Here is a 105350-nt window from a genome sequence, read left to right as displayed (position 1 = left end):
GCCCCGCGAGAAAGGCGGGCTTTGGGTCTCTCGCCCTGGCCGGGGGACGGGGCACAAAAACATGCCAAACACACCAAACGGTGCCGCGCCCTGGGGCCCCCCCGCCCCGCCGCCCTGTGTACGACTGTGGCGCTCGGCCGCGCGGCTCAGCTGAAGGAGTCGCCGCAGGCGCAGGAACCCGTCGCGTTCGGGTTGTCGATCGTGAAGCCCTGCTTCTCGATCGTGTCCACGAAGTCGATGGTGGCGCCGCCCAGGTACGGGGCGCTCATGCGGTCGGTGGTGACCTTGACGCCGTCGAAGTCCTTCACCACGTCGCCGTCGAGCGAGCGCTCGTCGAAGAAGAGCTGGTAGCGCAGGCCGGAGCAGCCACCGGGCTGGACGGCGACGCGCAGCGCGAGGTCGTCACGGCCTTCCTGGTCGAGCAGGGCCTTCACCTTGGCCGCGGCGGCGTCGGTCACGATGATGCCGTCGGTGACGGTGGTGGACTCGTCCGATACGGACATCTACATCTCTCCCGGGTTGTACGGAGACTGCTTGCCGACGGTTCCAACCGGCGGGGCCGCGGATTCATTCCGGGGTCGGTCCCGATTCTCGTCCTCGGCCTTCTCTTCATGCTCGCACACGCCCCGGGGAGCGGACAGCGCCTGTGGACGGCGGCTCGGGCACCGGGATTCACGTCACACCGACACAATGGCCATCGTCAAACTGACGTGAACCGGTTATGATAGATAGCGTCAGTTCGACGAAAAGAAGAAAGGGTGCGTGTCGTGACCACCGCCCAGACCCAGGAGCTCGACGTACAGCCGTCGCCGCTCGCCCTGCTGCTGCTCGGCCGCGAGGCCGACCCGAGGAGCGAGCGCGGCGTGGAGTGCCCCGGCGACCTCCCCTCGCCCTCCGACCCGGACCTGGTGGCGCGCGCCCGCGCGGCCAAGGAGAAGCTCGGGGACAAGGTCTTCGTGCTCGGCCACCACTACCAGCGCGACGAGGTCATCCAGTTCGCCGACGTCACGGGTGACTCCTTCAAGCTGGCCAAGGACGCCGCCGCGCGCCCGGAGGCCGAGTACATCGTCTTCTGCGGTGTGCACTTCATGGCGGAGTCGGCCGACATCCTGACCAGCGACGACCAGAAGGTGGTCCTGCCCGACCTGGCGGCCGGCTGCTCCATGGCCGACATGGCCACCGCCGAGCAGGTCGCCGAGTGCTGGGACGTGCTGACCGAGGCCGGGATCGCCGAGCAGGTCGTGCCCGTCTCGTACATGAACTCGTCCGCGGACATCAAGGCGTTCACGGGCAAGCACGGCGGCACCATCTGCACCTCCTCCAACGCCGAGCGGGCCCTGGACTGGGCCTTCGAGCAGGGCGAGAAGGTGCTGTTCCTGCCCGACCAGCACCTGGGCCGCAACACCGCGGTGCGGGACCTGGGGATGTCCCTGGAGGACTGCGTCCTCTACAACCCGCACAAGCCGAACGGCGGGCTGACCACCGAGGAACTGCGCGCCGCGAAGATGATCCTGTGGCGGGGCCACTGCTCGGTGCACGGCCGCTTCAGCCTCGACTCGGTGAACGACGTGCGCGAGCGCATCCCGGGCGTGAACGTCCTGGTGCACCCCGAGTGCCGGCACGAGGTCGTGGCCGCGGCGGACTACGTCGGCTCGACCGAGTACATCATCAAGGCCCTGGAGGCGGCCCCGGCCGGTTCCAAGTGGGCCATCGGCACGGAGCTGAACCTGGTCCGCCGCCTGGCGAACCGTTTCGCCCCCGAGGGCAAGGAGATCGTCTTCCTCGACAAGACGGTCTGCTTCTGCTCGACCATGAACCGCATCGACCTGCCGCACCTGGTGTGGGCGCTGGAGTCGCTCGCCGAGGGCACCCTCGTCAACCGCATCGAGGTCGACAAGGAGACCGAGGCCTTCGCGAAGCTGGCGCTGGAGCGGATGCTGGCGCTGCCGTAGGGACGGTCGTACGAGGACCGGAACGGGAGGGGCCCCGCACCACCACTTCCGTGGCGGGCGGGGCCCCTCCCGTTCTGTTCCGGTCGCTCAGACCTTCGCCGGCTCCGGCTCGTCCGAGGCCGCGGCCTGCGGCGGTACGGTGCCGCCCTTCTTCGCCGCGCGCTTCTTCGCGCGCCGCTCCTTGCGCAGCTCCAGCATCGCGTAGAGCGTCGGGACCAGCAGCAGCGTCAGCAGGGTCGAGGTGATCAGACCGCCGATCACCACCACCGCCAGCGGCTGGGCGATGAAGCCTCCCTCGCCGGTGACGCCCAGCGCCATCGGGAGCAGGGCGAAGATCGTCGCCAGGGCCGTCATCAGGATGGGCCGCAGACGGTGCCGGCCACCCTCGATCACCGCCTCGACGACGCCGTAGCCCTGCTTGCGGTACTGGTTGATCAGGTCGATCAGCACGATCGCGTTGGTGACCACGATGCCGATCAGCATCAGCATGCCGATCATCGCCGGGACGCCCATCGGGGTGCCCGTGGCCAGCAGCAGGCCGATCGCGCCGGTCGCGGCGAACGGGATGGACACCAGCAGGATCAGCGGCTGGGCCAGCGACCGGAAGGTGCCGACCAGCAGCATGAACACGATCGCGATCGCCGCGAGCATGGCCAGGCCCAGGTTGACGAACGCCTCGTCCTGGTCGGCGGTGACGCCGCCGATCTCGGCCGTGGCACCGGCCGGCAGGTCCAGCCCGTCGATCTTCGACTGGAGTTCCGTGCCCACCGCGCCGGTGTTGTCACCGGTCGGCTTGGCCGTGACGGTCGCCGCCCGCTGTCCGTCGATGCGGGTCATGGACACCGGACCGTCCACCAGCCGCACGGTGGCGATGTCGCCGAGCTTCGCCGGGCCCAGGTTCAGGGCCTTGAGCTGGGCGATGGTGGTGGCCGGCTGGGCCGACCTGATGACGACGTCCCGCTCGGTGTCGTCCAGGACCGCCTTGGCGGCCGGGGTGCCGCGTACCGCCTGGGCGACGGCCGCGCCGAGCGTCTGGTCGCTGAAGCCGGCCCCGGCCGCCTTCGCGTTGGCCTTGACCGAGATGCGCGGCACGCTCTGCGCCAGGTCGCTGGTGACGTCGGTGACGTCGTCGAGCCCGGCGACGGTCCCGCGGACCTTCTCGGCGGCCTCGCGGAGCACCTGCGCGTCGGCCGCCTTGACGACGACGCTGAGGTCCTGGCTGCCGAAGCCGTCACCGGCGGCGACGGTGGTGGTGCCGATGCCGTCGAGCTCGGCGAGCCCGTCCTCGATGTGGTCCTGGACGGCCGCGGCGTCGGCCGAGTCCTCCAGCATCAGCTGGTACGAGGCCTGGTTGGTGTCCGTGCCGCCGCCGAAGGCGGCCATGAAACCGGACGAGCCGATGGTGACCTGGAAGTCCTTGACGCCCTCGGTGTCGCCGAGCAGCTTCTCGACCTTCTCCGCCTGCGCGTCGGTCGCGCTCAGGCTGGTGCCGGGCTTCAGCTCCTGCTTGATGCTGAGGACCTTCTGGTCGCCCTGGTCGAAGAAGTTGGTCTTCAGCAGCGGCGCCATGCCGAACGTGCCGAGCAGGACGACGACCGCGATGGCCAGGCTGGTCAGGCGGCGACGGGTGGCGAAGCGCAGCACGGGGACGTAGAGGCGCTGGAGGCGGCTCTTCGCCTCCTTCTCCTCGGCCAGCCGGCGGGCCTCGGCCGCGTCCTCGGGGGTGCCCTTGGGCGGGCGCAGGAACCAGTACGACAGCACCGGGACGACCGTCAGCGACACCAGCAGGGACGCCAGCAGCGCGGCGGTGACGGTGAGGCTGAAGGAGCCGAACAGCTCGCCGACCATGCCGCCGACCAGGCCGATCGGCAGGAACACGGCGACCGTGGTCAGGGTCGAGGAGGTGACCGCTCCGGCGACCTCGCGGACGGCCTTGAGGATGGCCTCCTGGCGCTCCTCGCCGTAGCCGAGGTGCCGCTTGATGTTCTCCAGGACCACGATCGAGTCGTCGACGACCCGGCCGATGGCGATGGTCAGCGCGCCCAGCGTCAGCATGTTCAGCGACAGGTCGCGCGTCCACAGGACGATCAGCGCCAGCACCACGGACAGCGGGATGGAGACCGCGGTGACCAGGGTGGAGCGGATCGACGCCAGGAAGACCAGGATGATCAGGACGGCGAAGAGCAGACCGAGGGCGCCCTCGGTGGTCAGGCCCTCGATGGCCTTGGAGACCGCCGGGCCCTGGTCGCTGACGACGGTGAGGGTCGCGCCGGAGCCGAGCTGCTCGCGCAGGTCGGGGAGCTTGTCCTCGACGGCGTTCGAGATGGCGACCGCGCTGCCGTCGTGGTCCATGGTGACGGCGACGGAGAGGCTCGGTTCGCCGTTGGTGCGGGTGAGGGAGTCGGCCTTGGCCTCCTCCTCCTTGACGGTGGCCACGTCACCGAGGCGCACGGGCTCGTCGACGCCCTCGCCGGTGACCATGAGGTCCTGGATCTGCTTCAGCGAGGTGAAGCCGCCGCCGACCTGGACGGTGCGGTTGGCGCCGCCCTCGTCGAAGGAGCCCGCGGGGACCGTCGCGCCGCCGGCCTGGAGGGACTGGGCGAGGAGCTGCGGGGCCACGCCGGCCTCGGCCAGCTTCGCCGGGTCCGGGGTGACGGTGACCTGGAGGTCGCGGACGCCGTCGACCACGACCTGGGCGACGCCGTCGATGTCCTTCAGCTCCGAGACGACCGTCTTGTCGAGCTGGTCGGCCAGCGCCTGCTGGTCCTTGTCGGAGGTGACGGCGAGGACGACGGTGGGGATGTCGTCCGTCGAGCCGGAGATGACCTGCGGGTCGACGTCGTCCGGGAGCTGGGCGCGGGCCCGGTTGACGGCCTGCTGGACGTCGGCGACGAGCTGCTGGGTGCCGTTGCCGTAGTCGAAGGACGCCATGATGACGGCGTTGCCCTCACTGGCCGTCGCGGTGATGCCGGAGATCCCGTCGACGGCTTCGAGGCTGTCCTCGATCGGCTCGACGACCTGCTTCTCGACCACGTCCGGCGAGGCACCCTGGTAGGGCGCCAGCACGGACACCATGGGCAGTTCGATGGTGGGCAGCAGCTGCTGCTTGAGCTGGGGGATGGCGATCGCGCCGAAGACGAGCGCGACGATCGACATCAGGCCTATCAGGGCCCGTTGCGCGAGGCTGAATCTCGACAGCCAGGACATGGATCAGGGTCTCTCTTCTGTGGCCGAGCGGGGGACGGAGCACATGTGAGCGCCGGACGCGGGCGCCACCGGCTCACGGGTGACCGCCCACCCCAACACCCTGGGCCATGAACGCCTCCGGTTCCCTAGGCCCCAGGTCCATTTCCTTATCCCGCGCATACTCCGGCCGCAGTACACCCGGGCCGGGGTCACTCCACCCTCGGACGTACCAGCCCGGACTCGTACGCGGTGACGACCAGCTGGGCCCGGTCGCGGGCGCCCAGCTTGGACATGGCCCGGTTGACGTGCGTCTTCACGGTGAGCGGGCTGACCTCCAGCCGCTCGGCGATCTCGTCGTTGGAGAGCCCGCCGGCGACCTGGACCAGCACCTCGCGCTCGCGCACGGTCAGCGTCTCCAGGCGTTCGGCGCGGGCGGGGTCGCGCTCCTCGTCGGCCGTGCCCTCCTGGGCGAGGAAGCGGGCGATCAGCCCCTTGGTGGCGGCCGGGGACAGCAGCGCCTCGCCGCCGGCCGCGATCCGGATCGCGCTGAGCAGTTCCTCGGGCTCGGACCCCTTGCCGAGGAAGCCGGAGGCACCGGCGCGCAGCGACTGCACGACGTAGTCGTCGACCTCGAAGGTGGTCAGTATGACCACACGGACGTGGGCGAGGGAGGGATCGGCGCTGATCATGCGGGTGGCGGCGAGGCCGTCCGTGCCGGGCATCCGGATGTCCATCAGCACCACGTCGGCCCGCTCCTCGGCGGCCATCCGCGCCGCCTGGGCACCGTCGGACGCCTCCCCCACCACCTCCATGTCGGGCTCGGAGTCGACCAGCACCCGGAAGGCGCTGCGCAGCAGCGCCTGGTCGTCGGCGAGCAGGACACGGATCGTCATACGGGGTCCTCCGCGGCATCGGTGCGGTGTCTGACCGGCAGGATCGCATGGACCCGGAACCCGCCCCCGTAGCGGGGACCGGTGGTGAGGGTGCCGCCCACGGCGGCGACGCGCTCCCGCATGCCGAGCAGGCCGTGTCCGCCGCCGTCCGCGCCGGTCCCCGCCGGAGCACCCGGGGCGCCGGGCACGCCCGGGGCGTCGTCGCCGCCGGCACCGTCGTCGAGCACGGTGACCTCGATGTCCGGCCCCACCCGCACGACGCTGACCTCGGCCTTCGCCCGCGTCCCCGCGTGCTTCTGCACGTTGGTGAGCGCCTCCTGGATGATGCGGTAGGCGGCCAGGTCGACGGCGGCGGGCAGGTCGGTGCCCTGGTCCGCGCGGGCCACCTCGACGTGCAGCCCGGCGTGGTGGAAGGTGGCGACCAGTTCGTCGAGGCGGTCCAGACCGGGGGCGGGCTCGGTGGGTGCCTTGGGGTCCCCCGACTGTCGGAGCAGGCCGACGGTGGCCCGCAGTTCGTCCAACGCCGAGCGGCTGGCCGCCCGTACGTGGGCGAGGGCCTCCTTGGCCTGGTCGGGCCGCTTGTCCATGACGTGTGCGGCGACCCCGGCCTGCACGTTGACCAGCGCGATGTGGTGGGCGACGACGTCGTGCAGATCGCGGGCGATGCGCAGCCGCTCCTCGGCGACCCGGCGGCGGGCCTCCTCCTCGCGGGTGCGCTCGGCCTTCTCGGCCCGGTCCCGGATGGCCTGCACGAAGGCGCGCCGGCTGCGTACCGCGTCCCCGGCGCTGGCGCCGATGCCGGTCCAGGCGAAGACGGCGAGGTTCTCCTGGGCGTACCAGGGCAGGGGCCCGGCCAGCATGGCGGCGCCGGTCAGCACCGTCATGGTGAGCAGGCCGGCCCGCCAGGTGGTGGGGCGGTCGGTGGAGGCGGCGACGGTGTAGAGGGCGACCACGGTGGACATGACGACCGGGGCGCGGGGGTCGCCGGTGACGCTCTCGGCGACGGAGACGCAGCCGGTGACCGCGAGGACCACCAGTGGGGCGCGCCGGCGGAAGACGAGCGCGGCGGCGCCGACGGCCATGAGGACCAGGCTCAGCACGTCGGGGGTCCGCAGGCCCCAGGTGACGCCCTCGGGGCCGTGCGGGTCCACGAAGGAACCGGCGACCATGCACAGCAGGACGGCCGACGCGAGGGCGGCGTCCAGTGCCAGGGGGTGGGCGCCGAGGGTGCAGCGGGCGCGGGCGAGGGTGCTCACGGCTGCTCACGGTAGCCGCAACGGGCGTGGCCCCGATGCGGGGCGGGACGCGGAGCGAGCTGCCGGGGGCCTGCGCCCCCGGGTCCCCGCGTCGGCCGCGGCGCTCGTACGCCCGGACGCCGGACGGGCCGACGGTGGAGTCCGGCCGTCACGCGCCGCCCGGGATGAGACCGTCGTCGCTCAGCAGCTCCCGGACCTCCTCCAGCGTCGCGTCCGGCGACGGGAGGATGAGGTCGGACGGCTCCAGGGTGTCGTCCGGGAGCGGCTCGCCCAGTTCGCGGACCTTGGCCAGGAGGGCCTGGAGGGTCGCGCGGAAACCGGGGCCGTCGCCGGTCTCCATCTCGGCCATCAGCTCGTCGTCCAGCTTGTTCAGCTCGGCGAGACGGCCGTCGGCCAGCGTCAGCTGGCCCTCCCCCATGATCCGTACGATCATGTCGCCCTCCTAGGCGTGCCCTACTGCTTGTCGAAGCGCGGGGTGTCCTGCGGCTGCTGCTGGGACTGCTGCTGCCCCTGTCCCTGACCGCCCTCGAGGGCCTGCCGGTCGGAGGTGGGGCCGCCGGCCAGCTCGGCCTTCATCCGCTGCAGCTCCAGCTCTACATCCGTACCACCGGAGAGCCGGTCCAGCTCGGCCTGGATGTCGTCCTTGTGCATGCCGGACTGGTCGTCGAGGGCACCGGAGGCGAGCAGTTCGTCGATGGCGCCGGCCCGGGCCTGGAGCTGGGCGGTCTTGTCCTCGGCACGCTGGATGGCCAGGCCGACGTCGCCCATCTCCTCGGAGATGCCGGAGAACGCCTCACCGATGCGGGTCTGCGCCTGGGCGGCGGTGTAGGTGGCCTTGATGGTCTCCTTCTTCGTACGGAAGGCGTCCACCTTGGCCTGGAGGCGCTGGGCCGCGAGGGTGAGCTTCTCCTCCTCGCCCTGGAGGGTGGCGTGCTGCGTCTCCAGGTCGGTGACCTGCTGCTGGAGCGCGGCGCGCCGGGAGAGCGCCTCGCGGGCGAGGTCCTCCCGGCCCAGCGCCAGTGCCTTGCGGCCCTGGTCCTCCAGCTTGGACGACTGGGACTGGAGCTGGTTGAGCTGGAGCTCCAGGCGCTTGCGGCTGGTCGCCACGTCGGCGACGCCGCGGCGCACCTTCTGCAGCAGCTCCAGCTGTTTCTGGTACGAGTAATCGAGGGTCTCGCGCGGGTCCTCGGCCCGGTCAAGGGCCTTGTTGGCCTTCGCGCGGAAGATCATCCCCATACGCTTCATGACACCGCTCATGGGCTTCGCGCGCCCCCTTCTGACCGACTCCGGCTCCAGCACCTGCGACAGGACCCACAGTACGGGCCCTGCATCCATTACCGCACTGTTCGGGGACGGATGCGCTCATCCCCAAGGACGACTGCGTGCCCTCCCGGTCCGGCGTAGGGAGTAGGTGCTCCCCGGGGTCGCCCCCGATGACCCGGTGTCCGCGGCGGTACGCAACGTCCCGTCTGTCCCCCTTAAGGACGACCGGCGTTGCCGGATCGTTCCCCACCGGGCTGGGGTCCACGCCCGTGCACCCCGTACCCTTGGGTTTTGTGTTCCGTAGCCGTGCCAAGGATGAGAAGGCCCAGAGCGCCGTCAGCGCGCCGGTGACCGACTCCAATCAGCCCCGCGACCCGCAGGCCCCGAAGGGCAGGCCGACGCCCAAGCGCAGTGCGGCCCAGTCCCAGCGCCGCAGCGTCGCCCAAACGCCGATGACGCGCAAGGACGCCGCCAAGCGCCAGCGCGAGGAGCGCAGGACCGCCATGGCGCGGCAGCGCGAAGCTCTGGCCAAGGGTGACGAGCGGTACCTGCCGGCCCGCGACAAGGGCCCGGTCCGCAAGTTCGCGCGCGACTTCATCGACTCGCGGTTCAACATCGCGGAGTACTTCCTGCCCATGGCGGTGGTCATCCTCGTACTGAGCATGATCCGGGTGGCCTCGCTCCAGAACGTCGCGCTGCTGCTGTGGCTGGTCGTGATCGTGCTGATCGTGCTGGACTCGATCGTCACCGGCTTCCGGCTGAAGAAGCGGCTCGCCGAGCGCTTCCCCGACGACCGCAAGCGCGGCGCGGTCGCCTACGCGCTGATGCGCTCCCTCCAGATGCGCCGGCTCCGGCTGCCCAAGCCCCAGGTCAAGCGCGGGGAGCGGCCCTGAGCACGACGCCGTTGGCCGGCGGCGCCGCCGACGCCTGGCTCGGCTCACTGGGCGGTCTGCGCGACGTCGTACGGCAGGAGCTGGTGGCCCGGCACCTGGACGAGCAGATAGCCGGGCGCTTCCCGGTCGGCAAGCGGCTGCGGGTGCTCGACGTCGGCATGGGCCGGGGCGCCCAGTCGCTGCGGCTGGCGCGGGCCGGGCACCAGGTGACCGGCCTGGAGCGGGACGCCGTGCTGGTCGCCGCGGCCCGCGAGGCCCTGGCCGGCCAGCCCGAGGGCATCCGGGAGCGGATGCGCATCATCGAGGGCGACGGCCGGGACACCGGCGTGCACTTCCTGCCGGGCAGCTTCGACGTGGTGCTGTGCCACGGCGTGCTCATGTACGTCGAGGAGCCCGACCCGCTGCTGGCGGGGCTGGCCCGGATGCTCGCCCCGGGCGGCCTGCTGTCGCTCCTGGTGCGCAACGGCGACGCGCTCGCCATGCGCCCCGGCCTGGACGGCGAGTGGGCGGGCGCGCTGGCCGCCTTCGACACCACCCATCTGCTGCCCCGGTCCCGGAGCGGGTCGGACGGAGCGGCGCCGGCCCGGCCCCGGCCCGGCGTCCGCGCGGACCGGCTGGCGACGCTCACGGCGAAGCTCGCGGGCATCGGCGCCCCGCTGCACACCTGGTACGGCGTCCGGGTCTTCACGGACACGGCACCCGACGGCGCCCCGGTCCCGGACGACCTCGGCACGCTGCTGGCCGTCGAGGACCGGGCGGGCCGGACCGACCCGTACCGCGGGGTGGCGGCACTGCTGCACCTGTGCGGGGTGCGGGGCTAGGACCCCCGCCCGACGGTCCCGGCCGCTACCGCGGGTCCCGGCACGGCCCGCGGGCCCCGCGCCCGTTCGGGTGTTCAGCGGGGGCCGGTGTTCCGGCGCGCGGTGAGACTCGGGGCATGGACGCTTCCCGTACCCGCGCGCCGCGGTCGTTCGGCCCGGCCGCCGCGGTGGCCTGCTCCCTGCTGTTCGCCGCCGGCTGCTCCGGTCCGGGCGCCGGTACCGGGCGGGAGGGCGACACGGCGCGGGCCGCCGCGCCCCGCGCGGCCAACGCCCTGCAGAGCGACTACCAGCGGGTGATCAACGACGTGCTCCCGTCGGTCGTGCAGATCCAGGCGGGCGATTCCCTGGGGTCCGGGGTGGTGTACGACGGCGAGGGGCACGTCGTCACGAACGCGCACGTCGTCGGGGAGAACCGGTCCTTCCGGGTGACGACCGCGCGGACCGAGGACACCCTCGCCGCCGAGCTGGTGTCCTCCTACCCCGAGCAGGACCTCGCCGTCATCAAGCTGGACCGGGTGCCCGACGGCGTCAGGGCGGCCCGCTTCGGGGACTCCGCGAAGGTCGAGGCGGGGCAGATCGTGCTGGCGATGGGCTCGCCGCTCGGCCTGTCCTCCAGCGTGACGCAGGGGATCGTGTCGGGGACCGGGCGGACCGTCACCGAGGGGCGTGCCGACGGCGGTACGGGCGCGACCATCGGGAACATGGTGCAGACGTCCGCCGCGATCAATCCGGGCAACAGCGGTGGCGCCCTGGTGAACCTCGACGGCCAGGTGGTCGGCATCCCGACGCTCGCCGCCACCGACCCGGGCCTCGGCGACGGCGCGGCGCCCGGCATCGGCTTCGCGATCCCGGCGTCGATGGTGCGGACCGTCGCCGACCAGATCGTCGCGGACGGCCGGGTGACCGACTCGGGCCGGGCCGCGCTCGGTGTCACCGCCCGTACGGTCGTCGACGACGGCAACCGGCCGGCGGGCGTCGCCGTCGTCGAGGTGAGTGACGGCGGAGCGGCCGACGGGGCGGGACTGCGTCCCGGGGACGTGATCGTCCGGCTCGGCGACACGGAGGTCACCACGATCACCTCGCTCGCCGAGGCGCTGGCGTCGCTGCGGCCGGGCGACCGGGTCGAGGTGACGTACACCCGCGACGGTGACGAGCGCACCGCCGAGGTGACGCTGGGCGAGCAGTGACGGGAGCGGGGCCGGCCCGGCCGGGCGGGCCCCGCCGGCCCGTCAGGCCTCGGCGTCCTCCGCGTGCAGGCTCATCGGGCCGTAGATCTCGGTGGAGTCCTCGAACAGCCGGACCTGGTCGGTGCCGCCCTCCTTGAGGTCCTTCCAGTACTCACCGATCCAGGACTCGGCGTCCCCCTGGGTGGTGAACTCCTCGGGCTGCACCGCGGGCTGGACCTCCGTCCCGCCGGCCGTCTCGAACCGCCACGTCCATGCCGCCATGTACGCCTCCAAGATGTGAGCACATGCAGAGCGGAAGCCGGATCTTGGTCCGGCCTCCGCCCGCAGCCTATGCGCTCGGCCGGGCGCGCCGTGGAGGACCCCGGAACACGCTCCGCCGCGCCAACGCGCCACAGGGGGGTCTCGGGCGCGCACCTCGCCGGGTCACCGGGGAAGATCGGTGCGTGGACGTGACTCTGCTCGGCACCGGTGCCCCCGCGGGACTGCCCCGCCCCGACTGTCCCTGCGCGGCGTGTGCCGCGGCGCAGGGCGAGAACGCGCGCGCGGCGACCGCGCTGCTGGTGGACGGGGCGATGCTGCTCGACCTGACGCCGGGCGCCGCGTTCGCCGCCGCGCGGGCCGGACACTCCCTGACCGGGGTGCGGCAGGTGCTGCTGTCGCACCCGCACGACGGGCCCGCCGTGGAGGTGCCGGCGGGGCTGCCGCAGCCGGGGCGGGTGCCCGACGGTCGGGAGCTGGCGCTGCTGACCGGGCACCGGGTGCGGGCGGTGGCAATGGACTCGCCGGGTACCGGGTACGCCGTGACCGGCCCCGACGGGCAGCGGCTGCTGTACCTCCCGCCGGGTGGCGCGCCGGCCGGTCTGGAGGAGTCCCCCGAGTCCTACGACATGGTCCTCGCGGACGTCGTGGGGCGGCCGGACGCGCTGGCCCGGCTGCGGGCGGTGGGCGCCGTGGGGCCGACGACGGACGTGGTCGCCGTCCATCTGGGCCACGACGTGCCGCCGGGCCGGGAGTTGGAGCGGCGGCTCGCGGCGGCCGGGGCGCGGGCCGTGCCGGACGGGACGACGCTGGCGGTGGGCGCCTACGAGGACGTGCCCGACGTGCCGCGGCGCACCCTGGTCCTGGGCGGTGCCCGGTCGGGGAAGTCGGTGGAGGCGGAACGGCGCCTGGAGGCCTTCCCGGACGTGCTCTACGTGGCCACCGGGGGCTCCCGCGGCGGCGACACCGAGTGGGCGTCCCGGGTCCACGCGCACCGCGAGCGGCGCCCGGGGTCCTGGCGGACCGTCGAGACGTGCGACCTGGTGCCGCTGTTGAAGGACGAGGGGCCGGCGTTGCTCGTCGACTGCCTGTCCCTGTGGCTGACGGACGCGATGGACGCCGTCGGGGCGTGGGACGACGCGGAGTGGGCCGACGGCGGCGAACGGGCCCTCAGGGACCGGGTGCACGAGCTGACGGAGGCGGTGCGCGCCACCCGGCGCACGGTCGTCGCGGTGTCGAACGAGGTCGGCTCGGGGATCGTCCCGGCCACCGCCTCGGGACGCCGCTACCGGGACGAACTCGGGCGGCTGAACGCGGCCTTCGCCGCCGAGTGCGAGCAGGTGCTGCTGGTGGTGGCGGGCCAGGCGCTGGTGCTACGGGGCTGAGGCGTCCTTGCGCGCCACGACCCGGGGGCTCCGGGCGCCGGTGAGCAGCGTGCAGCCCCGGGCCGCCAGTTCGGCGCGCAGGTCCGCCGGGTGCGGGGCGCCGGGCGGGAGGGCGAGCAGCCGGCGCGGGTCCGCCACGTCGAGGAGCAGGTGGCCGCCGGGGCGCAGCGCGTGCAGGGCGGCGCGCAGTTCGGCGCGCGGGTCGGGGACGCGTTCCAGCTGCTGGAAGAGGCTCACCACGTCGTAGCGGGCCCGCAGCCGGGCCGCGATGTGCGGGTCGGTGAGGCGGCCGACGAAGGCCTCCTCGACCCGCTCGACCGCGCGGGCGCGCAGGACGCGGTGGGTGGGGTCCAGCCCGTCGAAGGACGTGTAGGGGAAGTGGGCGCGGGCGGTGTGCGGGAAGTCGGCGTCGCCGGTGCCCACGTCGAGCCAGCTCTCCGGCTCGGGGCAGTGGCGCAGCAGCGCCCTGGCGGCCATGCCGTGGCGCAGCCGTACGCCGGCCCGGAGCAGCGGGTGGTCCGGCGGGCCGTCCGCGAGCGCGGGGTTGTGGAAGACGTGCCGGCAGTCCCGGCACCGTACGAGGGCGGACCGGCCGGGAGGGGGCGCGGACCGGCCGGGAGGGGGCGCGGAACGCCGGGGGTCCGCGCCGCGGGTGCGCAGCCGCCGCGAGCCGCACCAGGGGCAGTCCTCGCGGTGCGGCCCGTACCGCGGCACGGGAGGCACCAGGGGCACGGGGGGCGGCGCCGAGGGGGCGGGGGGTGCGGACACGGGCGGCTCCCGACGCGAGGGGGGACGTACGACAAACCACGCAAAACGTTACGTAGGTGATCGCGTTCCGGAGCGCAACGACGCCGCCCGGGCGCGGTGCGGACGGGCCCGCCGTGGTGTTCGACCGGGGCCGGTACTGTTCGGCGAATGAGCTCGCTGAATCTCGACGACTTCACCGATCTGATCGAGCGGCCCGACGGCGGGGTGCGCCGCGACGCCGAGGCACGCCGGGAGCGTCAGGTCGTCCCGCCCGGATCGCTGGGCCGCCTGGACGACCTGGGCGAGTGGCTGGCGGCGGCGCAGTCCTCCGTACCGGTGCGGCCGGTCGAGCGGCCCCGGGTGGTGCTCTTCGCCGGTGACCACAAGATCGCCGAGCTGGGCGTCTCGTCCCGGCCCGCGGGGGGTGCCGGTGACCTGGTGCGCGAGGTCCTGGAGGGCGGCCGGCCCGTGTCGGTGCTCGCCCGGCGGCTGGGCGTGCCGGTGCGGGTCGTGGACATGGCCCTGGACTGCGATCCGGAGACGCTCCCGGCCGAGGTCGTACGGCATCGGGTGCGGCGCGGCGGCGGGCGCATCGACGTCGAGGACGCACTGACCGCCGAGGAGGCCGAGGCCGCCTTCCGGGCCGGGATGGCGGTGGCCGACGAGGAGGCCGATTCCGGAACGGACCTGGTGGTGCTCGGCGACCTGAGCGTGGGCGGGACCACGGCGGCGGGCGCGCTGGTGGCCGCGCTGTGCGGGACCGACGCGTCGGTGGTCACCGGGCGGGGCGGGCTGGCCATCGACGACCTGGCCTGGATGCGCAAGTGCGCGGCGATCCGGGACGCGCTGCGGCGCGCCCGGCCGGTGCTCGGCGACCAGTTGCGGCTGCTCGCGACGGTGGGCGGCGCCGACCTCACGGCGATGACGGGCTTCCTGCTGCAGAGCGCGGTGCGCAAGGTGCCGGTCGTCCTGGACGGCGTCGTGACGGCCGCCTGCGCGCTGGTCGGCCAGCGGGTCGCCTTCCGGGCCCCCGACTGGTGGCTGGCCGCGCACGACAGCGGGGAGCCGGGCCAGGCCAAGGCGCTGGACCGGATGGCCCTGGAGCCGCTGCTGTCCCAGGGCGTGACCGTCGGCGAGGGCACGGGCGGCCTGCTGGCCCTCCCCCTGGTCCAGGCCGCGGCGGCCCTGGCCGCGGAACTGCCGGAGCGGCCGGAGGCGGCGGAGGACTCCGCCGAGGAGAAGGAGCAGGACGCCGAGGAGAAGGAGCAGGAGGCCGAGGAGAAGGTGCAGGACACCGGGCGGGACTGAGCCCCGCGGGCGTCCGCGGGCGCCGTCACCGACGGCCGGGCACCGGGTCCGGGCGTCCCCCGATCCAGTCCTGCACGGCGCGGCTGCGGCCGGCCCAGCGGCGGTCGTGGTGGTAGGCGCGCAGCCGGGACTTGGCGCGGGCGCGCGGACGGTTCCCGTAGAAGCGGCGGGCCCAGGGGGAACCGGGCCGGGCCAGGCGGACCGCGCCGACCAGGGCGACGACGGGGACGATCACGCCGAAGAGCGCGAGCCGTCCCTTGCCCTTGGCGAGGGCGAGGAGCGCGAAGAAGAAGTTCCCGGCGACGGTGGCGATGACGTTGGCCCGGTCCTGCCTCTCGTCCGGGGAGAGGCCGTCGACGCCGAACGGCGTGAACCCGGCGAGCACGAGCCCGACCAGGGCCGCGGTGACCACCACGACCTCCACGCTCTTGCGGCCGGCCTCGGTCCAGTACACGTCGTCGAGGTGCAGGATCAGCGCGAACTCGTCCAGCACGAGCCCCGCCCCGACGCCGAAGACCACCGCGGCCACGGCGGAGCCGAACCCGTGCCGGCCCCCCGCGACCGCGCAGAAACCGCCGATGACGGTGAGGACGATCCCCGGGACGACGTGGTGGATGTGCACCCCGCCCGCCTGGACGTTGCCGAACGGCCCCTTGCCGGCCCGGATGAGCCGGGTGACGACCCGGGTGATCACGAAGGTCAGGACGAAGGCCCCCAGGGCGAGGAGCAGCGGCAGCTTGCCGGGTTCCATGATGTTGCGCTGCCACCAATCTCCCATATGCGCACTTTATCCCGAGGGGCCGCCGACGCCCTGGCGACCGCCGGGTAGTCTGCGCCGGTGCCCAGGACGCTCCCCTCCCCCGACGGTCTCCGTTTCGCCTTCGGCACGCTCACCGTCTTCCCGGTCGAGGTGACCCGCTGGGACCGCGGGGCCGCCCGCGGCGGCATGCTGTGCGCGCCGCTGGCCGGGCTGGCCGTCGGCGTCGCCGCCGCGGCCGCCGGGCTCCTGCTGCTGCTCCTGGGCGCGGGAAGCCTGCTCGCCGCGGTCGCCACGGCCGCCGTGCCCGCCGTGCTCACGCGGGGGCTGCACCTGGACGGGCTGGCCGACACCGCGGACGGGCTGGGCAGCGGGAAGCCCGCCGCGGACGCGTTGCGGATCATGAAGCAGTCGGACATCGGGCCGTTCGGCGTCCTCGCCCTGGTGTTCGTGCTGTTCGCCCAGGTGGCCGCGTTGGCGCAGGCCTACGACGGCTCCTGGGCCCGGGGGGCGCTCGCCGCCGTGGTCTCGGCGACCGCCGCCCGGCTGGCGCTGACGCTCGCCGCCCGGGCCGGGGTGCCGGCCGCGCGCCCCGAGGGGCTGGGCGCGGCGGTCGCCGGGGTGGTGCCGGTGGGGGCCGCGCTGGCGGTCACCGCCGTCGTCACGGCGGCCGGTGCGGTCGCGGGCGCGTTCGGCGGGCCGTACGACGCGGTCCGTACGGCGCTCGCGGTGCTGTGCGCCGTCGCCGTGGCGGAACTGCTGCTGCGGCACTGCGTCCGCAGGTTCGGCGGCGTCACCGGTGACGTCTTCGGCGGGGTCGCGGAGACGGCGGCCACGGCCTCGCTGGTCGTGCTGGTCCTCGGCTGACCCACCCGCACCGGCGGCTCAGCAGGCCTCCCGCTCCGCCCCCAGCTCGTACTCCTTGCGCATCGAACTCAGCCGCAGCGCACGGGACTCGGGGCAGAAGCGTTTCGTCGGCAGCTCGTACTCGACGTGGAAGACCGCCTTGCCGGCGTCGATGAACGGCTTGTTGTCGGCGCACTCGCCGTACTGGGCGCACTGCTCGTTGACCGCGAAGTCGAAGTCGTCCACCAGTTCCGGGATCTGGTCCAGGTCGTTCTTCAGGCCGACGGCCAGTCCGCGGTCGTGGGCGAGTGAGGCGATCAGCCGGTTGTAGCGCAGCTGGTCGTCGGCGGTGAGCGGGAAGCCGGTCTCGTTGCGGTAGCCGTCCATGTTGTCCGGCTCGACCGCGTCGAAGCCCTTCTCGCGGCACATGTCGAGGCGCTCGGCCATGAGCGGCTCCAGGACGTCCGTCGCGCGGATGTCCAGCCAGCGCTCGCCCTCCCAGCCGTTGCCCTCGCCCAGCACCGACTCGGGGAAAGCGCCGGCGTCCGGCCGGAAGTCCTCCCAGGCGCCGGTGGACAGGTAGCAGATGACCTTGCGCCCGTCCTCGTGCAGTGCGGCCACGGTGGACGCGGGGTGGTCGAAGCCGTCGATGTCGTAGACCGGGACGTCGACGGACGTGTCGAGCCTGCCGCTGAGCTGCCACTGCCAGGCGGTGCCGGGCCGCGGCTGCCAGTGTCCGGCGGCTTCCCCGTCGTCGGGGGGCGAGGACGAACAGCCCGCGAGCAGCAGGAGGAGGGCTGTCGACAGGACCGGGCGTCTCACGGGGTGCTCCAGGGTGTGGGGTGGGCGGTGGCGTACCCCGGGAATGATCTCCCACCCCGGGTGCGGCGCGGTAAGCGGCGGCCCCGCGGGAGGGAGCGGAGGCGGACGCGAGCGTAGGCTCGTGCCCGGTGTCCGCCTGCCCGGGCGGAGACCGCGAATCAGGAGGGATCTAGGGTCGGTTGTCGGGCCCGGTCGACCCACCCGCATTCGGCCAGTCAAGACTTCATACGGAAGCGAGAAACCACCACCGTGACTGCTCTCACTCTCTCCACCGCCGCGGTGCCCGGCCTGCGGGCCGACGCGATCGTGATCGGTGTCGCCAAGGGCGCGGCATCCAGGTCCCAGGGCCTGGTCGTCGCACCGGGTGCCGAGGCCGTGGACAAGGCGTACGACGGCCGGCTCGCCGGCGTCCTGGAGACCCTCGGCGCCTCGGGCGCCGAGGGCGAGGTGACGAAGCTGCCCGCGCCGGCCGGCTTCAAGGCACCCGTCGTGGTGGCGGTGGGCCTGGGCGCAGAGCCCGAGAAGGACGCCGGGTTCGACGCCGAGGCGCTGCGCAGGGCCGCCGGCGTGGCCGCCCGCGCGCTGGCCGGCGCCAAGAAGGCCGCCTTCGCCCTGCCGCTCGCCGAGGCCGCCGACGCCGGCGCCGTCGGTGAGGGCGTGCTGCTCGGCGCGTACCTCTTCGACGCCTACAAGGAGTCCGGCAAGGACGCCAAGGCGAAGAACGGCAAGGCACCGCTGGCCGAGGCGACGCTGCTCGGCGGCAAGCCCCGCGACAAGGCGTTCAAGGCCGCGCTCGAGCGCGCCACCGCCGTCGCCCAGGAGCTGAACCGCGCCCGCGACCTGATCAACACCCCGCCGAACGACCTCGACCCCGAGGCGTTCGCGGCGGTCGCGCAGGCCGCCGCCAAGGAGCACGGCATCAAGGTGCAGGTGCTCGACGAGAAGGCCCTCACCAAGGGCGGCTACGGCGGCATCCTCGGCGTCGGCGCCGGCTCCGCGGCCGGCCCGCGGCTGGTGAAGCTGTCCTACACCTCGTCCAAGGCCAAGAAGTCGCTCGCCTTCGTCGGCAAGGGCATCACCTACGACTCGGGCGGCATCTCGCTGAAGCCGGCCGGGCACAACGAGACGATGAAGTGCGACATGGCCGGCGCCGCCGCCGTGTTCGCCGCGGTCGTCGCCGCCGCGCGCCTGGGCCTGGAGGTCAACGTGACCGGCTGGCTGGCGCTGGCCGAGAACATGCCGTCCGGCTCCGCCACCCGCCCGGGTGACGTGCTGCGCATGTACAGCGGCAAGACCGTGGAGGTGCTCAACACCGACGCCGAGGGCCGGCTGGTGCTCGCGGACGCGCTCTGGGCGGCCTCGCAGGAGAAGCCGGACGCGATCATCGACGTGGCGACGCTGACCGGCGCGATGATGCTGGCGCTGGGCAGCCGGACGTACGGGATCATGGCGAACGACGACGCGTTCCGTGCCGCGGTGCACGAGGCGGCGGAGGAGGTCGGCGAGCCGGCCTGGCCGATGCCGCTGCCGGAGCACCTGCGCAAGGGCATGGACTCGGCGACCGCGGACATCGCCAACATGGGCGAGCGGATGGGCGGCGGCCTGGTGGCCGGTCTGTTCCTGCGCGAGTTCGTCGGCGAGGGCATCACCTGGGCGCACCTGGACATCGCGGGTCCGGCCTTCAACGAGGGCGGGCCCTTCGGGTACACGCCCAAGGGCGGCACCGGCACGGCCGTGCGGACGCTGGTGCGGGTCGCCGAGCTGACGGCCGCGGGCGACCTCGGCTAGCGGCGCCCCCGGGGGCCGCGAGTGAGGTGCGGCGGGCCCGTCGCGGCCCGTCGCGCCCGCGCCGCGAAGCCGCGGACGGGCACCGCCCGCGCCCCCGGGACGCCTCCGTCGGCCTTGTGACAGGAAAAGGTGCGACGTCTCACACACCGGCCCCACGTCTCGTCGGCCCCTTACAAGTGCGAAGATGGGGCTCGGCAGGACAGGGCCCCACCTAAGGGCCGAGAACAATGAGCGGCCGGACACCAGCCGCCGACCGGTCACTGGAGACCGGCGTGGCGCACATGCATGGAGGACGTGACGTGGCGAACGACGCCAGCACCGTTTTCGACCTAGTGATCCTCGGCGGTGGCAGCGGTGGTTACGCCGCGGCCCTGCGCGGGGCGCAGCTGGGCCTGGACGTCGCCCTGATCGAGAAGGGCAAGGTCGGCGGTACCTGCCTGCACAACGGTTGCATCCCCACGAAGGCCCTGCTGCACGCGGGCGAGATCGCCGACCAGGCCCGCGAGAGCGAGCAGTTCGGTGTGAAGGCCACCTTCGAGGGCATCGACATGGCGGCCGTCCACAAGTACAAGGACGACGTGATCTCGGGCCTGTACAAGGGCCTGCAGGGTCTGATCGCCTCGCGCAAGGTGACCTACATCGAGGGCGAGGGCCGGCTGTCCTCGCCGACCTCCGTCGATGTGAACGGCCAGCGGGTCCAGGGCCGCCACGTGCTGCTGGCGACCGGCTCCGTGCCGAAGTCGCTGCCCGGCCTGAACATCGACGGCGACCGGATCATCTCGTCCGACCACGCCCTCAAGCTCGACCGCGTGCCGAAGTCCGCGATCGTCCTGGGCGGCGGCGTCATCGGCGTCGAGTTCGCCTCCGCGTGGAAGTCCTTCGGCAGCGAGGTCACGATCGTCGAGGGCCTCAAGCACCTCGTGCCGGTCGAGGACGAGAACAGCTCCAAGCTGCTGGAGCGCGCCTTCCGCAAGCGCGGCATCAAGTTCAACCTGGGCACCTTCTTCGAGAAGGCCGAGTACACCCAGGACGGCGTCAAGGTCACCCTGGCCGACGGCAAGGAGTTCGAGGCCGAGGTCCTGCTCGTCGCCATCGGCCGCGGCCCGGTCTCGCAGGGCCTCGGTTACGAGGAGGCCGGGGTCGCCATGGACCGCGGCTACGTCCTGGTCGACGAGTACATGCGGACCAACGTCCCGACCATCTCGGCCGTCGGCGACCTCGTCCCGACCCTCCAGCTCGCGCACGTCGGCTTCGCCGAGGGCATGCTGGTGGCGGAGCGGCTCGCCGGGCTGAAGACCGTCCCGGTCGACTACGACGGCGTGCCGCGGGTGACGTACTGCCACCCCGAGGTCGCCTCCGTCGGCATCACCGAGGCCAAGGCCAAGGAGATCTACGGTGCGGACAAGGTCGTCGCCCTGAAGTACAACCTGGCGGGCAACGGCAAGAGCAAGATCCTCAAGACCACCGGCGAGATCAAGCTCGTCCAGGTCAAGGACGGTGCCGTGGTCGGCGTCCACATGGTCGGCGACCGCATGGGCGAGCAGGTCGGCGAAGCCCAGCTGATCTACAACTGGGAGGCGCTGCCCGCCGAGGTGGCCCAGCTCATCCACGCCCACCCGACGCAGAACGAGGCGATGGGCGAGGCCCACCTGGCGCTGGCCGGCAAGCCCCTGCACTCCCACGACTGACCTCCCTCGGTCACTGGGCGCGACGACACAGACTTCCGCAATTCGTTAAGGAGCAACCGAAACCATGGCGGTTTCCGTAACCCTTCCGGCGCTCGGCGAGAGCGTCACCGAGGGCACCGTCACCCGTTGGCTCAAGGCCGAGGGTGAGCGCGTCGAGGCCGACGAGCCGCTGCTCGAGGTCTCGACCGACAAGGTCGACACCGAGATCCCGGCCCCCGCGTCCGGCGTGCTGTCCTCCATCAAGGTCGCCGAGGACGAGACCGTCGAGGTCGGCGCCGAGCTGGCGCTGATCGACGACGGTTCCGGCGCCCCGGCGGCCGAGGAGGCCCCGGCCGCCGAGCAGGCCCCGCAGGCCGAGCAGGTCGCCGAGCCCGCCCCGGAGCCGGCCCCGGCCGCCCCCTCCACCGAGCAGGCCGCCCCGGCGCCCGCCCCCTCCGCCGACGCGTCGGCCGGCGGCGGCGGTGCCGAGGGCACGGACGTGGTCCTGCCCGCGCTCGGCGAGTCCGTCACCGAGGGCACCGTCACCCGCTGGCTGAAGTCGGTCGGCGACTCGGTCGAGGCCGACGAGCCGCTGCTGGAGGTGTCCACCGACAAGGTCGACACCGAGATCCCCGCCCCCGCCTCCGGCACCCTGCTGGAGATCGTGGTCGGCGAGGACGAGACGGCCGAGGTCGGCGCCAAGCTCGCCGTCATCGGCGAGGCGGGCGCGGCTCCCGCGGCCGCTCCGGCCCAGGAGGCCCCGGCCGCCCCCGCGCAGCCCGAGCCCGCCCAGGCCCCGGCTCCGCAGCAGGCCGCCCCGGCCCAGCAGGCCCCGGCCGCTCCGGCTCCGCAGGCCCCCCCGGCCCCGGCTCCGCAGCAGCCGGCCGCTCCGGCCCCGTCCGCCCCGGCGCCCGCGCCGGCCCAGGCTGCCGCTCCGGCCGCCCCGGCCGCCGCCCAGCCGGCGGACGACGGTGCCTACGTCACCCCGCTGGTGCGCAAGCTCGCCTCCGAGAACGGCGTGGACCTGTCCACCGTCAAGGGCACCGGCGTCGGCGGCCGCATCCGCAAGCAGGACGTCATCTCCGCCGCCGAGGCCGCGAAGGCCGCCGCTCCGGCTCCGGCCGCCGCTGCTGCCCCCGCGGCGAAGAAGGCCCCCTCCCTGGAGGCCTCCCCGCTGCGCGGCCAGACCGTCAAGATGCCGCGCATCCGCAAGGTCATCGGCGACAACATGGTCAAGGCGCTGCACGAGCAGGCCCAGCTGTCGTCGGTCGTCGAGGTCGACGTCACGCGACTGATGAAGCTGCGCGCCCGTGCCAAGGACGCGTTCGCGGCGCGTGAGGGCGTCAAGCTCTCGCCGATGCCGTTCTTCGTCAAGGCCGCGGCCCAGGCGCTGAAGGCGCACGCGCCGATCAACGCCCGGATCAACGAGGCCGAGGGGACCATCACCTACTTCGACGCCGAGAACATCGGTATCGCGGTGGACTCCGAGAAGGGCCTGATGACCCCGGTCATCAAGAACGCCGGCGACCTCAACCTGGCCGGCATCGCCAAGGCGACCGCCGACCTGGCGGGCAAGGTCCGGGCCAGCAAGATCAGCCCGGACGAGCTGGCGGGCGCGACCTTCACCATCAGCAACACCGGTTCGCGCGGCGCGCTGTTCGACACGATCATCGTGCCGCCGAACCAGGTCGCCATCCTCGGCATCGGTGCCACGGTCAAGCGTCCGGCCGTCATCGAGACGGAGGACGGGCCGGTCATCGGCGTCCGCGACATGACGTACCTGACCCTGTCCTACGACCACCGTCTGGTGGACGGCGCCGACGCCGCCCGCTACCTGACGGCGGTCAAGGCGATCCTGGAGGCCGGCGAGTTCGAGGTCGAGCTCGGCCTCTAGTCCCCAGCCAGTGGGTCTGTTCGGTGCCCCCGCCCGGAGCTTTCCGGGCGGGGGCACCGTCATGTGCTGCCGTGCGCGTCGTGTAAGTCTCGTCTCACCTGCGTGAAAGCGCCCCCGTGCGCCCTGCCGGCTCGCGGTGACGGCCGTATTGTTTCTCAACGTCAGTCGCCCCAGGGGGCCACAAGGGCCCTCTCCCGAAGGAGCTCTCATGACCGCGCCCGTCGTCCACTCGCTGCGCGAACAGATCCGCGAGCACATCCTGGAAGGGATCATCAGCGGACGCTGGCAGCCGGGCGAGCGGATCGTGGAGCGCCGGATCGCCACCGAGCTGGAGGTCAGCCAGACGCCGGTGCGCGAGGCGCTGCGGGAGCTGGAGTCGCTGCGGCTGATCGAGTCGGCGCCGAACAAGGGCGTGCGGGTGCGCAATCTGACCGCCGCCGACCTGGAGGAGAGCTACCCGGTCCGGGCCGGTCTGGAGGCGATCGCCGCGGAGCTGGCGGCGGACCGGCTCGCCGAGGACTGCTCGGCGCTGGAACCGCACGTCGCGGCCCTGTACGAGGCCGACCGCGCCGCCGACGGGACCGCCCAGGTGCGGCACACGGTGGGCTTCCACCGGGAGCTGGTCCGGGCGGCCGGCAACTCGGTGCTGCTGCACACCTGGGAGGGCCTGGGCATCGAGGTGTTCACGGCGCTGTCGATACGGTGGCTGGGGACGGTGCAGCAGTCCTACGCGGAGGAGCACGAGGAACTGGTCGCGGCCTTCCGCCGCCGCGATCCCCGTATCCCGGAGATTGTCAAGGCCCACGTCCTGGGCTGCGCCCCCCGCGCCTAGTTTCCCCGCCCCCGCCGCCCCCTCTCCGCGGGCCGCGCCTCCGGCCCCCCGGTCCGCGCGGTGCCCCGCGGCCCCACACGGGCGCGGGGCACCGCGTGAACGGCCAGGCCGCCCCGGCGGACGCGCACGCACCCAACCACCCGAGCCGCACTGCGCTCACCTGCACAAACCGTCGGTTTCATGGTCACCCCGTGCCACCGCCGGAGGCACCCCGTGCCGACTTTCTCGTGATCAAGAGGTTTTGGCCCTCAACCCTTTGATCGATCATCGATCAGGGAGTTACAGTCTCCGACGGGCTTCCACCCGAGCCCAAGCCCTGTCCTGCCAAAGACCTAGGGCACCCCCGAACCCTTGACGATGAGGGAACCCCCTTCGACTGAGGAAGGCGGCGACATGACCGACCCCAAAGCCATCCAGCCGAGCGAGCTCGACCAGCTCCCGGACCGCGACCCGGAGGAGACCGCCGAATGGCAGGCCTCCCTGGACGCCGTCACCCAGGCGGCCGGGCCGCACCGTGCCGCGTACCTGATGCGCCGCACACTGGAGCGCGCCGAGGGCGCCGGCATCGCCCTGCCGAAGCTCCTGGAGACGGACTACGTCAACTCCATCCCGACCGCCGACGAGCCCACCGTGGACGGCGACGAGGACCTGGAGCAGCGGATCACCGCCTGGAACCGCTGGAACGCGGCGGCGATGGTCACCCGCGGCAGCAAGTACGGCGTCGGCGGCCACATCGCCACCTTCGCCTCCGCGGCCTGGCTGTACGAGACCGGCTTCAACCACTTCTTCAAGGGCAAGGAGGGTGACGGCTCCGGCGACCAGCTCTACGTCCAGGGCCACGCCTCCCCCGGCATCTACGCCCGCGCCTTCCTCGACGGCCGGCTGTCCGAGGAGCACCTCGACAACTTCCGCCGCGAGGCCGGCGGCAAGGGCCTGCCGTCCTACCCGCACCCGCGCCGGCTGCCCTGGCTGTGGGAGTTCCCCACCGTCTCCATGGGCCTCGGCCCGATCTCCGCGATCTACCAGGCGCGGTTCAACCGCTACCTGACCAGCCGCGGCATCAAGGACCTGACCGACTCCCACGTGTGGGCGTTCCTCGGCGACGGCGAGATGGACGAGCCCGAGTCCACCACGGCGCTGACGCTCGCCTCCCGCGAGGGCCTGGACAACCTGACCTTCGTCATCAACTGCAACCTGCAGCGCCTCGACGGTCCGGTCCGCGCCAACTTCAAGATCGTGCAGGAGCTGGAGGCCCAGTTCCGCGGCGCCGGCTGGAACGTCGTGAAGTCGCTGTGGGGCACGGCCTGGGACGAGCTGTTCCAGCTCGACACCACGGGCGCGCTCGTACGCCGCCTGCGCGAGGTACCCGACGCGCAGGTGCAGACGTACCAGACGCGCGACGCCGCCTACATCCGCGAGGACTTCTTCGGCAAGGACCCGGCGCTCGCCGAGATGGCGAAGCTGCTGTCCGACGACAAGATCCTCGAGTGCTTCCACTACTCGCGCGGCGGCCACGAGTCCCGCAAGGTCTACGCCGCCTACCGCGCGGCCCTCGCCCACAAGGGCGCGCCGACCGTGATCCTGGCCCAGACGGTCAAGGGCCACACCCTCGGCACCGGCTTCGCGTCCAAGAACGCCAACCACCAGATGAAGAAGCTCTCGGTGGACGAGTTCAAGGACATGCGCGACCTGCTCGGCCTGCCGATCAAGGACAGCGCCTTCGTCGACGGCGTGGTCCCCTACGGCCACCCGGGCGCCGACTCCCCCGAGGTCCGCTACCTCCAGGAGCGGCGCGCCGCCCTCGGCGGTCCGGCCCCGGCCCGCCGCGTCCACCCGGTCGCCCCGCTGCCCGCGCCCGCCGAGAAGGCCTTCGCCTCCTTCGACAAGGGTTCCGGCTCGCAGAACGTGGCCACCACCATGGCCTTCGTCCGCCTGGTCAAGGACCTGGTCCGCGACAAGGAGACCGGCAAGCGCTGGGTGCCGATCGTCCCCGACGAGGCGCGCACCTTCGGCATGGAGAGCCTCTTCCCGTCCCTGGGCATCTACTCGCCCAAGGGCCAGACGTACGAGCCGGTCGACCGCGACCAGCTGATGTACTACAAGGAGGCCAAGAACGGCCAGATCCTCAACGAGGGGATCACCGAGGCCGGCTCGATGGCCGACTTCATCGCCGCGTCGACGTCGTACGCGACGCACGGCGAGACGATGATCCCGTTCTACATCTTCTACTCGATGTTCGGCTGGCAGCGCACGGCCGACCAGATGTGGCAGCTCGGCGACCAGCTCGGCCGCGGTTTCCTGGTCGGCGCCACCGCCGGCCGGACCACGCTGACCGGCGAGGGCCTCCAGCACGCGGACGGCCACTCCCCGGCCATCGCGGCAACCAACCCGGCCGCGCTGACGTACGACCCGGCCTTCGCCTACGAGGTCGCGGCGATCGTCAAGGAGGGTCTGCGCCGGATGTACGGCGAGGCGGCTCCGGGCGAGGACCAGGACGTCTTCTACTACCTGACCGTCTACAACGAGCCGATGCCGCAGCCGGCCAAGCCGTCCGCGCCCGGCGTGGACGAGGGCATCGTCAAGGGCCTGTACCGCTTCAACACGGCGGAGTCGGCGGGCCTGACCCCGGCCGCCAACGCCCCGCGCATCCAGCTGCTGGGCTCCGGCACGGCGATCCACTGGGCGCTGAAGGCGCAGAAGCTGCTCGCCGAGGAGTGGGGTGTGGCCTCCGACGTGTGGTCCGCGACCTCCTGGACGGAGCTGCGCCGCGACGCGCTGGACGCCGACGCGGCCCTGCTGCGCGGCGAGGAGCGGGTGCCGTACCTCCGCCGGGCGCTCCAGGGCGTCGAGGGCCCGGTCCTCGCGGTGTCCGACTACATGCGCCAGGTCCCGGACCAGATCGCGCAGTGGGTCGAGCAGGACTGGTCCTCGCTGGGCGCCGACGGCTTCGGCCTGTCGGACACCCGTGAGGCCGCCCGCCGCCACTTCGGTGTCGACGCCGAGTCGATCGTGGTCGCGTCCCTCGCCCAGCTCGCCCGGCGCGGCGAGGTCAAGGCGACGGCCGTGAAGGAGGCGCGCGAGCGCTACGGCCTGTAGGAACGGTGAACACAGGAGGCCCCCGCCGCGGCGGGGGCCTCCTGCATGATGTGGGGATGCGCGCTGCCCGCCTCATCAAGATGGTGCTGCTCCTCCAGTCCCGCCCGGCCATGACCGCCGCCGAGCTGGCCCGGGAGCTGGAGGTCTCGGAGCGCACGGTCACGCGGGACGCGCAGGCGCTGTCGGAGGCGGGGGTGCCGGTCTACGCGGAGCGGGGGCGGGCCGGGGGGTACCGGCTGATCGGCGGCTACCGCACCCGGCTGACCGGGCTGGCCCGGGGTGAGGCCGAGGCGCTGTTCCTGTCCGGGGTGCCGGGGGCCCTGCGCGAGATGGGCCTGGAGGACGCGGCGTCGGCGGCCCGCCTGAAGGTGTCGGCGGCGCTGCTGCCGTCCCTGCGGGACGCCTCCCGCACGGCGGCGCAGCGCTTCCACCTGGACGCGCCGAACTGGTTCCGGGAGCCCCGGACGCCCGAGCTGCTGCCGGTGGTGGCGGACGCCGTCTGGGACGACCGGCCCGTCACCGCGCGCTACCGACGCGGGCAGGAGGAGGTCGTACGGGAGCTGGAGCCGTACGGGCTCGTGCTGAAGGCGGGCGTCTGGTACCTGTGCGCGAGGGTCGCGCGGGCCGAAGGCGGCGGCGCCTTCCGGGTGTACCGCATCGACCGGTTCACGGCGGTGTCGGCGGGCGGGGAGCGTTTCACACGGGACGACGGCTTCGACCTGCCCGCGTTCTGGGCGGAGCGGGCCGAGCAGTTCGCGCGGTCGATCCTGCGGGCCCAGGTCGTGGTGCGGCTGTCGGAGCAGGGCGTGCGGGCGCTGCCGCACGTCGTCGACGCGCCGGTCGCCCGGGAGGCGCTGGAGGCGGCGGACGGGCCGGACGCGGACGGCCGGGTCACGGTGACGCTGCCGGTGGAGTCCGAGGAGGTCGCGCACGCCCAGCTGGCGGGGCTCGGGCCGGAGGCGGAGGTGCTGGCGCCGCGGACGCTGCGGGACCGCTTCGCCCGGGACGCGCGACGGCTGGCCGTCCTGTACGCCGACGCGGGCCCGGCCGGGACATAACGATCCACCGCACTCCGCGTGCGTCCCGTCCCCGGAGGGCCGATGCTGGACCCGTGATGGACGAGACGGAGTTCTGGGAGCTGATCGACGCCACCCGGCAGGGCGCCGACGGCGACCCCGAGGACCAGGCCGACCTGCTCGTGGACCGGCTCCTCGGGATGGACCCGGACCTGGTGCTCGACTTCGCCCGCCACTTCGAGGCCCGTTACAACCGCGCCTGCACCTGGGACCTGTGGGGTGCCGCCTGGGTGCTGCTCGGCGGCGCGAGCGACGACGCCTTCGACTACTTCCGCTGCTGGCTGATCGGCCAGGGCCGCGAGGTGTACGAGGGCGCGGTGCACGATCCCGACGCGCTCGCCGACCTGCTGGACGACTTCGACGAGGAGCTGGACGGCGACGGCGAGGAGCTGGGCTACGCGGCCGACGAGGCCTACGAGCAGCTCACCGGTACCGTCGCCCCCGACCTGGGCATCGCGCCCGCGCCGGCGGAGCCGCTGGGCACCCCGGTCGACCTGGAGGACGACCGGGCCGTCGCCGGGCGTCTGCCGCGCCTGTGGGAGCGGTTCGGCCGGGACTGAGGCGGTCCCCGAGGGGTCAGCCGGACGGGCGCCCCTGGAGCCGCGCCGCCCGGTCCCTGATGTCGGCCAGGCGGGCGGTGAGGGCCGCGCCGGGGCAGCTGGTCTGGTAGCCCTCGTCGTGCCCCGCGACGGCGGGCAGGGTGGCGGCGGCGCCGGCGGCGTACCGGCTGAGGCCGTTGCTGGAGACCAGGGTGACCTCCGCGCGCGGGTCGGTGTCGGTGGGGCCGAGCTTCCAGGCGGCGAGCGCGGCGATCGCGTCGGTCAGCGCGTCGGGCACGGGCACCCCCGCGGTGAAGGTGCCGAGGGCGGCGATGCCGGTGGTGCGGTGGTTGAAGCCCTGGGTGTGGGCGCCGGTGACGGGGCGGGTGATGCCGCCGGCCCGGCCCTCGTAGATGGTGCCGCAGCGGTCCACGACGAAGTTGTAGCCGATGTCGTCCCAGTCCCGGCCGCCGGTCTGCCCCGAGTAGACACCGCGGAGGATGTCCGGCACGTCGGCGCAGTCGTAGCCGTTCGGCGTGTCGGTGTGGTGGACGAAGACGGCGAGGATCTCGTCGTCGTAGCGCGGGGGCGGCTGGGCGCGGGCGGCGTCGCCGAGCCAGGCGGACCGGGGCACGATGGGCGGCCGGGGCGCGGAGTGCCGGTCGGCGGCGGCGGGCCGGGCCTGGGCCGAGGCGGAGCGCTCCACACCGTTCGCGCACAGCGCCAGCGCGGCGACGGCGGCCAGGCCGGGCAGACAGCCGAGCAGCGCCCGGGCCGGCGCCGGTATGCGGGCCGCGCCCGGTAGGCGGGCCGCACGCCGTTGCCGGGCCTCGCGCGGTCCTCGGAAGACACGCATGGTCCCACTGTCCGGCGGATCGGGTCCGGTCGCGACGTGGGCTGTGCCACTCGTGGAACCATCGCCCCGGTCCGGGACGTTCTTCCGGTCGATCGCACTCACTCCCGCACCCGCCCGCTCTCGTCCCCACCCGCCCGTGCCGGACCCGCTGGGTGGCCGGTCCCGGACGGTCCGGGACCCGCTGGGCGGCCGGTTCCCGGGCCGTCCGCGTCCCGGGCTGATCACCGGGCCGGCCGGGCACGTACTGAGGGACCCGGGCCGCAGGGGTTCCGGACGAAAGGCGGCTCGCGTGGACCTGCTCGACATCCTGCTGGTGCTGGTGGCACTGGCCTACGCGGTGTCCGGCTACCGCCGCGGGCTGGTGGCCGGCTGCGTCTCGCTGGCCGGCTTCGTGGGCGGCGCGGTGATCGGCGTGTGGCTCCTGCCGTGGGTGATGGAGCTGGTGGCCCCCCGGTCCACGGCGGCGACGGTGACCGCGGTGGTCACGGTGCTGCTGCCGGCGGTGGCCGGGCACGAGCTGGCGGGACGGCCCGCGCTGCGGCTGCGCCGGGAGCTGGAGGCGGGACCGCTCAGGGCGGCCGACGGGGTCGGCGGGGCGGTGGCCAACGCGGCGGCCGCGCTGATCGTGGCGTGGGTGGCCGCGAGCGTCCTGGCGGCGTCCTCGTCCTCGCTGCTGACCTCGGCGATCCGCGACTCGACGGTGCTGGGCTCGGTGCAGCGGGTGATGCCGGAGACCACCCCGGCGTGGTTCTCCGGGGCGACGTCCGCGCTGACCGAGGCGGGGTTCCCGCAGGTCTTCAACCCCTTCGAGAACGAGTCGACCGCCGAGGTCGCCGAGCCCTCCGGCGACAGCGTGACGCCGGCCGCCACCGAGGCGGCCCGGCGCAGCACGGTGAAGGTCGAGGGTGTCGCCGGCTCCCAGGGCCGGGAGGGCAGCGGTTTCGTCTTCGCGCCGGAGCGCGTGATGACCAACGCCCACGTGGTGGCCGGCATGGACGACCCGACCGTGCGGGTCGGCGGGGTGGGGCCCTCGTACGAGGCGCGGGTGGTGCTGTTCGACGCGGACAAGGACGTGGCCGTGCTGTACGTCCCGGACCTGTCGGCACCCGTCCTGCGGTTCGACGGCGACGCCGGGCGCGGCGACGCGGCGGTGGTCGCGGGCTATCCGCAGGACGGCGACCTCGATCTGCGGGCGGCGACGGTGGCGAACCGGACCCGGGCGACCGGGCAGAACATCCACAGCGACGCCAACGTCACCCGCGAGATCTACTCCGTGCGCTCCACCGTCCGCCCCGGCAACTCCGGCGGGCCGCTGCTGACCACCGACGGCCGGGTGTACGGCGTGGTCTTCGCCCGCTCCACCTCCGACGCCCGGACCGGTTACGTGCTGACGGCGGACGAGGTGGCCGACGAGGCGCGGCGCGGGGCCGGCGCGACGGCGGCGGTGGACACGGGCGAGCCCGTCAGGTCGTAGCGCCCGGCGGGGTGAACGACTGTCCCATCAGGACGTCGTCGACGTACCGGCCGTCGAGGAAGAACTCCCCGGGCTGCACGCCCTCGACGGCGAAGCCCCCGGACTCGTAGAGCCTGCGGGCCGCGGTGTTGTGGCCGAGGACGCGCAGGGTGATGCGCCGGGCGCCCAGCCGCCGGGCCTCCTCGACGGCCGCACGGACCAGGGCGCGGCCGACGCCCTTGCCGCGGGCCGCGTCGGCGACGGCCAGGCCGCGGATCTGGCGCACGTGGGCGTTGGAGGCGAGGCCCGTGGGGAAGCCGAGGCGGACGTAGCCCACGACGGCGCCGTCCAGTTCGGCGACCAGGTGGTCGGCGGGGCCCGAGGTCTCCCGGAAGAACGGGTCGTCGGGTTCCGGCGGGGGCGAGACGGCGTGCTGGTAGGACCAGGTCTCCTGGTCGAGGCGGCGCAGCGTCTGCTCGTCGTCGGACCTGGCCTGGCGTATGTGCGGAGCGGGCATGACGGTCACTGTACGACGCGGGCGCACCGCCCGGTCCAGCGCTTTTGCGGGCGTCGGTGCAGGATGGGCGCATGGACGGTGGACGCAGGGACGGGGAGCGCCGACGCTCCCGTGTCGTGGTGGCCGGCGCGTCCGGCCTCATCGGCGGCGCGGTGGCGCGGTCGCTGGCCGCGGACGGGCACGAGGTGGTGCGCCTGGTGCGGCACGCGCCCCGGGGCGCGGACGAGATCCGGTGGGACCCGGAGGGCGGACGCGTGGACGCGGCCGGGCTCGACGGGTGCGACGCCGTGGTCAATCTGGCCGGGGCCGGGGTGGGCGACCGCCGCTGGACCGAGGCGTACAAGACCCGCATCCGCAGCAGCCGGGTGCACGGTACGACGGCGCTCGCGGAGGCCCTCGCCGCGCTGGACCGGCCGCCGCGGGTCTTCGTGAACGGCAGCGCGATCGGTTTCTACGGCGAGACCGGCGACCGGCCCGTCGACGAGAGCGCGCCCGCGGGTGAGGGGTTCCTGCCCTCCGTGTGCGTCGAGTGGGAGGCCGCCGCGGCTCCCGCCCGGCACGCGGGCGTGCGGATGGTCCTGGTCCGGACCGGACTGGTCGTGGCCCGGCAGGGGGGCGCCTGGGGCCGGCTCTTCCCGCTGTTCCGGGCGGGGCTGGGCGGACGGCTGGGCGACGGGTCCCAGTACTGGTCCTTCGTGGCGCTGCACGACGAGGTGGCGGCGATCCGGCACCTCCTGGACCGCGACGACCTGTCCGGCCCCTTCAACCTGACCGCCCCGCAGCCGCTGACGAACCGTGAGATCACCGCGGCCATGGGGCGCGTACTGCACCGCCCGGCGCCCTTCGCGGTGCCCGCGCCGGTCCTGCGCGCGGCGCTCGGCGAGATGTCCGGCGACGTCCTGGGCAGCGCCCGGGTCCTCCCGGCCCGGCTGCTGGAATCGGGCTTCCGCTTCGCCTTCCCGGAGATCGACGGGGCGATCCGGGCCGCGCTGTGAGGTGAGGTGGCGGGCGGCACGGCCGCCCGCGGGCCGCCGGTCTCCACGGGCTCCGCCCCCTCGCACGCCGGCGGGCGCGCGCCGCCCCGTCGCGCTCGCCCCTCGGCGACCGCGTGAGCGTCGCGTTCCGACCGGACGACGGCGTACGCCGACCGTACGGCGCCCTCATGCGACCGCCGTGCGACCGTGCCCTGCCCCCGTGCGACTCCCCCCGACCGCGGCGGGCCCTAACCTCGAAGCGAACTCGGGTATCCCTCAAGGCGGTTGGGGGCATGACGTCTCCAGCGGCCGCGCAACCTCGAGGAGGGGCACGTGCTTGAGCCCGCGTACCAGGCGGACGTCGTCGTCGTGGGGGCCGGAATCGCCGGCCTCGCCGCGGCGCATCGGCTGACCAGCGCAGGAGTGACGACCACGGTCCTGGAGGCCGCCCATACGGTGGGTGGTCGGATGGCGACGGAGAAGGTCGACGGTTTCCGGCTCGACAGAATCGGACAGTTGCTGTCCACGGCCTGTCCCGAACTGCGCCGCACCCCAGGAACGGACGGCCTCGCCCTGCGGCCCTTCGCCCCCGGGGTCCTGCTGCACAGCGAGGGCCGGCACCATCGCGCGGGCGCCCCGGCGGGCACACGGAGCGCGAGGAGCGCACTCCACGCCGTGCGTGCCCTGGCGAGCGCCCCCCGCTCGATTCCCGCGCCCCGGCGCCCGGTCTCCGCGGCCGGGGTCCCCGGGCGCTCCGCACCGGTGCCCCGCGCCCGGGTGGGCGCCCCCCTCGGCACCACCGTCGACCAGGCGAGGCTCGGCGCCGCGCTGACGCGCCTCGCGAGCACGCCCGCCGAACGGCTGCTGGCCCGCCCCGAGCTGTCCGCGGCCCGGGCGCTGGCGGTCCGCGGGCTGCCGCCCCGGACGATCGACGGCTTCCTGCGCCCGCTGCTCGCCGCCCTGCTGTGCGACCCGGACCTGACCACGTCCAGCCGGTGCGCCGACCTCGCCCTGCGCTCCTTCGCCGGCGGGCGGCTCGCGCTGCCCGAGGGCGGCGCGGAGGCGCTGCCGGAGCTGCTGGCGCGGACCCTGCCGCCGGGCACGGTGCACACCGGCGTCCGGGTCACCTCGGTCGCCACCAACGCCGTGACCACCGCCGAACACGGCGTCATCCGCTGCCGGGCCGTCCTGGTGGCGACCGACGCCCCCGCCGCGGGCGAGCTGCTGCCCGGCCTGCGCATCCCGGCCTTCCACCCCGTGACGGTGGTGCACCACACGACGGACGAACCGCCGACGACCGGCGCCTCCCTCCTGCTCGACGCGGACCGCGGCGGGCCGGTCGCCCACACGGCCGTCGCCAGCCACGTGGACCCGACCCGCGCGCCGGCGGGGCGTGCCCTCGTCTCGTCGACGGTCCTCGGGCCGCTGCCGCCCGACGTCGACACGGCCGTACGCATCCACCTCTCCCGCCTCTACGGCACCTCGACCACCCGCTGGGAGACCCTCGCCGTCCACCACACCCCGGAGGCGGTTCCCGCGATGCGCCCCCCGCACGACCTGCGCAGGCCGGTACGGCTGCTGGCCGGCCTGTACGTGTGCGGCGACCACCGCGACACCAGCACCGTCCAGGGAGCCCTGCACTCCGGCCACCGGGCCTCCTCGGCGATCCTGACGGACCTGGGAGCGGGGCGGCCGATGCACGCGGCGGAGCCGTTGCCGACGGCCCGCGCCGCGTAGGGCCCCCACCCGGCGGACCGCCCCCACCGCGGCGGTCCGCTACCCCAGCGCCGCCACCCTGTCCCGGTAGCCCCGCACGGGTGCCGCGTCCTTGTACGGCTCCAGGCGCCGTTCGAAGTCGCGGACGTACTCCGCCGCCCGGACCGACCGCATCTCGGCCGCCTGGCCGGCCGCCTCGGCGGCCAGCTGGCAGGCCTGGTCCAGCTCCCCGAGGCCGAGGCGGGCGGTGGCCAGCACCACCCGGCAGAAGAGCCTGCTGCGGGCGTATACGGGGGCGCGCAGGAGCAGGGAGCGTTCCGCGTACTGGGCGGCGGCGCGGAACTGCTGGAGGTCGCGGTGGCAGTGCCCGAACTCGTCGGCGAGCTGCGCCTCGTCGAAGAAGCGCGCCCAGTGCGGCACCTCGTCCCCGGGCCGGGCGGCCTCCAGGGCGCGCTCGGCCCTCACCAGTGAGGCGGTGCACGCCCGCACCTCGCCGAGCACCCCGTGCGCCCGCGCCTCTGCCGCGTGCAGCAGCGTCTGCACCACGGGCGGCGCGGAGGTGCCCACGCCCTGCTGCGCCACCCTGGCCAGCTGCACCGCCTCGCGCCCGTGCCCCAGGTAGACGGCCTGGCGGCTCATGGTGACCAGCACGTAGGAGCCGTACGCCCGGTCCCCCGCCGCCTGCGCGAGCCGCAGCGCCTGGACGAAGTAGCGCTGGGCGAGGCCGTGCGCGGCGATGTCGTACGACGTCCAGCCCGCGAGCCGGGTCAGGTCGGCGGCGGCCGAGAACAGCCGCCGGCCGGTCTGCTCCCCGTAGGTGCCGCGCAGCATCGGCTCCAGCTCGTGCTCCAGGTAGCGCACCAGGGCCTGGCGGGCGTGTCCGCCGCCGTACCGGTCGTCCAGGCTGCGGAACAGCTCGCCGACCGAGCGCAGCGCCGCGAGGTCGCCGCCGGTGACCTTCTGGCCGGGGCCGCGCTCGGCCTGGGGCCGGCGGCGGTCCGGGTCGAGCGGGACGGGCCCCCTGGGCACCGCCGGACGGCCCTGCGCGGGGATGCGGACGGGCACCTCCACGCGGGCCACCTTCTCGTCGGCGCGGCCGATCAGCCAGTCCCTGCTGGGCACCACGAGGCCCGCCGGCGTGAAGGCGATCTTGCGCAGCTCGGCGTGGCTGCCGGAGTCCTTGCGCCACAGCCCGGCGACGATGTCGACGGCCTCGTCCGGGGTGGCGGCGAACTCCAGCCCCGCGTAGACGGGCGCGCAGGCGTCCAGGCCGAGGTCCTGGGCGCTGAGGCGGCGGCCGAGGCGCCGGGTGAAGACCTCGGCGATCAGGGCCGGGGTGGTACCGCGGGGCTGCTGGCCGCGCAGCCACCGGGTGACGGAGGTCTTGTCGTATCTCAGGTCCAGGCCGTGTTCGAGTCCGAGCTGGTCGACGCGACGCGCGAGACCCGCGTTCGAGAACCCCGCTTCGGCGATGAGCGCGGCGAGCTGGCGGTTGGGGGTGCGCTGCGCGGGTCGTTCCGTCATGGTGCGGTGCGGTCTCCTGCCTTCCGGGCCGTTCGATGTGCCCGGAGCGCCTGTGAGCAGCCCTTATGGCCTCGTGAACGGCGTGAATGTAGCGGAGAGTAAGCGCCCGATCGCACACTTCGACCGGCATTCATCCGATCGTGTGAGGAACGCCCGCTCGGCTGACGACACGCGGACGGTCGTACAGTGGCGTGGGCACCGTTCGTGCCTGACGACCTTCCAGGGAGGCACCTGCCGTGAGTGAGCTGCGGTTCGTCCGGATGGGCTTCGGCGCCGATCGCGTGGACTACCAGGAGGCGTGGGACGAGCAGCGCCGGGTGCACGCCGCGCGGTTCGCCGACGAGGTCCCCGACACGGTGCTGCTCCTCGAACACCCGCCGGTGTACACCGCCGGCCGGCGCACCGAGGAGAGCGAGCGCCCCCTGGACGGGACGCCCGTGATCGACGTGGACCGCGGCGGGAAGATCACCTGGCACGGTCCGGGCCAGCTGGTGGGGTACCCGATCCAGAAGCTCCCGCGCCCGGTGGACGTGGTGGCGCACGTGCGGCGGCTGGAGGAGGCCCTGATCCGCACCTGCGCGGAGTTCGGCCTGGAGGCCACCCGGGTCGAGGGCCGCAGTGGGGTCTGGGTCCTCGGCGATCCGTTGGAACGGCGCCCGGCGCTCGGCGGCCTCGCCCTCGACTTCGACCCCCGGCTGACGGACGAGGAGTTCGACCCCCGGCTGAACGGGCCCGAGTACGCCCCGTCCAACGCGGGCCAGCGCCGCGAGGACCGCAAGATCGCGGCGATCGGCATCCGGGTGGCCAAGGGCGTCACGATGCACGGCTTCTCGCTGAACGTGAACCCGGACAACAAGTGGTTCGACCGCATCATCCCGTGCGGCATCCGCGACGCGGGCGTCGCCTCCCTGGCGAACGAACTCGGGCGCGACGTGACCATCGGGGAGGTGCTGCCGGTGGTGGAGCGCCACCTGCGCGACGTCCTGGAGAACGCGGACCTGAGGCCGCGGGAGATCGAGAAGGCCCCCGCGGCCTGACCTCGGGCATAAACCCGGCCCGTCCGGCGTTTGACGACGAGGCCGTCAGGCCGACGGCGGGAACCCGGGGGCCGCAGCCCCCGGCAGGGCCGGCACTCTCGCGGGCCACCAAATCAACGGGCGTACCCTGGGTCACGCCGAAGAATCAAACGCTAGGGAGCCGGTCGTGTCCGCAGTCGCACCCGACGGACGCAAGATGCTGCGCCTGGAGGTCCGCAACAGCCAGACCCCCATCGAGCGCAAGCCCGAGTGGATCAAGACCCGGGCGAAAATGGGCCCCGAGTACACGAAGATGCAGAACCTCGTGAAGAGCGAGGGCCTGCACACGGTCTGCCAGGAAGCCGGCTGTCCGAACATCTACGAGTGCTGGGAGGACCGCGAGGCGACCTTCCTCATCGGCGGCGACCAGTGCACGCGGCGCTGCGACTTCTGCCAGATCGACACCGGCAAGCCCGAGGCGCTCGACCGCGACGAGCCGCGCCGGGTCGGCGAGTCCGTGGTCACCATGGACCTGAACTACGCCACCATCACGGGCGTCGCCCGCGACGACCTGCCCGACGGCGGCGCCTGGCTGTACGCCGAGACGGTGCGCCAGATCCACCAGCAGACGGCGGAGCGCGAGGCCGGCCGCACCAAGGTCGAACTGCTCGCCCCCGACTTCAACGCGGTGCCCGAGCTGCTCGAGGAGGTCTTCGCCTCCCGCCCCGAGGTCTTCGCGCACAACGTCGAGACCGTCCCCCGCATCTTCAAGCGCATCCGCCCCGGCTTCCGCTACGAGCGCTCCCTGAAGGTCATCACCGACGCCCGCGACTACGGCCTGGTCACCAAGTCCAACCTGATCCTGGGCATGGGCGAGACCCGCGAGGAGATCAGCGAGGCGCTGAAGCAGCTGCACGAGGCCGGCTGCGAGCTGATCACCATCACGCAGTACCTGCGCCCGTCCGTGCGCCACCACCCCGTCGAGCGCTGGGTGAAGCCGCACGAGTTCGTGGAGCTGAAGGACGAGGCCGAGCAGATCGGCTTCTCCGGCGTCATGTCCGGCCCGCTGGTCCGCTCCTCCTACCGCGCGGGGCGGCTCTACCAGATGGCCATGGAGCAGCGTCAGGGCGCCGCGGCCTGACGGGGCGCGCACCCGGCGTGTGAATTCACGCACAAGGACCTACTGGCCAGTACTGGCCGAGACGCCGCGGTCCCGACCGTCCTCGCAGTTGAGGACACCGGTCGGGGCCGCGCCGCCGTGGCACCCGCGGGCATCGCGTCTTCATGTCCGTTTGACCGGCGGGTCACGCCCTGGTAACACCAATCAGTGACCCTGGAATCACACCACGTACACCCGTCTCCGTGCCCGGAGCCGTACCGAGGGGGGACCTCCACGATGCAGGCCGCGCCCGTTCGCGCCACCGCCATCCCGTCGTTCACCACCGCCCTGCGGGCCGTCGAGTCGCTGCTGATGAGCAGCGGCCAGCGCACCGCCCGGCGCAACGCCTGGACCTCCGTCCTGGAGGACCGCCGCCGTGCCAAGGACCGGATCGAGACGGAGCGCGTGCTCGGACAGACCGTCTCCGGCCGCTCCTGATCCCGGCCCCGCCGCCGCCCCGCCCGCCCGTGCCGGGCACTGCCGTCGTCGGCGCTTTCGGGGGCACGTAGACTTCGTGCCATGGCGAGGAAGGAACCTGCAGCGGACGCTGCGAATCCCGGGCGACTGAAGCAGATCGCTCTGACCTACAAGATGACCCGCAAGGCCGACAAGAAGATCGGTCTTGTGCTCGCGGGTGTCGGCATCGTCGTCTTCGGTGTCTTCCTCGCGATCGGTTTCCTGATCGGTCACCCCATCTATCTCGGCATCCTGGGCGTGCTGCTCGCCTTCCTCGCGACGGCGATCGTCTTCGGACGCCGGGCCGAGCGGGCGGCCTTCGGTCAGATGGAGGGACAGCCCGGCGCCGCGGCGGCCGTGCTGGACAACATCGGCCGGGGCTGGACGACGACCCCCGCGGTGGCGATGAACCGCAACCAGGACGTCGTGCACCGCGCGGTCGGCAAGGCCGGCATCGTGCTGGTGGCCGAGGGCAACCCGAACCGGGTGAAGACCCTGCTCGCGGCGGAGAAGCGGAAGATGAACCGCATCGTCGCCGACGTGCCCGTGCACGACCTGGTCGTGGGCACCGGCGAGGGCCAGGTCGAGCTGAAGAAGCTGCGCACGACCATGCTGAAGCTCCCCCGCGTCCTGTCCGGCCCGCAGGTCACCGTGACCAACGACCGGCTGCGCGCCCTGGGCGACCTGATGAGCAACATGCCGCTGCCCAAGGGCCCGATGCCGAAGGGCATGCGCATGCCCAAGGGGGGCAACCCCAGGGGTCGCTGACCCTCGGGCCCTCCCCGGGCCCCCGCAGGACGACTCCGCGACGCCGGTACGGCGATGGGGGCGACCGGATCACTCCGGTCGCCCCCATCGCCGTACCGCACGCGGCCGTACCGCACGCGCGTGGCCGTCCCGCGGCCCCGCGGCGCCCCGCGTCAGATCCGGACCTCCACGGTGCGCGCCAGCCGGTCGTGCAGGCCCCGGCCGTCGCGGTCCCAGATCAGCGCCGGCAGGGCCAGGCACAGCAGCACCGAGCGCAGCAGGGCGCGCACGGGGCTCGGGCGGCCCGTGGCGAGGTCGACCACGCGCAGGCCGAGCAGGCGCTTGCCCGGGGTGTAGCCGACCGTACCGACGGTCAGCACGCTCAGCACGAAGAAGATCAGCAGGGCCCAGTTGCCGGTGACCTGGTCGTAGCCGTCCGTGATCAGGCCGTATGCGATCAGGAGGCACAGACCCCAGTCGACGGCCATGGCGCCGATCCGCCGGCCCGGGCGGGCGATCGACCCCGGCCCCTCCTCCGGCAGACCGAGCTGCTCGCCCCGGTACCCGAGGTCCGCGCCGGCCTCTTCGATGGCCGCGCGCGGCCCGGAAAGCCACGATCCGATTGCTTGCCTGTTGTCCACCCGTCCACGGTACTGCGCCCGTATATGACCTCCGGACGGAGGGGGCGTGAAGGGTGCGCCGAGGGGCAGACGGCGGGGTGTGCCGGGCGCGGAGGAGGCCTAGGCTGTAACAGAGCCGGTTAACTTCTGCGAAACAAATGGGTCACGCCCGAGAAATCACCCGTCCCTAGGGTCGAGGAAGCGTGTGCCACCCGCACTGGCAGCACGAACGACATACCACCCCGGCGGGACGGTCGGGAGTAGGAGGAGCTGGATGTTCCAGAACGCCGACGAGGCCAAGAAGTACATCGCCGACGAGGACGTCAAGTTCGTCGACGTCCGGTTCTGCGACCTGCCGGGCGTCATGCAGCACTTCACGCTGCCCGCCGCCGCGTTCGACCCCGACGACGAGCAGGCCTTCGACGGCTCCTCGATCCGCGGCTTCCAGGCCATCCACGAGTCGGACATGTCCCTGCGCCCCGACCTGTCGACCGCGCGCGTCGACCCGTTCCGCCGGGACAAGACCCTCAACATCAACTTCTTCATCCACGACCCGATCACGGGCGAGCAGTACTCCCGCGACCCGCGGAACGTGGCGAAGAAGGCCGAGGCCTACCTCGCCTCCACGGGCATCGCCGACACGGCGTTCTTCGGCCCGGAGGCGGAGTTCTACGTCTTCGACTCCGTCCGCTTCGCCACCAGCGCGAACGAGTCCTTCTACCACATCGACTCCGAGGCCGGCGCCTGGAACACCGGTGCGCTGGAGGACAACCGCGGCTACAAGGTCCGCTACAAGGGCGGCTACTTCCCGGTCCCGCCGGTCGACCACTTCGCCGACCTGCGTGCCGAGATCTCCCTGGAGCTGGAGCGGTCCGGCCTCCAGGTCGAGCGCCAGCACCACGAGGTGGGCACGGCCGGCCAGGCGGAGATCAACTACAAGTTCAACACGCTGCTCGCCGCGGCCGACGACCTCCAGCTCTTCAAGTACATCGTGAAGAACGTGGCGTGGAAGAACGGCAAGACGGCGACCTTCATGCCGAAGCCGATCTTCGGTGACAACGGCTCGGGCATGCACGTCCACCAGTCGCTGTGGTCGGGCGGCGAGCCGCTCTTCTACGACGAGCAGGGCTACGCCGGCCTGTCGGACACCGCGCGCTACTACATCGGCGGCATCCTCAAGCACGCCCCGTCGCTGCTGGCCTTCACCAACCCGACGGTGAACTCCTACCACCGCCTGGTGCCGGGCTTCGAGGCGCCGGTGAACCTGGTCTACTCGCAGCGCAACCGCTCGGCCGCGATGCGCATCCCGATCACGGGCTCGAACCCGAAGGCCAAGCGCGTCGAGTTCCGCGCGCCGGACGCCTCCGGCAACCCGTACCTGGCCTTCTCGGCCCTGCTGCTGGCTGGCCTGGACGGCATCAAGAACAAGATCGAGCCGGCCGAGCCGATCGACAAGGACCTCTACGAGCTGGCTCCCGAAGAGCACGCCAACGTGGCGCAGGTCCCGACCTCGCTCGGTGCGGTCCTGGACCGCCTGGAGTCCGACCACGAGTTCCTCCTCCAGGGCGACGTGTTCACCCCGGACCTGATCGAGACGTGGATCGACTTCAAGCGGGCGAACGAGATCGCCCCGCTCCAGCTGCGTCCGCACCCGCACGAGTTCGAGATGTACTTCGACGTGTGATCGACGCCCGGCCCGTCCGGACCGTCCGGCGCCCCCGTCCCCTGTCCGTCAGGGACGGGGGCGCCGTCGTCGGCCGGAAACCGCCCCCGGCGGAGCCCGGCCCGGGATCATGGATACTGACACGGTTGTTCGAGTCAGGGGACGGGGAGAGGGATCGGGCATGTCCGAACGGGACGACGAGGAGCGCGAGTTCGACCTGAGATGGGCGGACGGCGCCGAGCACAAGGAGCCTTCCGCACGCGCCCGGATGCTCGCCGCGCGCTGGAAGGAGAACCCGCCCGGACCGGTCCCCTTCCGCGCCGATCCCGAGCACGTGGGCCGCTCCGGACGCCGGTCGTCGTGGGTGTCGACCGTCGTGGTGCTGGGCTGTGTGGCCGCGGTGATCGTCCTGCTGGGGTACGTCGACTTCCGGGCGCCCTACTAGGGGGGTGCCGGACACCGCGTGGGATGCGGCGGTGTCCGGCGTCGGCTCAGCGCGCGTACCGCATCAGCGCGCGCACCATGTGGCACGTCGTGTCCGACGGCGGGTGGACGCCGATGGTCTGCGCGGCGCTCCTTATCCTCTCGTTGCGCGCCTGGTTCGGCAGGTAGACACCGGAGTCGAGCAGGGCGATGGCCAGCCGCATCGCCTTGAGCCGGCGGTTGTGCGAGACGTACCACTCGCGGGGGCGGCCCGCCGGCAGCGGACGCTTCTCCACGGGTTCGTACGGCAGGTCGAGCAGGACGGGCCGCTTGGCGGTGGACTGGGTGGGCAACGGCTTCGGCTTCAGTGCGGCAGCGGGCACGGGCATCCTCCTGTCGCGGTCAGGGCGCCGTCCGGACCACCCGGCGACACCCTCGAACACTGCTTCCATTTTACCGCCCCCCACTGACAAAAGCCCCTGGCCACAAGGGCTTTCGGGGTCGCTGGGGCGCACGGGGCGAACGGGTTCCCGCGCCCCCGGGCTACGGTGTGCGGCATGGAGATCTGGATCAACCCGGCCTGTTCCAAGTGCCGCAGCGCGGTCGCCCTGCTCGACGCCGAGGGCGCCGACTACACCGTCCGCCGCTACCTGGAGGACGTGCCGAGCGAGGACGAGATCCGCGAGGTGCTCACCCGCCTCGGGCTCGAACCGTGGGACATCACCCGCACCCGGGAGGCCGCCGCCGAGGAGCTGGGTCTGCGGGAGTGGCCCCGCGACGAGGCGGCACGCCCCCGCTGGGTCGCGGCGCTCGCCGCACACCCGAAGCTGATCCAGCGTCCGATCATCACGGCGGACGACGGGACGGCCGTCGTGGGCCGCAGCGACGAGGCGGTCCGGGACGCCCTGTCCCGCTGACCCGTGCCTCGCCCCCGGCCGGGGAGGGGCGACTGTGACGCAGGTTACTCACGCGTACCGCGCCGGTCGCTGAGCAACTCCGTTCGGTATCTCGTACATAGCGGCGTACGCTCCCCCAGCTCTCAGGAGGCGCGCATGTCGCGCAGAAGAAGTCTCGGTACGAAGAAGAGGATCGCGCTGCTGCTCGGCGCGGCGACGGTGGCGGGTGGCGGGGCGTTCGTCGCGGCCAACGCCTCGAACGCCGCCCCGCCCGCCCAGCAGGCCCGGACGAAGTCCGCTCAGGATTCCTCCGTCTGCCAGGGCCTGGCCACCGCGTTCGGCAACAACCAGCGCTTCATCGAGGGCCAGCGGGCCGCTCCCGACGCGCAGTCCGAGGCCCGGATCGCCAACCGCGAGGCGGTCCTCGCGGAGATCGAGCGCAAGCAGGCGGCGTCCGGCTGCACGGTCGGGGAGTCGGCTCAGGACTCCCAGGCCGCACAGCCGCCGCAGGGCGGCGCGGAGGCGGGCCAGGACGCCGGGCAGGAGGCAGGCCAGGACGCCGGGCAGGAGGCGGACCAGGCGGGAGGTGCCGCCCAGGCCGGTGAGCAGGTGTGCGCCGGCTCCACCGTCACGCTCTCCGGGGAGGGCGGCGCGCCCGCCGCGTCCAGCAACCAGTTCCCGGTGGGCACCAGGCTCAGGGTGACCAACCTGGACAACGCCAGGTCCACGACGGTGGAGGTCGCCTCCGCCTCGGGAAGCTGCGTACTGCTCAACAACGCGGCCTTCGAGCAGGTCCGGGAGGAGGGCAAGTTCCTGATCCGGCGGGCGCTCATCGAGAAGGTGGCGTGAGGCTCACGCCGACGGGGTGAGGAACCCGGCGAGGCGGCCGCCCAGTTCGGGCGGGGCACCCTGCGGCAGCGCGTGGTGGGACACGTCCGGCAGGACGGCCACCTCCACCCGCGGCAGCAGTTCCCGCGCCCGGGAGGCCACCGCCGACGGGTCGTGCGTCCTGCTGTTCCCGGCCAGGAGCAGCAGGACCGGCACGTCCAGCCCGCGCAGCCGGTCCGGCGCCGGACGCGGCCCGGTCACCGGCCTGCGGGTGGGAAAGCCGACGGCAGCCTCCTGGAGGGCCAGCCAGTCGGGGTCGGGGGTGCCCGCCCCGGTCTCCCAATCCAGGAAGGCGCGGACCCGGCGGGGCGTGGGCCGCAGCAGCATCGGCAGCGCGCGCAGCAGGTAGGCCGCCCGGAACCCGGCGAAGCACTGGGTCGGGTCCAGGAGGAACAGGCGGCGTACCCGGCCGGGCGCGTGCAGCGCGTGGTGCAGGGCGATCCAGGCGCCGTGGGAGTGCCCGCCGAGGGCCGTCTCCCCGATGCCGAGGCCGTCCAGGAGCGCGTCCAGCCAGGCATCGAGGTCGGCGACCGTGCGGGGGTGGCGGTCGCCGGCCGCTGTGCTGCGGCCGGGGGCGCCGACGAGGTCGACGGCGTGCACGCGGTGGGTGCGGGCGAGGGCGCCGGCCTGGGCGTACCAGGAGGCGGAGGTCGCAGCGCCGCCGCCGGGGAGCAGGACGACCGGCGGGCCGTCGGGCGGGCCGACGACGTTGACGTGGGTCTCGCCGAAGGGGGTGGTGACGGTCCTCGCCTCCCGCCCCGCCGGCCACTTGTCCATGACCGTGTCGTACACGGCGTGGAAACGGCCGGCGTCGTACGTGTCGCGAGCGCTCATGAACGGGCCCCCTGCCCCTCAGGTGTCCTCTCGCGCCGAGTATCCTCTCGCTCGGCGAGATACTTGTCGGGCGAGATGATAGCCGGAGGCGGAACCCCATGGCCGAGCAGGGACCGGAACTGGAGGTCGTCCACCTGTTGCGCGCGGTCGCCGTGGAACTCGGGGCGCACAGCGCGCGGTTCGCGCAGCGCCACGGCATGCACCCCACCGACGTCCGCGCGCTGATCGCGCTCATGGACGCGTCCCGGGCGGGCGAGACGATGACCGCGGGGCGGCTGGGTGCCGCTCTCGGGCTGAACTCGGCGGGGACCACCGCCCTGGTCGACCGGCTGGAGCGGGCCGGTCACGTGCGTCGGGTGCGCGACGACCGGGACCGGCGCAAGGTCGCCGTCGAGGTGGACGAGCGGGCCGTCGCCCTCGGCTGGTCCCACTTCGGGCCGCTGATCGGGCAGGCGGTGGAGCTGCTGCGCGGGTACGACGAGCGGGAGTTGGGGGCGATCGCCTCCTTCCTGGCCGGCGTGCGGGACGCGGCGGCCGCGGACGAACGGGAGCCGTGAGACCCGCACCACACCGACCGCAGGTAACACGGGGTTCACATACGGGCAACGGACGGGAAATCGCCTGTTGGCACGCTGCACGGCAGTAGACGCGACGCCCCGGTCCGCCCTGGTCCGGCCCGGCGCCGCAGCACCCGCAAGTGCGCCCAGACCCACCCCGAAGGATGTGTCCCCGTGACCTTCAAGGCCGAGTACATCTGGATCGACGGCACCGAGCCGACGGCCAAGCTCCGTTCCAAGACGAAGATCATCACGGACGCCCCCGCGGGCCTGGACGCCCTGCCGATCTGGGGCTTCGACGGCTCCTCCACCAACCAGGCCGAGGGCAGCTCCTCGGACTGCGTGCTCAAGCCGGTCTTCTCCTGCCCCGACCCGATCCGCGGCGGCGACGACATCCTGGTGCTGTGCGAGGTCCTCGACACGGACATGACCCCGCACCCCAGCAACACCCGCGCCGCACTGGCCGAGCTGGCCGAGCGGTTCGCCGCGCAGGAGCCGATCTTCGGCATCGAGCAGGAGTACACCTTCTTCAAGGGCGCCCGTCCGCTCGGCTTCCCCGAGGGCGGCTTCCCGGCCGCGCAGGGCGGCTACTACTGCGGTGTCGGCTCGGACGAGATCTTCGGCCGCGACGTCGTCGAGGCCCACCTGGAGAACTGCCTGAAGGCCGGTCTCGGCATCTCCGGCATCAACGCCGAGGTCATGCCCGGCCAGTGGGAGTTCCAGGTCGGCCCGCTGGCGCCGCTGGAGGTCTCCGACCAGCTGTGGGTCGCCCGCTGGCTGCTCTACCGCACCGCCGAGGACTTCGGCGTCTCCGCCACCCTCGACCCCAAGCCGGTCAAGGGCGACTGGAACGGCGCGGGCGCGCACACCAACTTCTCCACCAAGGCGATGCGCGAGTCCTACGACGCGATCATCACCGCCGCCGAGTCGCTCGGCGAGGGCTCCAAGCCGATGGACCACGTCAAGAACTACGGCGCCGGCATCGACGACCGCCTGACCGGCCTGCACGAGACCGCCCCGTGGAACGAGTACTCCTACGGCGTCTCCGACCGCGGTGCCTCGGTCCGCATCCCGTGGCAGGTGGAGAAGGACGGCAAGGGCTACATCGAGGACCGCCGTCCCAACGCCAACGTCGACCCGTACGTGGTGACCCGCCTGCTCGTCGACACCTGCTGCACCGCGCTGGACAAGGCCGGCCAGGTCTGACCCGGCCTCCCACCCGCTCCGCAGGGCGCCCACCACGACGGTGGGCGCCCTTCGCGCTGCCCGCACGGCCCGTACGGCGGGCGGACGGCGGCGACTTCGCGCCGATCGGCGTCCACGCAGTGAGAGGAGGCTCCTGTCGCGGGCCCGCGTCTGCTTCAATGGGCCCATGGCCAGCTTCCGGAAGCACGCAGTGACAGGTCGCCATGACCTCGAGCCCTTCTGGCCCTCCCGTCAGCACGACGACTTCGACCGGGTGTGTTGCCGCGCGACGATCGCGCCGGCCCGCTAGGAAGCCGTACCCCCACCGGGCGTACCCCCCAAGCCGTACACCACCGGGCTCACCTTCCCGGGGCGTACCCCCGAGGAGTACCCCCTCCGGGCCTTCCGCCGGCGCGCACGACGTACGTCCCCGCGACGCGCCCGAACACCGACTCGCGCCCGTCGCCCCACCCGACGAACCTCTCGCGCGAAAGAGCTGACGTCTCATGGCGACCACCCGTTCCCTGTCCACCGTCCCCCTCGACTCCCCCGCCCCCGCCCCCGTCCTGCCCCCCTCCCTCGGCCACCGGCACGGACTGCGCGCCGTCGACCGGGACGAGACGGCGGACGCCACGGGCTTCCTGCCGCCGGGCGCCACCTGGCTGCCCGCTCCCCCGCACACCCTGCCCTCGCTGCCGGGCCGCCCGCCCATGGTCGGCTACCTGGTGCTCGTCCCGGCCGACCAGCAGCCGCCGTTCCTGCCCGTCGGCGGCCTCGCGACGGCGGCGAAGGACACCGGGGAGGAGGCCGGCGGGCCGGGCGGCGGACAGGCCCGCGACCCGCTCGTCCGGATCGACGCCGCGCGGCGCACGGCGGCGGTCGACGGCCGCGAACTCGACCTGACCTACCTGGAGTTCGAGCTGCTCGCGCACCTCGTCACCCATCCCCACCGGGTGCACACCCGTGACCAGCTGGTCATGACGGTGTGGGGGTACGGCCACGTGGGCGACGGCCGCACCGTGGACGTGCACGTCGCGCGGCTGCGCCGGAAGCTCGGCGCCGAGCACCGGCGGACGATCCAGACCGTGCGGCGCGTCGGCTACAAGTACACACCGCCCACGGGACGCTGAGTCTCTGCTGTCGGCAGACGGGCGTTCCCTTCGGTCCGCGCGCCGGGCACAGTGGCCCGCATGAGGCTACTGGTGCTGGGCGGTACGGAGTTCGTGGGGCGGGCCGTGGTGGAGGCGGCGCTCGGCCGCGGCTGGGAGGTGACCGTCTTCCACCGCGGGCGGCACGCGCCACCGCCCGGTGTCCGGTCGCTGCACGGCGACCGCACCGACCCCGACGGACTCACCGCCCTGGCCGACGGCACGTGGGACGCCGTCGTCGACACCTGGTCGGCGGCGCCCCGCGCGGTGCGGGACGCGGCGCGGCTGCTGCGGGGCCGCGCCTCCCGCTACGTGTACGTGTCGAGCTGCTCGGTGTACGCCTGGGCCCCGCCCGCCGGGTACACCGAGGAGGCCGCGCTCGTCGACGGCGCCTCGGCGGACGCGGAGCAGACCGACTACGCCCGGGACAAGCGGGGCGCCGAGCTGGCCGTCCTGGACGCCTTCGGCACGGACCGCTCGGTGCTCGCCCGGTCCGGGCTGATCCTCGGCCCGTACGAGAACATCGGGCGGCTGCCCTGGTGGCTGACCCGGGTGGCGCGCGGCGGCCCGGTGCTCGCGCCGGGTCCGCGGGACCTGCCCGTGCGGTACGTCGACGTCCGCGACCTCGCCGACTGGCTGCTCCGAGCGGTGGAGCGGGAGGTGAGCGGGCCGTACAACCTGGTCTCGCCCGAGGGACACGCCACGATGGGCACCCTGCTCGACGCCTGTGTCGCCGCCACGGGTGCCCCGGCCGAGCTGCGCTGGACCGAGCCCGGCACCGTCCTCGCCGCCGGGGTCGAGCCGTGGACGCAGCTGCCGGTGTGGACACCACCGGGCAGCGACCTGCACGACGCCCTGCACGGCGCGGACGTCTCCCGGGCCCTGGCGACCGGCCTGACCTGCCGCCCCGTCGGCGCGACCGTCACCGACACCTGGTCCTGGCTGGCGGGGATCGGCGGCACGGCACCCCGGCGCCCGGACCGTCCGCCGGTCGGTCTCGACCCGGAGACGGAGGCGAAGGTCCTCGCGGCCGACGGGAGCGCACCCGCGGAAGCCTGACCCGACCCGAGGGGCCCCGACCCGACGGGCCCCGACGCGAGGAGCCCCGACCCGACGGGCCCCGACCCGAGGGGCCCGAACCCGGCCGGGGGTGTACCTGGCACCACCCCCGGACCGGGGGCCCGGCCCCGTGACCGGCCGCCGCGGCCCGGGCGAGACTACGGGCATGGACATCGAGACGAAGCACAGCGGCGTCGGCACTGGCTCCGGCCGGGACCGGGCACCGGCACGGGACGTGGCTCTGGCGGCCGTACGGGGGCTCGCGCTGGTGCCGCTCTGCCTGATCGGCTCGGTGCTGTGCTTCTGCCTCACCCTCGTGTCCGTCGCCCTGATCCCGATCGGAATCGGCCTCGTCACCACACCGTGGGTGCTCACGGGCGTACGGGCGTTCGCGGACCGTCGGCGGCTGCTCGCCGCCGAGTGGGCGGGGGTGCGGATCCCGCGGGCGTACCGGCCCCTGCCGGCGGACGCCAATCCGTGGGCGCGCACCTTCGGCATGCTCGGCGACCCCGCGACCTGGCGCGACTTCCGCTGGCTGCCGGTCGACATGACGGCGGGCGCCGTCACCGCGCTGCTGGCCTTCGCGCTGCCGCTGTACCCGCTGGAGGGGTTCGCGATCGCGGCCGGCCTGTGGCGGGTCCTGCCCGACGGCTACTGGTACGGCTTCGTCCGTGTCACCGACCAGCTCTCCGCCTTCTACGCCGCGGGCCTCGGCGCCGTGCTGCTGCTCGCCGCCCTCTGGCTCACCCCGCTCCTGCTGCGCGCCCACTTCCGGCTCACCGGTGCGGTCCTCGGCTCGGGCCAGGGCGAACTGGCCGAGCGGGTGCGGGTGCTGACCGAGACCCGGCGCGACGCCGTGGACACCTCCGCCGCCGAACTGCGCCGCATCGAACGCGACCTGCACGACGGGGCGCAGGCCCGGCTGGTCGCCATGGGCATGGACCTCGGCACCATCGAGGCGCTGCTGGAGAAGGACCCGGAGCAGGCCAGGAAGCTGCTCGCGCAGGCCCGGCGGTCCTCCGCCGACGCCCTGACCGAGCTGCGGGAGCTCGTGCGCGGCATCCACCCGCCGGTGCTCGCCGAGCGCGGCCTCGGGGACGCCGTACGCGCCCTGGCACTGCGGCTGCCGGTGGACGTCGAGGTCACCGTGGACCTGCCCGGCCGCGCGGAGGCGCCCGTGGAGGCCGCCGCGTACTTCGCGGTCAGCGAGGTCCTCACCAACGCCGTGAAGCACTCCGGTGCCGACCGGATCTGGATCGACGTGCACCACACCGAGGGGCTGCTGCGCGTCACCGTCACCGACAACGGCAGGGGCGGGGCGGTGGTGTCCGCCGGATCGGGCCTCGCGGGGGTGGAACGGCGGCTCGGTACATTCGACGGCGTCCTGGCCGTCAGCTCGCCCGCGGGCGGCCCCACCATGGTCACCATGGAGATCCCTTGCGCGTCGTCCTAGCCGAAGACCTGTTCCTGCTGCGCGACGGACTCGTCCGGCTCCTGGAGGCCCACGACTTCGAGATCGCCGCGGCCGTCGAGACCGGCCCCGAGCTGTCCCGGGCGCTGGCCGAACTGGAGCCGGACGTCGCCGTGGTCGACGTCAGGCTGCCGCCCACGCACAGCGACGAGGGCCTGCAGTGCGCGCTCGAGGCCCGCCGCCGCAAGCCCGGACTGCCGGTCCTGGTCCTCTCCCAGCACGTGGAGCAGCTCTACGCGCGCGAGCTGCTCGCCGACGGCACCGGCGGGGTCGGGTACCTGCTCAAGGACCGAGTCTTCGACGCCGAGCAGTTCGTCGACGCGGTACGGCGGGTGGCGTCGGGCGGCACGGTGATGGACCCCCAGGTCATCCAGCAGCTGCTCAGCAGGCGGGCGGCGGCGGACCGGCCGCTGGAGCGGCTGACGCCCCGGGAACTGGAGGTGCTGGAGCTGATGGCGCAGGGGCGGACGAACGCGGCGATCGCGGGCAGGCTCGTCGTGACGGAGCGGGCCATCGCGAAGCACACGGCGAACATCTTCGCCAAGCTGAGTCTGGAGGTCTCGGACGACGACAACCGCCGTGTGCTGGCGGTTCTCGCGTATCTGGACCACGGTCGCTGACCTCGTCCCCCCCACGGAACCCGGCAATCACCCGGAGGGCTGAACACCCCGGGGACCGACTCCGTATGGAAGGGAGCCGCTTCACTCCTGTCGGGCGCCCTCGATGCCCCGCAAGGAAGTCAGAGGAGTTCCATGGGACGCAACACAAGAAAACGCCGTTCGCCGCTGGCCATCAAGGTCGTAGCCGGGGCGGCGGCCCTGGCGGTCGGCGGGGGCGGGCTGCTGTGGGCCAACTTCAACGCCTCGGCGCACGAGGAGGGCCCCGGGCAGCACCGCACGCGGTCCGCCGCCGCGCAGGTGGCGACGATCGACTGCCCCGACGTGGGCCAGCAGATCTCCGGCGTGCCGGACCGGGCGCGCGGTGAGGTCGACGGCGAACTGGCCACGCTCGACAGCCAGATCACCGACGCCTACCAGCGCCTCGCCACCACGCGGCAGGCACAGGCGGGTGACGCGCAGTTCGTCCGCAACGCCATCCTCGGCCCGCTGAAGGACCGGCGGAAGGTGATCATCGATCGGATCCAGCTGGAGATCAACCGGGCCGGCGGCCGGGCCGACGACAACCTGGACGAGCTGGCCGGGTGCCAGGGACAGCCCGCCGAGCAGCCGCAGGACGGCGGCGGACAGGGCGGCGGAGGCCAGGACGACGGCCAGAACGGAGACGGGCAGGACGGCGGAGGCCAGGACGACGGCGGTCAGAACGGGGACGGCCAGGACGACGGCCAGAACCAGGACGACAACGGCAACGGCGTCGCGGGCCCGGTCGCCGACGACTTCGTCGACATCAACGACGTCCAGCCGAACTCCCGCAACAGCCAGAACGGGCTGGCGGCCGACGGCGACGGCGGCTCCACCGGCACCTTCACCACCGACTGCGGTGTCAACGAGAACAACCTCTTCAACAGCGACAACCTGATCGCCGCCCCGGGCGTCGACAACGGCGCCCACCACACGCACGACTACGTCGGCAACCAGGACAACGACGCCTTCTCCAGCGACGAGGACCTGGCGGCCGCGGACACCTCCTGCCAGAACCAGGGCGACAGGTCCACCTACTACTGGCCGGTGCTGCGCCTCCAGGACGGTACGCAGGAGTTCGACGCGAACGAGCAGGGCGGTGGCGCCGAGGGCAACGTCGGCAGGATCCTCGAACCGGCCCAGGCCGAGCTGAGGTTCGTCGGCAACCAGCAGAGCGACGTGGTCGCCATGCCGAGGTTCCTGCGCATCATCACCGGGGACGCCAAGTCCTTCACCAACGGCGACGCGAACGCCAACAGCTCCTGGAGCTGCACCGGCTTCGAGGACCGGCAGGTCACGGACAAGTACCCGCTGTGCCCCGAGGGCAGCCAGGTGGTGCGCACGGCCAACTTCCAGAGCTGCTGGGACGGCCAGAACATCGACAGCGCCAACCACCGGGACCACATGGCGTTCGTCCAGGCGGACGGCAGCTGCGCAGGCGGCTTCCAGGCCATCCCGCAGCTCCAGGTCCGCCTGGTGTACGACATCCCCACCCCGACCGTCGAGAACGGCCAGGTGCGGAACCCGTACGCCGTGGACAGCTTCCCGGAGCAGCTGCACAAGCCGATCACCGACCACAACGACTTCATCAACGTCATGGACGAGGACCTGATGAACGAGGTCGTCGACTGCATCAACAACGGCGAGGACTGCCAGTAGCCGCGGCGGCGCCGCAGCGCGAGGGCCGGTGACGGGGAGACCCGCCGCCGGCCCTCTTCGCCGTCCCCCGGACGGGGTCAGCCGCCGTGCCCGCCGTGCCCGGCCGGGTGCGCGCCGCCGTCGTGCCGCGCGCCCTCCTCCAGGGTGCCGCCGAGCCGGCCGCGCAGGCCGGCCACGACGTCCTCGTGGCCGACGGCCACCCACTTGCGGCCGACGAGGTAGTGGCCGCCGTAGTCCTTGGCCGTGTTGATCCACTCGCGCTGGCCGCGGTCGGTGGCGAAGGTGGCGAGGACGTACTTCTCCTCGCCCTTCTCGCACAGCGCCTGGCGGATGGTGTCGGCGTCGGTCTGCATGTTCGGGTCGCACTCCGCCTCGGCGGCCAGGTGCTCCAGGCTGCCGGTCGCGGTCTCGGGCACGGCCGCCGCGCCGTCCCCGTCGGCTCCGCAGCCCGTCAGCGCCACCACCGCCGCCGTCGCCGCCAGCGCGAGCATCGGTCGGGTCAGCCTCATGTGTTCCTCCGGTCCGTTCCGGCGTCATGCCGCGCGGAGCCCCGGCGAGGGCTCCCGCCATCGATACGGTCCCGGGGCGCGAAGTACTCAGAAGACGACGGGCCCGCGTGACGCACGTGTCCTTCCGGGCACGGTCGTGCGAAAGTGGCGCCGTGGACCAGGACTGGGAAGACCGTGTCGCCGCCGCATGGGCGGCGTTCGACGACCGCACCGACCCCGGGGACGGCGGCGCCGCCTTCCGCGCGCTGATCGACGCCCTCGCCGACGAGTTGCCCGCCGACAGCCCCCTCGGCCTGTTCGAGCGGGCCTGCGCCTGGGACTCCACGGGCCACTCCGACCGGGCCGTGCCGCTGTACCGTGAGGCGCTGGCCCGCGGTCTGAGCGAGGTCAGCGGCTACAAGGGCCGCCGGGCGAAGATCCAGCTCTCCAGCTCGCTGCGCAACACCGGCCACCCGCAGGAGGGCGTGAAGCTGCTCTCGCCCGAACTGGTCGCCCCCTCCGACGAGTTGGACGACGCGGTCCGCGCCACGCTGGCGCTCTGCCTGTCCAGCATGGGCCGCGACCGCGAGGGCCTGTCCCTGGTGCTCGGCGCGCTGGCACCCCATCTCCCGCGCTACCAGCGCTCGATGGCCACCTACGCGCGGCTCCTCGTGGAGACCGACGACTAGCCCGACCCGCCCACGGTGACCATCCACCGATTCGCTCGTTCTGCTGAACGTGCAGTCACAGGATGTCGCCCCGCCCCCCGCATCGTCCTCCGTCTCCTCGGCCGACCCGGTCGTCGACGTCGAGCAGGCCGAGGCCGCGCTCGTCGAGCACTATCCGCGCCTGGTCCGGCTCGCCTACCTGGTGCTGCCGCCGGGCCTCGGCCGCAGCCGCCGGGTCCTGACCGCGCACGCCCTCACCCAGCGCGCACTGCCCCGGAACCGGACGACGACCCCCGTGGTCCCGGCCCAGACGTCCGGCCGCGACCTCGACCCCGGATACGCCCTGGTCCGCCTCCGGGTGGTCCGTACGGCGCTGGAGGCCGGCCTGCCCCTCATGCGGCGCGCCCGGCCCAGGCGGGCCCAGCTGCCGCCGCTGCTGCCCCAGGTGCGCGGGCTCAAGCTCTTCCCGCGCTCCGGCGGCGCCGACGAACTCGCCCTGGACCAGCAGCTGTCCGCCCTGACCGCGCCGGGCCGGGCCGCCTACGTGCTGCGCGGGCTGGAGAACCTCCCCGACGGCGCCGTACGGCGGCTGCTCGCGGCCGCCGGGGTCGCCGACGCCGACGCCGCGCTGCGGGAGGCCGACGAGGTGCCCGCCCAATACGCGCTGCTCGCCTCCCCCGAGTTCGACCCCTGCTCCTTGCAGGCCCGGCCGACCGACCTGATGCGCCGCCGGCAGCACACGCGGGCCGCCCTGGTCGCCGGGGCGGCCCTCGTCGTGTGCGGGGCGCTGCTGGGGCTGCCCGGCGACGGCTGGGGGCCGGACGGCGCCGCCGCCCCCGCGTACGCGCGGAACCCGGCGGCCGAGGCGGCCCTGGACCCGGCCGGCCTGACGAAGGCCGCCCCCGCCGCGTGGAAGACCTCGGCGCGCACCGACTTCTCGGTGTGGCCGGCCCGCGGCGACCTCACCGGTGACCAGGAGCTGCTGCGCCGCGCCCTGGCCGTGTGGGCCCGGCCCGGCGAGAACGTGGGCGTCTCGGCGACGCCGGGCACCGCGACCGGCGGCCCGGCCGGCCCGCCCCAGCTGCTGTACGCCGGAACCGTCGACAACGCGCGCGTGGTGATCCTCCACGACGGTCTGCGACTCGCCCGGTACGCCGAGCCGAAGGACGGCGCGGCCGGCGCCGCCCTGGACTTCGCGCGCACCGACGGCGCCCGCCGGTCCGAGGCGAACGCGGTGGTCCTGGGCCGGGCCGACGGCAACGTCCGCTACCTGACGGCACCCTGGGTGACCGGGGCGGCCGGGCGGGATCTCACCGAGCCGGACGCCGGTGCCCGGGAGCTGACGCTGACCGACGGCGTGACCTCGCCGGTGGCCAGCCCCGCGCAGCAGCAGTCCGGCGTGTGCACGTCCTGGAACGCGTTGGAGCTGGCCGACGGTTCGGACACCCGTCTGGTGACCGACCTCGGCGAGCTGGTGCCGGCCCGCCTCACCACGGGCCGGCCCGGCTCGGTGAAGGACGCCTCCGGCTCCGAGGCGGCGGCCTGGGCGCCGTACGCCTGCTCGCTGGGGTCCGTGCGCGGGCAGGGTGTGCGGTCGGTGAACGCCTGGGCGTACGCGAGTCAGCCGCTGCCCGACGCGAGCGGTGCCGGTGCCTGGGTGTGCACCCGGGCCGAGACCTGGCGGGGCGACGGTGCCCGGGTGCTGGCCCAGTTCCGGACGCCGGGCGGGGTGCAGGGCGCGGTGGCGGCGAAGGCGCAGGACGTGCCGGCGTGCGGCGAGCGCGACCCGCACGTGCTGGCCGGGGTGCTGTGGAAGTCGGAGGGCGGGCACTGGTACCTGCTCGCCGCCGGGGACCGGGAGACCGGGCGGATCGAGGCGAGCGGCGGCATCAGCGACTCCGCCGACGGGAACCTGCTGACGGCGAAGGCCGAGCAGGGTGCGCAGGCCGAGCTGAACGGCACCCTGGAAGGCGGCCGGACGATCGGCGGGCTGCGCTGAGGCCCGCGGACCACGTCGGCCGGCACACGGAGCGACGCTCACCGGCCCTGTGAACACCGATGTCCGGTCCGGCCCGTTCGGGGGCCGGATTCGATCGGTAAGGTGTTCGTATGACTACCGGGGTGCGTCGCAGGATGGGCGTCGAGGAACGGCGGCGGCAGTTGATCGGCGTCGCGCTCGAGCTGTTCAGCCGCCGCTCGCCCGACGAGGTCTCCATCGACGAGATAGCGTCGGCCGCGGGTATCTCGCGCCCGCTGGTGTACCACTACTTCCCCGGCAAACTCAGCCTGTACGAGGCCGCGTTGCAGCGTGCCTCGGACGATCTCGCGGCCCGGTTCGTGGAGCCGCGGGAGGGCCCGCTGGGTGCGCGGCTGCTGCGGGTGATGGGCCGCTACTTCGACTTCGTCGACGAGCACGGCCCCGGGTTCTCGGCGCTGATGCGCGGCGGTCCGGCGGTCGGCAGCTCCACGACGAACGCCCTCGTGGCCTCCGTACGGCAGGCCGCGTATGTCCAGATCCTTTCGCACCTGGACGTCACCGACCCGCCCGCGCGGCTGGAGCTGGTCGTCCGGTCCTGGATCTCGCTGGCCGAGTCGACGGCCCTGCTCTGGCTGGACGGGCGCCGCATCCCGCGGGCCGAGCTGGAGACCCAGCTGGTGCACGACTTCGCCGCGCTGACCGCGGTGAGCGCCGCCCACGACGAGGAGATGGGCGCGCTGCTGCGCCGGGTGCTCGACCAGGAGCCGGCCGACGGCCCGTTCGGGGACCTGGTCGGCCGGCTGATCGCGCTGGCGTCCTGAGGCCCCGGTCTCAGACCTCGGCCTTGCGGTAGGACGGGTCGAGATCGCGTACCTCGGCCGACAGGTGGAGGGGGACGCCGTCCCTGGGCCCGACGTGCTTGCGGAGCAGCTCCACCACGGCCTCGGTGAGCCGCACCTTGGTCTCGTCGGAGCGTCCGGCGAGCAGGGCGATCGAGACGTTCACGATGGCGTGCCGCTCCTTCTCGGCGCCGACGACCGTGTCCTCGGCGCGCAGGACGCGCGTCTTGCACGCCTCCAGCCGGGCGGCCACCGTTTCCACGATCACCGGGTGCAGGGCGAGAGCGAACTCCTCCCAGTCGACGTCGTCGACGTGTCCGGAACGCTCGATGGTGATCTGCGGCATGGGTGCTCCTGTTCTCCTACGGCGGACAGGAGCACCCTAACCGCAGCGTCCCGCTAGCCCGCCCGGGTGTATACGGCCACGGTGCGGGCCGGGACCGTGAAGGTGCCCGATCCCTGCGTGTAGGCGGCCTTCCTCACGACGGGGTCGGTTCCGGACGCCTGCGCCGGGTGCAGTCGGTAGCCGGTTCCGGCCGCCGCCTCGACGCGCTGCTGCTGCCGCTCGGGCGTGGCGTTGAAGACGACCACCAGGTCACCGAGGCGCATGGTGATCACGCCGGGCGTCTCGTCCTTCCCGGAGAGCGGGAAGGTGAGCCGGGACTGGACCTGGCCCGCCGTGGTGAGGGAGAAGTCCTTCTCGCCCGTACGGATGCTCAGCAGGTCCCGGTAGGCCGCGGAGGCTCCGGTGATCTGCGGGCAGCCGGTCTTCACCGTGCTCAGCAGGGGCTTGGCGTAGGGCCACTTGTCCTGGTTGTCGGCGGCCGGGGGCAGGCCGCGGCCGAAGCCGTTGCCGTCGGCGCAGTTCCAGTGGACGGCGTTGAACCAGTCACCGCTGTCGTAGGAGTTGCGGTCCAGCGACTTGGAGCGCAGCAGGTCGGTGCCCGCCTGCGAGAGCGCGGGGCCCTGGGAGAGGGCGGCGGTCGCCATGGCGAGGACCTGCATGCGGGCCCGGTCGTCGGCGGAGGTGTCCTTCGGCAGCTTGAAGGCGAGCGCGTCGAAGAGCGTCTCGTTGTCGTGCGCGTCGGCGTAGGCGAGGGCGTCGCCGGGTGCCGCGGCGTATCCGGCGGGGGCGCCGTTGTAGTCGACCTCGGAGCCCTTGACCTCCTTGCCGCTGGTGTCGGTGAAGGTGTAGCCGGCGAGGTTGCCGGTGAGGCCGACCTTGATCAGGTCCTGGTAGTGCAGCAGGCGGGCCCGCTGCTCGGCCGGGGTGCCGTTGGCCTCGGAGCCGTTGGGCTCGGTGAACAGGCCGGAGGCGAAGCCCTGGACGCCGGGGTCCTCGTCGAAGGGGCCACCGCCGCGCACGGCGTCGCGGGCCCGGTCCGAGAAGGTAGCGATGCCGGTGCCGGCCATGTTCTTCTGGGTGGCCTGGGTGAAGCGGGCGTCGTCGGCGATCTCGCCGAAGTTCCAGCCCTCGCCGTACAGGATGATCTTCTTGCCGTCGACGCCGTCCTTCGCGGGGGTCAGCGCGTCCAGCGCCTTGCGGACGGCGAGGATGTTGGCCTTCGGGTGGTGGCCCATGAGGTCGAAGCGGAAGCCGTCGACCTTGTACTCCCTGGCCCAGGTGACGACCGAGTCGACGACGAGCTTGCCCATCATGGCGTTCTCGGTGGCGGTGTTCGCGCAGCAGGTGCTGTTCGCCACCGAGCCGTCGGCGAGGAGCCGCTGGTAGTAGCCGGGGACGACCCGGTCGAGGACGCTGGTCTTCGCCTGACCGCTCGCCGCCGTGTGGTTGTAGACGACGTCCATGACGACCCGCAGACCGTCGTCGTTGAGCGCCTTGACCATCTCGCGGAACTCGACCGTGCGGGCGGTGCCGTCCGGGTCGGTGGCGTAGGAGCCCTCGGGGACCGTGTAGTGGTACGGGTCGTAGCCCCAGTTGTAGGCGTCCTTCGCGGCGGCCTCGGTCACGCACTCCTGCTGCCGGTCGGAGTCGGCCGGGAGCGCGGCCAGGTCGCAGTCGACGGTGGCCTGGTCGGACTTCCGCTCGGGGATCGTGGCGATGTCGAAGGCGGGGAGGAGGTGGACGTAGGAGGTGCCCGCCTCCGCCAGCTTCCGCAGGTGCTTCGAGCCGTCGCTGCCCCGGTCGGTGAAGGCGCGGTACGTGCCCCGGTGGGCGGCGTCCGCCGTCCGGTCCGCGACGGAGAAGTCGCGGACGTGCAGCTCCTGGATCTGGGCGTCCCGCAGGGGGACCGCCGCGGGCTTGGTGTAGCCCTCCCAGCCGCGCGGGGCGAGGGAGCGGTCGTCCAGGTCGACGACGAGGCTGCGCTCGGAGTCGGTGGTCAGGGCGAGCGAGTAGGGGTCGGTGACCTTGTTGGTGACGACCTGGCCGGCGTCGGGCGCCCACACCTTCACGGCGTAGCGGTAGTCCTGGCCCTTCCAGGACTTCGGGCCGGTGACGGACCAGACGCCGGTGGTGTCGTCGCGCCGCATCCGGACGGTGCGGTCGCCGATCTCCAGGGACACGTGCTGCGCGGTCGGCGCCCACACGGCCAGCGCGGGGCGGCCGTGGCGGAAGGTGGGGCCGAGGGCGGCCTTCGTCGCGCCGGCCGCGTACAGGTCGTCGAGGGCGCCGGCGATCTGCACGCCGGTGGCCGCCAGGACGGCGCCGTCGGCGGTGCGCTGGGAGGCGACGACCTGTCCGCGCAGGGCCTCGCGCACCCGGTCGCGGTCGCGCGGGTCGACGGACCAGGCGGTGTACTCCTTCAGGTGCGGGTACTTCGCCTTCTGGGCGTCGGTGAGAGTGGTTCCCGTCAGGCGGAGCCATTGCGCGTCGTCGCCGGTCAGGGCGCCGTCCACGGCCTTGATCGAGCCGGTGCGGGAGGCCAGCAGCTGGGTGGAGGCGGCGCCTTCGGAGCCGTTCCAGGCGACGGTGTCCCGGTCGATCCAGACCGCCTCCGAGGTGGTGAGGTCGACGGCGGCCGCGGAGCCCGCGGGCTGCGGCAGGAGGTGCTTCTCCTGGCCGCCCAGCAGCCACACCTCGTGACCGACGGCTTCGAGGTCCAGGACCTGGTCGGTGGGCAGGTCCTTCTCGTCACCCTTGTGGAGGATGTAGTTGAGGCTGGTCGCGCCTTCGGTGAGCGGAACCTCGAAGACGGCGCCGTAAGGGTCGGTCCGTACCGGGGCCAGGGGCTTCGCCCAGTCGGTGGGCTGCGCGGCGCCGCCCCAGACGTGCAGGCCCCAGCCGTCGTACGCCCCGTCGGCGCGCTGGTAGTGGAGGACCGCCTTGGTCGTGTCCTGGGCGGGGTACTCGGGGCGCTCCGTGACGACCCGCTCCTCGCCCTGCTCGATCCACACCTCGCCGGTGCGGGTGACGTCGATGGTGCGGTCGGCGGTGACGTCCTTGTTGCCGTCCTTGTCGATGACCAGGAAGTTCACGTCGGTGGCGCCCGGCTTCAGCTTGACGTGGGCGAAGGCGCCGTAGGCGTCGCGGCCGGTGAAGGGGTGGCTGTCCGGCCACTCGGTGGCCTCGCCCTCGGCGAGGTCGCCCCAGGCGTAGAGGCCCCAGTCGTCGTAGTTCCCGTCCTCGCGCTTGTAGTGGACGATCGCGTGGTCGCGGGAGGCCGCGGTGGGGGGCTGCTCGACGGGCGGGGTGCCGGTGGTCGACGCGGCCGTGGCACCGGCGGTGCGGCCGGCCGAGTCGACGACGACCGCCTTGTAGCGCAGGGCGGTACCGGCCGGGGTGTCCTCGCCGATGGTGTGGGTGACCTTGTAGGGGGCGTGGTCGGCGGAGCCCAGGGTGCGCCACGTGCCGTCGCCGGTCTGGGCCGCGAAGACGACGCGGTTCAGCTGCCCGCCGGTGACGTCGGCGGACAGCTCGACGGTGCCGGTGGCGCCGGGTTCGGGGGCGGTGAGGGTGATCGCCGGGGCGGTGGCGGGCTCGGCGAGCCTGCCGGCTGCCTTGAGGACGACGGCCGACCCGGCGGGGACGGTGACGGTGATCTTCTTGTCGGCGGCGGAACGCACGGTGGCGTCGGTGCCGTAGAGGCCGCGGAAGGTCATGCCGGCCGAACCGGTCGGGAAGGTCTCGGTCTTCGCCTCACCGGCGTTGTTGAAGGCGACGACGTACTCGGTGCCGCTGCGGGCGTCGGTGCGGGAGAAGGCGTAGACGCCGGCGCCGTCGGCCGCGTGGCGCTCGGTCTGGACACCGTCGGCGAGGGCGGGGTGGGCCTTGCGCAGCTTGGCGAGCGCGCTGATCTGCCGGTAGAACGGTGCTCGCGTGTCGTAGGCGTCCTCGGCGTGGGTGCGGTCGGTGCCGAGCTGGTCGTCGTCCAGGTAGTCGGCGGTGCGGGAGGCGAACATCGGCTGGCGGGCGTCCTTGTCGCCGCCCGCGCCGGTGAAGCCCTGCTCGTCGCCGTAGTAGATCACCGGGTTGCCGCGGCTGAGGAACATCAGCTCGTTGGCGAGCCTGCCCTTCTTCAGCAGTTCGGCGTCGGTGGCGTCCGGGTCGTCCTGCTTCAGGAAGGTGCCGATTCGGCCCATGTCGTGGTTGCCGAGGAAGGTGACCTGTTCGTAGGCGTTGGCCTTGTCGGTCGTGTACTTCCAGTCGTCACCGAAGACCGCGGCGAGTTTCCGCGCGCTGCCGCCCTGGGAGGCGTAGGCGCGGGCCGCGTCCTGGAACGGGAAGTCCAGCGTGGAGTCCAGACGGCCCTGGGTGACGTACGGGGAGGTGACGGCGGTGTCGGCGGAGTAGACCTCGCCGAACATGAAGAAGTCCTCGCGGCCCCTCTTCGCTGCGTACGCGTCGAGCGCGGTGGCCCACTGGGTCCAGAACTCCATGTTGACGTGCTTCACGGTGTCGATGCGGAAGCCGTCGATGCCGAAGTCCTTGACCCACCGCTGGTAGATCTTCTCCATGCCGTCGACGACCTCGGGCCGTTCGGTCCACAGGTCGTCGAGGCCGGAGAAGTCGCCGTAGGTCGTGGACTCGCCGGCCCAGGTGGAATCGCCGCGGTTGTGGTACATGGCGGGGTCGTTGAGCCAGGACGGCACCTTGAGGTTCCGCTTGGCGGCCGGGACGGTGGGCGTGCGCGGGAAGGAACCGGAGTCCACGCGAGGGAAGCGGCGGGAGCCGTCGGCGTAATCGGCGTCGTCGAAGGGCTCGCCGTCCTTCGTCAGGTACGGGAAGGCGCCCTTGGAGAGGTAGGTGTAGGACTTCTCCTCGTAGTCGACGACGTCGGCGGTGTGGTTGGTGATGACGTCGAAGAAGACCTTCATGCCCTTGGCGTGCGCCTTGGAGATCAGGTTCTTGAGGTCCTGGTTGGTGCCGAAGTGCGGGTCGACCTGGGTGAAGTCGGTGATCCAGTAGCCGTGGTAGCCGGCGGAGGCGTTCTCCCCGGTGCCCTGCACGGGCTGGTTCTTGAAGAGGGGCGCCATCCAGAGGGAGGTGGTGCCCAGGCCCTTGATGTAGTCGAGCCGTTCGGTGAGGCCCTTGAGGTCGCCGCCCTGGTAGAAGCCCTTGTCGGTGGGGTCGTGGCCGGTGGTGAGGCGGGTGCCGGTCAGGCCGCCCTTGTCGTTGCGGGTGTCGCCGTTGGCGAAGCGGTCCGGCAGGACGAAGTAGAACTGCTCGCGGGTGAGGTCGTGCCGGGCGGCGGCCTGCGCGAGTTTCGCGTCCGACGGGGGCGGGGGCGGGGCGTCGGCCCGCGCGGCGAGGGGTGGGAGGAGGGCTGCGGCGAGTGCGGCCACGGTGACGGCCGCGACCCTTCTCGCTCGTGCGGTGCGGCGCGTGTCAGGCACCGGCCTGCTCGGTATCACGGGCGTGAGCTCCTTGCGACGACGGCTCGATCGGGTCCGACCCCGGCGAGACGGTAGCGCTGTCGCAAGAGTTGCGGCAAGGGTCGTGAAAGTAACGGAAAGAACTTTCACGAACTCCCACGACCCCTGCCCCGTCCGCCCGTTCAGCAGGCGGACTTGCCGGCGTACAGCGCCAGCGCCGTGTTGCCGCCGAGCGTGGCGGTGAACTGGCCCGAGCCGTTCACGGTCACCGGCCTGCTGCTCTGGACGTCGCAGTACGTCCCCGCCGGGAGCGAGGTCTGGTAGGTGCGGGTGAGCGCGCCCGACTCGTGGTTGACGACGACGTAGCCCTTGCCGCCGCGACCGAAGGCGATGGCGTCGTTGCCGTTGTCCCACCAGTCGGTGACCGCCTGGCCGCGGGTGGCGTTGCGGAAGGCGACCATCGACCTGATCTCGGGCCAGGCGTGCTGGCACTTCCAGCCGTCCTGCCAGCAGGCGTTCACCTGGCCGCCGTTCGGGGGCCCGGCGTCGTGGTTCGACCACTCGTAGCCGGAGTTGACGTCGGGGGCGCCGTAGGGCCAGGCCAGCATGAAGACGTTGGCGAGGGTGTAGTTCGCGCCGTCCTTGTAGTTCAGCGTGGAGCCGTTGCGCTCGGTGTCGTGGTTGTCGACGAAGACACCGGAGACGCCGCTGCCCATGTACCCCCAGCCCTCGCCGTAGTTCTTCAGGTAGGCGAGGTTCTCGTTGGTGAAGACGCGCTTGAGGTCGTAGGCGTAGCGGAACTCCTGGACGTCGCCGCTGCCGGTGTACTCGGTCGGCTGGACCGCCTCTCCGGCGCCGTAGATGACCTCGTGCTTCCAGTACACGCCCGGATTGCTCAGCCGGGACTTGATGTTCGCGAGGTCGGCGGCCGGGATGTGCTTGGCCGCGTCGACGCGGAAGCCGTCGACGCCGAGCGAGAGCAGGTCGTTCAGGTAGCCGGCGATCCTCCCGCGGACGTAGTCCTCGCCGGTGTCGAGGTCGGCGAGGCCGACCAGTTCGCAGTGCTGGACGTTGTACCGGTTCCGGTAGTCGCTGATCTGGGAGCGGCAGTCGTCGAAGTCGTACGAGGAGTAGAGGCCGGGGTAGTCGTACTTGCCGTACGAGGAGCCGCCGGTGCCGGTGCCGCTGCCCGCCGACATGTGGTTGACCACGGCGTCGGCGACGACCTTCACCCCGGCCGCGTGGCAGGTGTCGACCATGTTCTTGAAGGCGGCGCGGTCGCCGAGCCGCCCGGCGATCTTGTAGCTGACGGGCTGGTAGGAGGTCCACCACTGCCCGCCCTGTATGTGCTCGGCGGGCGGGGAGACCTGGACGTAGCCGTAACCGGCGGGGCCGAGGGTGCGGGTGCACTCCCGGGCCACGGAGGCGAAGTTCCATTCGAAGAGGACGGCGGTGACGTCCTTGGCGCCGGGCGGGGAGGCCTGCGCGGGTGTCGTCGGGGTCATGACAAGGGCGGCCGCCAGTGCGACCGCCCCCGTGAGGGCTCTGCGTGCCATGTGGGGTTCCTTCATCGTCGAAGGCGCTGTGGGGAGCCGAAGGCGCCCGAAGATCTCTTGAATGCTCTTGCTGAAACCTTCAGAAACCTTGCGGTGACGCAGATGTTAAGGGTTCATCGACCGAAAGGGCAGCGGTCGGACCGAAGTCGGGGAAGGAAGGTGCGCGGGAAGCCGCCGACCGGCAGCCGGCCGGCCGGGGTGCGCCGGTGCGTTGTCGGTGCCCGGCCGCATACTGCGCCCATGCAGATCACCGCGGACGTACTCGCACAGGCCTGGCGCCGGCTGGCGGCGGGCTCCGCCCTGCTCGCCGCCATCCCGCTCCCGCCCGTCTGCACGTCGTACGAGCAGTACGAGGACCGGGTGGAGGAAGGGTGCACCGGCCTCTGTGTCGTCCTGGAGGACGACGGCACGGTGTGGGGCTACAGCGGTCCCTACGACGAGGTCTTCCTCGCCCGCGACCTGGACGAGGCGCTGTACTGCCTGGCCGAGGAGGCCGTCCGCGGGCTCGACGGGACGGTCGCCGGCCAGGCCCGGCTGATGGACCGGATCGCCCCCGCCTGGGGGCGCCGCTTCCGCGGTGGCGGCCCGGACGGCGAGGACCCCGCCCCGCCCTGCGGGCGCGACCCGCTGGAGGGGTTCGCGTGGATCGCCGGACCGTGGCGCGAGCAGTCCCCCTACACCCAGCTCGCGTTCTACCGCGGCGAGAACGTCAGCGCCGAACGGATCGCCCTGCTGCACGGGGCCGACCCCGGGCAGGTCGCCGCGGGGACCCGCCTGGCCGACCTGACCGACATGAGCGGCGCCGACCGCGGCTACTGGGACACGGACTGGCACAGCTGCTGCTTCGGGCAGGCGGGTGACTGGGCGTTCGTGCTGTACCACGACACACCGCCCGTAGCCCGGGCCGACCGGGAGGCGCCGGCCGAGATGGCGGTGACGGAGACCGTGCACCTGAGCGCCTGCTCCGCGAAGGCCATCTACACCTTGGGTCACGTGCGCGACGGCCAACGGATCGACGACGACGGGATCATCGAGCTGATCTCCTACGACCGGGGCCGCACCCCCTACGTCCACGGCGGCCCACTCGACTTCCTCAACCGGGCGATACGCCGCGCCGAGCTGGACCACCCCGAGGTGACCGACGAGTTCTCCCTCTACTTCCACGCCCTGGAGACCTCCCTCGGACTCCGGCTGCCCCTGCGGGAGTTCCGGGAGGGAACGGTCCGGGCGGCCCGGTGGGCCCCCGGCGACACAGCCTGACCGCCCCCGGCGCATCGCACGCGACAGAGCCCGCCATTCCCGGCGGGGAACGGCGGGCCCGGCGGGCGGGAGGTCAGGCCCGCGTCCACCACACCGTCGTGTCGGCCGGCACCTTCGCCTCGCCGTCCGCCTCGGTCACCTCACCGCTGGCCAGCAGGACCCGCCCGTGCGAGGGGACCGTCACCGACTCGCCGGTGGTGTTGGCGACGCACACGAACTCGCCGCGCCGGAAGGCGACGACGCCCTCCGGGGCGCGCAGCCACTCCACCGCGTCGCCCGCACCGAGGTCGGCGTGGTCGCGGCGGACGGCGAGTGCGGCGCGGTACAGCTCCAGGGTCGAGCCGCTCTCGCCGGTCTGCGCCTCGATGCTCAGCTCGCCCCAGCCGGCCGGCTGCGGGAGCCAGCTGCCGCCGTCGCCGAAACCGTACGACGACCCCGTGCGCGTCCAGGGGATCGGCACCCGGCAGCCGTCGCGGAAGCCGTCCTGGCCGGCGCCGCGGAAGTACGCCGGGTCCTGGCGCACCTCGTCGGGCAGGTCGACGACGTCCGGCAGGCCCAGCTCCTCGCCCTGGTAGACGTAGGCCGAGCCGGGCAGGGCCAGCATCAGCAGGGTGGCCGCGCGGGCGCGGCGCAGGCCCAGCGCGCGGTCGCCGGCCAGCCGGATCTGGGTGCCGAGGCCCGCCGGGTTGGCGAAACGGGTGGCGTGCCGGGTGACGTCGTGGTTGGAGAGGACCCAGGTGGCGGGGGCGCCGACCGGGCGCATGGCGTCCAGCGTGCGGTCGATGACCGTGCGCAGTTCCTCGGCGTCCCAGTGGGTGCCCAGGTACTGGAAGTTGAAGGCCTGGTGCAGCTCGTCGGGGCGGACGTAGTTCGCCGTGCGCTCGACGGTCGGGGTCCACGCCTCGGCGACGAAGATGCGCCCGCCCGTCACCCGCCCCCGCCCTTCTGCGGAAGGCCCTTCGGGCCCCAGTGCATCCGAGTACTCGTCCAGGATCAGCCGCCACTGGCGGTAGATGTCGTGGACGCCGTCCTGGTCGAAGAACGGCATGACATCGTTGCCCAGCAGCTTCAGCTGCTCGTGGGATCCGAGGTCGGGCAGCCCCTTCGCCTTCACCATGCCGTGGGCGACGTCGATGCGGAAGCCGTCGACGCCCATGTCCAGCCAGAAGCGCAGGATGGAGCGGAACTCGTCGCCGACCGCCGGGTGCTCCCAGTTGAAGTCGGGCTGCTCGGGGGCGAAGAGGTGCAGATACCACTCGCCGGGCGTGCCGTCGGGCTCCGTCACCCGGGTCCAGGCCGGGCCGCCGAAGATCGACTCCCAGTCGTTGGGGGGCAGTTCACCGTCCGCGCCCTTGCCGGGGCGGAAGTGGTAGCGGTCCCGGGAGGGGGAGCCGGGGCCCTCGGCGAGGGCGCGCTTGAACCACTCGTGCTGGTCGGAGGAGTGGTTCGGGACCAGGTCGACGATGATCCGCAGGCCGAGCCCGTGGGCGTCGCGGATCAGCGCGTCGGCGTCGAGCAGGTTGCCGAACATGGGGTCGACGGCCCGGTAGTCGGCGACGTCGTACCCGGCGTCCGCCTGCGGGGAGGCGTAGAAGGGGCTGAGCCACACGGCGTCCACGCCCAGGTCGCGCAGGTACGGCAGACGGGTGCGGACACCCTCCAGGTCGCCCATGCCGTCGCCGTTGCTGTCGGCGAAGCTGCGCGGGTACACCTGGTAGATGACCGCGTCCCGCCACCAGTCGCGGCGCCCCGCGACGGTGGCGGTGGCGGAGGTGGGGGCCGGTGCGGCGGAGTGCTGCTGGCTCATGGCGTCCTTGTGATGTGACGGGTTCCGGTCAGGAAGGCGTGGGTGGGGGGCGACGAGGGGATGCGGCCGGCCGCGGTGCTGCGGGGTCGGATGGGCACCGCGGCCGGACGTTCCGAGGGGGGCGTCAGCCCTTCGTGCCGCCGGCGGTGAGGCCGGTCACCAGGTTCTTCTGCACGAGGTAGAAGAAGGCGGAGACGGGTATCGCGACCAGCACCGCGGTGGCGGCCATCAGGTGGCGCTGCGCGTCGTGCTCGCTGACGAAGCTCTGGAGTCCCACCGCGAAGGTGTACTTCGTGTCGCTCAGCATGAACGTGGAGGCGAAGGCGACCTCGCCGAAGGCCGTGATGAAGCTGTAGAAGCCGGCGACCGCCAGGCCCGGCCGGGCCAGCGGCAGGATCAGCCGGAAGAAGGTCCCGAAGGGGCTCAGGCCGTCGACGCGTCCGGCCTCGTCGATCTCGAAGGGGATGGTGTCGAAGTAGCCCTTGAGCAGCCAGGCGCAGTACGGCACCGCGGTCGAGCAGTAGACGAGGATCAGGCCGAGGTAGCTGTCGACCAGCTGGATCTCGGACAGGATCTGGTACATCGGCACGATCAGGACGGCGATGGGGAACATCTGGGTGACCAGCAGGACCCACATCAGCTTGCGGTAGCCGGGGAAGCGCATCCGCGAGACGGCGTAGCCGGTGGTGGCGGCGACCATCACGCCGATGACCGTGGTGCCCAGCGAGACGATCAGCGAGCTCTTCAGCCAGTCGAAGAAGTTCGTGTGCTGGAGGACGAACGCGTAGTTGTCCAGGGTCATCTTCGACCAGATGCGCCCGGGGTGCAGGTAGTCGTCCTTGTCCGGGCCCAGCGACAGGTACACCAGCCAGGCGACCGGGAAGAGCGCGATCAGGCCGGCGACGGTCAGGATGCCGTGGGAGGCGAGGGACGCGGCGCGGCTGCGTTCCCCGCGGCCGCGTACCTTGCGCGGCCGGGCGTCGGGCGCGGTACCGGTCTGCTCGGCCGGGGCGGACGCCGGGGCGGTCGTGGTGCTCATGGTGGCTCCTGCCTCAGTTCGCGAGCTGCTGCTCATTGCGGTTCAGCCAGCGGCGGTAGAAGGAGGTGAAGACGATCAGGATGGCCAGCAGCAGGATGCCGTAGGCCGCGGACTGCGCGAAGTCGCGCGGCTGCTGACCGAAGCCCAGCTGGTACGCCCAGGTGACGAGGATCTGCGCCTCGGGGGCCGTGTTGCCGAACAGCAGGAAGATCACGGCGAACTGGTTGAAGGTCCAGATGATGCCGAGCAGCACGACGGTGGAGCTGACCGCCCTGAGGCCGGGCAGGGTCACGTAGCGGAAGCGCTGCCAGGCGCTCGCGCCGTCCATCTCGGCGGCCTCGTAGAGGCTGTTGTCGATGGACTGGAGGCCGCCGAGGAGCGAGACCATCATGAACGGCACACCGCACCAGGTGTTCACCATGATCGCGGAGAACCGCTGCCAGAAGGTGTCCTCCAGCCACGCCGGGGTCGGCAGGTGCAGCCAGTCCAGGGCGGAGTTGATGATGCCGGCGTCGGCGAGCATGAAGCGCCAGCCGAAGACCGTCACGAAGGTGGGCACGGCCCACGGCAGGACCAGGACCAGCCGGTAGAGGGTCCGGCCGCGCAGCTTCTGGTTGAGCAGCAGCGCGAGGCCGAGGCCGATGAAGAAGTGCAGGCCGACGCAGACGGCCGTCCACACGATGGTCCAGATGAAGTGGGACCAGAAGCGGTCGTAGGCGGTGGGGCCCCACAGGATGTCGGCGTAGTTGTCCAGGCCGACGAACTTGTAGGTGGCCTCGATCTCGTTGACGCCGATCGTGCGCCCCGTGTTGAGGCTGTTGGCGTCGGTGAGGGTGAGGTACAGGCCGTACCCGAGCGGGTACAGCACCAGGACGCCGATCACGACGGCCACCGGCGCGATCATGGCGTAGGCGTACCAGTGCTTCTGGTAGCCGTCTTTGATACGCCGGCCGAGGCCGGGCCGCGGGGTGCGGTCACCGCGGCGCTTGCCGGTCGCGCGGTCGATGGCGACTGTCATGGTTCGACACCTTCGGATGCATCGGGACGAGCGGGAGGTTCGAGGAGGGTGCGGCGCTCAGGCCGGTGGCCGCCGGGTCCCTCCCCTCCGGTGGGGGACCCGGCGGCCACACGGACTCACTTGCTGAAGTCCGGCACCAGCTTCGTGATGGCGGTCTCGGCGTCGCCCAGACCCTCGTCCAGGGACTTCTTGCCGCCCGCGATCTGGGGCAGCTGCTCGTCGAGCGGGGTCCACAGCGAGCCGTACTCCGGCAGCGCCGGCCGCGGCTGGGCGGCGGGCAGGACCGTCTGGTAGCCGGCGATGCCCGGGTCGGCCTTGACCTTGTCGGTGTAGGCGTCGTCGCGGGTGGGCAGCGTGGAGTTCTTCAGGGCGATGGTCTCCTGGGACTTCGCCGAGGTCATGAAGTTGACCAGCTTGAGCGCGGCTTCCTGGTGGGCCTTGTCCGAGCCGGCGTAGACCGACAGGTTGTGGCCGCCGGTCGGCGCGCCCGCCTTGCCGGTGGAGCCGGCCGGGACGGTGGCGATGCCCAGGTTGTTCTTGTCCTTGAAGGCGGAGCCCGCGTAGAAGTTGGTGATCTCCCACGGGCCCTGGATGATCGAGGCGACCTTGCCGCTGACGAACGCCTCCTGGATGTGGGCGTAGGCGTCGGCGGTGGTGTCGGCCTTGTGCAGGCCCTTGCCGTCGAACAGGCCCTGCCAGGTGGCGTAGGCCTTCTTGGCCTCGGGCGAGTTCACGGTGATCTTCTTGCCCTCGGCGTCGACCGTGTCGGTGCCCTCGCCGTACAGGAACGGCTGCCCGTAGTAGCCGGCCGTGGAGCCCCAGTAGCCGTCGGCGCCGGTCTTGTCCTTGATGGTGGCGGCGGCCTTCTTCAGGTCGTCCCAGGTCTTGGGGACCTCGACGCCGGCCTTCTCGAACAGGGCCTTGTTGTAGACCAGGGCGAGGGTGTCGGTGACCAGCGGGACGCCGTAGGTCTTGCCCTCGTACTTGGCCTGCTCGATCAGGTTGGGCTGGAACTTGGCCTGGTCGGCCAGGGCCTCGGTGCCGTCCAGCGGCAGGAAGAAGCCCTTCTTGGCGAAGGCGGGGGTCCAGCCGACCTCGGAGCGCAGCACGTCGGGGGCACCCTTGGAACCGGCGGCGGTGTCGAACTTGTTCTGCGCCTGGTCGAAGGGGACGTTGACGAAGTTGACCTTGATGTCCTTGTTGGCGGCCTCGAACTCCTTGACCAGGGCCTTGTAGGTCGGCGCCTCGTTGGTCGCGTTGGAGGTGTCCCAGTAAGTGATGGTGACCGGTCCGCCGGACTCGCTGTCGCTGTCGCCGTCCCCGCCGCACGCCGTCGCCGCGAGGGCGAGGGACGCCACCAGAGCGGTGGCCGCTATGCCACGCCGCATGAGTTCTCCTTGAGGGTGAAAGCCCGTGTGGTGCAGGGTGCGGGCCCGTCCGCCGCTCCTGCCGACACCGACGCGCCGTTGCTGCCGTCGGGCGACGTGAACGTAACAGCGTTGCAAGCATGGCGAAAGGTCTTGCAGCAAAAAAGTGCAAGAGATCTCCGAAGTTATCCGTGCGTGACCTGTTGGCGACCGTCGTGAGACGCTTGTTTACGGGGGCCGAGCGGTATCGGGCCGGTTGTGCAAGACTCTGCAAGCTCTTGCCGCCACTTTCTCGAGGGAGCGCGATGACGCAGCAGCCGGCGCCGGGCCGTCCAACAGGCCGTCCACGGCGTCCGATCGGTGGGCAAGGCGGCGGCCGACAGGTACAGTCCACCCCTGTGACCACACGGCTTGCCGACATCGCCGCCCAGGCGGGCGTGAGCGAAGCGACCGTCAGCCGCGTCCTCAACGGGAAGCCGGGCGTCGCCGCCACCACCCGCCAGTCCGTGCTCGCCGCGCTCGACGTGCTGGGCTACGAGCGTCCCGTGCGGCTGCGGCAGCGCAGCGAGGGCCTGGTCGGGCTGATCACCCCGGAGCTGGAGAACCCGATATTCCCGGCGCTGGCCCAGGTCATCGGCCAGGCGCTGACCCGCCAGGGCTACACGCCGGTCCTCGCCACCCAGACCCCGGGCGGTTCCACGGAGGACGAGCTGACGGAGATGCTGGTCGACCGCGGGGTCGCGGGCATCATCTACGTCTCGGGGCTGCACGCCGACACCACCGCCGACATGGAGCGCTACGAGCGGCTGCGCGCACAGGGCGTGCCCTTCGTCCTCGTCGACGGGTTCTCGTCGAAGGTGCAGGCGCCGTTCATCTCCCCCGACGACCGCGCCGCGATGAGCCTCGCGGTCACGCACCTCGTGTCGCTCGGCCACACCCGCATCGGGCTGGCCCTCGGGCCGAAGCGGTTCGTGCCGGTGCAGCGCAAGATCGAGGGCTTCGTCCGCACCGTCCAGGAGCAACTGGACCTGAGCGCCGACACCGTCGAGAAGGAACTCGTCCAGCACTCCCTGTACACGCTCGAAGGCGGCCAGGCGGCCGCTACAGCCCTGATCGAGCGCGACTGCACCGCGGTGGTCTGCGCCAGCGACATGATGGCGCTGGGAGCGATACGGGCGGCCCGGCAGCGCGACCTGGACGTGCCGAAGGACATCTCGGTCGTCGGCTTCGACGACTCGCCGCTGATCGCCTTCACCGACCCGCCGCTGACCACCGTCCGCAAGCCGGTTCCGGCGATGGGGCAGGCCGCGGTGCGCACGCTGCTGGAGGAGATCGGCGGGACGCCCGCGCCGCACAGCGAGTTCGTCTTCATGCCGGAACTGGTCGTGCGCGGGTCGACGGCGTCGGCGCCGGGCGACCGGAACCGGTCCTGACGCCACCCGTAGTGGCCGGATGCGGCTCGGATCCTCCCGGGGGATGATCGGTGGGACAGGGCTTTTCTGGCAGACTTCATGCCTATGGGTGACGTGACCGTGAGGACTCCGGAACGCCAGGAAGAGGGCGTTCGGCACCCCGTCACGGAGGCGACGGGGCGGGGCCTGGTGCGCCGTCTCCGCGCACCGCGCCGGCCCCGGCTGTGGTTCGAGATCCTGCTGATCGCGCTCAGTTACTGGACGTACTCCCTCATCCGCAACGCGGTGCCGGAGCAGCGCACTCAGGCCCTGCGCAACGCCGACTGGATCTGGCGCCTGGAGCAGCAACTCGGCGTCGCCGTCGAACAGTCCGTGAACCATGCCGTGAACTCGGTGACTTGGCTGGTCGTCGGCATGAACTACTACTACGCCACGCTGCACTTCGTGGTGACGCTGGGTGTCCTCGTGTGGCTGTACCGCAGTCATCCCGGGCGGTACGCGGCGACCCGGCTGGTCCTCTTCGCAACCACGGGGGTCGCCCTGATCGGTTACTACCTGTATCCGCTGGCCCCGCCGCGCCTGATGAACGGCGGGCACTTCATCGACACCGTGATGGTCCACGAAACGTGGGGGTCGATGGCCTCCGGGGACCTGAAGAACATGTCGAACCAGTACGCCGCGATGCCGTCGATGCACATCGGCTGGTCGGTGTGGTGCGGGCTGACGATCTTCGCGCTGGCGTCGGTGCCGTGGGTGCGGGTGCTGGGGCTGCTCTACCCGGCGCTCACGCTGGTGGTGATCGTCGCCACGGCCAACCACTTCTGGCTGGACGCGGTCGGCGGCGTGCTGTGCCTGGGGTTCGGGTACGCGGTGGCGGGGCTCTGGTACGGGGCGCTGCCGCACGCGCTGCCCCGGACGGTACCGGGGGCGGAGCGGCGGAGGTCCTGGCTGCCCACGCGGGCCTAGCCGCGGTGCCGCCGGGTCACCCCCCGTAGAACAGCTCCTCCACCACCGCCCTGGCCCGCCGGGTCGTGCGCCGGTACTCGTCCAGCATGTCGCCCGCGTGGCCGGGGCCGTGGCCCAGGTAGCGGCCCACCGCGGCCAGCTCGCGCGGGTCGCTCGGGAAGGTGTCCCCGGCCCGGCCGCGCACCAGCATCACCGCGTTGCGGACGCGGGTCGCCAGGACCCACGCCTCGTCGAGCGTCGCGGCGTGCTCCGCGGGGACGAGCCCGGCCTCGCACGCGGCGGCCAGGGCCTCGCGCGTCCGGGTGGTGCGCAGGCCCGGCTCGGTGTGCCCGTGCCGCAGCTGGGTGAGCTGCACGGTCCACTCGACGTCCGACAGGCCGCCCGGCCCCAGCTTGGCGTGCAGCTTGGGGTCGGCGCCGCGCGGCAGCCGCTCGGACTCCATCCGGGCCTTGAGCCGCCGGATCTCCCGTACGGCGTCCTCGCCCAGGCCGTCCGCCGGGTACCGCAGCGGATCGACCAGCTCGACGAACCGCCGCCCCAGGTCCGCGTCGCCCGCGACGAACTCGGCCCGCAGCAGCGCGTGCCGTTCCCACACCAGGGACCAGCGCCGGTAGTAGGCCTCGTACGACTTCAGCGTGCGCACCAGCGGTCCGGACTTGCCCTCCGGGCGCAGGTCGGCGTCGATCAGCAGCGGCGGGTCGGCGCTCGGCACCTGGAGCAGGCGCCGCAGTTCGGAGACGACCTTGTTGGCGGCGTCGCCCGCCTCCCGCTCCCCCACCCCGTCCCGGGGCTCGTGCACGAAGAGCACGTCCGCGTCCGAGCCGTAGCCCAGCTCGTGCCCGCCGAACCGGCCCATGCCGATGATCGCGAACCGGGTCGGCAGGGTGTCCCCCCAGCCCTCCCGCACGACCGCCCGGAGGGTGCCCGCCAGGGTCGCCGCCGTCAGGTCGGACACCGCGGCGCCGACCCGGTCCACCAGGGCGCCCTGGTCGGCCTCGACGGGATGCGCCTCGGTGCCGTAGGAGCCGACGATGTCGGCGGCGGCGGTGCGGAACAGCTCCCGGCGCCGGACCCCGCGCGCCGCGGTGACCGCCTGCACGGCACCGTCGGCGCGGCGGACGGCGGCGAGTATCTCCTGCTCCAGCTGGGGCCGTCCGCGCGGCGCCAGTCCTCCGCCGTCGCCGTCCCCGAGCAGCGCGACGGCCTCGGGCGCCCGCAGCAGCAGGTCGGGGGCGAGCCGCCCGGCGGAGAGCACGCGGGCCAGGTTCTCGGCGGCCGCGCCCTCGTCCCGCAGCAGCCGCAGGTACCAGGGCGTCTTGCCGAGGGCGTCGGAGACCTTGCGGAAGTTGAGCAGGCCGGCGTCCGGGTCGGCGCTGTCGGCGAACCAGCCGAGGAGCACCGGCAGCAGGGTGCGCTGGATGGCCGCCTTGCGGGTGACGCCGGACGCCAGCGCCTCCAGGTGCCGGAGCGCCGCGGCCGGGTCGGCGTACCCGAGCGCCACCAGGCGCTCCCGGGCGGCCTCGGCGCTCAGCCGGGTCTCGCCGGGCGCGAGCTGGGCGACGGCGTCGAGCAGCGGCCGGTAGAAGAGCTTCTCGTGCAGCCGCCGTACGACGGAGGCGTGCCGCCGCCAGGCGCGCATCAGCCCGGTGACCGGGTCGGTGCGCAGGCCCAGGGAGCGGCCGAGGCGGCGCAGGTCGGCCTCGTCCTCGGGCACCAGGTGGGTGCGCCGCAGCCGGTGGAGCTGGATGCGGTGCTCCATGGAGCGCAGGAAGCGGTACGCCTCGTCGAGCTGGGCGGCGTCGGCCCGGCCCACGTACCCGCCCGCGGCCAGGGCCTCCAGCGCGTCCAGCGTCGTACCGCTGTGCAGGGAGGTGTCCGCCCGGCCGTGCACGAGCTGGAGCAGCTGCACGGCGAACTCGACGTCCCTGAGGCCCCCGGGGCCCAGCTTGAGCTGCCGGTCGACCTCGGCGACGGGGATGGTCTCCACCACCCGGCGGCGCATCTTCTGCACGTCGGCGACGAAGTTCTCGCGGTCGGCGGCCTGCCACACCAGCGGCTGGAGGGCGGCGACGTACTCGGCGCCGAGGGCGGCGTCGCCGGCCACCGGGCGGGCCTTGAGCAGCGCCTGGAACTCCCAGGTCTTGGCCCAGCGCTGGTAGTAGGCGAGGTGGCTGCTGAGGGTGCGCACCAGGGGGCCGTTGCGGCCCTCGGGGCGGAGGTTGGCGTCGACGGGCCAGATGGAGCCCTCGACGGTGGTCTCGGAGCAGATCCGCATCAGGTGCGAGGCGAGCGCGGTCGCGGCGCGCATCGCCTTGGCCTCGTCGGCCTCGTCGACGCCCTCCGCGGGCTCGCCCACGAAGATCACGTCCACGTCGGAGACGTAGTTCAGCTCGTGGCCGCCGCACTTGCCCATCGCGATCACCGCGAGCCGGCACAGTGCGGCGTCCTCGGGCGCGGCGGCCTCGGCCAGCGCGAGCGCGGCGCGCAGGGTGGCGGTGGCGAGGTCGGCCAGCTCGGCGGCGGTCTCGGCGACGTCGATGGTGCCGCACACGTCGCGGGCGGCGATGGAGAGCAGGCAGCGCCGGTAGGCGACGCGCAGCGAGACGGGGTCGTCGGCCTCCGCGAGACCGCGCTCGAACTCGGCCACCCCGCGGTGCAGGTCACGCGGTTCGTAGGTGACCAGGGCCTGCCAGTCACCGGCGTGCCGGGCGAGGTGGTCGGCGAGCGCCTCGGAGGCGCCGAGCACGCCGAGGAGGCGGTCGCGCAGGGGCTTGGCCGCTATGAGGGTGTCCAGCAGCTCGCGGCGGGCGGTGGGGTCGGGCTGCGCCTCCAGCAGCCGGACCAGGCCGTGCAGGGCGAGGTCCGGGTCGGCGGTGGCGCCCAGCGCCTCCAGCAGGACCGGGTCGTCGCGGACCGCCGCCAGTTCCCCGGCGTCCAGCAGCCGCTCGGCGGCCGAGGCATCGGTGAAGCCGTGCCGCAGCAGCCGCGTGAAGGTACTGCTCCTGCGTCCCGGCGCCGTCATCCCGGTCTCCTGTCGCCCTCCGGATCAAGGTCCTACGGCCCGAGCGTAACCGTCAGGCGCCGTGCGGGCGCCGGGGAGTCCCGGTTCCGCCCTCCGGTGGCGACCCGTCGACTCGTACGATATCTTGTACAAGCCGCGAAGGGAGGCACCGGTATGTCCATCACCGCCAGCGAAGCCCGTCAGAACCTGTTCCCGCTGATAGAGCAGGTCAACGAGGACCATGCCCCGGTGCACATCACCTCCCGCAAGGGAAACGCCGTGCTCATGTCGGAGGAGGACTTCACCGCCTGGACGGAGACGGTGCACCTGCTGCGCTCGCCGAAGAACGCCCGCCGCCTGCTCGACTCGATCGCGGAGGCCGAGGCCGGTGGCGCACGGCCGCGGGAGCTGATCGACCCGGACGCGGAGCGGGCGTGAGAATCGCTTTCACGTCGCACGGCTGGGAGGACTACGTCCACTGGGCCGAGAGCGACCGGAAGGTGACCAGACGGATCAACAAGCTGATCACCGACATCTCCCGTGACCCGTTCAAGGGCATCGGCAAGCCGGAGCCGCTGAAGGGCGACCTGTCGGGCTACTGGTCACGCCGCATCGACGACACGCACCGCCTGGTCTACAAGCCCACCGGCGACGAGCTGATCATCGTCCAGGCGCGGTACCACTACTGACGACGGTCATCGCGCTCGACAAGGACGTCGAAGGAGTCATGCCATGGATTTCACCCTCGAAGTGATCCCGCTGCCCGTGTCCGACATCGACCGGGCCCGGGACTTCTACCGTGACAAGGTCGGCTTCCACGTCGACATCGACCAGGAGGTCATGCCGGGGATGCGCATCGTCCAGCTGACGCCGCCGGGCTCGGGCTGTTCGATCGCCCTCGGCGACGCCATCTGGGACATGAACGAGGGAGAGACCGCTCCGGCCCCCGGCTCCTACCAGGGGCTCCAGCTCTGCGTCGCCGACATCAAGGCGGCCCGCGCGGAGCTGGTGGAGCGGGGCCTGGAGGTGTCCGAGCCGGTGGAGTACGCGCCGGACGACGGTGCCACGTTCATGTACTTCAAGGACCCCGACGGCAACGGCTGGTCGGTGCAGGAGTACCGGCGCCGCGTGGCGGAGCCGCTGCACCAGGTGCTGGCGGAGCAGAAGCGGCAGGGGTAGCGGCGGCCGGGCGTGCGGGGGCTGACGGGGCCGGGCCGCGTCAGCCCCGTTCCTGCCAGCGGTTGGTGATCGGGAGCCGGCGGTCCTTGCCGAAGCCCTTGGGGGAGATCTTGGTGCCCGGCGGGTACTGGCGCCGCTTGTACTCCGCGGTGTCGACCATGCGCAGCGTCCTCGTCACCAGCTCCCGGTCGTACCCGGCGGCCACGATCTCGTCCGCGCCCCGGTCCCGGTCGACGTACAGCTCCAGGATCGCGTCCAGCACCGGGTAGTCGGGCAGCGAGTCCGTGTCGACCTGGCCGGGACGCAGCTCCGCGCTCGGCGGCTTGGTGATCGAGTTCTCGGGGATCGGCGGGACCTGGCCGCGGGCCCCGGCCGCCCGGTTGCGCCATGCGGCGAGGCGGAACACGGACGTCTTGTAGACGTCCTTGATCGGCCCGTAGGCGCCCACCGAGTCGCCGTACAGCGTCGAGTACCCCACGGCCAGCTCCGACTTGTTGCCCGGTGCCAGCACGAGGTGGCCCTCCTGGTTGGAGAGGGCCATCAGCAGCGTCCCGCGCAGCCGCGACTGGAGGTTCTCCTCCGCCAGGCCGGTCAGGCCCAGCGCGTCCATGTACGCGTCGAACATCGGCTCGATCGCCACGGTGCGGTGGTGCAGCCCGGTGCGCCGGGCCATCTCCGCCGCGTCCTCCAGGGAGTGCCCGGAGGAGTACTTCGACGGCATCGACACGCCGTGTACGTGCTCCGCGCCGACCGCGTCGCAGGCGATCGCCGCGACCAGCGCGGAGTCGATGCCGCCGGAGAGGCCGACGAGCACCGAGCGGAAGCCGTTCTTCGCGACGTACGCGCGCAGGCCGACGACGAGGGCCGAGTAGACCTCCTCGTCGTCGTCCAGCCGCTCCGCGTGCCCGCCGGACAGCGGCGGCCCGTGGGCCGGCGCCGGCTCCTCGGACAGCACGACCCGGTCGACGAGCAGCCCGTCGTCCACGACGCCGGCCGGCGCGTCGGCGCCGGCGGGCGGGAGGTCGAGGTCGAGCACCACGCAGCCCTCGGTGAACTGCGGTGCCCGCGCGACGACCTCGCCGTCCCGGTCGACCACGATCGAGTCGCCGTCGAAGACCAGCTCGTCCTGCCCGCCGGTCATCGCGAGGTAGGCGGTCGTGCACCCGGCCTCCCGGGCTCGCCTGCGCACCAGCTCCAGCCGCGTGTCGTCCTTGTCGCGCTCGTAGGGCGAGGCGTTGACGGAGAGCAGCAGTCCGGCCCGGGCCGAGCGGGCGGCCGGCACCCGGCCGCCGTCCTGCCACAGGTCCTCGCAGACGGCGAGGGCCACGTCGACGCCGCGCACCCGCACCACCGGCATGGTGTCGCCGGGGACGAAGTGGCGGAACTCGTCGAAGACGCCGTAGTTGGGCAGGTGGTGCTTGGCGAAGGTCAGCACCGGTTCGCCGCCGTACAGCACCGCCACCGCGTTCTGCGGGGCGCCGGCCGGCTGCCCGTACCTGGGCCGGGCGGTCGCCGAGCGGTCGAGGTAGCCGACGACCACCGGCAGCTCGCCGAGACCCTCCTCGGCCAGGCGCGTCGCCAGGGCGGCCAGGGCGGCGCGGGAGGCCTCCACGAAGGACGGCCTGAGGGCCAGGTCCTCGACGGGGTAGCCGGTCAGCATCATCTCCGGGAACGCCACCAGGTGCGCTCCCTGCCCGGCGGCGTGCCGGGTCCAGCGGACCACCGACTCCGCGTTGCCGGCGAGGTCGCCTACGGTGGCGTCGGTCTGGTTCAGGGCGAGTCGTAGTCGAGGCACCCGGCCAGCTTAATCGTCAGAACGACACAATGGGGTGTCGTTCCGGTGTCCGCCTCATGTCCGCGGCTTCGCGCCCCGCTCGGCCAGCAGGTCGGCCATCAGCCGGATCTCCGACTCCTGCGACTCCACCATCCCCCGGGCCAGCCGCTTCTCCACCCCGACCGTGCACCGGTCGACGCATCCCCCGGCCATGTGGACGCCGCCCCGGTGGTGCTCCGTCATCAGCTGGAGCCAGTAGACCTCGGCCGGCTTCCCGTCGAGCGCCGCCAGCTTCTCCATCTCGGCGTCGGTGGCCATCCCGGGCATCAGGGAGCCCTCCCCGGCGGAGGGCATGCCGCCCATGCCCATCCAGGTCATCGGCGGGTCGGACGACACCTTCGGCAGCCCCCACAGGTCGAGCCAGCCGATCAGCATGCCGCGCTGGTTGGCCTGGGTCTGCGCGATGTCGTAGGCGAGCCGCCGCACCTCCTCGTCCTCGGTGCGGTCGCGCACGAGGTACGACATCTCCACGGCCTGCTGGTGGTGGACCGCCATGTCCCGGGCGAACCCGGCGTCGGCGGAGTCGGCGGTCGGGACGCGGCCGGCGCCGTCGTCCCCGGCGACGGCGTAGGTGATCGCGCCGGCCGCGACGAGGGCCGCCGCGGCGGCCCCCGCGGTCCAGCCGGCCCGCTTCGGTGTCACTGGGGCAGCCCGCCCGTACACGCGGCCCCCGGCTCGGGGGTCTGCTCACCCTGGACGAACTTCTCGAAGAACGTGTCCACGTTCGGGTCGTCGGCGCCCGTCACCGTGCGCTGGTGCCCCCAGGCGGACAGCATGATGGGGTCCTTCTGCTTGTCGTCCGGGCTCATCAGCGAGTACGGCGTCTTCTTCACCTTCGCCGCCAGCTTCTCCACGTCGGCCTTCGGGGCCTGGTCGGTGTAGGTCACCCAGACGGCGCCGTGCTCCAGGGAGTGCACGGCGTTCTCGTTGTTCAGCGGCTTGTCGTAGACGTCGCCGTTGCAGTTCATCCAGGCCTGGTTGTGGTCGCCGCCGACGGGCGGATCGACGGGGTAGGACACCTTCTTGGTGACGTGGTTGCGGGACAGCGTCCCCTTCCAGGTGCGCACCCCGTCCTCGCCGGCGACGAACTTGCCGGAGGTGCTCTTGCCGTCCGAGGCCGTGTCGTCGCCGGAGTCGTCGGACTGCGACCGGACGAGGAAGACCCCGCCGACGACGAGACCGGCGACGACCACGGTGCTGACCGCGATCGTGAGGATCCGGTTCCGGCGGTCGCGGGCCTCCTCGGCACGCCGCATCTCGGCTATGCGGGCCTGCCGCGCCTGGTTGCTGCTCTTCTTGGCGGAACCCATGGGGTGTGCCCTTCTGGGAAAAGGGGGGCGGTGGAGTCCGCTGATCGTAAGGGTGGAGGAGGGTTCCGTCGTAGGGAGATCACAGGATCTGTCGCGGCGGGGCCTCAGGAATGGCCCGATCGAACACGTGGCCTCTACGCTGCGGTGAGGATCGGTGGGCCTACCGAGGCCCGCAACGCGTACGAAACCGTGCTGTGGTGTGATGCTCAGGTGCAGGGCCGCCTCCCGCCGTACCGGAGACAGGCGGGCTGACCAGCAAGGATGGGGAAGCGGAAGATGGACAAGCAGCAGGAGTTCGTGATCCGGACGCTGGAGGAGCGCGACATCCGGTTCGTACGCCTGTGGTTCACGGACGTACTGGGCTTCCTCAAGTCCGTCGCCGTGGCCCCGGCCGAGCTGGAGCAGGCCTTCGACGAGGGCATCGGTTTCGACGGCTCGGCGATCGAGGGCTTCGCCCGGGTCTACGAGTCCGACATGATCGCCAAGCCGGACCCCTCGACCTTCCAGGTCCTGCCCTGGCGCGCGGAGGCCCCGGGCACGGCCCGCATGTTCTGCGACATCCTCATGCCGGACGGCTCGCCGTCCTTCGCCGACCCGCGCTACGTCCTCAAGCGCGCCCTGGCCCGCACCTCCGACCTGGGCTTCACCTTCTACACCCACCCGGAGATCGAGTTCTTCCTGCTGAAGGACAAGCCGGTCGACGGCAGGGTGCCGACCCCGGCCGACAACTCCGGCTACTTCGACCACACCCCGCAGAACATCGGCATGGACTTCCGCCGCCAGGCGATCACCATGCTGGAGTCGATGGGGATCTCGGTCGAGTTCTCCCACCACGAGGGCGCACCCGGCCAGCAGGAGATCGACCTGCGCTACGCGGACGCGCTCTCCACGGCCGACAACATCATGACCTTCCGCCTGGTCATGAAGCAGGTCGCGCTGGAGCAGGGCCTCCAGGCCACCTTCATGCCGAAGCCGTTCTCGGAGTACCCGGGCTCGGGCATGCACTCCCACCTGTCCCTCTTCGAGGGCGACCGCAACGCGTTCTACGAGTCCGGCGCGGAGTACCAGCTCTCCAAGGTCGGCCGCTCCTTCATCGCGGGCCTGCTGCGGCACGCGGCGGAGATCTCGGCGGTCACCAACCAGTGGGTGAACAGCTACAAGCGCATCTGGGGCGGCTCCGAGCGCACCGCCGGCGCCGGCGGCGAGGCCCCCTCGTACATCTGCTGGGGCCACAACAACCGCTCCGCCCTGGTCCGCGTCCCGATGTACAAGCCCGGCAAGACCGGCTCGGCCCGCGTCGAGGTCCGCTCCATCGACTCCGGCGCCAACCCGTACCTGACCTACGCCGTCCTCCTCGCCGCCGGCCTCAAGGGCATCGAGGAGGGGTACGAGCTCCCGCCGGGCGCCGAGGACGACGTCTGGGCCCTCTCCGACGCCGAGCGCCGCGCGCTGGGCATCGAGCCCCTCCCCCAGAACCTCGGCGAGGCCCTCGCCCTGATGGAACGCAGCGACCTGGTCGCCGAGACCCTCGGCGAGCACGTCTTCGACTTCTTCCTGCGCAACAAGCGGCAGGAGTGGGAGGAGTACCGCTCCCAGGTCACCGCGTTCGAGCTGCGGAAGTCGCTGCCGGTGCTGTAAGGGCGGGCGAGCAGGGCTTCCGCTGACCAGCGGACGGGGCCGTCGGTCGGGGACCGACGGCCCCACGGCGTTACGACCAGCGCCGGCGACGGGGCGCCGACACACCACCCCGATCAGCCCTGTGACTCCCGCGGCCCGGCCCGATAGCCTCTGCCTCACCGCACGGGCCGTACAACTCGGCTGCCCGGAGGACCAGTTCGCGATCGGGGGGCGTCATGCCACTGTCCGGAGGTCAAGGCGCGTACACCGTCGAAGTTCCGCTGGGGAGCGGCGGCGAGGTCGTACGCGTGCAGGTGAACGACCACGGCGATGACGTCGTGCGCGTCGGACGCGGCCGTGCCGTCGCCCGGGCCGAGCAGTCCCTGGAACAGATGCTGGATGTCGTACGGCCGGTCGCGGACGCGTTCGTCGGCCGCTGCCGTGGCATGGTCCAGCCGCCCGACGAGGCGACCCTGGAGTTCGGCATGTCGCTCTCGGCCGACGCGAAGATCCTCGTCGCGGGCTCCTCCGCGGAGGCCAACTTCTCCGTCAGCCTCACCTGGCACACCGGCCCCGCCGGGTCGGACGCGGTGCCGCAGACAGAGCCCGGCCCCGGCTCCGGCGGCTGAGGCACGCAGGCCACACCGGGATCCACCTGCGCACCGCCGGCACCCTCCCGCTCCCCCTCACCGCACCGAGGAGGCCCCGTGTACGACCAGGACGAGTCCGGCCGACCCGTGATCCGTGCCGGGCACAGCGCACCCGAGGACGCCGACACCCTCCTCGCCGCCGGGACGGTCCGCCTCCGCGACGGGCACGGCGACTCCGCCGGGACCGGCTTCCTCGTCGGCGACGGACTGGTCCTCACCTGCGCCCATGTGGTGTGTGACGCGCTCGGCAAGCCCCGCGACACCGAGGTGCCCCCCGGCGCCCGGGTCACCCTCGACCTGCCGCTCCTGACCGGTGCGGGGCCGCCTGCGCAGGACATCGAGGCGGAGGTGGCGCACTGGGTGCCGATCCGGGAGGACCGGGGCGGTGACGTGGCCGTGCTCCGGCTGCTGGCGGCGGCACCGGGGGCGCGCCCGCTGCCCACCAGCCTGTCCCGGCGCCTGTGGGAACACGGGTCCCGCATCGTGGGCTTCGCCGGCGCCTCGGACCGGCCCGTCTGGCAGCGGGGCAGTCTCCTCGGGCCCGCCGGGAAGGGCTGGGTGCAACTGTCCCGGGCCGACGGGCAGACGGTCCGTGTCACCGCCGGCTTCAGCGGCAGTCCGGTTTGGGACAACGCTCTGGGTGCCGTCGTCGGCATGATCGTGGCCGCGGAGCCGGCCCGCGACGACCAGCAGGCATACATGCTGCACCTCGGGGCGCTCGCCGAGGAGATCCCCGCTCTCGCCGACGCTCTGGTGGCACCGACTCCCTTCCGTGGCCTGGAGCCCTTCCGCGAGGAGGACAGCGATGTCTTCTTCGGCCGGGAGGAGGACACCGAGACCGTGGTCAGGGCACTGCGCGGTGACCACGCGGCGGTGACCCTGTGCGGGCCCTCAGGGTGCGGCAAGTCCTCCCTCGCCCTCGCCGGGGTGGCGCCGGTGATGCGCCGGGCCGGCCACGAAGTGGTGGTCGTCAACTGCGGCCGCACCTCCCGTCCCGTGGGCGCCGTGGCGGTCGAGCTCCTCGAACTGGCACGCCAGGAGCGGTTCGGACCCCCGCGTGCCCTCGGCGTCGACCAGGTCGCGGCCTGGCTGACCGACGCGGGACTCGCGGACACCGTCCACCGCCTCACCGGAAGGGCCACCACCGACCTCCTCGTCGTGCTGGACCAGGCGGAGGCTCTGCTCGACCTGCCCGAGGGGGACCTCACGGCCCTCCTGTCGTTGCTCTTCCCCGACCGGCGCACCGCCGGGATGCGGGTGCTGCTCACGCTGCGCGCCGACTTCGTCGACGCGGTCCTCAGCCATGACCATCTCGGCCCGGCGCTGAAACGGGGAGCCGTCCTGCCGCTGACCCCGATGACCCGGGAGCAGCTGCACACCGTCATCACTCGCCCCGTGGACCGCGTCCCCGGCGTCTCCTACGAACCGGGGTTGGCCCGCCGCATCCTCGACGACGCCGGCAGTGAGCCCGGTGCTCTGCCCCTGCTCTCCTTCGTCCTGCGGCACCTGTGGGAGGAGCAGTCGGGCGGACGCCTGCGGGTCGACGCGTACGAGAGGGCCGGCGGCGTCTCCGGCGCGCTGCGCAGGCACGCGGAGGAGGCATGGCGGAAGTACGTCCTGTCCGTGCCCGGGACCGGCTCCCCGAGCCCCGCGGACACCTCGGACGGCCCCGACCTCACGGACACCGTCACGCAGGCGCGGCGGCTGCTCGCCGGACTGGTGCGCGTGGTGCCGGGCAGTGGCGCGCCCGCGCTGCGGCGCGTACTGACCCGTGCGGAGGCCGGCGAGCAGCGCTGGCGTCTGGCCGTGTCGTTCGCCGGGAAGGAAGAGCGTCTCCTGGTGCTCCACGGCGGGGCGGGAGTACCGGAGAGTGCGGAACTCGCCCATGAGGCCCTCATCACGGCTTGGCCGACGCTGTCCGACGTCGTGCGCGAGGACCGGGACTTCCTCGCCGCCCGCACGGAGTTGCAGCACGACCGGGAACGCTGGGAGAGGGAGGGTCGTGCCGACGAGCTGCTGCCGCGAGGTGCCCATCTCGCCTCCCTCGAGAGTCGTCTCGCGGGGCGCACCGGCGAGCTGACGGCGGCCGAGACCGACTTCCTCGCCGTTGCCGACGCGCAACGCCGTGCGGTGCAGCTACGGCGCCGTGCCCGGCAGAGGCGCGTCCGATGGGCCTGGACGGCCGGTGGCCTCGCGCTGTTGCTCATCGCCGCCTTGAGCGTCTTCTTCGTCCAGGAGTCCCGGGTGAGCAGGGAACGGGCGGCGGAGGGCCGCTCCAGGACGCTGGCCGTGCAGGCGGACGAACTGGCCGCGGCCAACCCCGCCCAGGCCGCACTGGCCGCGATCGCGGGTTACGACATCTCTCCGACGCAGGAGGCCCGCAACGCGCTGATGCGACGGTACGCGGAGATGATGAAGGCGAGTTGGGTACTGTCCGGACTGGACTCGAACATCGGCCAGGCGAGCATGAGCGCGGACGGCAAGGTGACCCTGGTGATCACTGAGGGCGGCCGCGCGACTCTGTTCCTCCGCTCCGACGACGGACGAGTGCGCCAGGAGAACCTGCGGCTGGGCCAGAAGGTCCGCAACCCCCAGGTGAGCGGCGACGGCCGCAGGATCGCCTATGTGCGCGAAGCGGACGCGCTCCTCGCCTGGCACGAGGTGACCACGTCAGGGAAGCACCTGACAGGCCGACCCCACCTGCTCCGGCACGCACAGGCACGGGACGAGGAGGGCAAGCTCCTCGTGGCCAAAGGACTCCGGTTCTCTCCCGACTCGCGGTTCCTGGTGGAGTCCTCCCGGGTGCCCGAAGGCCTGCCCCTCATGGTCTGGGACCTCTCCAGCGGCCGTTCCCACGAAGTCCCGGGGGCCATCACCGACGTGAACTGGATCTGGTTCGGCCCGGACAGCGGAACCCTGGTCGCGTGGAGGGGGCAGAAATCCGAACTCAGCGGGGGAGGGCGCTCCTCCCTGCTGGCCATCGATGTCGCCACCGGCTCCGTCCGCGAGTTGGCCCATGACTTCTACTCCATTCCCGAGGTGTCCTGGGACGGGAGAACGGCCGTCGTCTGCCACAAGCAGGGCGAAGACGTCCGCCGTTTCCAGGCCATCCGGGTGTCGGACGGCGGAATGCTCAGGAGCCAGGGGCTCAAACTGTCGTCCTGCATGAAGCCGGAGTTCGACACGGCCGGTCGCCATTTCGTCGTCGAGGGGCCCGGATCGGACGAATGGTCCCGTATCGCCGTCCACGGTGACGCCGCGCCCGAACGACTGGTGCCCCGTCAGCAACTTTCCACGTCCATCGGCGTCGAACGCCTGCCCCTCCTGACGTCCGGGTCGGAGACCGTGATGCCGTTCGCCGCCGACCGCACGGTCACGGGCGTCACCATGACCGTCGGCCCTTCCCACCCGGCACACGGGTACCCGGTGCTGCTCGGAGACGGTGACCGGATGCTGGTCCGCACCGACGGCGGCAAGGCGCTCCGCATCGTGGAGACGAAGCCCGGGGCCCGCACCCTCGCCCGGGCCGAGACTCACGGAACACCGCCTCCCGAGGGGCAGCCCCTCTTCACCGACAAGGGCGAAACGCTGGCGGCGGACCTCTCGGACGGCAGGAGGGTCACAGTCCGCGCCCTGCCCTCCCTGCGACGGCTCAGCAGCTTCGCCGTGTCCGCACCGCCCCCCGACGAGGTGACCGGAGAACCTGGCACGATCGACGTCATGCTCCAGGGCGACGACAGGGTGGTGACTCTCTCGGGTTCGGTTCTCGAGTACTGGGATGCTCGGAAAGGGCGCCGCCTCTCCTCCGCCGTGAAGCTGCCGAGCCTCGGGCTCAGCAGCGCCGAAGCCCCGCACTTCTTCCTGGGGACCCATCCGGACCCGGCACACGTCACGGTGACGGTGCAGGGCGAGCCCGAGGTGCACACCATCGACCTGCGGACAGGAAGGGAGGACAGGAAGCAGCGTTTCGAACTCGCCGACGACCTGCTCACCGCGGAGTATCTGCCGGACCGGCGCTACATGGCGGTCCTCACCACCGGCAGGATCGTCGAGATCTGGTCCGTTGAGAAGGGTATGTCGCCGAGAAAGGTGTTGGGGCCGTTCGGACCGCTCGAGGAGGGGCGCTGGACCATGGGGTCCCCCGGCGGATCCCAGTTCTTCCTCGCCTACGAGGGCACGATGGTGCGCCTCCGGGCCGATGATCCGGAACACCGGGACACCTTCGTGTTCTCGAAGATCCAGCGGTTCCTGGACGCCACCAAGGACGGCGGGACCCTGCTGAGCATGCCGGTGCGGGGTGCGTTCGACTTCCCGTCCGACTCCGGAAGCACGTTGACACTCTTCCGGCTCGACCCCGCGCTCTGGAAGGAGCACCTCTGCGGCGTCGTCGACCGTGAACTTACAGCCGACGAACGCACGGCCCTCTCCGGCGAACTGCCGGAGAGGATCTGCCCCGATCCCGCACGTGAGTGAGGAAGCAGGTCCCCTGTCTCACCGGGTATACGGTCACCATGACGGAGCGACAGCGGCCCGGGGGTGGGGCCGGGCGTTCGTGGCACCGACGCCGGGGTGCGCACTGGTCGGCCGTGTCGGCCTACGTGCTTGTCGTGGTGGGACTCGCGGCCGCATTCTGGCACTGGGTGAGGGGCAGGTCCTGGGACGACTCGCTGGCCTTCGCCCTGACGGTGACGATGTCCGTGATCGGCAGTCAGTGGGCAGCCGCGGTCATCCGGCGGAAGGCCGGTCGCGGTGACGGTTGACCGTCGGGTGTGGCAGGGGGTGCGCCCGACCCGTACGGGAGGACGCCGACCGACGCTGAACCTCCCTGGGACCTGCACACCGTTCATCGCTCGGGCGCAGGGGGCGGGCGTTCCGCGCCCGGGGGCCGCCGGCCGGGCGCGTCCCGGTCTCCGGGAGCCTCGAAACCGGTGGGAAGCGTGAAAGACGCGGGGCCTTTCGCCGACCGCGTGCGCACACGGTAAACCCGCGGGGCCCGCCGTCAACGGTGCGCGGAGGGGCGGCGGCCCCCACCGTGCTTTGATCGGTGCGCGGCACGCCGGTGTCCCATCCCCCACTCCCCATCCCGGAACGCGGGCGTGCGCATCTCACCGCTCCCCCATTTTCTTCGGCACGAGAGGAAGACCTGCCATGAACCTCGTCCCCCAGGTCGACACGGCTGACATCTCCGACGCGGACCTGGACCAGGTGTCCGGCGGCCTCACCGTCAGCACGGCGCTCATCACGGGCGGCGGCGCCGTCGGTGCGGGTCTCTACGCGGAGGCCGGCCCGTTCGCCGTCAGCGCCGGCCTGGGCGCCGCGGCACCGCTCGCCGACGGCGCGGCGCCGGGCCACGTGCACACCACCATGGTCTGACCTGCACGACCGAGCCCCGGACCACCGCGTCCGGGGCTCACCCCTTGCCGGTAACGCCCACGAACGCGGCCCACACGGCCGGGCGCACGACGAGGCGGGGGCCGGCGGGGCGCTTGGAGTCGCGGACGTGGACGGTGGCGGGGGTTATCGCGACCTCGACGCAGTCGTTGCCGTCTCCGCTGCTGCTGTAGCTGCTCCTGAACCAGGCAGGCTCGGGAACGTCCGGGGCTGCGGTGATGCGGATCATGACTCTCCAAGCATCTGTTCGATGACGGCCCTCGACTCTCGGGGCGTGAGAGCCTGGGCCCGGATCATGCCATAGCGCAGTTCGAGGACTCTGAGCTGCTTCGGATCGGTCACCGGCCGCCCGGCGAAGGCCCCCTCGGAGCGCCCCACCGCGGTGCCGTCGGGGAACTTCAGTACCTCGATCAGACCGCCCGTTCCGACGTGCTCCTCACAGGCGGTCGGCATCACCTGGATCGAGACATGCCGCAACTCCCCGACTTCCAGCAGGCGTTCGAGTTGCCTACGCCACACCATTCTGCCTCCGACCGGGCGGCGGAGCGTCGCTTCCTCCTGGACGAAGCTGAGGGTGGGCGCCGGTGACCGCTCGAAAACCGAACGCCGGGCCGACCGCGCGGCCACCATGCGCTCCGTCTCCTCCTCGGTGTACGCCGGCAGCCACGCGTCGAACAGCGCACGCATGTGGGCCTCGGTCTGCAACAGGCCGTGGACGTTGTGCGTGCTGTACAGCCCGATCTCGACCGCCCCGGCCTCCAGCTTCGCCAATTCCCGGACCCGCTTGGGGTACCGGACCCGGGCCACGTCCTCCCACATCGCCGCGAGCAGCCCGCCCGCCCCCAGCACCTCATCGGCCCGCTCCAGGTACTCCCGGCGGGGAATACGCTTCCCGCCCTCGACCTTGTAGACCAGGTCCTCCCCGTACCCCACCGCCGTCCCGAAGTCCCCGGCCCGCATCCCCGCCGCCTCGCGCCGCAGCTTCAGCTGCCGCCCGACGGTGGCGACGACCGCCACGCCCCACTCGTCGTCCGGGTCGACTTCCCACCCCGGCTCGTCCGCCTCGCCGTTCACCGGCATCCCGCACCCCTCCGCCGTACGCGTCCTGTCGCGACGGGCGACACGTTAGGGGCACGGGGAGGGGTGGGCGGTGGAATCGCGGCGGACGTACTCCGACGGGTGAGGCCCGGCGTCACCGCCGTACGGCCTCCGCCGCCTCCGGCACGTGCCCCGCGACCACGCGCTCGCGCCCGTGTACCGCAGCGGCAGCGCCCCGGCGCCGGTCGACCGCGTACGCCGCGCCCGCGACGCCCACGCCGAGGACGGCCAGGGCCGCGCCCGCCGTCGCCGGGGACGTGGTGCCCAGGCCCGCCGCGAGGGCGAGGCCGCCGATCCAGGCGCCGCCGGCGTTGGCGAGGTTGAAGGCGGCCTGGTTGGCCGAGGAGGCGAGGGAGGGGGCCGCGGCGGCCTTCTCCATCACCATCAGCTGGAGGGGGGAGCCGGTGAGGAAGGCGGCCATGCCCAGGAGGGCGACCGCGACGGCCGCCGTGACCTCGGTGCGCATCAGCAGCGGGAAGAGGGCGAGGACCACCACCAGGGAGGCCAGGCCGCTGAAGAGGGTGCCCCGCAGGGAGTGGTCGGCGAGGCGGCCGCCCAGCAGGTTGCCCGCGGTGGCGCCGACGCCGAACAGGGCCAGCAGCAGCGTCACGCTGGCCTCGGCGAAGCCTGCGGCGTCCGTGAGCATCGGTGTGATGTAGCTGTAGGCGGCGAAGAGCGCGCCGAAGCCCGCGACGGTGGTGCCGAGGGCGAGCCAGACGGGCAGGGAGCGCAGGGCGGCCAGTTCGCCGCGGAGCCCCGTGGCGGGGGCGGGGGCGTGGTCGCGCGGGATCAGGACCGCGAGGGCCGCTATCGCCGCGACGCCGATCGCGCTCACGCCGAGGAAGGTGGCCCGCCAGCCGAGCTGCTGGCCCATGGCGGTGGCCGCGGGCACGCCGACGATGTTGGCGACCGTCAGTCCCAGGAACATCAGGGAGACGGAGCGGGCCTTGCGTTCCGGCGCCACCATGCCGGTGGCGACGACGGCGCCGACGCCGAAGAAGGCGCCGTGCGGCAGACCGCTGACGAAGCGGGCGGCGAGGAGGGAGACCTCGCCGGGGGCGAACGCGGACAGCGCATTGCCGGCCACGAAGAGGGCCATCAGCGCGATCAGCACCGTGCGGCGGGACATCCGCGCGGTCGCCGCCGCGAGCAGCGGGGCGCCGATGACGACGCCGAGCGCGTACGCCGAGACCAGGTGGCCGGCGCTGGGGATGGAGATGTCCAGGTCGTCCGCGACGTCGGGCAGCAGGCCCATCATCACGAACTCGGTGGTACCGATGCCGAAGGCGCCCACGGCAAGGGCGAGCAGGGCCAGGGGCATGAAGGGGACTCGCCTTTCGAGCGGAGGTGTGCGTACGGGACTGCTTCGCTATGTTCCCGTACGGAACAAAGCCTCTCAGGGCGAGTATTCCGCGAGGTGACGGACGGGTGTCCGGCAGCTTCCCAAACGGCGCTGACCTGGGGCTTTCAGGATGCCGTTGTGTCGACCCTCACACGCGCGGCGATGGGCAGGTGGTCGCTGCCGGTCGCCGGCAGGGTCCAGCTGGTCTCCGGTTCGACGCCGGTGACCAGGATCTGGTCGATGCGGGCCATCGGGAAGGACGCCGGCCAGCTGAAGCCGAAGCCGTCGCCCACGGCGCCCTGCGGGGAGCGCATCTGGGAGGTGATGGCGGTGAGCGCGCGGTCGTTCATGGTGCCGTTGAGGTCGCCGAGCAGGATCTTGCGGGGCAGCTTCTCGTCGGCGATGGCCTCGCCGAGGGCGTCGGCGCTCTTGTCGCGCTGCCGGGCAGTGAAACCCGCCTCCAGCTTCACCCGTACGGACGGCAGGTGGGCGACGTACACCGCGACCGGCCCGGAGGGCGTGGCGACGGTGGCCCGCATAGCGCGCTTCCAGCCGAGTCGGATGTCGACGGCCTTCACGTCGCTCACCGGGTACTTGCTCCACAGCCCGACGGTGCCGACCACCGCGTGGTGCCGGTACTTCGACGCCAGCGCCTTCTCGTACGTCGGCACGGCGGACGCCTTCAGCTCCTCCAGCGCCAGCACGTCCGCGCCGGCGGCGGCCACGGCACGGGCGGTGCCGGCCGGGTCGGCGTTGTCGGCGTTGACGTTGTGGGTGGCCACCGTGAGGTCGCCGCCGGTACCGGTCTTGTCGAAGAGGAGGCCGCCGAAGAGGTTCAGCCACACCGACACCGGCAGGACCAGCGCGATCAGCGCCGTCGCCGACTTCCGCGCGAGGGCGATCACCAGCAGGATCGGGATCAGCAGACCGAACCACGGCAGGAAGGTCTCCGTGAGGCTGCCGAGGTTCCCGATGGCGTTCGGGATGTGCGAGTGGGCCGCCATGACGACGGCCAGGAGGATCGCCACCGCGGCCGTGACCAGGCCCCGGCGCCAGATCCGCCGGTCGCCCCGCCAGCCGGTGACCGCCCGCTCCCACAGGCGCCGAAGCCGGGTTCCCCGGTGCTCGGGCCCCGAGCCGCCGTTGTCCGTCTCCGTCATGTACGCCTGCTGCGCCATACCGTCGCCTCACTGCCTGCCGTGCACACCGTCGCTCCCCCCGTGACTCAGCACCCTAGGGGATGATCGGGTCCGATCCTGCCGTCCTGAGACGGCCGTACGGGCACGAGGACGTACGAGTCGCCGTCCGGAGTTCCGAACGGAGTCGAGACGGGCGGCTCTGTGACACAACGAGCACATTCGCACCCCCTCTTCACGGGCTCTCCACGGGCGCGGCACCCCGTGACGAGGGTCCCCTAGCCGCCGGGACGCGGAAGGTGCCACCATGGAGGGGATCCGGGGACGCCGTGAGGGCGCCTCGAGATGACATGAAGGAGCCGTTGCCATGACGCAGCTTTCGGCTGCCCCCACCCCGCAGCGCCCCGCCGACGGGAGCAAGGCGCTGTACGGGGGCAAGAGCAACCGCCGCATCACCGTCCGGGACATCACCGCCGCCAAGGAGCGCGGCGAGAAGTGGCCCATGCTCACCGCGTACGACGCGATGACCGCGTCCGTCTTCGACGAGGCCGGCATCCCGGTCATGCTCGTCGGCGACTCCGCGGGCAACTGCCACCTCGGCTACGAGTCCACCGTGCCCGTCACCCTGGACGAGATGACCATGCTCTCGGCCGCGGTGGTCCGGGGCACCGGCCGCGCCCTGATCGTCGGCGACCTGCCCTTCGGTTCCTACCAGGAGGGCCCGGTGCAGGCGCTGCGCTCGGCGACCCGGCTGGTCAAGGAGGCCGGGGTGGGGGCGGTCAAGCTGGAGGGCGGCGAGCGCTCGCACCGGCAGATCGAGCTGCTGGTGGAGTCCGGCATCCCCGTGATGGCCCACATCGGCCTCACCCCGCAGTCCGTGAACGCCATGGGCTACCGCGTCCAGGGGCGCGGCGAGGAGGCGGCCCAGCAGCTGCTGCGCGACGCCAAGGCGGTGCAGGACGCGGGCGCCTTCGCGGTCGTCCTGGAGCTGGTCCCGGCCGAGCTGGCCGCCGAGGTGACGCGGACGCTGCACATCCCGACCGTGGGGATCGGCGCGGGCGCGGAGACGGACGCCCAGGTGCTGGTGTGGACCGACATGCTCGGGCTGACCGGCGGCCGGGTGCCGAAGTTCGTGAAGAAGTACGCCGACCTGCGCCAGGTCATCGGCGACGCGGCGAAGGCCTTCGCCGACGACGTCGTCGGCGGAACGTTCCCGCAGGAGGAGCACTCCGTCCACTGAGCCACCGCGGTACGACACCGGCCCCGCCGATCTTCCCCCGTCGGCGGGGCCGGTGCTTTTCGGCGTACCGGCCGGTGTCCGTCCGTACGCTGCCGGCGTGTTGTCGGCGTGCTGTCGGCGGGGCGGGGCGGCTGTCGGTGGGATGTCGGCGGTTTGTCGGCGGGGGCTGACAACGTCGTCGGCATGAAGCGAATCGACGACAACCCCCGGGCCGCGGGCAGCGCGGTCACCGTGCGGGGGCTGGTCAAGCACTACGGCGAGACCAAGGCGCTGGACGGCGTCGACCTGGACGTGCGCGAGGGCACCGTGATGGGTGTGCTCGGGCCGAACGGCGCCGGCAAGACGACCCTCGTCCGCATCCTGTCCACCCTGATCACCCCCGACGCGGGCACGGCGCACGTCGCCGGCTACGACGTCGTACGCCAGCCGCGCCAGCTGCGGCGGGTCATAGGACTGACCGGGCAGTACGCGTCCGTGGACGAGAAGCTCCCCGGCTGGGAGAACCTGTACATGATCGGCCGGCTGCTCGACCTGTCCCGCAGGGACGCGCGCGCCCGGGCCGACGCGCTGCTGGAGCGGTTCTCCCTCACCGAGGCCGGCAAGCGCCCCGCGCACACCTACTCGGGCGGCATGCGGCGCCGTCTCGACCTGGCGGCCTCCATGATCGGGCACCCGGCCGTGCTCTACCTGGACGAGCCCACCACCGGCCTGGACCCGCGTACCCGCAACGAGGTGTGGGACGAGGTCAAGCGCATGGTCGGCGACGGCGTCACCGTGCTGCTCACCACCCAGTACATGGAGGAGGCCGAGCAGCTCGCCTCGGAGCTGACCGTCGTCGACCGCGGCAAGGTCATCGCGAACGGCGGCATCGAGCAGCTGAAGGCCAAGGTCGGCGGGCGCACGCTGCGGGTCCGTCCGGCCGACCCGCTGCACCTGCGCCCGCTCGCCGCCCACCTGGACGAACTGGGCATCACCGGCCTCGCCGACACCACGGTGGACGCTGAGCGCGGGGCCGTCCTGGTGCCGATCCTCAGCGACGAACAGCTGACCGCCGTGGTCGGCGCGGTCACCGCGCGCGGCATCACGCTCGCCTCCGTCACCACCGAACTGCCCAGCCTGGACGAGGTCTTCCTGTCCCTCACCGGCCACCGCGCCAGTGCCCCGCAGGACCCCGCGCCCACCGACGCCCGCGAGGAGGTCGCCGTATGAGCGCCGCCACCCTGACCACCACCGACGACGCCCGCATCTCCGTGCGCGGGCACGTACGGCACACCGGCGCCCTGGTCCGCCGCAACCTGCTGTGGATCCGGCAGGACCCGGAGTCGATGTTCGACGCCCTGCTGATGCCGGTCGTCTTCACCCTGCTGTTCGTGTACGTCTTCGGCGGGTCGATCGGCCAGGCGCTGGGCGGCGGGCAGGACGGCTACGTGCAGTACGTCATCCCTGGCATGATCGCCATGATGAGCATGACGCTGTCGCAGGGCGTCGGCACCGGCTTCAGCCAGGACTTCAACTCCGGTGTCATGGACCGCTTCCGGTCCCTGCCCATCGGACGCGGCTCCGTGCTCTTCGCGAAGATCGCGGTGGAGATGCTGCGGATGCTGTTCGCGACCACGGTGCTGATGATCGTCGCCGTCCTGGTCGGTTTCGACATCGTCCACTGGGGCGGTCTGTTCGCCGCCGTGGGCCTGTCGGCGGTGTTCGCCTCGTCGATCATGTGGGTGTTCCTCACCCTGGGCGTGATCCTGAAGAACGCGCAGTCCGTGCAGGCGATGGGGTTCATGGTGCTGTTCCCGCTCCAGTTCGGCTCGTCGATCTTCGCGCCGACGCAGTCGATGCCGGGCTGGTTGCAGGCCTTCACCGACTACAACCCGCTCTCCACGCTCGCCGACGCGGCGCGCGGGCTGATGGTGGGCGGCCCGGTCGCGCACGACCTGTGGATCACGCTCGGCTGGTCGGTGGCGATCACCGCGGTGATGGCGCCGGTCGCCATCCACAAGTTCCGTACGAAGACCTGACCCGGCCCGGGTCACACGAGGGCGACGGCCTCCTCCACGGTGAGGCCGCCGCCCTCGGCGTACGCGGCCTCGTACGCGTCGTCGCCGAGCGCCTCGCGGACCCTGGCGGCGGCGCGCTCGCGCGCGTCCCGCTCCATCCCCACCTCGACGTGGTCCGGCGACAGCATCGCGTCGGCCGCGCCGAGGCAGCGTGCCGCGTCGACGGCCCGGCGCCCGCCGTCCACGCGGGCCATCGCCATCGCGGCGATGGTGAGGTACGAGGAGCGCATGTGCGGGGCGATGGCCGCGGAGAGCGGATCGTCGGCCCGCTCCAGCGACTTGCGCACCTTGACCAGGCTCTCCTCGTGCCGGCCCTCCAGGGTGGCGACCCACGCTTCCGCGGCGAAGATGAAGGCGTCGAAGACGACGAAGTGGGAGATGGCGAAGTCCCGGCGCAGCAGCCGCAACTGCTCGCCCGCCTCGACGGTCCGCCCGGTCATGCCGAGCCGGCCGGCGAGGAAGAGCCGGGCCGCCGGCATGGCGCCGTTGTGCCCCGCGCCCTCGGTCCGGTCGATCACGGCGCGCAGGACGCGCTCGCCCTCCTCGGCCTCCCCGGCCTCCATCAGCGCGCTGCCGAGGCGGGCGTCCAGGACGTCGACCTGGGCGTGCGCGCCGAGTCGTTCGGCCTCTTCCCCGGCGGCCCGGTAGTCGGCGGCGGCGAGCCGGAACTCGCCCTTGCGTTCCCTGGCCTCGGCGCGGGCGGCGAGTGCCTCGGCGGTGCCCCAGGCGTCGCCGAGGCGGTGGTAGATCTCCAGCGCCTCGTCGGCGTCACGGGCCGCGTCGCCCGCCCAGTCGGTGCGGTTGGCGAGGAAGTTGGCGCGCATCTGGAGGCTGCCGGCCAGGCCCCACTCGAACCCCGGCGTCTCACGGCAGGTGCGCACGGTGGCGTCCATGATCTCGCGCAGCCGCTCCATGTCGCCGGAGAGCATCACGGCGAAGAACCAGAGCAGCCCGGGCGGTGTGCAGGTCTGGGGCATGCCCGGTTCGTACGTCTCGGCGATGACCCGCAGCTTCCGTTTGGCCTCCGGTTTCTGCCAGGCCTCCAGCTCGGTGTCCATGCACGCGAGGTGGGCCAGGTGGACGCCGCGCCGGGCCTCGGCGAGCACCTCACCGGTCAGCGGGGGCGGGGTGGCCGTGCACCGCTCCCAGACCGGCTCGGCCCGGCGGACCGGCTCGGCGAAGGGGTCCGGGCCGAGCCGCATGACCTCGCTGAACCAGTTCCGCGCCTCCACGCGCAGGTCGCGCATCTGCCAGTACCAGACCAGCGACAGCGACAGGCTCAGCGCCTCCTGCTCGTCGCGCTCGGCGACGGCGTGGCGCAGCGCGGTGCGCAGGTTCTCGTACTCGCGCTCCAGCCGCTCGACGGCGGCGAGCTGCCGCGGTCCCCGCAGCAACGGGTCGGTGGTCCGGGCGAGTTCGCGGTAGTGGGTGAGGTGGGCGCGCTCGGCGGCGGCGCGGCCGCCGGTCTCGTCGAGGCGTTCGCCGGCGTACTCGGCGACGGTCTCCAGGAGCCGGTAGCGCATGCCGTCGCCGGGGGACGGCGCGGCCACGACCAGCGACTTGTCGACGAGGGAGCCGAGGGCGTCCAGGGCCGCGGGCCCGCACACGGCCTCGGCGGCGGTGAGGTCGCAGCCGCCGGCGAAGACGGACAGGCGCCGCAGGACGTCCCTCTCCTCCTCGTCGAGCAGGTCCCAGGACCAGTCGACGACCGCGCGCAGCGTCTGCTGGCGGGGCAGCACGGTGCGACTGCCGGAGGTGAGCAGGCGGAAGCGGTCGTCGAGGCGGTCGGCGATCTGGCGCGGGGTCAGCATGCGCAGCCGGGCCGCGGCCAGCTCGATCGCCAGCGGCAGGCCGTCGAGGCGGCGGCAGATCTCGGCGCAGGCCGCCGCGGTCTCCTCGTCGGCGTCGGTGCGGAAGCCGGGGCGGGCGGCGGCACCGCGGTCGGCGAGCAGGCGCAGCGCGGCCGGTTCCGGCAGCGGCTCCACCGGGCGCAGCGACTCCCCTGGCACGCCGAGGGGTTCGCGGCTGGTGGCGAGGATCGTCAGGCCCGGGCAGCGGGCGAGGAGTTCCTCGGCGAGCCGGGCGGCGGCCTCGACGACGTGCTCGCAGTTGTCGAGGACGATCAGCATGCGGCGCCGGCCGCAGTGCTCGACGAGGCGTTCCACGGCGGTCGCCTGGCGGTCGGTGGCGGCGACCGCGCGCATCTCCTCGGCGCCGGCGCCGTACAGGACGGTCTCGCGGGCGCCGAGGGCGGTGAGGACGGCCTCCGGTACGGCGCCGGGGTCGTCGACGGGGGCGAGTTCGGCGAGCCAGGCGCCGTCCGGCGCGGTGTCCCCGACGCCCTCGGCGGCCTCCAGCGACAGCCGGGTCTTGCCGGCGCCGCCCGGCCCGAGCAGGGTGACGAGACGGGCGGTCGCCAGGTCGCCGCGCAGCGCCTCCAGGTCGGCGTCCCGCCCGACGAAGGAGGTGAGCCGGGCGCGCAGGTTGCCCCGGCGCCGCGGCGCGGAGGGGCCTGAGGCCGGAGCGACCCGGCCCGCGGCATCCGCCTCGGACGCGGGGGACGCCGGGGGTGCCGGGGGTGCCGGGGATGCGAGGGACGCCGGGGACGCGGCGGACGGCGCGCCGGGGGCAGCCGTCGCGGGCCCCGCGGAGGCCGCAGGCCCCCCGGGTGCGCCGGGCGCCGCCGGGCTGGCCGGACCGGCCGCGCCCCTGGGACCGCCGGGCGTCACCGACGGCGCGGGGTCGCCGGGCACCCCCGGGCTCACCGGACCGTCGGGATCCCCGGGACCGCCGGCCTGCTCAGGCGCACCGGGCCCCACGGCCCCCGCCGCGCCCCCGGACGACTGAGGCGTGCCGGGCCCTGCGGCCCATGGCGCACCCCCGGACAGCTCAGGCGCACCGGGCCCCACGGCCCCCGCCGCGCCCCCGGGCGGTACGGGCGCACCGGCCTTCGTCGGACCGCCGGTGTCCCCCGCGGGTGGAGCGGGCTGCCCGGTGTCTCCGGGCCTCGCGGGTGGAGCGGGCTGCCCGGTGTCTCCGGGCCTCGCGGGTGGAGCGGGCTGCCCGGGGCCACCGGGAGCCGCCCCGGGCGCACCCGGCCGCCTCGGACCGTCAGGTCCTCCAGGGCCCGTGGGTCCGACGGGGGTTCCCGGCGCGCCGGGGGCCCGGCCCCGCGCCGTCCCCGCGCTCCCCGCCGTCCCCGCGGAGGGTACGCGCCCGTCGGGGCTCACGGGGCCCCCGGGGCTCGCACGGTGCTGCCCGGTAACCGCCGGCCCTCCCCCGGGCGCGGAGCGAACCGGTGGCGCAGGGCGGAGCAACCGCTCGTGCAGGGAGCGCAGTTCCGGTCCCGGGTCGGTGCCGAGCCGGTCCGCGAGGTGGCGGCGTACGGCCTCGTAGGCGGCCAGGGCCTCGGCGGTGCGGCCGGTGTCGCGCAGGGCGCGCAGCCGCAGGGCCTGGAGCGGCTCGTCCAGGGGACGGCCGTCGCAGAGCGCGGTCAGCTCGGGCAGCGACTGCTCGGCCTGTCCGAGGTCCAGGGCGGCGGTGTGCCGGGCGCGCAGCACGTCCAGGTGCCGGGTGTCCCAGCGGGCCGCCTCGGCGGTTCGGTCGGGCAGGTCGGCGAGGGCGGGGCCGCGCCACAGGCCGAGGGCGTCGTCCAGTACGGCGGCCGCCTTGCCGGGGTCCCCGTCGGCGAGGGCGCGGGAGCCCTCGGCGGCCAGCCGGTCGAAGCGGTGCAGGTCGATGTCCTCGGGGGCGGCGGTGAGCCGGTAGCCGCCGTCGGCCGAGACGACCGCCTCCGCGCCGAGCGTCCGGCGCAGCCGCCCGACCAGCGCCTGGAGCGCGCCCGGCGCGTCGGCCGGCGGGTCGCCGTCCCACACCTCCTCCACCAGCAGCGCCGCGGGCACGGCTCGGCCGGGGCGCAGGGCGAGCACCGTCAGCAGCGCGCGCAGCCGCGCCCCGCCGACCGGGACGGCGGTGCCGTCGGGGCGGAGTGCCTGGGTGGTGCCGAGGATGCGGTAGCGCACGGGACCATTGTCCCTGGTGCCGTGGCGGCCGGTCATGGGGTTTCCGCGGCGCGGCGCGGGGCACGGGAACCGGCGACCGGCCCCGGGACGTTCTGGTCACGACCCGGTACGGTCGGGCGGTCCCCGTGCCCCACCGTGCCGTCCGACAGCCAGGGAGTCCCATGAGCACCGCCACCGCCCGCCCCAGCGACCGGCGCGTCAGTCCCGTGTTCCTCGGGATCGTCGCCGTCGCCGCGGTCACCGGCTGGGCGACCTGGACCGGGTTCGCCGAGCAGCCGGGCCTGGCGGTGTTCCTGTTCGTGACGGCGGCGTGGGTGGTCTCGCTGTGCCTGCACGAGTACGCGCACGCCCGTACCGCCCTGCACAGCGGGGACATCTCGGTCGGCGCGAAGGGCTACCTCACGCTGAACCCGGTGAAGTACACGCACGCCCTGCTGAGCGTCGTGCTCCCGGTGCTGTTCGTGATCATGGGCGGGATCGGGCTGCCGGGCGGTGCGGTGTTCATCGAGCGCGGCCGCATCCGGGGCCGCTGGCGGCACAGCCTGATCTCGGCCGCGGGCCCGCTGACCAACGTGCTGTTCGCCGTGGTGTGCACGGCCCCGTTCTGGCTGGACGCGCTGGACGGCGTGCCGCGCGACTTCCGGCTGGCGCTGGCCTTCCTGGCGCTGCTCCAGGTCACGGCGGCGATCCTGAACTTCCTGCCGGTGCCGGGCCTGGACGGCTACGGGGTGATCGAGCCGTGGCTGTCGTACAACGTGCGGCGGCAGGTGGAGCCGCTCGCGCCGTTCGGGCTGCTGATCGTGTTCGCGCTGCTGTGGATCCCGGCCGTCAACGGCGTGTTCTTCGACGCGGTCGACGCGCTCCTGCGCGGCCTCGGCATCGGCGAGGCCGACACGTACTGCGGCTTCGAGCTGTACCGCTTCTGGCAGACCGACGAGCTGTGCTCGGTCAGCCCGTGACGGACGGGGAGCGGCGGGCGTCGCGGCCGCGCTTGACGTAGTACCAGCACATGTTGGAGGACAGGCCCGACAGCATCACCCACACGACGCCGATCAGCACGCTGCCCTGCACGAAGGAGACGACGGCGGCGGTCACGGCGAGGACGCAGACGACCAGGGCGTAGACGGCGAGGCGGGGCATGGGGCGGGCTCCTGTCGGGGGACACGGCGGGTACTGCGGGTGATGCGGTACATCTGGCACCCCCCAGTGTCCCCCATCGCCTCACACGTCCGTGACGCGGAGCCCGGCGTGTGCCTTGTAGCGGCGGTTGACGGAGATCAGGTTGGCGACCAGCGACTCGACCTGGTGGGCGTTGCGGAGCCGGCCGGCGAAGACGCCGCGCATGCCGGGGATGCGGCCGGCGAGGGCCTGCACGATCTCCACGTCGGCCCGCTCCTCGCCGAGCACCATGACGTCGGTGTCGATCTCCTCGATCTCCGGGTCCTGGAGGAGCACCGCCGAGAGGTGGTGGAAGGCGGCGGTGACGCGGCTGTCCGGCAGCAGGGCGGCGGCCTGCTCGGCGGCGCTGCCCTCCTCGGGCTTGAGCGCGTAGGCGCCCTTCTTGTCGAAGCCCAGCGGGTTGACGCAGTCGACGACGAGCTTGCCGGCCAGTTCCGCGCGCAGGGACTCCAGGGTCTTGCCGTGGCCGTCCCAGGGCACGGCGACGATCACGATGTCGCTGCGGCGGGCGGTGTCGGCGTTGTCGGCGCCCTCGACGCCGTGGCCGATCTCCTCGGCGGCGGCCTCGGCGCGCTCGGCGGCGCGGGAGCCGACGATCACCTTCTGGCCGGCCCTGGCGAGGCGGTGGGCGAGGCCCTTGCCCTGGGGGCCGGTGCCGCCGAGCACGCCGACGACCAGCCCGGATACGTCGGGCAGGTCCCAGGGGTCCTTGGCGGGGGCCTTCTGTGCAGCACTGTCGGTAGAGGTCATGGGCCGACCCTACGTCCCGCCCGCCCCCGGCCGGGGTCGGGTCCGGCCGGGAACAGGGCCCGTCCCCGGATCGCCCGCAGGCCGTCCCCGGATCGCCCGCGGCCCGTCCCCGGGTCGTCCCCGGGTCGGGCGAATGCGGGCCGAACGCCGGTGCGCGCGGGGCGGGTTGCGGCAGGATGCGGGCCCATGGACGCCGTACGGGTCGCGTTGCTGCGGGAAGTGCTCGCCGGGACCGAGTGGCTGGGGGCCACCCGGAGGTTCGCGGGGGCGCTGCGGAACTCGGTCGTGCCGCACGGGGGCGGGCTGCTGCTGGTGGGCACCGCCGGGTACGAGCCCTGGCACCTGGCGGCGCACCTGGTGGACGAGGCCGCCTGGTCGGGGACGCCGGAGCTGGCCCCCACGCTCGTCCGGCACGGCGCCCGTCCCTCGGACCCGGCGCACCTCGCGGTCGGGCTGGGGCGGCTGGCGGCGGCCCGGCGCGGGGAGACGCTGCTCGTGGTGGCGCCGGACGATCCCGGCGCGCCGCTCCTGGAGGGGGTGCACGACGCCCGCCGGGCCGGGGCGACGGTACTGGCGCTGGACACGGGCGAGCGGGAGCTGACGGCCATGGCGCACGAGGCGCTGACCGTGCCGGACGGGGCGGAGCTGGACCTGGACACGGTGCAGCACCTGGTCAGCGCGGCGGCCGGGGAGAACGCGGTACCGCCGCCCCGGGGCCGCCGCCGCTTCCGTGACCGCCTCTCCCGTCTGGCGGACCACCTGACGGCCCCGCCTCCGTCACGCTGGTGACGGAGGCGGGGTGGGGCGGCCGGGCCTCGTTCAGTCCTCGTCCGAGCGGCCCGCGGAGGCGTCGTGCCACTTCGGGTCGTTCTCCCACTCGAGGTTGCGCTCGCGGGCGGTCTGCATCGCGTGTTCGGCCTCCGTGCGGGAGGCGTACGGCCCGAAGCGGTTCTTGGCCGGGCAGTCGGGGCCTTCCTCGACCTTCTTGTGCTCCAGGCAGTAGTACCACTCGCCCGGTTTTCCGACCGTGCGCTTCTTGAACAGGGCCATGACCGGCTCCTTTCGCCAGGGACATGCTCTCTTATGCCCGCTGGTTAGACTCGCTGACATGTCTGGCCAGTCGCTGCTCGTACCAGGGGAGCTGTCTCCCACCCGTTCCGTACCCGGAAACATCCGCCGGCCCGAGTACGTCGGCAAACCCGCGCCGTCGCCGTACACCGGACCGGAGGTGCAGACGCCCGAGACGATCGAGGCGATGCGCGTGGCCGGCCGGATCGCGGCGCGCGCGATGGAGGAGGCCGCGAAGCTCATCGCGCCCGGCGTGACGACGGACGAGCTGGACCGGGTCGCGCACGAGTTCATGTGCGACCACGGCGCCTACCCCTCGACGCTCGGCTACCGCGGCTTCCCGAAGTCCCTGTGCAGCTCCGTCAACGAGGTCATCTGCCACGGCATCCCGGACTCGACGGTGCTGCGCGACGGCGACATCGTCAACCTCGACGTGACGGCGTACATCGGCGGCGTGCACGGCGACAACAACGCGACCTACCTGGTCGGCGACGTGGACGAGGAGAGCCGGCTGCTGGTCGAGCGGACCCGCGAGTCCCTGGCCCGCGCGATCAAGGCGGTCCGGCCGGGCCGGCAGATCAACATCATCGGCCGGGTCATCGAGTCGTACGCGAAGCGGTTCGGGTACGGGGTGGTGCGGGACTTCACCGGTCACGGGATCAGCACGGCGTTCCACTCCGGGCTCATCGTGCCGCACTACGACAGCCCGCACGCGACGACCGTCATCCAGCCCGGGATGACCTTCACGATCGAGCCGATGCTGACGCTCGGGACGCACGAGTACGACATGTGGGACGACGGCTGGACGGTCGTGACCCGGGACCGCAGGCGGACCGCGCAGTTCGAGCACACGCTGGTGGTCACGGACTCGGGCGCGGAGATCCTGACCCTTCCGTAGCCGACCGCCGCGCACCCGCCTCCCGGCCCGCTCTCCTCGGAGGGCGGGCCGTCGCGCGTCCCGGTACGCTTTTGCCGACAGGTCGTCGGAAACCCATTGACTTAGGTAAGCCTAACCATGGAAGATCGGCCCCATGGACTCTTTCTCGACGCTCATCCGCACCGCCTCCCACGAGCAGCACGTGGAGGCCGAGACCTCGACCTTCATGAGCGACCTGCTGGGCGGGCGGCTCGGCGTCGACGCGTACGCGCGCTACACCGAGCAGCTGTGGTTCGTGTACGAGGCGCTGGAGGCGGCGGCCGGCCGGCTGGCGGCGGACCCGGTGGCCGGGCCGTTCGTGCGGCCGGAGCTGATGCGGCTGGACTCCCTGGAGCGGGACCTCGCGCACCTGCGCGGCCCGGGGTGGCGTGCGGGCCTGACCGCCCTGCCCGCCACGGAGGCGTACGCGGCCCGGGTGCGCGAGTGCGCCGAGGAGTGGCCGGCGGGGTACGTGGCCCATCACTACACGCGCTACCTCGGCGACCTCTCCGGCGGCCAGATCATCCGGGACCGGGCGGAGCGGACCTGGGGCTTCGCCAAGAAGGGCGACGGAGTCCGCTTCTACGTCTTCGAGGAGATAACCAACCCGGCCGCCTTCAAGCGCGAGTACCGGGAGCTGCTGGACGGCATCCGCGCGGACGACCTGGAGAAGCAGCGGGTCGTCGCCGAGTGCAGGCGCGCCTTCGCGCTGAACACGGCGGTCTTCCGGGGGCTGGGCGAGGAGTTCCCGCTCTCCGCGTGAGCGGCCCGTGCCCGCGTGCACGCCCCGGTCCCCCTCGGCCGTCGGCCGAGGGGGACCGGTCTGCCACGACGTGCCGACCTCAGTTGTCGATGTCGTAGTCGTCGCTGCGGCAGTTGATGCCGCCGAAGTAGAGGTCGCCCGTGCTGTCCGTGGTGATGGCGCCGAAGTACGGGCTGCAGGTGGCGTCCTCGTCACCGTGCAGCGGGCCGTGCTGCGAGCCGTCGAAGGCGGTGGCGGTCGCCACGCCGCCGGCGGTCATGGCGGCGGTCAGCAGGACCGTGGCGAAGGCGGAACGGATGCGCATGGGTTTCCTCTCGCGGGGAACTGAGCGGTCACGCCCAGAGGTAACCCCTGGCGGTCGCGCGCACACGCTGTTCCACCCGTACGGAGGTGCGTGGCCGGGCAGCCTTCACCGCTCCAGGCGCACCCGGCCGCCGATCTCGACCCATCCCTCGGGCTGGGGGGCCGTGAGGATCTGCGAGCCCGCGCCCTGAGTGATGTTGAGGGCGCGGCCCAGCCGCTCGGTCAGCAGCAGGGCCGCCGCGCCGGTCGCCTCGTCCTCGTCGATGCCGTCGTCGCGCCCCGGGAAGGCGCGGGCCCGCACGCGTCCCGCCGGCTCGTCCTCCCACGCCCAGGCGTAGACCCACTCCCCGGCGGCCGGCACCGGCAGGTCCTCGACCTCGGCGACCCCGGCGTACTGGCGCAGGGTCCGCGGCGGTGCCCACTCGGGGCGGGCCTCGATCCAGCTGAACTCGCCGTCCAGCCGGACGCCCACCACCCCGGCCGGGGTGACGATCTCGGGGACGTCGAGCAGCCAGGCCGTGCCGACGCAGGGGTGCCCGGCGAACGGCAGGCGCAGGGCGGGCGTGTAGATGTCGATGACACCGCGCTCGGGGTCGTCGACGAACACGGTCTCGCTGAAGCCGAGTTCGGCGGCCAGCCGCTGCCGCTCCGCGGGGTCCGGCAGCACGGAGCCGTCCCGGACGACGCCGAGTTCGTTGCCGTAGCCGCCGTTCGGCGCGCAGAAGACGCGCAGTACGTCGTAGTCAGTCACCGGGGCATTCAAACATCGCGTGGACAGCGGGGATGTCTCGGGCGGGGCCCCGGGCAGGCGTCCCGGCGGGGCCGAGCAGCGGCACCCGGACGGGGGTCCCGCCCGGGAGCGCCGGCCTCCTGCCCGCTACCGCCGCTCGGGCCCGCGACTGCCGCTCACGTCCGCGACCTCCGCTTGCGTGCGGCGAACACCGCGCCCGCGCCGAGGGCGACCGCGACACCGGCCGCCGCACCCAGCGCCGGGCCCGGAAGGTCCGAGCCGGTGGAGGCCAGGCTGCCGCCGCCGGTCAGGCCGCCCGTGGCCGAGCCCGCGCCGCCGACGGTGGAGCCGGTGCCGCCGACGGTGGAGCCGCCGGTGGTGGCCGAACCGCCGGTGCCGCCGGACGTTCCCGTGCCACCCGCGCCACCCGCGCCGCCGGACGTTCCCGTGCCGCCACCGGGCAGCTGGGCGTCCTCGCTGAGCGCCACCGAGAGGTCGACGGGGTCGAGCGCGGTGCCGGCCGGGTAGTTGCCGAAGACCTTCGCGCCGGCCCCGGTGAGGGTGGCGGCGACACCGTCGACGGTGATGACGTCGTCCCGCGCGGTCAGGTCGGCGGACCGGGCCGTGAGGTCCGCCAGTACCACGTCCTCGGTCCGCGTGCCCAGGCTGTCCACGTCGGCGGTCAGCTCACCGGTGCCGCCGTCGAGGGTGGCCTTCAGGTTGCTCAGGGTCAGGTCGAGGCCGTACGCGCCGTTCGACTCGTGGCCCCGGAAGTTCACCGCGCCCCGGAAGGACGCGGTGAGCGTGCCGGCGTCCGTGTCGTAGGTGCCGGTGGCGTCCGTGAAGGCGAAGGCGCCGTTTGCGCTCGCCTGGGTGGCACCGCCCGAGGCGGTGACCCGGCCCTTGGCGATGTTCCCGACGACGTACGCGCGGAAGGACTCCTTCACCCCCCAGCCGAGGGTGCCGTCGGCTATGGCGCCCCGGGCGGGGGCCCGGGTCGCGGTGGCCGAGGCGGTGGCGGTGGCGGTGGCGGTGGCGGAAGGGGAGACGGAGGCGCCGGCGGTCGCGGTCGGGGAGGGCGCGGCGGTCGAACTCTGCGTGGCCGACGGCTCGGGCTCCGTGGTCTGCGTCTGCGACGCGCTCGGGGAGGGTCCGGTGGCGGGGGCGCTGGTGGTGGGGGTGGGGCCGGGCTCCGGCGCCGCCTTCTTCACCACCGTCAGCGGGTCGCCGGCCGCGCCCGCGTAGGACGCGCTGCCGAGGTACTCCCCCGCCTCGGCGGTGAGCGTGGTCGCCATGCCGGTCATCTCGCGGGTGACGGCGACGGTGGCGAGCGGAACGTCGTCGCCCTCGGTGATCCTGGGTGCGCCCTGGGAGGTGTCGACCTTCTTCAGGTCGGCGGTGACCTCGCCGGCCTTGCTGTCGAAGCGCACGTCGCTGAAGGTGATCTCGAAGCCGTGGGCGGCGGACTTGCTCACCAGGCCGCCCTTGAAGGCGAGGTCGACGGTGTGACCCGAGCCGTCGTAGGTGCCGGTGCCGTCCACGAAGGTGAACGCGCCGTTGCCGGCGTCCTGGGAGGCGCCCCCGGACGGGGTGAAGCCGCCGAACATGCCGACGTAGGTGCGGTACGACTGCTTGATGCCCCAGGTCAGTTCGTAGCCGGTGAGGG

General features: G+C 72.9%; 92 protein-coding genes (1 of these 92 only partly in view). 53 read left to right on the top strand and 39 right to left on the bottom strand.

Features of this window, described 5'->3' with window-relative positions:
* Window positions 1–146: 146 nt before the first annotated feature.
* On the bottom strand, window positions 147–503 hold the full coding sequence (locus AC07FV_RS03830; RefSeq protein WP_122620514.1) for an iron-sulfur cluster assembly accessory protein: 357 nt from the start codon (window positions 501–503) through the stop codon (window positions 147–149).
* Between the two features lie 264 nt (window positions 504–767).
* Here AC07FV_RS03830 and nadA point away from each other — a divergent pair, with 264 nt between their 5' ends.
* Window positions 768–1952: a quinolinate synthase NadA gene (gene nadA, locus AC07FV_RS03825; protein WP_479084408.1), complete on the top strand. Its 1185-nt coding sequence runs from the start codon at window positions 768–770 to the stop codon at window positions 1950–1952.
* A gap of 87 nt (window positions 1953–2039) precedes the next feature.
* Here nadA and AC07FV_RS03820 read toward each other — a convergent pair whose 3' ends face one another.
* The 5 genes from AC07FV_RS03820 to AC07FV_RS03800 all read right to left on the bottom strand — a co-directional run bounded on the left by AC07FV_RS03820 (window position 2040) and on the right by AC07FV_RS03800 (window position 8532).
* On the bottom strand, window positions 2040–5159 hold the full coding sequence (locus AC07FV_RS03820) for an efflux RND transporter permease subunit (RefSeq protein ID WP_479084406.1): 3120 nt from the start codon (window positions 5157–5159) through the stop codon (window positions 2040–2042).
* A gap of 188 nt (window positions 5160–5347) precedes the next feature.
* A complete protein-coding gene (locus tag AC07FV_RS03815; protein ID WP_479084404.1) occupies window positions 5348–6031 on the bottom strand; it encodes a response regulator in 684 nt (227 codons plus the stop codon).
* Window positions 6028–7287 carry a sensor histidine kinase gene (locus tag AC07FV_RS03810; RefSeq protein WP_479084402.1) on the bottom strand — a complete coding sequence of 420 codons (1260 nt, stop codon included), beginning with the start codon at window positions 7285–7287 and terminating at the stop codon, window positions 6028–6030. The genes AC07FV_RS03815 and AC07FV_RS03810 overlap by 4 nt, the downstream gene beginning before the upstream one ends.
* Before the next feature lie 148 nt (window positions 7288–7435).
* The gene (pspAA, locus tag AC07FV_RS03805) at window positions 7436–7720 is read right to left on the bottom strand and encodes a PspA-associated protein PspAA (RefSeq protein WP_479084401.1); all 285 of its coding nucleotides are present in this window, start codon (window positions 7718–7720) and stop codon (window positions 7436–7438) included.
* 20 nt (window positions 7721–7740) lie between these two features.
* On the bottom strand, window positions 7741–8532 hold the full coding sequence (locus AC07FV_RS03800) for a PspA/IM30 family protein (protein ID WP_356610623.1): 792 nt from the start codon (window positions 8530–8532) through the stop codon (window positions 7741–7743).
* Between the two features lie 188 nt (window positions 8533–8720).
* Here AC07FV_RS03800 and AC07FV_RS03795 point away from each other — a divergent pair, with 188 nt between their 5' ends.
* The 3 genes from AC07FV_RS03795 to AC07FV_RS03785 all read left to right on the top strand — a co-directional run bounded on the left by AC07FV_RS03795 (window position 8721) and on the right by AC07FV_RS03785 (window position 11451).
* Window positions 8721–9443 (top strand): DUF3043 domain-containing protein, encoded by a 723-nt coding sequence (locus AC07FV_RS03795; protein WP_479084399.1) that lies wholly within the window; start codon window positions 8721–8723, stop codon window positions 9441–9443.
* Between the two features lie 83 nt (window positions 9444–9526).
* Window positions 9527–10264, top strand: a complete 738-nt coding sequence (locus AC07FV_RS03790) for a class I SAM-dependent methyltransferase (protein ID WP_479084881.1) — start codon at window positions 9527–9529, stop codon at window positions 10262–10264.
* A gap of 116 nt (window positions 10265–10380) precedes the next feature.
* Window positions 10381–11451: a S1C family serine protease gene (locus tag AC07FV_RS03785; RefSeq protein WP_479084397.1), complete on the top strand. Its 1071-nt coding sequence runs from the start codon at window positions 10381–10383 to the stop codon at window positions 11449–11451.
* Between the two features lie 42 nt (window positions 11452–11493).
* Here AC07FV_RS03785 and AC07FV_RS03780 read toward each other — a convergent pair whose 3' ends face one another.
* Window positions 11494–11712, bottom strand: a complete 219-nt coding sequence (locus tag AC07FV_RS03780) for a hypothetical protein (protein WP_053129646.1) — start codon at window positions 11710–11712, stop codon at window positions 11494–11496.
* A gap of 182 nt (window positions 11713–11894) precedes the next feature.
* Between AC07FV_RS03780 and AC07FV_RS03775 the strand changes: the two genes are divergently transcribed.
* Window positions 11895–13094, top strand: coding sequence for a bifunctional adenosylcobinamide kinase/adenosylcobinamide-phosphate guanylyltransferase (locus tag AC07FV_RS03775; protein ID WP_479084396.1), 1200 nt, complete (start codon window positions 11895–11897; stop codon window positions 13092–13094).
* On the opposite strand, the gene AC07FV_RS03770 is transcribed toward AC07FV_RS03775, so the two are convergent.
* Window positions 13083–13862: a class I SAM-dependent methyltransferase gene (locus AC07FV_RS03770; RefSeq protein ID WP_479084394.1), complete on the bottom strand. Its 780-nt coding sequence runs from the start codon at window positions 13860–13862 to the stop codon at window positions 13083–13085. The genes AC07FV_RS03775 and AC07FV_RS03770 overlap by 12 nt on opposite strands.
* 147 nt (window positions 13863–14009) lie before the next feature.
* Here AC07FV_RS03770 and cobT point away from each other — a divergent pair, with 147 nt between their 5' ends.
* The gene (gene cobT, locus AC07FV_RS03765) at window positions 14010–15149 is read left to right on the top strand and encodes a nicotinate-nucleotide--dimethylbenzimidazole phosphoribosyltransferase (RefSeq protein WP_479084392.1); all 1140 of its coding nucleotides are present in this window, start codon (window positions 14010–14012) and stop codon (window positions 15147–15149) included.
* A gap of 25 nt (window positions 15150–15174) precedes the next feature.
* Here cobT and AC07FV_RS03760 read toward each other — a convergent pair whose 3' ends face one another.
* Complete coding sequence (locus AC07FV_RS03760; RefSeq protein WP_479084391.1) at window positions 15175–15927, bottom strand: hypothetical protein; 753 nt, start codon at window positions 15925–15927, stop codon at window positions 15175–15177.
* 60 nt (window positions 15928–15987) lie between these two features.
* On the opposite strand from AC07FV_RS03760, the gene AC07FV_RS03755 reads away from it, so the two are divergent.
* Entirely contained in the window at window positions 15988–16773 is a 786-nt protein-coding gene (locus AC07FV_RS03755) for an adenosylcobinamide-GDP ribazoletransferase (RefSeq protein WP_384698703.1), read from the top strand.
* Window positions 16774–16791: 18 nt separating this feature from the next.
* Here AC07FV_RS03755 and AC07FV_RS03750 read toward each other — a convergent pair whose 3' ends face one another.
* A complete protein-coding gene (locus AC07FV_RS03750) occupies window positions 16792–17574 on the bottom strand; it encodes an endo alpha-1,4 polygalactosaminidase (RefSeq protein ID WP_479084389.1) in 783 nt (260 codons plus the stop codon).
* Between the two features lie 249 nt (window positions 17575–17823).
* Between AC07FV_RS03750 and AC07FV_RS03745 the strand changes: the two genes are divergently transcribed.
* From AC07FV_RS03745 to AC07FV_RS03715, 7 genes are all read left to right on the top strand, one after another.
* Entirely contained in the window at window positions 17824–19362 is a 1539-nt protein-coding gene (locus tag AC07FV_RS03745) for a leucyl aminopeptidase (protein WP_479084388.1), read from the top strand.
* A 299-nt stretch (window positions 19363–19661) separates the two neighbouring features.
* On the top strand, window positions 19662–21050 hold the full coding sequence (gene lpdA / locus AC07FV_RS03740) for a dihydrolipoyl dehydrogenase (RefSeq protein ID WP_383648334.1): 1389 nt from the start codon (window positions 19662–19664) through the stop codon (window positions 21048–21050).
* 64 nt (window positions 21051–21114) lie between these two features.
* Entirely contained in the window at window positions 21115–22923 is a 1809-nt protein-coding gene (gene sucB, locus AC07FV_RS03735) for a 2-oxoglutarate dehydrogenase, E2 component, dihydrolipoamide succinyltransferase (protein ID WP_479084387.1), read from the top strand.
* A 208-nt stretch (window positions 22924–23131) separates the two neighbouring features.
* Window positions 23132–23755 carry a GntR family transcriptional regulator gene (locus tag AC07FV_RS03730; RefSeq protein WP_479084385.1) on the top strand — a complete coding sequence of 208 codons (624 nt, stop codon included), beginning with the start codon at window positions 23132–23134 and terminating at the stop codon, window positions 23753–23755.
* A gap of 393 nt (window positions 23756–24148) precedes the next feature.
* A complete protein-coding gene (gene aceE, locus AC07FV_RS03725) occupies window positions 24149–26851 on the top strand; it encodes a pyruvate dehydrogenase (acetyl-transferring), homodimeric type (RefSeq protein WP_479084384.1) in 2703 nt (900 codons plus the stop codon).
* Window positions 26852–26907: 56 nt separating this feature from the next.
* Window positions 26908–27909, top strand: coding sequence for a helix-turn-helix transcriptional regulator (locus AC07FV_RS03720; protein ID WP_479084382.1), 1002 nt, complete (start codon window positions 26908–26910; stop codon window positions 27907–27909).
* Between the two features lie 56 nt (window positions 27910–27965).
* Window positions 27966–28487: a DUF4240 domain-containing protein gene (locus AC07FV_RS03715; protein WP_479084880.1), complete on the top strand. Its 522-nt coding sequence runs from the start codon at window positions 27966–27968 to the stop codon at window positions 28485–28487.
* 16 nt (window positions 28488–28503) lie between these two features.
* Here AC07FV_RS03715 and AC07FV_RS03710 read toward each other — a convergent pair whose 3' ends face one another.
* Window positions 28504–29322: a peptidoglycan recognition protein family protein gene (locus tag AC07FV_RS03710; protein WP_479084381.1), complete on the bottom strand. Its 819-nt coding sequence runs from the start codon at window positions 29320–29322 to the stop codon at window positions 28504–28506.
* 289 nt (window positions 29323–29611) lie between these two features.
* Here AC07FV_RS03710 and AC07FV_RS03705 point away from each other — a divergent pair, with 289 nt between their 5' ends.
* Window positions 29612–30796, top strand: a complete 1185-nt coding sequence (locus AC07FV_RS03705; RefSeq protein ID WP_479084380.1) for a MarP family serine protease — start codon at window positions 29612–29614, stop codon at window positions 30794–30796.
* On the opposite strand, the gene AC07FV_RS03700 is transcribed toward AC07FV_RS03705, so the two are convergent.
* Window positions 30786–31292, bottom strand: coding sequence for an N-acetyltransferase family protein (locus AC07FV_RS03700; RefSeq protein WP_479084379.1), 507 nt, complete (start codon window positions 31290–31292; stop codon window positions 30786–30788). The two genes, AC07FV_RS03705 and AC07FV_RS03700, sit on opposite strands and share 11 nt — an antisense overlap.
* A gap of 71 nt (window positions 31293–31363) precedes the next feature.
* On the opposite strand from AC07FV_RS03700, the gene AC07FV_RS03695 reads away from it, so the two are divergent.
* Window positions 31364–32287 (top strand): TIGR01777 family oxidoreductase, encoded by a 924-nt coding sequence (locus AC07FV_RS03695; RefSeq protein WP_479084378.1) that lies wholly within the window; start codon window positions 31364–31366, stop codon window positions 32285–32287.
* 312 nt (window positions 32288–32599) lie between these two features.
* A complete protein-coding gene (locus AC07FV_RS03690) occupies window positions 32600–34003 on the top strand; it encodes an NAD(P)/FAD-dependent oxidoreductase (protein ID WP_479084376.1) in 1404 nt (467 codons plus the stop codon).
* Between the two features lie 39 nt (window positions 34004–34042).
* Here AC07FV_RS03690 and AC07FV_RS03685 read toward each other — a convergent pair whose 3' ends face one another.
* Window positions 34043–35506 (bottom strand): regulator, encoded by a 1464-nt coding sequence (locus AC07FV_RS03685; RefSeq protein WP_479084375.1) that lies wholly within the window; start codon window positions 35504–35506, stop codon window positions 34043–34045.
* Window positions 35507–35742: 236 nt separating this feature from the next.
* Here AC07FV_RS03685 and lipB point away from each other — a divergent pair, with 236 nt between their 5' ends.
* The 4 genes from lipB (at window position 35743) to AC07FV_RS03665 (ending at window position 38905) form a co-directional block, all read left to right on the top strand.
* On the top strand, window positions 35743–36543 hold the full coding sequence (gene lipB, locus AC07FV_RS03680; protein ID WP_479084373.1) for a lipoyl(octanoyl) transferase LipB: 801 nt from the start codon (window positions 35743–35745) through the stop codon (window positions 36541–36543).
* A 166-nt stretch (window positions 36544–36709) separates the two neighbouring features.
* Window positions 36710–37663, top strand: coding sequence for a lipoyl synthase (gene lipA, locus AC07FV_RS03675; RefSeq protein ID WP_479084371.1), 954 nt, complete (start codon window positions 36710–36712; stop codon window positions 37661–37663).
* 255 nt (window positions 37664–37918) lie between these two features.
* Window positions 37919–38119: an SCO2195 family GlnR-regulated protein gene (locus tag AC07FV_RS03670; RefSeq protein ID WP_053129709.1), complete on the top strand. Its 201-nt coding sequence runs from the start codon at window positions 37919–37921 to the stop codon at window positions 38117–38119.
* An 81-nt stretch (window positions 38120–38200) separates the two neighbouring features.
* Window positions 38201–38905, top strand: coding sequence for a DUF4191 domain-containing protein (locus AC07FV_RS03665; RefSeq protein ID WP_356610645.1), 705 nt, complete (start codon window positions 38201–38203; stop codon window positions 38903–38905).
* A 152-nt stretch (window positions 38906–39057) separates the two neighbouring features.
* Here AC07FV_RS03665 and AC07FV_RS03660 read toward each other — a convergent pair whose 3' ends face one another.
* Window positions 39058–39525, bottom strand: coding sequence for an RDD family protein (locus AC07FV_RS03660; RefSeq protein WP_383648359.1), 468 nt, complete (start codon window positions 39523–39525; stop codon window positions 39058–39060).
* Between the two features lie 253 nt (window positions 39526–39778).
* Between AC07FV_RS03660 and glnA (AC07FV_RS03655) the strand changes: the two genes are divergently transcribed.
* Complete coding sequence (gene glnA, locus AC07FV_RS03655) at window positions 39779–41188, top strand: type I glutamate--ammonia ligase (RefSeq protein ID WP_383648361.1); 1410 nt, start codon at window positions 39779–39781, stop codon at window positions 41186–41188.
* Window positions 41189–41348: 160 nt separating this feature from the next.
* On the top strand, window positions 41349–41612 hold the full coding sequence (locus AC07FV_RS03650) for an SCO2583/SCO2584 N-terminal domain-containing protein (protein WP_384698749.1): 264 nt from the start codon (window positions 41349–41351) through the stop codon (window positions 41610–41612).
* A gap of 46 nt (window positions 41613–41658) precedes the next feature.
* On the opposite strand, the gene AC07FV_RS03645 is transcribed toward AC07FV_RS03650, so the two are convergent.
* Window positions 41659–41973 carry a hypothetical protein gene (locus AC07FV_RS03645; RefSeq protein WP_479084368.1) on the bottom strand — a complete coding sequence of 105 codons (315 nt, stop codon included), beginning with the start codon at window positions 41971–41973 and terminating at the stop codon, window positions 41659–41661.
* A 174-nt stretch (window positions 41974–42147) separates the two neighbouring features.
* On the opposite strand from AC07FV_RS03645, the gene AC07FV_RS03640 reads away from it, so the two are divergent.
* Window positions 42148–42507 carry an arsenate reductase family protein gene (locus tag AC07FV_RS03640; RefSeq protein WP_479084367.1) on the top strand — a complete coding sequence of 120 codons (360 nt, stop codon included), beginning with the start codon at window positions 42148–42150 and terminating at the stop codon, window positions 42505–42507.
* Between the two features lie 135 nt (window positions 42508–42642).
* Window positions 42643–43335 (top strand): RlpA-like double-psi beta-barrel domain-containing protein, encoded by a 693-nt coding sequence (locus tag AC07FV_RS03635; RefSeq protein ID WP_479084365.1) that lies wholly within the window; start codon window positions 42643–42645, stop codon window positions 43333–43335.
* Window positions 43336–43338: 3 nt separating this feature from the next.
* Here the strand turns inward: AC07FV_RS03635 and AC07FV_RS03630 are convergent, their stop codons facing one another.
* Window positions 43339–44208, bottom strand: a complete 870-nt coding sequence (locus tag AC07FV_RS03630) for an alpha/beta fold hydrolase (protein WP_479084363.1) — start codon at window positions 44206–44208, stop codon at window positions 43339–43341.
* 98 nt (window positions 44209–44306) lie between these two features.
* Between AC07FV_RS03630 and AC07FV_RS03625 the strand changes: the two genes are divergently transcribed.
* The 7 genes from AC07FV_RS03625 to AC07FV_RS03595 all read left to right on the top strand — a co-directional run bounded on the left by AC07FV_RS03625 (window position 44307) and on the right by AC07FV_RS03595 (window position 51925).
* Window positions 44307–44765: a MarR family transcriptional regulator gene (locus AC07FV_RS03625; protein ID WP_479084361.1), complete on the top strand. Its 459-nt coding sequence runs from the start codon at window positions 44307–44309 to the stop codon at window positions 44763–44765.
* A gap of 174 nt (window positions 44766–44939) precedes the next feature.
* On the top strand, window positions 44940–45971 hold the full coding sequence (glnII, locus tag AC07FV_RS03620) for a glutamine synthetase (RefSeq protein ID WP_361011536.1): 1032 nt from the start codon (window positions 44940–44942) through the stop codon (window positions 45969–45971).
* 485 nt (window positions 45972–46456) lie between these two features.
* A complete protein-coding gene (locus AC07FV_RS03615) occupies window positions 46457–47080 on the top strand; it encodes a winged helix-turn-helix domain-containing protein (protein ID WP_479084360.1) in 624 nt (207 codons plus the stop codon).
* 60 nt (window positions 47081–47140) lie between these two features.
* Window positions 47141–48157: an SDR family oxidoreductase gene (locus AC07FV_RS03610; RefSeq protein WP_479084358.1), complete on the top strand. Its 1017-nt coding sequence runs from the start codon at window positions 47141–47143 to the stop codon at window positions 48155–48157.
* Between the two features lie 166 nt (window positions 48158–48323).
* Window positions 48324–49610, top strand: coding sequence for a sensor histidine kinase (locus tag AC07FV_RS03605; protein WP_479084356.1), 1287 nt, complete (start codon window positions 48324–48326; stop codon window positions 49608–49610).
* Window positions 49595–50248, top strand: a complete 654-nt coding sequence (locus tag AC07FV_RS03600) for a response regulator transcription factor (RefSeq protein WP_479084355.1) — start codon at window positions 49595–49597, stop codon at window positions 50246–50248. The genes AC07FV_RS03605 and AC07FV_RS03600 overlap by 16 nt, the downstream gene beginning before the upstream one ends.
* Window positions 50249–50380: 132 nt before the next feature.
* The gene (locus AC07FV_RS03595) at window positions 50381–51925 is read left to right on the top strand and encodes a DUF1996 domain-containing protein (protein ID WP_479084353.1); all 1545 of its coding nucleotides are present in this window, start codon (window positions 50381–50383) and stop codon (window positions 51923–51925) included.
* Between the two features lie 77 nt (window positions 51926–52002).
* On the opposite strand, the gene AC07FV_RS03590 is transcribed toward AC07FV_RS03595, so the two are convergent.
* Entirely contained in the window at window positions 52003–52434 is a 432-nt protein-coding gene (locus tag AC07FV_RS03590; protein ID WP_479084352.1) for a hypothetical protein, read from the bottom strand.
* Window positions 52435–52586: 152 nt separating this feature from the next.
* On the opposite strand from AC07FV_RS03590, the gene AC07FV_RS03585 reads away from it, so the two are divergent.
* From AC07FV_RS03585 to AC07FV_RS03575, 3 genes are all read left to right on the top strand, one after another.
* Window positions 52587–53102 carry a tetratricopeptide repeat protein gene (locus tag AC07FV_RS03585; protein ID WP_479084350.1) on the top strand — a complete coding sequence of 172 codons (516 nt, stop codon included), beginning with the start codon at window positions 52587–52589 and terminating at the stop codon, window positions 53100–53102.
* 49 nt (window positions 53103–53151) lie between these two features.
* Window positions 53152–55080, top strand: coding sequence for a hypothetical protein (locus tag AC07FV_RS03580; protein ID WP_479084349.1), 1929 nt, complete (start codon window positions 53152–53154; stop codon window positions 55078–55080).
* Window positions 55081–55190: 110 nt separating this feature from the next.
* A complete protein-coding gene (locus AC07FV_RS03575; protein WP_479084347.1) occupies window positions 55191–55880 on the top strand; it encodes a TetR/AcrR family transcriptional regulator in 690 nt (229 codons plus the stop codon).
* A gap of 10 nt (window positions 55881–55890) precedes the next feature.
* Here AC07FV_RS03575 and AC07FV_RS03570 read toward each other — a convergent pair whose 3' ends face one another.
* The 3 genes from AC07FV_RS03570 to AC07FV_RS03560 all read right to left on the bottom strand — a co-directional run bounded on the left by AC07FV_RS03570 (window position 55891) and on the right by AC07FV_RS03560 (window position 63229).
* A complete protein-coding gene (locus AC07FV_RS03570; protein WP_479084346.1) occupies window positions 55891–56244 on the bottom strand; it encodes a 5-carboxymethyl-2-hydroxymuconate Delta-isomerase in 354 nt (117 codons plus the stop codon).
* 53 nt (window positions 56245–56297) lie between these two features.
* Window positions 56298–61694: a pullulanase-type alpha-1,6-glucosidase gene (pulA, locus tag AC07FV_RS03565; RefSeq protein WP_479084344.1), complete on the bottom strand. Its 5397-nt coding sequence runs from the start codon at window positions 61692–61694 to the stop codon at window positions 56298–56300.
* Window positions 61695–61855: 161 nt separating this feature from the next.
* Window positions 61856–63229, bottom strand: a complete 1374-nt coding sequence (locus tag AC07FV_RS03560) for an alpha-amylase (protein WP_479084342.1) — start codon at window positions 63227–63229, stop codon at window positions 61856–61858.
* Between the two features lie 240 nt (window positions 63230–63469).
* Here AC07FV_RS03560 and AC07FV_RS03555 point away from each other — a divergent pair, with 240 nt between their 5' ends.
* Entirely contained in the window at window positions 63470–64489 is a 1020-nt protein-coding gene (locus AC07FV_RS03555) for a hypothetical protein (protein ID WP_479084341.1), read from the top strand.
* Window positions 64490–64562: 73 nt separating this feature from the next.
* On the opposite strand, the gene AC07FV_RS03550 is transcribed toward AC07FV_RS03555, so the two are convergent.
* The 4 genes from AC07FV_RS03550 to AC07FV_RS03535 all read right to left on the bottom strand — a co-directional run bounded on the left by AC07FV_RS03550 (window position 64563) and on the right by AC07FV_RS03535 (window position 69741).
* Window positions 64563–66296, bottom strand: a complete 1734-nt coding sequence (locus AC07FV_RS03550) for a glycoside hydrolase family 13 protein (RefSeq protein ID WP_479084339.1) — start codon at window positions 66294–66296, stop codon at window positions 64563–64565.
* Between the two features lie 124 nt (window positions 66297–66420).
* On the bottom strand, window positions 66421–67335 hold the full coding sequence (locus AC07FV_RS03545) for a sugar ABC transporter permease (RefSeq protein ID WP_479084338.1): 915 nt from the start codon (window positions 67333–67335) through the stop codon (window positions 66421–66423).
* Window positions 67336–67348: 13 nt separating this feature from the next.
* A complete protein-coding gene (locus AC07FV_RS03540) occupies window positions 67349–68353 on the bottom strand; it encodes a carbohydrate ABC transporter permease (RefSeq protein WP_479084336.1) in 1005 nt (334 codons plus the stop codon).
* A gap of 116 nt (window positions 68354–68469) precedes the next feature.
* Entirely contained in the window at window positions 68470–69741 is a 1272-nt protein-coding gene (locus AC07FV_RS03535) for an extracellular solute-binding protein (protein ID WP_479084334.1), read from the bottom strand.
* A 377-nt stretch (window positions 69742–70118) separates the two neighbouring features.
* On the opposite strand from AC07FV_RS03535, the gene AC07FV_RS03530 reads away from it, so the two are divergent.
* Together AC07FV_RS03530 and AC07FV_RS03525 are read left to right on the top strand one after the other, a co-directional pair.
* A complete protein-coding gene (locus AC07FV_RS03530; RefSeq protein WP_479084333.1) occupies window positions 70119–71153 on the top strand; it encodes a LacI family DNA-binding transcriptional regulator in 1035 nt (344 codons plus the stop codon).
* An 84-nt stretch (window positions 71154–71237) separates the two neighbouring features.
* Window positions 71238–72098 (top strand): phosphatase PAP2 family protein, encoded by an 861-nt coding sequence (locus AC07FV_RS03525; RefSeq protein ID WP_479084332.1) that lies wholly within the window; start codon window positions 71238–71240, stop codon window positions 72096–72098.
* Between the two features lie 16 nt (window positions 72099–72114).
* On the opposite strand, the gene AC07FV_RS03520 is transcribed toward AC07FV_RS03525, so the two are convergent.
* Window positions 72115–75120: a bifunctional [glutamine synthetase] adenylyltransferase/[glutamine synthetase]-adenylyl-L-tyrosine phosphorylase gene (locus AC07FV_RS03520; RefSeq protein WP_479084331.1), complete on the bottom strand. Its 3006-nt coding sequence runs from the start codon at window positions 75118–75120 to the stop codon at window positions 72115–72117.
* Window positions 75121–75273: 153 nt separating this feature from the next.
* Here AC07FV_RS03520 and AC07FV_RS03515 point away from each other — a divergent pair, with 153 nt between their 5' ends.
* Genes AC07FV_RS03515 through AC07FV_RS03505 form a run of 3 tightly spaced genes read left to right on the top strand, consistent with a single transcriptional unit; the run spans window position 75274 to window position 76278 of the window.
* Complete coding sequence (locus AC07FV_RS03515) at window positions 75274–75537, top strand: type II toxin-antitoxin system Phd/YefM family antitoxin (protein WP_356610672.1); 264 nt, start codon at window positions 75274–75276, stop codon at window positions 75535–75537.
* Entirely contained in the window at window positions 75534–75788 is a 255-nt protein-coding gene (locus AC07FV_RS03510) for a Txe/YoeB family addiction module toxin (protein WP_479084329.1), read from the top strand. Before AC07FV_RS03515 ends, AC07FV_RS03510 begins: the two co-directional genes overlap by 4 nt.
* Window positions 75789–75831: 43 nt before the next feature.
* Window positions 75832–76278 carry a VOC family protein gene (locus AC07FV_RS03505; protein WP_383648406.1) on the top strand — a complete coding sequence of 149 codons (447 nt, stop codon included), beginning with the start codon at window positions 75832–75834 and terminating at the stop codon, window positions 76276–76278.
* A 40-nt stretch (window positions 76279–76318) separates the two neighbouring features.
* On the opposite strand, the gene AC07FV_RS03500 is transcribed toward AC07FV_RS03505, so the two are convergent.
* Genes AC07FV_RS03500 through AC07FV_RS03490 form a run of 3 tightly spaced genes read right to left on the bottom strand, consistent with a single transcriptional unit; the run spans window position 76319 to window position 79422 of the window.
* Complete coding sequence (locus AC07FV_RS03500) at window positions 76319–78073, bottom strand: NAD+ synthase (protein ID WP_479084328.1); 1755 nt, start codon at window positions 78071–78073, stop codon at window positions 76319–76321.
* Window positions 78074–78127: 54 nt separating this feature from the next.
* Window positions 78128–78754: a DUF305 domain-containing protein gene (locus tag AC07FV_RS03495; protein ID WP_479084326.1), complete on the bottom strand. Its 627-nt coding sequence runs from the start codon at window positions 78752–78754 to the stop codon at window positions 78128–78130.
* Entirely contained in the window at window positions 78751–79422 is a 672-nt protein-coding gene (locus AC07FV_RS03490; RefSeq protein WP_479084324.1) for a DUF3105 domain-containing protein, read from the bottom strand. Before AC07FV_RS03490 ends, AC07FV_RS03495 begins: the two co-directional genes overlap by 4 nt.
* Window positions 79423–79698: 276 nt before the next feature.
* Here AC07FV_RS03490 and glnA (AC07FV_RS03485) point away from each other — a divergent pair, with 276 nt between their 5' ends.
* The 5 genes from glnA (AC07FV_RS03485) (at window position 79699) to AC07FV_RS03465 (ending at window position 87062) form a co-directional block, all read left to right on the top strand.
* Window positions 79699–81060 (top strand): type I glutamate--ammonia ligase, encoded by a 1362-nt coding sequence (glnA, locus tag AC07FV_RS03485; protein ID WP_053142361.1) that lies wholly within the window; start codon window positions 79699–79701, stop codon window positions 81058–81060.
* Window positions 81061–81275: 215 nt separating this feature from the next.
* Complete coding sequence (locus AC07FV_RS03480) at window positions 81276–81668, top strand: CU044_2847 family protein (protein ID WP_479084322.1); 393 nt, start codon at window positions 81276–81278, stop codon at window positions 81666–81668.
* A 78-nt stretch (window positions 81669–81746) separates the two neighbouring features.
* Window positions 81747–86162, top strand: coding sequence for an nSTAND1 domain-containing NTPase (locus tag AC07FV_RS03475; RefSeq protein ID WP_479084320.1), 4416 nt, complete (start codon window positions 81747–81749; stop codon window positions 86160–86162).
* A 38-nt stretch (window positions 86163–86200) separates the two neighbouring features.
* Complete coding sequence (locus AC07FV_RS03470) at window positions 86201–86449, top strand: hypothetical protein (protein WP_479084318.1); 249 nt, start codon at window positions 86201–86203, stop codon at window positions 86447–86449.
* A gap of 388 nt (window positions 86450–86837) precedes the next feature.
* On the top strand, window positions 86838–87062 hold the full coding sequence (locus AC07FV_RS03465; protein WP_479084317.1) for a hypothetical protein: 225 nt from the start codon (window positions 86838–86840) through the stop codon (window positions 87060–87062).
* A gap of 37 nt (window positions 87063–87099) precedes the next feature.
* Here AC07FV_RS03465 and AC07FV_RS03460 read toward each other — a convergent pair whose 3' ends face one another.
* From AC07FV_RS03460 to AC07FV_RS03445, 4 genes are all read right to left on the bottom strand, one after another.
* Window positions 87100–87309 carry a DUF397 domain-containing protein gene (locus AC07FV_RS03460; RefSeq protein ID WP_479084316.1) on the bottom strand — a complete coding sequence of 70 codons (210 nt, stop codon included), beginning with the start codon at window positions 87307–87309 and terminating at the stop codon, window positions 87100–87102.
* Window positions 87306–88160 (bottom strand): helix-turn-helix domain-containing protein, encoded by an 855-nt coding sequence (locus AC07FV_RS03455; RefSeq protein WP_479084314.1) that lies wholly within the window; start codon window positions 88158–88160, stop codon window positions 87306–87308. Before AC07FV_RS03455 ends, AC07FV_RS03460 begins: the two co-directional genes overlap by 4 nt.
* A 112-nt stretch (window positions 88161–88272) precedes the next feature.
* The gene (locus tag AC07FV_RS03450; RefSeq protein ID WP_479084312.1) at window positions 88273–89499 is read right to left on the bottom strand and encodes an MFS transporter; all 1227 of its coding nucleotides are present in this window, start codon (window positions 89497–89499) and stop codon (window positions 88273–88275) included.
* A 146-nt stretch (window positions 89500–89645) separates the two neighbouring features.
* Window positions 89646–90698, bottom strand: coding sequence for an endonuclease/exonuclease/phosphatase family protein (locus AC07FV_RS03445; RefSeq protein ID WP_479084310.1), 1053 nt, complete (start codon window positions 90696–90698; stop codon window positions 89646–89648).
* A gap of 325 nt (window positions 90699–91023) precedes the next feature.
* Here AC07FV_RS03445 and panB point away from each other — a divergent pair, with 325 nt between their 5' ends.
* The 3 genes from panB to AC07FV_RS03430 all read left to right on the top strand — a co-directional run bounded on the left by panB (window position 91024) and on the right by AC07FV_RS03430 (window position 93914).
* Entirely contained in the window at window positions 91024–91896 is an 873-nt protein-coding gene (panB, locus tag AC07FV_RS03440) for a 3-methyl-2-oxobutanoate hydroxymethyltransferase (RefSeq protein ID WP_479084308.1), read from the top strand.
* 183 nt (window positions 91897–92079) lie between these two features.
* On the top strand, window positions 92080–93105 hold the full coding sequence (locus AC07FV_RS03435; protein ID WP_383648420.1) for an ATP-binding cassette domain-containing protein: 1026 nt from the start codon (window positions 92080–92082) through the stop codon (window positions 93103–93105).
* Window positions 93102–93914 carry an ABC transporter permease gene (locus AC07FV_RS03430; RefSeq protein ID WP_356611491.1) on the top strand — a complete coding sequence of 271 codons (813 nt, stop codon included), beginning with the start codon at window positions 93102–93104 and terminating at the stop codon, window positions 93912–93914. The genes AC07FV_RS03435 and AC07FV_RS03430 overlap by 4 nt, the downstream gene beginning before the upstream one ends.
* 11 nt (window positions 93915–93925) lie before the next feature.
* On the opposite strand, the gene AC07FV_RS03425 is transcribed toward AC07FV_RS03430, so the two are convergent.
* Window positions 93926–98011 carry an AfsR/SARP family transcriptional regulator gene (locus AC07FV_RS03425; protein WP_479084306.1) on the bottom strand — a complete coding sequence of 1362 codons (4086 nt, stop codon included), beginning with the start codon at window positions 98009–98011 and terminating at the stop codon, window positions 93926–93928.
* A 125-nt stretch (window positions 98012–98136) separates the two neighbouring features.
* Between AC07FV_RS03425 and AC07FV_RS03420 the strand changes: the two genes are divergently transcribed.
* Window positions 98137–98934 carry a site-2 protease family protein gene (locus AC07FV_RS03420; protein WP_391967769.1) on the top strand — a complete coding sequence of 266 codons (798 nt, stop codon included), beginning with the start codon at window positions 98137–98139 and terminating at the stop codon, window positions 98932–98934.
* On the opposite strand, the gene AC07FV_RS03415 is transcribed toward AC07FV_RS03420, so the two are convergent.
* Both AC07FV_RS03415 and npdG read right to left on the bottom strand, forming a co-directional pair.
* Window positions 98924–99115, bottom strand: coding sequence for a hypothetical protein (locus AC07FV_RS03415; RefSeq protein WP_053129864.1), 192 nt, complete (start codon window positions 99113–99115; stop codon window positions 98924–98926). The genes AC07FV_RS03420 and AC07FV_RS03415 overlap by 11 nt on opposite strands.
* Window positions 99116–99196: 81 nt before the next feature.
* Window positions 99197–99904, bottom strand: coding sequence for an NADPH-dependent F420 reductase (npdG, locus tag AC07FV_RS03410; RefSeq protein WP_479084304.1), 708 nt, complete (start codon window positions 99902–99904; stop codon window positions 99197–99199).
* 186 nt (window positions 99905–100090) lie between these two features.
* On the opposite strand from npdG, the gene AC07FV_RS03405 reads away from it, so the two are divergent.
* On the top strand, window positions 100091–100693 hold the full coding sequence (locus tag AC07FV_RS03405) for a hypothetical protein (RefSeq protein ID WP_479084303.1): 603 nt from the start codon (window positions 100091–100093) through the stop codon (window positions 100691–100693).
* 30 nt (window positions 100694–100723) lie between these two features.
* On the opposite strand, the gene AC07FV_RS03400 is transcribed toward AC07FV_RS03405, so the two are convergent.
* Window positions 100724–100954: a hypothetical protein gene (locus tag AC07FV_RS03400; RefSeq protein ID WP_479084302.1), complete on the bottom strand. Its 231-nt coding sequence runs from the start codon at window positions 100952–100954 to the stop codon at window positions 100724–100726.
* Between the two features lie 58 nt (window positions 100955–101012).
* Here AC07FV_RS03400 and map point away from each other — a divergent pair, with 58 nt between their 5' ends.
* Together map and AC07FV_RS03390 are read left to right on the top strand one after the other, a co-directional pair.
* Entirely contained in the window at window positions 101013–101870 is an 858-nt protein-coding gene (gene map, locus AC07FV_RS03395; RefSeq protein WP_383648427.1) for a type I methionyl aminopeptidase, read from the top strand.
* A gap of 133 nt (window positions 101871–102003) precedes the next feature.
* Window positions 102004–102651, top strand: a complete 648-nt coding sequence (locus AC07FV_RS03390; protein WP_479084300.1) for a biliverdin-producing heme oxygenase — start codon at window positions 102004–102006, stop codon at window positions 102649–102651.
* 79 nt (window positions 102652–102730) lie between these two features.
* On the opposite strand, the gene AC07FV_RS03385 is transcribed toward AC07FV_RS03390, so the two are convergent.
* The 3 genes from AC07FV_RS03385 to AC07FV_RS03375 all read right to left on the bottom strand — a co-directional run.
* On the bottom strand, window positions 102731–102955 hold the full coding sequence (locus tag AC07FV_RS03385; protein WP_479084298.1) for a hypothetical protein: 225 nt from the start codon (window positions 102953–102955) through the stop codon (window positions 102731–102733).
* A 105-nt stretch (window positions 102956–103060) separates the two neighbouring features.
* Window positions 103061–103705 (bottom strand): PhzF family phenazine biosynthesis protein, encoded by a 645-nt coding sequence (locus AC07FV_RS03380; protein ID WP_384698859.1) that lies wholly within the window; start codon window positions 103703–103705, stop codon window positions 103061–103063.
* 155 nt (window positions 103706–103860) lie between these two features.
* Window positions 103861–105350 carry the 3' portion of an HtaA domain-containing protein gene (locus tag AC07FV_RS03375; RefSeq protein ID WP_479084296.1) on the bottom strand. It continues 118 nt past the right edge of the window, so 1490 of the gene's 1608 nt are visible here — the last part of the coding sequence; its start codon lies beyond the right edge, outside the window; its stop codon occupies window positions 103861–103863.

The sequence above is a fragment of the Streptomyces sp. NPDC045956 genome (assembly GCF_056430705.1).
This window is presented reverse-complemented; position numbering and strand designations above follow the sequence as displayed.

Coding starts and splice junctions, on each gene's coding strand:
- pspAA (WP_479084401.1), bottom strand. CDS start 7,720: ATGATCGTACGGATCATGGGGGAGGGCCAGCTGACGCTGGCCGACGGC.
- AC07FV_RS03465 (WP_479084317.1), top strand. CDS start 86,838: ATGAACCTCGTCCCCCAGGTCGACACGGCTGACATCTCCGACGCGGAC.
- AC07FV_RS03505 (WP_383648406.1), top strand. CDS start 75,832: ATGGATTTCACCCTCGAAGTGATCCCGCTGCCCGTGTCCGACATCGAC.
- AC07FV_RS03385 (WP_479084298.1), bottom strand. CDS start 102,955: ATGCGCATCCGTTCCGCCTTCGCCACGGTCCTGCTGACCGCCGCCATG.
- AC07FV_RS03555 (WP_479084341.1), top strand. CDS start 63,470: ATGCAGATCACCGCGGACGTACTCGCACAGGCCTGGCGCCGGCTGGCG.
- npdG (WP_479084304.1), bottom strand. CDS start 99,904: ATGACCTCTACCGACAGTGCTGCACAGAAGGCCCCCGCCAAGGACCCC.
- AC07FV_RS03450 (WP_479084312.1), bottom strand. CDS start 89,499: ATGCCCCTGGCCCTGCTCGCCCTTGCCGTGGGCGCCTTCGGCATCGGT.
- AC07FV_RS03635 (WP_479084365.1), top strand. CDS start 42,643: ATGTCGCGCAGAAGAAGTCTCGGTACGAAGAAGAGGATCGCGCTGCTG.
- sucB (WP_479084387.1), top strand. CDS start 21,115: ATGGCGGTTTCCGTAACCCTTCCGGCGCTCGGCGAGAGCGTCACCGAG.
- AC07FV_RS03435 (WP_383648420.1), top strand. CDS start 92,080: ATGAAGCGAATCGACGACAACCCCCGGGCCGCGGGCAGCGCGGTCACC.
- AC07FV_RS03780 (WP_053129646.1), bottom strand. CDS start 11,712: ATGGCGGCATGGACGTGGCGGTTCGAGACGGCCGGCGGGACGGAGGTC.
- AC07FV_RS03550 (WP_479084339.1), bottom strand. CDS start 66,296: ATGAGCCAGCAGCACTCCGCCGCACCGGCCCCCACCTCCGCCACCGCC.
- AC07FV_RS03515 (WP_356610672.1), top strand. CDS start 75,274: ATGTCCATCACCGCCAGCGAAGCCCGTCAGAACCTGTTCCCGCTGATA.
- AC07FV_RS03420 (WP_391967769.1), top strand. CDS start 98,137: ATGAGCACCGCCACCGCCCGCCCCAGCGACCGGCGCGTCAGTCCCGTG.
- AC07FV_RS03785 (WP_479084397.1), top strand. CDS start 10,381: ATGGACGCTTCCCGTACCCGCGCGCCGCGGTCGTTCGGCCCGGCCGCC.
- AC07FV_RS03625 (WP_479084361.1), top strand. CDS start 44,307: ATGGCCGAGCAGGGACCGGAACTGGAGGTCGTCCACCTGTTGCGCGCG.
- AC07FV_RS03720 (WP_479084382.1), top strand. CDS start 26,908: ATGCGCGCTGCCCGCCTCATCAAGATGGTGCTGCTCCTCCAGTCCCGC.
- AC07FV_RS03460 (WP_479084316.1), bottom strand. CDS start 87,309: ATGATCCGCATCACCGCAGCCCCGGACGTTCCCGAGCCTGCCTGGTTC.
- AC07FV_RS03610 (WP_479084358.1), top strand. CDS start 47,141: ATGAGGCTACTGGTGCTGGGCGGTACGGAGTTCGTGGGGCGGGCCGTG.
- AC07FV_RS03390 (WP_479084300.1), top strand. CDS start 102,004: ATGGACTCTTTCTCGACGCTCATCCGCACCGCCTCCCACGAGCAGCAC.
- AC07FV_RS03820 (WP_479084406.1), bottom strand. CDS start 5,159: ATGTCCTGGCTGTCGAGATTCAGCCTCGCGCAACGGGCCCTGATAGGC.
- AC07FV_RS03570 (WP_479084346.1), bottom strand. CDS start 56,244: ATGCCGCAGATCACCATCGAGCGTTCCGGACACGTCGACGACGTCGAC.
- AC07FV_RS03430 (WP_356611491.1), top strand. CDS start 93,102: ATGAGCGCCGCCACCCTGACCACCACCGACGACGCCCGCATCTCCGTG.
- AC07FV_RS03665 (WP_356610645.1), top strand. CDS start 38,201: ATGGCGAGGAAGGAACCTGCAGCGGACGCTGCGAATCCCGGGCGACTG.
- AC07FV_RS03795 (WP_479084399.1), top strand. CDS start 8,721: ATGACCCGGTGTCCGCGGCGGTACGCAACGTCCCGTCTGTCCCCCTTA.
- AC07FV_RS03730 (WP_479084385.1), top strand. CDS start 23,132: ATGACCGCGCCCGTCGTCCACTCGCTGCGCGAACAGATCCGCGAGCAC.
- AC07FV_RS03685 (WP_479084375.1), bottom strand. CDS start 35,506: ATGACGGAACGACCCGCGCAGCGCACCCCCAACCGCCAGCTCGCCGCG.
- AC07FV_RS03830 (WP_122620514.1), bottom strand. CDS start 503: ATGTCCGTATCGGACGAGTCCACCACCGTCACCGACGGCATCATCGTG.
- AC07FV_RS03400 (WP_479084302.1), bottom strand. CDS start 100,954: ATGGCCCTGTTCAAGAAGCGCACGGTCGGAAAACCGGGCGAGTGGTAC.
- AC07FV_RS03700 (WP_479084379.1), bottom strand. CDS start 31,292: ATGCCCGCTCCGCACATACGCCAGGCCAGGTCCGACGACGAGCAGACG.
- glnA (WP_383648361.1), top strand. CDS start 39,779: ATGTTCCAGAACGCCGACGAGGCCAAGAAGTACATCGCCGACGAGGAC.
- AC07FV_RS03445 (WP_479084310.1), bottom strand. CDS start 90,698: ATGGCGCAGCAGGCGTACATGACGGAGACGGACAACGGCGGCTCGGGG.
- aceE (WP_479084384.1), top strand. CDS start 24,149: ATGACCGACCCCAAAGCCATCCAGCCGAGCGAGCTCGACCAGCTCCCG.
- AC07FV_RS03800 (WP_356610623.1), bottom strand. CDS start 8,532: ATGAAGCGTATGGGGATGATCTTCCGCGCGAAGGCCAACAAGGCCCTT.
- AC07FV_RS03405 (WP_479084303.1), top strand. CDS start 100,091: ATGGACGCCGTACGGGTCGCGTTGCTGCGGGAAGTGCTCGCCGGGACC.
- cobT (WP_479084392.1), top strand. CDS start 14,010: ATGAGCTCGCTGAATCTCGACGACTTCACCGATCTGATCGAGCGGCCC.
- AC07FV_RS03760 (WP_479084391.1), bottom strand. CDS start 15,927: ATGGGAGATTGGTGGCAGCGCAACATCATGGAACCCGGCAAGCTGCCG.
- AC07FV_RS03590 (WP_479084352.1), bottom strand. CDS start 52,434: ATGAGGCTGACCCGACCGATGCTCGCGCTGGCGGCGACGGCGGCGGTG.
- AC07FV_RS03535 (WP_479084334.1), bottom strand. CDS start 69,741: ATGCGGCGTGGCATAGCGGCCACCGCTCTGGTGGCGTCCCTCGCCCTC.
- AC07FV_RS03545 (WP_479084338.1), bottom strand. CDS start 67,335: ATGAGCACCACGACCGCCCCGGCGTCCGCCCCGGCCGAGCAGACCGGT.
- AC07FV_RS03520 (WP_479084331.1), bottom strand. CDS start 75,120: ATGACGGCGCCGGGACGCAGGAGCAGTACCTTCACGCGGCTGCTGCGG.
- AC07FV_RS03595 (WP_479084353.1), top strand. CDS start 50,381: ATGGGACGCAACACAAGAAAACGCCGTTCGCCGCTGGCCATCAAGGTC.
- AC07FV_RS03640 (WP_479084367.1), top strand. CDS start 42,148: ATGGAGATCTGGATCAACCCGGCCTGTTCCAAGTGCCGCAGCGCGGTC.
- AC07FV_RS03670 (WP_053129709.1), top strand. CDS start 37,919: ATGCAGGCCGCGCCCGTTCGCGCCACCGCCATCCCGTCGTTCACCACC.
- AC07FV_RS03650 (WP_384698749.1), top strand. CDS start 41,349: ATGTCCGAACGGGACGACGAGGAGCGCGAGTTCGACCTGAGATGGGCG.
- AC07FV_RS03455 (WP_479084314.1), bottom strand. CDS start 88,160: ATGCCGGTGAACGGCGAGGCGGACGAGCCGGGGTGGGAAGTCGACCCG.
- AC07FV_RS03425 (WP_479084306.1), bottom strand. CDS start 98,011: ATGACCGGCCGCCACGGCACCAGGGACAATGGTCCCGTGCGCTACCGC.
- AC07FV_RS03480 (WP_479084322.1), top strand. CDS start 81,276: ATGCCACTGTCCGGAGGTCAAGGCGCGTACACCGTCGAAGTTCCGCTG.
- AC07FV_RS03575 (WP_479084347.1), top strand. CDS start 55,191: ATGACTACCGGGGTGCGTCGCAGGATGGGCGTCGAGGAACGGCGGCGG.
- AC07FV_RS03415 (WP_053129864.1), bottom strand. CDS start 99,115: ATGCCCCGCCTCGCCGTCTACGCCCTGGTCGTCTGCGTCCTCGCCGTG.
- AC07FV_RS03490 (WP_479084324.1), bottom strand. CDS start 79,422: ATGGGTTCCGCCAAGAAGAGCAGCAACCAGGCGCGGCAGGCCCGCATA.
- AC07FV_RS03560 (WP_479084342.1), bottom strand. CDS start 63,229: ATGGCACGCAGAGCCCTCACGGGGGCGGTCGCACTGGCGGCCGCCCTT.
- glnA (WP_053142361.1), top strand. CDS start 79,699: ATGGACAAGCAGCAGGAGTTCGTGATCCGGACGCTGGAGGAGCGCGAC.
- AC07FV_RS03695 (WP_479084378.1), top strand. CDS start 31,364: ATGGACGGTGGACGCAGGGACGGGGAGCGCCGACGCTCCCGTGTCGTG.
- AC07FV_RS03540 (WP_479084336.1), bottom strand. CDS start 68,353: ATGACAGTCGCCATCGACCGCGCGACCGGCAAGCGCCGCGGTGACCGC.
- AC07FV_RS03715 (WP_479084880.1), top strand. CDS start 27,966: ATGGACGAGACGGAGTTCTGGGAGCTGATCGACGCCACCCGGCAGGGC.
- AC07FV_RS03605 (WP_479084356.1), top strand. CDS start 48,324: ATGGACATCGAGACGAAGCACAGCGGCGTCGGCACTGGCTCCGGCCGG.
- AC07FV_RS03630 (WP_479084363.1), bottom strand. CDS start 44,208: ATGAGCGCTCGCGACACGTACGACGCCGGCCGTTTCCACGCCGTGTAC.
- panB (WP_479084308.1), top strand. CDS start 91,024: ATGACGCAGCTTTCGGCTGCCCCCACCCCGCAGCGCCCCGCCGACGGG.
- AC07FV_RS03815 (WP_479084404.1), bottom strand. CDS start 6,031: ATGACGATCCGTGTCCTGCTCGCCGACGACCAGGCGCTGCTGCGCAGC.
- AC07FV_RS03525 (WP_479084332.1), top strand. CDS start 71,238: ATGGGTGACGTGACCGTGAGGACTCCGGAACGCCAGGAAGAGGGCGTT.
- AC07FV_RS03470 (WP_479084318.1), top strand. CDS start 86,201: ATGACGGAGCGACAGCGGCCCGGGGGTGGGGCCGGGCGTTCGTGGCAC.
- AC07FV_RS03710 (WP_479084381.1), bottom strand. CDS start 29,322: ATGCGTGTCTTCCGAGGACCGCGCGAGGCCCGGCAACGGCGTGCGGCC.
- map (WP_383648427.1), top strand. CDS start 101,013: ATGTCTGGCCAGTCGCTGCTCGTACCAGGGGAGCTGTCTCCCACCCGT.
- AC07FV_RS03615 (WP_479084360.1), top strand. CDS start 46,457: ATGGCGACCACCCGTTCCCTGTCCACCGTCCCCCTCGACTCCCCCGCC.